At 58.6% G+C, this 113,650-nt stretch carries 99 protein-coding genes; 42 read left to right on the forward strand and 57 right to left on the reverse strand.

Annotated features, from left to right (window positions below):
- The first annotated feature begins 63 nt into the window (after positions 1-63).
- On the forward strand, positions 64-1,074 hold the full coding sequence (locus BLT54_RS17845; RefSeq protein ID WP_074639867.1) for an IS30 family transposase: 1,011 nt from the start codon (positions 64-66) through the stop codon (positions 1,072-1,074).
- A 23-nt stretch (positions 1,075-1,097) separates the two neighbouring features.
- Here the strand turns inward: BLT54_RS17845 and BLT54_RS17850 are convergent, their stop codons facing one another.
- A complete protein-coding gene (locus BLT54_RS17850; protein WP_074646542.1) occupies positions 1,098-1,919 on the reverse strand; it encodes a sugar phosphate isomerase/epimerase family protein in 822 nt (273 codons plus the stop codon).
- A 2-nt stretch (positions 1,920-1,921) separates the two neighbouring features.
- The gene (locus tag BLT54_RS17855) at positions 1,922-3,616 is read right to left on the reverse strand and encodes an FAD-dependent oxidoreductase (protein ID WP_074646629.1); all 1,695 of its coding nucleotides are present in this window, start codon (positions 3,614-3,616) and stop codon (positions 1,922-1,924) included.
- 126 nt (positions 3,617-3,742) lie between these two features.
- On the opposite strand from BLT54_RS17855, the gene BLT54_RS17860 reads away from it, so the two are divergent.
- The 6 genes from BLT54_RS17860 to BLT54_RS17885 all read left to right on the forward strand — a co-directional run bounded on the left by BLT54_RS17860 (position 3,743) and on the right by BLT54_RS17885 (position 10,756).
- The gene (locus tag BLT54_RS17860; protein ID WP_074646543.1) at positions 3,743-4,657 is read left to right on the forward strand and encodes a LysR family transcriptional regulator; all 915 of its coding nucleotides are present in this window, start codon (positions 3,743-3,745) and stop codon (positions 4,655-4,657) included.
- Between the two features lie 168 nt (positions 4,658-4,825).
- Entirely contained in the window at positions 4,826-5,830 is a 1,005-nt protein-coding gene (locus BLT54_RS17865; protein ID WP_074646544.1) for a Bug family tripartite tricarboxylate transporter substrate binding protein, read from the forward strand.
- 105 nt (positions 5,831-5,935) lie between these two features.
- Positions 5,936-6,508 (forward strand): tripartite tricarboxylate transporter TctB family protein, encoded by a 573-nt coding sequence (locus BLT54_RS17870; protein WP_074646545.1) that lies wholly within the window; start codon positions 5,936-5,938, stop codon positions 6,506-6,508.
- Entirely contained in the window at positions 6,508-8,010 is a 1,503-nt protein-coding gene (locus tag BLT54_RS17875; RefSeq protein ID WP_074646546.1) for a tripartite tricarboxylate transporter permease, read from the forward strand. Before BLT54_RS17870 ends, BLT54_RS17875 begins: the two co-directional genes overlap by 1 nt.
- The gene (locus BLT54_RS17880) at positions 8,007-8,840 is read left to right on the forward strand and encodes a shikimate dehydrogenase family protein (RefSeq protein ID WP_074646547.1); all 834 of its coding nucleotides are present in this window, start codon (positions 8,007-8,009) and stop codon (positions 8,838-8,840) included. The genes BLT54_RS17875 and BLT54_RS17880 overlap by 4 nt, the downstream gene beginning before the upstream one ends.
- Positions 8,841-8,869: 29 nt before the next feature.
- Positions 8,870-10,756: a bifunctional sugar phosphate isomerase/epimerase/4-hydroxyphenylpyruvate dioxygenase family protein gene (locus BLT54_RS17885; protein ID WP_074646548.1), complete on the forward strand. Its 1,887-nt coding sequence runs from the start codon at positions 8,870-8,872 to the stop codon at positions 10,754-10,756.
- A 4-nt stretch (positions 10,757-10,760) separates the two neighbouring features.
- Here BLT54_RS17885 and BLT54_RS17890 read toward each other — a convergent pair whose 3' ends face one another.
- Complete coding sequence (locus BLT54_RS17890) at positions 10,761-11,534, reverse strand: SDR family NAD(P)-dependent oxidoreductase (RefSeq protein ID WP_074646549.1); 774 nt, start codon at positions 11,532-11,534, stop codon at positions 10,761-10,763.
- 180 nt (positions 11,535-11,714) lie between these two features.
- Here BLT54_RS17890 and BLT54_RS17895 point away from each other — a divergent pair, with 180 nt between their 5' ends.
- A complete protein-coding gene (locus BLT54_RS17895) occupies positions 11,715-12,470 on the forward strand; it encodes an SDR family NAD(P)-dependent oxidoreductase (RefSeq protein ID WP_074646550.1) in 756 nt (251 codons plus the stop codon).
- A gap of 11 nt (positions 12,471-12,481) precedes the next feature.
- On the opposite strand, the gene BLT54_RS17900 is transcribed toward BLT54_RS17895, so the two are convergent.
- Together BLT54_RS17900 and BLT54_RS17905 are read right to left on the reverse strand one after the other, a co-directional pair.
- Complete coding sequence (locus BLT54_RS17900; protein ID WP_143026877.1) at positions 12,482-13,048, reverse strand: NIPSNAP family protein; 567 nt, start codon at positions 13,046-13,048, stop codon at positions 12,482-12,484.
- A gap of 81 nt (positions 13,049-13,129) precedes the next feature.
- On the reverse strand, positions 13,130-14,035 hold the full coding sequence (locus tag BLT54_RS17905) for a helix-turn-helix domain-containing protein (protein ID WP_074646552.1): 906 nt from the start codon (positions 14,033-14,035) through the stop codon (positions 13,130-13,132).
- Between the two features lie 158 nt (positions 14,036-14,193).
- Between BLT54_RS17905 and BLT54_RS17910 the strand changes: the two genes are divergently transcribed.
- On the forward strand, positions 14,194-15,885 hold the full coding sequence (locus tag BLT54_RS17910; RefSeq protein ID WP_074646553.1) for an FAD-dependent oxidoreductase: 1,692 nt from the start codon (positions 14,194-14,196) through the stop codon (positions 15,883-15,885).
- Entirely contained in the window at positions 15,886-16,662 is a 777-nt protein-coding gene (locus BLT54_RS17915; protein ID WP_074646554.1) for an SDR family NAD(P)-dependent oxidoreductase, read from the forward strand.
- 23 nt (positions 16,663-16,685) lie between these two features.
- Here the strand turns inward: BLT54_RS17915 and BLT54_RS17920 are convergent, their stop codons facing one another.
- The 9 genes from BLT54_RS17920 to BLT54_RS17960 form a co-directional block, all read right to left on the reverse strand.
- Positions 16,686-17,417, reverse strand: a complete 732-nt coding sequence (locus tag BLT54_RS17920) for an ABC transporter ATP-binding protein (RefSeq protein WP_198430614.1) — start codon at positions 17,415-17,417, stop codon at positions 16,686-16,688.
- A 1-nt stretch (position 17,418) separates the two neighbouring features.
- On the reverse strand, positions 17,419-18,168 hold the full coding sequence (locus BLT54_RS17925; RefSeq protein ID WP_074646555.1) for an ABC transporter ATP-binding protein: 750 nt from the start codon (positions 18,166-18,168) through the stop codon (positions 17,419-17,421).
- Positions 18,168-19,139 carry a branched-chain amino acid ABC transporter permease gene (locus BLT54_RS17930; protein ID WP_074646556.1) on the reverse strand — a complete coding sequence of 324 codons (972 nt, stop codon included), beginning with the start codon at positions 19,137-19,139 and terminating at the stop codon, positions 18,168-18,170. The genes BLT54_RS17925 and BLT54_RS17930 overlap by 1 nt, the downstream gene beginning before the upstream one ends.
- Positions 19,136-20,014: a branched-chain amino acid ABC transporter permease gene (locus tag BLT54_RS17935; protein WP_074646630.1), complete on the reverse strand. Its 879-nt coding sequence runs from the start codon at positions 20,012-20,014 to the stop codon at positions 19,136-19,138. The genes BLT54_RS17930 and BLT54_RS17935 overlap by 4 nt, the downstream gene beginning before the upstream one ends.
- 86 nt (positions 20,015-20,100) lie before the next feature.
- Complete coding sequence (locus BLT54_RS17940; RefSeq protein WP_074646557.1) at positions 20,101-21,231, reverse strand: ABC transporter substrate-binding protein; 1,131 nt, start codon at positions 21,229-21,231, stop codon at positions 20,101-20,103.
- Positions 21,232-21,360: 129 nt separating this feature from the next.
- Positions 21,361-22,488 (reverse strand): ABC transporter substrate-binding protein, encoded by a 1,128-nt coding sequence (locus BLT54_RS17945; RefSeq protein ID WP_074646558.1) that lies wholly within the window; start codon positions 22,486-22,488, stop codon positions 21,361-21,363.
- A 70-nt stretch (positions 22,489-22,558) separates the two neighbouring features.
- Entirely contained in the window at positions 22,559-23,356 is a 798-nt protein-coding gene (locus tag BLT54_RS17950) for a shikimate dehydrogenase family protein (protein ID WP_074646559.1), read from the reverse strand.
- A gap of 137 nt (positions 23,357-23,493) precedes the next feature.
- Positions 23,494-24,426: an NAD-dependent epimerase/dehydratase family protein gene (locus BLT54_RS17955; RefSeq protein WP_074646560.1), complete on the reverse strand. Its 933-nt coding sequence runs from the start codon at positions 24,424-24,426 to the stop codon at positions 23,494-23,496.
- Positions 24,423-26,171, reverse strand: coding sequence for an FAD-dependent oxidoreductase (locus tag BLT54_RS17960; protein WP_074646561.1), 1,749 nt, complete (start codon positions 26,169-26,171; stop codon positions 24,423-24,425). The genes BLT54_RS17955 and BLT54_RS17960 overlap by 4 nt, the downstream gene beginning before the upstream one ends.
- A 189-nt stretch (positions 26,172-26,360) precedes the next feature.
- Here BLT54_RS17960 and BLT54_RS17965 point away from each other — a divergent pair, with 189 nt between their 5' ends.
- The 5 genes from BLT54_RS17965 to BLT54_RS17985 all read left to right on the forward strand — a co-directional run bounded on the left by BLT54_RS17965 (position 26,361) and on the right by BLT54_RS17985 (position 31,521).
- On the forward strand, positions 26,361-27,443 hold the full coding sequence (locus BLT54_RS17965) for a Gfo/Idh/MocA family protein (protein WP_074646562.1): 1,083 nt from the start codon (positions 26,361-26,363) through the stop codon (positions 27,441-27,443).
- Between the two features lie 3 nt (positions 27,444-27,446).
- Entirely contained in the window at positions 27,447-28,274 is an 828-nt protein-coding gene (locus BLT54_RS17970) for an IclR family transcriptional regulator (RefSeq protein WP_074646563.1), read from the forward strand.
- A gap of 67 nt (positions 28,275-28,341) precedes the next feature.
- On the forward strand, positions 28,342-30,090 hold the full coding sequence (locus BLT54_RS17975; protein ID WP_074646564.1) for an FAD-dependent oxidoreductase: 1,749 nt from the start codon (positions 28,342-28,344) through the stop codon (positions 30,088-30,090).
- Between the two features lies 1 nt (position 30,091).
- Positions 30,092-30,703 (forward strand): NIPSNAP family protein, encoded by a 612-nt coding sequence (locus BLT54_RS17980; protein ID WP_074646565.1) that lies wholly within the window; start codon positions 30,092-30,094, stop codon positions 30,701-30,703.
- Positions 30,704-30,708: 5 nt separating this feature from the next.
- Positions 30,709-31,521 carry a sugar phosphate isomerase/epimerase family protein gene (locus BLT54_RS17985; RefSeq protein ID WP_074646566.1) on the forward strand — a complete coding sequence of 271 codons (813 nt, stop codon included), beginning with the start codon at positions 30,709-30,711 and terminating at the stop codon, positions 31,519-31,521.
- A gap of 156 nt (positions 31,522-31,677) precedes the next feature.
- On the opposite strand, the gene BLT54_RS17990 is transcribed toward BLT54_RS17985, so the two are convergent.
- Both BLT54_RS17990 and BLT54_RS23060 read right to left on the reverse strand, forming a co-directional pair.
- A complete protein-coding gene (locus tag BLT54_RS17990) occupies positions 31,678-32,139 on the reverse strand; it encodes a hypothetical protein (RefSeq protein WP_218129406.1) in 462 nt (153 codons plus the stop codon).
- A complete protein-coding gene (locus BLT54_RS23060) occupies positions 32,136-33,080 on the reverse strand; it encodes an FAD-dependent oxidoreductase (protein ID WP_342707863.1) in 945 nt (314 codons plus the stop codon). Before BLT54_RS23060 ends, BLT54_RS17990 begins: the two co-directional genes overlap by 4 nt.
- 298 nt (positions 33,081-33,378) lie before the next feature.
- Here BLT54_RS23060 and BLT54_RS18000 point away from each other — a divergent pair, with 298 nt between their 5' ends.
- Genes BLT54_RS18000 through BLT54_RS18020 form a run of 5 tightly spaced genes read left to right on the forward strand, consistent with a single transcriptional unit; the run spans position 33,379 to position 39,015 of the window.
- Positions 33,379-34,992 carry an AMP-binding protein gene (locus tag BLT54_RS18000; protein ID WP_074646567.1) on the forward strand — a complete coding sequence of 538 codons (1,614 nt, stop codon included), beginning with the start codon at positions 33,379-33,381 and terminating at the stop codon, positions 34,990-34,992.
- A complete protein-coding gene (locus tag BLT54_RS18005) occupies positions 34,992-36,167 on the forward strand; it encodes a thiolase family protein (protein ID WP_074646568.1) in 1,176 nt (391 codons plus the stop codon). Before BLT54_RS18000 ends, BLT54_RS18005 begins: the two co-directional genes overlap by 1 nt.
- Positions 36,164-37,402 carry an SDR family NAD(P)-dependent oxidoreductase gene (locus BLT54_RS18010; RefSeq protein WP_074646569.1) on the forward strand — a complete coding sequence of 413 codons (1,239 nt, stop codon included), beginning with the start codon at positions 36,164-36,166 and terminating at the stop codon, positions 37,400-37,402. The genes BLT54_RS18005 and BLT54_RS18010 overlap by 4 nt, the downstream gene beginning before the upstream one ends.
- Complete coding sequence (locus tag BLT54_RS18015) at positions 37,399-38,190, forward strand: cyclase family protein (RefSeq protein ID WP_074646570.1); 792 nt, start codon at positions 37,399-37,401, stop codon at positions 38,188-38,190. The genes BLT54_RS18010 and BLT54_RS18015 overlap by 4 nt, the downstream gene beginning before the upstream one ends.
- Positions 38,191-38,241: 51 nt before the next feature.
- Entirely contained in the window at positions 38,242-39,015 is a 774-nt protein-coding gene (locus BLT54_RS18020) for an aspartate/glutamate racemase family protein (RefSeq protein WP_074646571.1), read from the forward strand.
- A 28-nt stretch (positions 39,016-39,043) separates the two neighbouring features.
- Here BLT54_RS18020 and BLT54_RS18025 read toward each other — a convergent pair whose 3' ends face one another.
- The gene (locus tag BLT54_RS18025; protein ID WP_074646572.1) at positions 39,044-39,601 is read right to left on the reverse strand and encodes a YybH family protein; all 558 of its coding nucleotides are present in this window, start codon (positions 39,599-39,601) and stop codon (positions 39,044-39,046) included.
- A 447-nt stretch (positions 39,602-40,048) separates the two neighbouring features.
- Here BLT54_RS18025 and dctP point away from each other — a divergent pair, with 447 nt between their 5' ends.
- From dctP to BLT54_RS18040, 3 genes are all read left to right on the forward strand, one after another.
- Positions 40,049-41,047: a TRAP transporter substrate-binding protein DctP gene (gene dctP, locus BLT54_RS18030; protein ID WP_083351884.1), complete on the forward strand. Its 999-nt coding sequence runs from the start codon at positions 40,049-40,051 to the stop codon at positions 41,045-41,047.
- A gap of 78 nt (positions 41,048-41,125) precedes the next feature.
- A complete protein-coding gene (locus tag BLT54_RS18035; RefSeq protein ID WP_074646573.1) occupies positions 41,126-41,647 on the forward strand; it encodes a TRAP transporter small permease in 522 nt (173 codons plus the stop codon).
- A 2-nt stretch (positions 41,648-41,649) separates the two neighbouring features.
- Positions 41,650-43,125 (forward strand): TRAP transporter large permease, encoded by a 1,476-nt coding sequence (locus BLT54_RS18040; protein ID WP_074646574.1) that lies wholly within the window; start codon positions 41,650-41,652, stop codon positions 43,123-43,125.
- A gap of 56 nt (positions 43,126-43,181) precedes the next feature.
- Here BLT54_RS18040 and BLT54_RS18045 read toward each other — a convergent pair whose 3' ends face one another.
- From BLT54_RS18045 to BLT54_RS18060, 4 genes are read right to left on the reverse strand one after another with little or no spacing between them, the layout of a single operon-like run.
- Positions 43,182-43,946 carry a maleate cis-trans isomerase family protein gene (locus BLT54_RS18045; RefSeq protein ID WP_074646575.1) on the reverse strand — a complete coding sequence of 255 codons (765 nt, stop codon included), beginning with the start codon at positions 43,944-43,946 and terminating at the stop codon, positions 43,182-43,184.
- Position 43,947: 1 nt separating this feature from the next.
- Positions 43,948-44,865 (reverse strand): fumarylacetoacetate hydrolase family protein, encoded by a 918-nt coding sequence (locus tag BLT54_RS18050; protein ID WP_074646576.1) that lies wholly within the window; start codon positions 44,863-44,865, stop codon positions 43,948-43,950.
- A 19-nt stretch (positions 44,866-44,884) separates the two neighbouring features.
- Positions 44,885-46,003 (reverse strand): cupin domain-containing protein, encoded by a 1,119-nt coding sequence (locus tag BLT54_RS18055; RefSeq protein ID WP_074646577.1) that lies wholly within the window; start codon positions 46,001-46,003, stop codon positions 44,885-44,887.
- Complete coding sequence (locus tag BLT54_RS18060) at positions 46,000-47,058, reverse strand: carbon-nitrogen hydrolase family protein (protein WP_074646578.1); 1,059 nt, start codon at positions 47,056-47,058, stop codon at positions 46,000-46,002. The genes BLT54_RS18055 and BLT54_RS18060 overlap by 4 nt, the downstream gene beginning before the upstream one ends.
- Positions 47,059-47,367: 309 nt before the next feature.
- Here BLT54_RS18060 and BLT54_RS18065 point away from each other — a divergent pair, with 309 nt between their 5' ends.
- Genes BLT54_RS18065 through BLT54_RS18085 form a run of 5 tightly spaced genes read left to right on the forward strand, consistent with a single transcriptional unit; the run spans position 47,368 to position 52,599 of the window.
- A complete protein-coding gene (locus BLT54_RS18065; RefSeq protein ID WP_074646579.1) occupies positions 47,368-49,542 on the forward strand; it encodes a thiamine pyrophosphate-dependent enzyme in 2,175 nt (724 codons plus the stop codon).
- Positions 49,539-51,116 carry an indolepyruvate oxidoreductase subunit beta family protein gene (locus BLT54_RS18070; protein ID WP_074646580.1) on the forward strand — a complete coding sequence of 526 codons (1,578 nt, stop codon included), beginning with the start codon at positions 49,539-49,541 and terminating at the stop codon, positions 51,114-51,116. The genes BLT54_RS18065 and BLT54_RS18070 overlap by 4 nt, the downstream gene beginning before the upstream one ends.
- Complete coding sequence (locus BLT54_RS18075; protein ID WP_245708049.1) at positions 51,113-51,610, forward strand: acyl-CoA thioesterase; 498 nt, start codon at positions 51,113-51,115, stop codon at positions 51,608-51,610. The genes BLT54_RS18070 and BLT54_RS18075 overlap by 4 nt, the downstream gene beginning before the upstream one ends.
- A gap of 31 nt (positions 51,611-51,641) precedes the next feature.
- On the forward strand, positions 51,642-52,130 hold the full coding sequence (locus BLT54_RS18080) for a MarR family winged helix-turn-helix transcriptional regulator (RefSeq protein ID WP_074646581.1): 489 nt from the start codon (positions 51,642-51,644) through the stop codon (positions 52,128-52,130).
- Positions 52,123-52,599, forward strand: a complete 477-nt coding sequence (locus BLT54_RS18085) for a MarR family winged helix-turn-helix transcriptional regulator (protein ID WP_074646582.1) — start codon at positions 52,123-52,125, stop codon at positions 52,597-52,599. Before BLT54_RS18080 ends, BLT54_RS18085 begins: the two co-directional genes overlap by 8 nt.
- Positions 52,600-52,607: 8 nt before the next feature.
- On the opposite strand, the gene BLT54_RS18090 is transcribed toward BLT54_RS18085, so the two are convergent.
- The 4 genes from BLT54_RS18090 to BLT54_RS18105 all read right to left on the reverse strand — a co-directional run bounded on the left by BLT54_RS18090 (position 52,608) and on the right by BLT54_RS18105 (position 57,866).
- Positions 52,608-54,419 (reverse strand): dipeptide ABC transporter ATP-binding protein, encoded by a 1,812-nt coding sequence (locus tag BLT54_RS18090; protein ID WP_074646583.1) that lies wholly within the window; start codon positions 54,417-54,419, stop codon positions 52,608-52,610.
- Between the two features lie 3 nt (positions 54,420-54,422).
- On the reverse strand, positions 54,423-55,280 hold the full coding sequence (locus BLT54_RS18095) for an ABC transporter permease (protein WP_074646584.1): 858 nt from the start codon (positions 55,278-55,280) through the stop codon (positions 54,423-54,425).
- Complete coding sequence (locus tag BLT54_RS18100; RefSeq protein WP_074646585.1) at positions 55,277-56,293, reverse strand: ABC transporter permease; 1,017 nt, start codon at positions 56,291-56,293, stop codon at positions 55,277-55,279. The genes BLT54_RS18095 and BLT54_RS18100 overlap by 4 nt, the downstream gene beginning before the upstream one ends.
- A 73-nt stretch (positions 56,294-56,366) precedes the next feature.
- Positions 56,367-57,866 carry an ABC transporter substrate-binding protein gene (locus BLT54_RS18105; RefSeq protein WP_176832914.1) on the reverse strand — a complete coding sequence of 500 codons (1,500 nt, stop codon included), beginning with the start codon at positions 57,864-57,866 and terminating at the stop codon, positions 56,367-56,369.
- Between the two features lie 432 nt (positions 57,867-58,298).
- Between BLT54_RS18105 and BLT54_RS18110 the strand changes: the two genes are divergently transcribed.
- Positions 58,299-59,342: an AraC family transcriptional regulator gene (locus tag BLT54_RS18110; RefSeq protein WP_176832915.1), complete on the forward strand. Its 1,044-nt coding sequence runs from the start codon at positions 58,299-58,301 to the stop codon at positions 59,340-59,342.
- A 7-nt stretch (positions 59,343-59,349) separates the two neighbouring features.
- Here BLT54_RS18110 and BLT54_RS18115 read toward each other — a convergent pair whose 3' ends face one another.
- The 7 genes from BLT54_RS18115 to BLT54_RS18145 form a co-directional block, all read right to left on the reverse strand.
- Complete coding sequence (locus BLT54_RS18115; RefSeq protein ID WP_245708050.1) at positions 59,350-60,852, reverse strand: aldehyde dehydrogenase family protein; 1,503 nt, start codon at positions 60,850-60,852, stop codon at positions 59,350-59,352.
- A 73-nt stretch (positions 60,853-60,925) separates the two neighbouring features.
- Entirely contained in the window at positions 60,926-62,218 is a 1,293-nt protein-coding gene (locus BLT54_RS18120; protein WP_074646589.1) for an NAD(P)/FAD-dependent oxidoreductase, read from the reverse strand.
- 29 nt (positions 62,219-62,247) lie between these two features.
- Positions 62,248-62,676 carry a Rid family hydrolase gene (locus tag BLT54_RS18125; RefSeq protein WP_074646590.1) on the reverse strand — a complete coding sequence of 143 codons (429 nt, stop codon included), beginning with the start codon at positions 62,674-62,676 and terminating at the stop codon, positions 62,248-62,250.
- Between the two features lie 52 nt (positions 62,677-62,728).
- Entirely contained in the window at positions 62,729-63,904 is a 1,176-nt protein-coding gene (locus BLT54_RS18130; protein WP_074646591.1) for an ornithine cyclodeaminase family protein, read from the reverse strand.
- A 520-nt stretch (positions 63,905-64,424) separates the two neighbouring features.
- Complete coding sequence (locus BLT54_RS18135) at positions 64,425-64,865, reverse strand: c-type cytochrome (RefSeq protein WP_074646592.1); 441 nt, start codon at positions 64,863-64,865, stop codon at positions 64,425-64,427.
- Positions 64,866-64,915: 50 nt separating this feature from the next.
- On the reverse strand, positions 64,916-65,266 hold the full coding sequence (locus BLT54_RS18140; RefSeq protein WP_074646593.1) for a hypothetical protein: 351 nt from the start codon (positions 65,264-65,266) through the stop codon (positions 64,916-64,918).
- Positions 65,267-65,366: 100 nt separating this feature from the next.
- Complete coding sequence (locus BLT54_RS18145) at positions 65,367-65,756, reverse strand: MerR family DNA-binding protein (protein WP_074646594.1); 390 nt, start codon at positions 65,754-65,756, stop codon at positions 65,367-65,369.
- 245 nt (positions 65,757-66,001) lie between these two features.
- Between BLT54_RS18145 and BLT54_RS18150 the strand changes: the two genes are divergently transcribed.
- Entirely contained in the window at positions 66,002-68,455 is a 2,454-nt protein-coding gene (locus tag BLT54_RS18150; RefSeq protein ID WP_074646595.1) for a heavy metal translocating P-type ATPase, read from the forward strand.
- A 334-nt stretch (positions 68,456-68,789) separates the two neighbouring features.
- On the opposite strand, the gene BLT54_RS18155 is transcribed toward BLT54_RS18150, so the two are convergent.
- The 15 genes from BLT54_RS18155 to BLT54_RS18225 form a co-directional block, all read right to left on the reverse strand.
- Positions 68,790-70,817 (reverse strand): sigma-54-dependent Fis family transcriptional regulator, encoded by a 2,028-nt coding sequence (locus BLT54_RS18155; RefSeq protein ID WP_083351888.1) that lies wholly within the window; start codon positions 70,815-70,817, stop codon positions 68,790-68,792.
- Positions 70,818-70,875: 58 nt separating this feature from the next.
- Positions 70,876-71,364: a hypothetical protein gene (locus tag BLT54_RS18160; RefSeq protein WP_074646596.1), complete on the reverse strand. Its 489-nt coding sequence runs from the start codon at positions 71,362-71,364 to the stop codon at positions 70,876-70,878.
- Between the two features lie 351 nt (positions 71,365-71,715).
- Positions 71,716-73,917 (reverse strand): catalase/peroxidase HPI, encoded by a 2,202-nt coding sequence (gene katG / locus BLT54_RS18165; protein ID WP_074646597.1) that lies wholly within the window; start codon positions 73,915-73,917, stop codon positions 71,716-71,718.
- 108 nt (positions 73,918-74,025) lie between these two features.
- On the reverse strand, positions 74,026-75,597 hold the full coding sequence (locus tag BLT54_RS18170; protein ID WP_074646598.1) for a GMC family oxidoreductase: 1,572 nt from the start codon (positions 75,595-75,597) through the stop codon (positions 74,026-74,028).
- A gap of 12 nt (positions 75,598-75,609) precedes the next feature.
- The gene (locus tag BLT54_RS18175; RefSeq protein WP_074646599.1) at positions 75,610-76,134 is read right to left on the reverse strand and encodes a Twin-arginine translocation pathway signal; all 525 of its coding nucleotides are present in this window, start codon (positions 76,132-76,134) and stop codon (positions 75,610-75,612) included.
- A 21-nt stretch (positions 76,135-76,155) separates the two neighbouring features.
- On the reverse strand, positions 76,156-76,551 hold the full coding sequence (locus BLT54_RS18180; RefSeq protein WP_074646600.1) for a VOC family protein: 396 nt from the start codon (positions 76,549-76,551) through the stop codon (positions 76,156-76,158).
- A gap of 128 nt (positions 76,552-76,679) precedes the next feature.
- Complete coding sequence (locus BLT54_RS18185; protein ID WP_074646601.1) at positions 76,680-77,723, reverse strand: NAD(P)-dependent alcohol dehydrogenase; 1,044 nt, start codon at positions 77,721-77,723, stop codon at positions 76,680-76,682.
- A 71-nt stretch (positions 77,724-77,794) separates the two neighbouring features.
- The gene (groEL, locus tag BLT54_RS18190; RefSeq protein WP_074646602.1) at positions 77,795-79,426 is read right to left on the reverse strand and encodes a chaperonin GroEL; all 1,632 of its coding nucleotides are present in this window, start codon (positions 79,424-79,426) and stop codon (positions 77,795-77,797) included.
- Between the two features lie 65 nt (positions 79,427-79,491).
- Positions 79,492-80,295, reverse strand: a complete 804-nt coding sequence (locus BLT54_RS18195; protein WP_074646603.1) for an iron-sulfur cluster assembly protein — start codon at positions 80,293-80,295, stop codon at positions 79,492-79,494.
- 4 nt (positions 80,296-80,299) lie between these two features.
- The gene (locus BLT54_RS18200) at positions 80,300-81,322 is read right to left on the reverse strand and encodes an amidohydrolase family protein (RefSeq protein ID WP_074646604.1); all 1,023 of its coding nucleotides are present in this window, start codon (positions 81,320-81,322) and stop codon (positions 80,300-80,302) included.
- Between the two features lie 133 nt (positions 81,323-81,455).
- Positions 81,456-81,824: an MmoB/DmpM family protein gene (locus BLT54_RS18205; protein WP_074646605.1), complete on the reverse strand. Its 369-nt coding sequence runs from the start codon at positions 81,822-81,824 to the stop codon at positions 81,456-81,458.
- 21 nt (positions 81,825-81,845) lie between these two features.
- Positions 81,846-82,907, reverse strand: coding sequence for an aromatic/alkene monooxygenase hydroxylase subunit beta (locus BLT54_RS18210; protein ID WP_074646606.1), 1,062 nt, complete (start codon positions 82,905-82,907; stop codon positions 81,846-81,848).
- 48 nt (positions 82,908-82,955) lie between these two features.
- Positions 82,956-84,014, reverse strand: a complete 1,059-nt coding sequence (locus BLT54_RS18215) for an NADH:ubiquinone reductase (Na(+)-transporting) subunit F (RefSeq protein ID WP_083351889.1) — start codon at positions 84,012-84,014, stop codon at positions 82,956-82,958.
- A gap of 78 nt (positions 84,015-84,092) precedes the next feature.
- On the reverse strand, positions 84,093-85,757 hold the full coding sequence (locus BLT54_RS18220; protein WP_009572589.1) for an aromatic/alkene/methane monooxygenase hydroxylase/oxygenase subunit alpha: 1,665 nt from the start codon (positions 85,755-85,757) through the stop codon (positions 84,093-84,095).
- 625 nt (positions 85,758-86,382) lie between these two features.
- Positions 86,383-87,627 (reverse strand): RNA polymerase factor sigma-54, encoded by a 1,245-nt coding sequence (locus BLT54_RS18225; RefSeq protein ID WP_245708051.1) that lies wholly within the window; start codon positions 87,625-87,627, stop codon positions 86,383-86,385.
- 118 nt (positions 87,628-87,745) lie between these two features.
- Here BLT54_RS18225 and BLT54_RS18230 point away from each other — a divergent pair, with 118 nt between their 5' ends.
- Positions 87,746-88,720, forward strand: a complete 975-nt coding sequence (locus BLT54_RS18230; RefSeq protein WP_074646609.1) for a hypothetical protein — start codon at positions 87,746-87,748, stop codon at positions 88,718-88,720.
- Here BLT54_RS18230 and BLT54_RS18235 read toward each other — a convergent pair.
- Genes BLT54_RS18235 through BLT54_RS18245 form a run of 3 tightly spaced genes read right to left on the reverse strand, consistent with a single transcriptional unit; the run spans position 88,717 to position 90,345 of the window.
- Positions 88,717-88,896: a hypothetical protein gene (locus BLT54_RS18235; protein ID WP_009572592.1), complete on the reverse strand. Its 180-nt coding sequence runs from the start codon at positions 88,894-88,896 to the stop codon at positions 88,717-88,719. The two genes, BLT54_RS18230 and BLT54_RS18235, sit on opposite strands and share 4 nt — an antisense overlap.
- Before the next feature lie 21 nt (positions 88,897-88,917).
- Complete coding sequence (locus tag BLT54_RS18240) at positions 88,918-90,054, reverse strand: WD40 repeat domain-containing protein (RefSeq protein WP_074646610.1); 1,137 nt, start codon at positions 90,052-90,054, stop codon at positions 88,918-88,920.
- A complete protein-coding gene (locus tag BLT54_RS18245; RefSeq protein WP_074646611.1) occupies positions 90,055-90,345 on the reverse strand; it encodes a hypothetical protein in 291 nt (96 codons plus the stop codon).
- Between the two features lie 47 nt (positions 90,346-90,392).
- On the opposite strand from BLT54_RS18245, the gene BLT54_RS18250 reads away from it, so the two are divergent.
- Positions 90,393-90,674, forward strand: a complete 282-nt coding sequence (locus BLT54_RS18250) for a hypothetical protein (RefSeq protein WP_074646612.1) — start codon at positions 90,393-90,395, stop codon at positions 90,672-90,674.
- Positions 90,675-91,019: 345 nt separating this feature from the next.
- The gene (locus BLT54_RS18255; RefSeq protein ID WP_074646613.1) at positions 91,020-91,868 is read left to right on the forward strand and encodes a GNAT family N-acetyltransferase; all 849 of its coding nucleotides are present in this window, start codon (positions 91,020-91,022) and stop codon (positions 91,866-91,868) included.
- On the opposite strand, the gene BLT54_RS18260 is transcribed toward BLT54_RS18255, so the two are convergent.
- The 3 genes from BLT54_RS18260 to BLT54_RS18270 form a co-directional block, all read right to left on the reverse strand.
- Positions 91,847-93,673, reverse strand: coding sequence for a sigma-54-dependent Fis family transcriptional regulator (locus BLT54_RS18260; protein WP_074646614.1), 1,827 nt, complete (start codon positions 93,671-93,673; stop codon positions 91,847-91,849). The genes BLT54_RS18255 and BLT54_RS18260 overlap by 22 nt on opposite strands.
- A 216-nt stretch (positions 93,674-93,889) precedes the next feature.
- On the reverse strand, positions 93,890-95,056 hold the full coding sequence (locus tag BLT54_RS18265) for a CaiB/BaiF CoA transferase family protein (RefSeq protein ID WP_074646615.1): 1,167 nt from the start codon (positions 95,054-95,056) through the stop codon (positions 93,890-93,892).
- Positions 95,057-95,059: 3 nt separating this feature from the next.
- Positions 95,060-96,259 (reverse strand): acyl-CoA dehydrogenase, encoded by a 1,200-nt coding sequence (locus BLT54_RS18270; protein ID WP_074646616.1) that lies wholly within the window; start codon positions 96,257-96,259, stop codon positions 95,060-95,062.
- A 142-nt stretch (positions 96,260-96,401) separates the two neighbouring features.
- Between BLT54_RS18270 and BLT54_RS18275 the strand changes: the two genes are divergently transcribed.
- Positions 96,402-97,301 carry a LysR family transcriptional regulator gene (locus tag BLT54_RS18275; RefSeq protein WP_074646617.1) on the forward strand — a complete coding sequence of 300 codons (900 nt, stop codon included), beginning with the start codon at positions 96,402-96,404 and terminating at the stop codon, positions 97,299-97,301.
- A gap of 166 nt (positions 97,302-97,467) precedes the next feature.
- Here BLT54_RS18275 and BLT54_RS23045 read toward each other — a convergent pair whose 3' ends face one another.
- The 3 genes from BLT54_RS23045 to BLT54_RS18290 form a co-directional block, all read right to left on the reverse strand.
- A complete protein-coding gene (locus BLT54_RS23045) occupies positions 97,468-101,298 on the reverse strand; it encodes an HYR domain-containing protein (protein ID WP_176832916.1) in 3,831 nt (1,276 codons plus the stop codon).
- 136 nt (positions 101,299-101,434) lie between these two features.
- Positions 101,435-103,240: a sensor histidine kinase gene (locus BLT54_RS18285; RefSeq protein ID WP_074646619.1), complete on the reverse strand. Its 1,806-nt coding sequence runs from the start codon at positions 103,238-103,240 to the stop codon at positions 101,435-101,437.
- On the reverse strand, positions 103,240-103,881 hold the full coding sequence (locus BLT54_RS18290; RefSeq protein ID WP_074646620.1) for a LuxR C-terminal-related transcriptional regulator: 642 nt from the start codon (positions 103,879-103,881) through the stop codon (positions 103,240-103,242). The genes BLT54_RS18285 and BLT54_RS18290 overlap by 1 nt, the downstream gene beginning before the upstream one ends.
- Before the next feature lie 620 nt (positions 103,882-104,501).
- On the opposite strand from BLT54_RS18290, the gene repA reads away from it, so the two are divergent.
- From repA to BLT54_RS18305, 3 genes are all read left to right on the forward strand, one after another.
- Entirely contained in the window at positions 104,502-105,692 is a 1,191-nt protein-coding gene (gene repA, locus BLT54_RS18295; protein ID WP_245708052.1) for a plasmid partitioning protein RepA, read from the forward strand.
- On the forward strand, positions 105,682-106,641 hold the full coding sequence (gene repB, locus BLT54_RS18300; protein ID WP_074646621.1) for a plasmid partitioning protein RepB: 960 nt from the start codon (positions 105,682-105,684) through the stop codon (positions 106,639-106,641). The genes repA and repB overlap by 11 nt, the downstream gene beginning before the upstream one ends.
- A 319-nt stretch (positions 106,642-106,960) precedes the next feature.
- Positions 106,961-108,064: a helix-turn-helix domain-containing protein gene (locus tag BLT54_RS18305; RefSeq protein ID WP_281241907.1), complete on the forward strand. Its 1,104-nt coding sequence runs from the start codon at positions 106,961-106,963 to the stop codon at positions 108,062-108,064.
- A gap of 158 nt (positions 108,065-108,222) precedes the next feature.
- Here the strand turns inward: BLT54_RS18305 and BLT54_RS18310 are convergent, their stop codons facing one another.
- Complete coding sequence (locus BLT54_RS18310; RefSeq protein WP_074646623.1) at positions 108,223-109,281, reverse strand: tyrosine-type recombinase/integrase; 1,059 nt, start codon at positions 109,279-109,281, stop codon at positions 108,223-108,225.
- A gap of 94 nt (positions 109,282-109,375) precedes the next feature.
- On the opposite strand from BLT54_RS18310, the gene BLT54_RS18315 reads away from it, so the two are divergent.
- The 5 genes from BLT54_RS18315 to BLT54_RS18335 all read left to right on the forward strand — a co-directional run bounded on the left by BLT54_RS18315 (position 109,376) and on the right by BLT54_RS18335 (position 113,591).
- Complete coding sequence (locus BLT54_RS18315) at positions 109,376-109,525, forward strand: type II toxin-antitoxin system CcdA family antitoxin (RefSeq protein ID WP_245708056.1); 150 nt, start codon at positions 109,376-109,378, stop codon at positions 109,523-109,525.
- Between the two features lie 12 nt (positions 109,526-109,537).
- Positions 109,538-109,831, forward strand: coding sequence for a CcdB family protein (locus BLT54_RS18320; protein ID WP_074646625.1), 294 nt, complete (start codon positions 109,538-109,540; stop codon positions 109,829-109,831).
- Positions 109,832-110,057: 226 nt separating this feature from the next.
- On the forward strand, positions 110,058-111,704 hold the full coding sequence (locus BLT54_RS18325) for a Mu transposase C-terminal domain-containing protein (RefSeq protein WP_074646626.1): 1,647 nt from the start codon (positions 110,058-110,060) through the stop codon (positions 111,702-111,704).
- Positions 111,697-112,575 (forward strand): TniB family NTP-binding protein, encoded by an 879-nt coding sequence (locus tag BLT54_RS18330; protein WP_074646627.1) that lies wholly within the window; start codon positions 111,697-111,699, stop codon positions 112,573-112,575. Before BLT54_RS18325 ends, BLT54_RS18330 begins: the two co-directional genes overlap by 8 nt.
- A 71-nt stretch (positions 112,576-112,646) precedes the next feature.
- Positions 112,647-113,591 carry a TniQ family protein gene (locus BLT54_RS18335; RefSeq protein WP_245708054.1) on the forward strand — a complete coding sequence of 315 codons (945 nt, stop codon included), beginning with the start codon at positions 112,647-112,649 and terminating at the stop codon, positions 113,589-113,591.
- The last annotated feature ends 59 nt before the right edge of the window (positions 113,592-113,650 follow it).

Genomic DNA, 113,650 nt, shown 5'->3' on the forward strand with positions numbered 1-113,650 from the left:
GGTGGATTCACAAACGAAGTGCAAATTCTTTACTAAAACAGAGAGTTGCACGGAGGATGAAGAATGGAACCCCACTACTGTCACCTGAAGCTGGACGAACGTCGCAAGCTTGCAAAGTGGCTTGAAGCCAAAATGCCGATTTCAGAGATCGCGGATCGACTGGGTCGCGACCCGTCCACGATCTACCGAGACATTAAGCGTAATCGGTACACGGACGACGAACTGCCTGAGCTAAATGGGTATCACGCGCTCGTCGCTCAGGACAAATATGAGCAGCGCCGCGCGATCCATCGCAAGATGATCATTCACCCTGATTTGAAAGCCGCCATCGAAGACCGCCTGAAGGCTGGCTGGTCGCCCGAACAGATAGCCGGCCGGATGCGGATCGAACGGCACCCGATCCGCGTGAGCCACGAGACGATCTATCGCTTTGCCTATTCCAAAGACGGTCGCAAGGAACAGTTCTACCGCCATCTCCCTGAGCATCGCCGCCGCCGCCGGCCGCGTGGTTACCGCAGGCACAACAGAACCCACATATTCGACGTTCAAAGCCTGTCACACAGGCCTGAGCGCGTCTCAGAACGCTTAGAATTCGGTCATTGGGAGTGCGACTTGGTGATGTTCCGCAAGGAGCATGGGAAGGTAAACGTGACGTCACTGGTTGAGCGCGTCAGCCGCTATGCCGTCGTGATGCGTAATGAAGATCGCCAATCCAAACCGATCATGGAGTCCCTGATCAACGGGTTGGCTCCCCTGCCCGCCGACGCGCGCCAGTCGATCACCTTCGACCGCGGCACCGAGTTCTCGGCCTGGAAACTTCTCAAGGCCGGGATCGGTGCGGATGCCTGGTTCTGTGACCCGCAAGCGCCCTATCAGAAAGGCACTGTTGAGAATACGAACAACAGGCTGCGCCGATACCTGCCAAGATCAACCGCACCGACGGCGCTGACAAATCGATATTTGAGGTCGATTTGCCACCGCCTCAACGCAACGCCGCGCAAGTGCCTTGGCTACCGGACGCCCGCTGAGGTCTTTGAAAGCAACCTGATGGAAATACAGAACCGGTTGGAGTAAAACGAGATATCAAGAACTGCACTTCACTGTGAGTTCACATCATGAATGTTATACTGCGTCAGCCAATGCCGTGTGATGTCGCACAGATGAGCCAGCACGGCTTCCGACCCCTCTGCAGACCTCATGGGCACCTCAAGCGACAAAGGCAGATCGTCAGGCAAAGCCGCCACGAAACCACGTAGATCAATCTGGCCCTCACCCGGCGCAAGCCGCGCTTCACGCGCGGTGAACAGCAACTCATCGGTTGTATAATGCGCGGCCATAGGCGCGTCACACAGATGCGCAAAGGGAAGACGATCGGGCGCGACCGTCGCAAGCTGGGCGAGCGAGGAGCCGGAGCGGTCAAAATGCAAACTATCAACCAAGAGATGCACCTCAGGTCCGGCGGCCTCGACAACCTGTAGCGCCGTGTCGAGATCGGGCACATTGGTCCAAGGGAAAAACTCGTGAATGATCGCCACGCCGCGCGATTTACCCGCCTCCGCCAGCGCAGACAGCGTGTCGGACAGTCGCGACAGATCAGGGTCATAAGGGGCGGTGATCAGGTGATGCGCCCCAAGCTCCGCACCCATGTCGAACAGCCATTCATAGTCCGCAACCCGCGTATCGGGCGTCACCTTGAGAAACTCGATGTCACCAACGGCGATCCCGGTGGCGGCCATCGCCGTTTTGGTGGCGCGTAGCATCGCGGGGTCGTCATAAAGCGGGTAGCCGGGGGAGGTGTCGGTCACGCGCAAAAGCCGCAGTCCGACGCCATCAAACCCGGCTTTGGCGGCGGCTTCGATGAAACGCGGCGGGTCAAGGTCGATGGCGGTGAGATGGGCGGCACTCAAGCGGCGGGGCATGATCACATCTCCTGTGTGGCGGCATGACGTCCGGCCACAAACCCAAAGGTCATGGCAGGACCAAGGTTGATCCCACCCGCTGGATAAAACCCACCAAACACATTCGCATTGTCCGTGCCCGCGGCGTAAAGCCCCGTGATGACCTGACCCTGCGCGTCCAACACCCGCGCCGAACCATCGGTGCTCAGGCCCGCAAAGGTGCCAAAGCTGCCCGGCACAACCTCAACCGCATAAAACGGCCCCCGCTCGATCGGCGCGACGTTCGGATTTGGGGTGTATTCGGGATCGCCTTGCAACCGCATATAGGCGGTGCTGCCGCGTCCAAAGGCCGGATCTTCACCCCGCTGCGCACCCTCATTCCACTCTGCCACCGTTGTCTGCAACCCGGACGGATCAATACCACAGGCTTTGGCCAGCGCCGCAATCGTCTTGCCCGTTTTGAGATACCCGGATGTGATCCAATAGCCAAAGGGCACCGGCGCGGGGCGCACAATGCCAAGCCCGAAACGCCGCAAGAAACGATGATCACAGACCAGCCAGGAGCGCGCCGGGGCATCGGCGTCGACCGCATCCATCATGGATGTCACATAATCATGATAGCCAAGCCCCTCATTGCAGAACCGTTTGCCATCCGAAAGCACCCCGATCACACCGGGTTTGCCGCGGTCAATGATATGCGGGAACGGGCCTTTGGACCCATCCGGCCACACAACATGCGAGACCGGACAATAGGCGCTGGCACTGGCCAGATCGAGATCCATCACGGCACCAACAGTTTCGCCAAGCCGAAGCCCGTCGCCCGTTGCCGAGGGCACGGCGAGGGTCAGGTTTTCGTCATTGCGTTCAAAGGTTTCCGCGCGACGCGCGAGGTCATGACCATAGCCGCCACAAGCCAGAACGACACCACATTTGCTGATCAGTGTTGGCCCATCCTTCAGACGCACCCCCGTGATGCGGCCATCCTCAAAGATCAAATCAGAGACGGATTGCGACACTCTCAGATCAACCCCCGCATCCTTGGCCGATTTCATCAAGCGTCCAATCAAAGCCGCCCCATTGCGCAGCTCCATGCCCCGTTTGTGAAACGCAAGATCGCGGAAATGCCGCAACACGCGGCGGGTCACATAGGCAAAGGATTTGACGGAGCGCGTCATGGTCATAAAGGCCTTGAGATCAGCGCCGGATTGAATCGTCATGCCCTTGAACGAAGTCTCTTTAAGAGGCTTGCGCAGGATGTTCACGCTCGCGCCCAACGCCCGCGCATCAAAGGGTTTGGCAATCACCGATCGCCCTCCCATGCCCGCACCCGGCTGATGGCCATAAGTGTCTGGGATGACCAAACCGCCATCAAATTGCAGGGCGGTGTTGTTTTCGAAAAAGGCGACCATTTTCGGCGCGGCATCAAGAAAGGCTTCAACCTTTTCCTCTTTGTAATAGTTGCCCGTGACCGCCTTAATATACTGGCGCGGCGCGTCTATGTCCTCGACAATGCCCGCGCGCTGCGCCACCGGATTGCGGGGCGCAAAAATCCATCCGCCAGACCAGGCCGAGGTCCCGCCCATCACCGGCTCTTTCTCAAGCACGACAACAGAGCGCCCCAGATGCGCGGCGGTCACGGCGGCACTCAGCCCGCCCGCACCAGACCCGATCACGATCAGATCAAAGGTCTCTTGAGAAGGGGTCGCGTGAGCAGTCATGATATTTTCCTCCAAATTGGAAAGACTTTTCATACTTGCATGAATTAACGTCAAGTATCATGTATATTTCCACATTAACATTGTGTTATTCATGGCCGAGCGTCAGTGCCCGATGAGGACCCATCCATGCGTGATATCACCCTGAGACAAATCGAAGTCATTCGCGCCGTCATGCTGCGCGGCACGATCATGGGCGCGGCGGAGTATCTTGGCGTGTCTGCGCCGGGTGTCAGCCGGTTGATCAAACACACCGAGGAGACGCTGAACCTGCGGCTGTTTGAACGCCGCTCCGGGCTCTTTGTCCCCTCCGTCGAGGCGCAAACCGTGTTCGACCAAATCCGCGCCGTTTATAAGGGGGTTGAAAACCTCCAACTGTCTCTTGAGAGCCTGCAAAAAGGCGAAAACGTCCAACTTGCCTTTGCCTCTGCCCCCTCTGTCGCGCAATTCATCGCCGCCCGTGCCCTGCGCAATGTCCGCTCCCGTTTCCCCGATCTGTATATCGACCTGAACATTCTCAAGATCGAAGAGACCGTCGACTACCTTTTGTTGGAACGGGGCGAATTTGTGATCATGAGTTCCAAAGTCGACAACCCCGGCATCGAAACCGAAGAGATCGCCGCGACCACCTTGGTCTGTGTGTTGCCAGAGGGGCATCCTTTGGCGGAGAAAGACGAAATATCGGTTCACGATCTGGTCAATGAACCTCTAGTCGGGGTCGATCCCGATGATCCCTATGGCGCTTTGCTGGTCAAACCGTTTCTGGATCACGGCATAGACATGCAGCACAGTATGCGCGGGCGCTTCGCCCAGACCGTTGTCAGCCTCGTGCGTCATGGTCTTGGCGTTGCGTTGATCGACCGCTTTTCCGTTGCCGAAGTATACATGCCCGGAATCGTGCGTCGTCCCCTGAAAGAGGCCAGTTGCATCCGCAGCTACGTGGTCAAAAAGCAGGGGCGCGTCTTATCCAGCTTTGCCGAATACGCGATAACGCAGTTTCGCAAAGAACTGGTGCTTGCATCGACTGAGCCGTTAAGCTCCTAAAATAGCACCGCTTTTACACGCAAGACCGTGTGGTGGCAGATGATAAAATAACACTAGGTTAATAATATCAAAGTTTCGGTATTTGACGTTATTCACAATTTGCATATCTGTTATGCACAGGCGAGCCAAGGACCAAAGGCTCTGCACAACATTGATGGGAGGACATCTATGAAACGTTTCTTGATCGGCGCAGTCTCTGCACTGAGCCTTATGTCGGCTGCGGCCGTAGCACAAGAGTACCCAACCAAGGAAATCCAAGGGATCATCCAATGGGGGGCCGGTGGTTCGACAGACACCGTGATGCGCGCCGTGACGCCCCATGCCGAAGAGATCCTGGATGGCACGATTGTGTTGCAAAACATGACCGGCGGCGTTGGCGCCATCGCGTTGAACCATGTCGCAAACGAGGATGCTGACGGCTACAAAATCTTGATGGGTGCGGAGAACCCGCTGTTGTACAAAGTCATGGGCTTTGGCGACAAAGACTACTCTGACTTCACCCCGATCAACATTCTGGCCCGCGGCACGCCCATTCTTGTGGCCGGTGCGGACGCTCCGTTTGACGATTACGCTGGCATGATCGCATATATCAAAGAGCATCCGGGTGAAGTGCGCCTTGGTTCCACAGGTCCGGGCGGCGTGCCCTCGGTTGTCACCGCGATGATCGAAACGGTCGAAGGCGATCTTGACGTGATTTCCGTGCCTTACGATGGCGACGGCCCGGCATTGACCGCCCTGCAAGGGGGCGCAATCGACGTCATGCCCGCCGTTTTGGGGGCTGCGATTGAAAGCGTGCGTGCGGGTAAAATCAAAGCCCTCGCCGTGGTGGACGTCGAAGAAAACGAATATCTTCCGGGCGTTGCCCCGGTGACAGCAACCAACGAAGGGTTTGCGACCTATCTGCCCTGGGGTCCGTTCTTTGGCGTTTTCGTCAAAAAAGGCACACCGGATGATGTCGTCAAAAAACTCGAAGGCGCTTTTGCCGTGGCCGCGACCAATCCGGGCTTTACCGACCTGATGGAAACCCGTGGCTTCACCTTGATGAGCATTTCGGGCGACGAAGCCGAGGCCTTCCTGACCAAATGGCAGCAAGGCACCACCTGGTTGCTCCAAGACGCTGGCATGACCAAATCTTCGCCTGAAGAGTTCGGCATAGCCCGTCCCGGCGAATAAGCACCAGACGTCCAAAACGCGTTCGGCTTTGGCCGAACACTGGCACCGCCCTTTCCGGTAAGGGGCGGTGTTTCAATTCACAGCAGACAAACTCTTGGAGGAGAGATGCAAGATCACGTTCATCACCATGACTCGACGCGGGACGGCTCGTCGGACGCCACCCCTGGTGGCATCGTCGACAAACGTCGTCCTGGCGAGCTTGTCTTTACCGCATGTCTCGTGATCTTCAGCGGTGTTCTGCTGTGGAACGCCTATGGGATTTCCGGGTTTGAGGCACTGTCCGGCGCGGGATCTGTCCCCATGGCCACAGCGGCCGTGATGCTGATCAGCGTGACGATTGTCTTTTGGCGTACTGTGAAACTGTCGAAAACAGAAGACGAAACCGTGATGGAAGACATCACGCCACCGCTCGTTATTATCCTTGCCCTGTTTCTCGTCGCCTATGGCATCCTTTTGAAACCCCTTGGATTTTTACCAACATCCGCGCTTTTCCTGATCGCGTCGATCAAACTTCTCTCCAAACGCAATTGGGGATTCACCCTGCTCGTCTCGCTGGGCAGTCTGCTCGCGATCTATCTGGTGTTCCGCATCGTGTTCACTGTCTTGATGCCCGCAGGCATCGTTCCCGAGGCTGAGGCCCTTCAGCTGTTGCGCAATCTTTTTAAAGGAGGTGCATGATGGACGCGTTCATGGCATTTCTGACGATTTTCACCCATCCTGAGTTGTTGTTGCTGGTCGGCGTGGGCACATTTGCGGGCGTTTACGTCGGCGCGATCCCCGGCCTGTCTGTGACCATGGCGGTGTCGATCCTCATCTCTTTCACCTTCTCCTGGGACGTGCTGCCCGCGATCTCGCTGATGATCGGCATCTATATGGGCGGCGTGTACGGCGGCTCGCGCACGGCGATCCTCTTGAACATCCCCGGCGCGCCCTCTGCCATCGCCACCGCGATGGACGGTTATCCCATGGCACAGCGCGGCGAAGCCGGTGAAGCCATCGGCACCACCACCGTCATGTCGTTTTTCGGCGGTCTGGTCGGGATCGTTGTGCTGGCCGTTCTGGCCCCGGTTGTCTCGGATTTTGCGCTTAAATTCCAACCGCGTGACTATATGCTCTTGGCCGTTCTCGGCATTCTGCTTGTCGGTTCTTTGTCCTCTGGGTCGTTGGTCAAAGGCATTTTTGCGGGCGCTCTTGGGATTGCCATTGGCGCAGTCGGCATGGACCCGTTGACCTTTACCGAACGCTTCACCTTTGACATCCCCTTGATGCGCGGCGGTATCAATTTTATCGCCGTGATGATCGGCATGTTTGGCGTCTCAGAGGCGCTGATGCAGTTGCATCATGTCGATACCCCCGCGATCCGCCAGAAAATCAACCGCATCGTTCCCTCCTTTGGCACGATCCGCAAACACTTGCCGCTGTCGCTTCAGACCTCGACCATCGGGGTTCTGATCGGCGCCCTCCCCGGCACCGGCGGCGATATCGCGGCGTTGATGGCCTATGATCACGCCAAACGCGTCACCAAAAACCCGTCGCGTCCCTTTGGTGAAGGCGCGATTGAGGGCCTTGTGGCACCGGAAACCGCCAACAATGCCGCCGTGGGCGGGGCCTTTATCCCGATGATGACGCTGGGCATTCCGGGCGACGCGGTGACCGCGATCATGATCGGCGCGCTGTTCATTCACGGGCTGAATCCCGGCCCGATGTTGATGGTCGAGCAACCCGATATGTTCTGGTTCATCGTCGGCGCTTTGGTCATGGCCAACTTCTTTATGCTGCTGTTTGGCCTCACCGGCATCAAACTGTTCACCAAGATCGTCGAAATGCCGCGCGCTGTGTTGATCCCGCTGATCCTGCTCTTGTCCATCGTCGGGGCCTATGCGGTGAACAATTCGATCACCGATGTCTATTGGATGCTCGGCTTTGGCGTCTTTGGCTATTTCATGCGCCATTATGGCTATCCGCTTGGTCCCGTGATCCTTGGTGTGATCCTGTCACGCCTTTTGGATGACAACTGGCGGCGCGCCATCATTTCTGAACGCGAAGATTTGGGCCGGTTTTTCCATGGCATCGTGACCAGCCCGCTGTCGCTCGTGCTGTTTGTCGCCGTGATCCTGATCTTTGTGTCGCAAACCCCGCTCTGGACCAAATTCCGCAAGAAAGAGACCGCTTCAAAATGAGTGCTCCCGACCTTCTCCTCGGCCTGATCGGCGACAATATCGCCGCCTCCCGCTCCCCGCGTCTGCATGAGCTGTGCGGCGCGCAAAACGGCAAACATGTCCGCTATGACCGCCTTGTCCCGCATGACATCGGTGCAAGCTGGGACACGATTTTTGCGGGGCTGGCGGCCAAGGGCTATCGCGGCACCAATGTGACCTATCCGTACAAGGAAAAGGTCGTGGCAAAGGTCGAGATTGATGATCCTCTGGTGCGGGCGATCGGCGCGGTCAACACCGTGATCTTCGAGAACGGCCACGCCAAGGGCTTTAACACTGACTATTCCGGCTTTGTCGCCGCCTACACCCGCGAGCGCGCCGCGATGCCCACGGGTGTCACCTTGATGATCGGCACTGGCGGTGTGGGCCGGGCTGTGGCCTTTGGCCTCATTGCCCTTGGTGCGGCTGAAATTCGTCTGGTCGATATGGACCGCGCCAAAGCCGAGGCCCTTGCCGCCGATCTGCGCAACGCCGCCCCCGACACGACGGTCACGGTATTTGACAGCGCCGTCGAGGCCGCCAAGGGGGCCGTCGGTTTGATCAATTGCACACCCGTTGGTATGGTTGGCAAAGAGGGAACCCCCCTGCCCGTCACAGCGATGAAGGGGGCCGAATGGGCCTTTGATGCGGTTTACACACCCGTCGAGACCGAATTTTTGACCGGTGCCGCGGCCCATGGCCTCGACATCATCTCGGGCTGGGAATTGTTCTTTTTCCAAGGCGTTCACGCTTGGGGCCTGTTCACCGACCTGCCGCTTGACCAAGACCGCCTGCGCCAAGATCTTTTGTCCTAAGCTCTCTTAAGCTGTCCAAGGAGCCTGCCATGAAAACCTCGATTGCGACCGTTTCTGTTTCCGGCGATCTGCGCGAAAAACTCGACGCCATTGCGGCGGCCGGGTTTGATGGGATCGAGATTTTCGAACAAGACTTCATCGCCTTTGACGGTAGCCCACGTGATGTGGGCAACATGATCCGCGATCACGGGTTGGAAATTTCGCTGTTCCAACCCTTCCGCGATTTCGAAGGCCTGCCCGAACCCCTGCGCGCCAAGGCCTTTGACCGGGCCGAGCGCAAATTCGATCTCATGCAGGAACTTGGCACCGATTTGGTGTTGGTCTGTTCGTCGTGCCATCCACAGGCTTTGGGCGGGATTGACCGCGCCGCCGCCGATTTTCGCGAGCTGGGCGAACGGGCCGCCAAACGCGGTTTGCGTGTGGGTTATGAGGCGCTGTGCTGGGGCAAACATGTGAACGATCACCGCGACGCTTGGGAAATCGTGCGCCGGGCCGATCATCCGAACATCGGCATCATCCTTGACAGTTTTCACACGCTGGCGCGCAAAACCGCACCCGACAGCATCCGCTCGATCCCCGGCGACAAAATCTTTTTCGTTCAGATGGCCGATGCGCCGATGATCGACATGGACCTGCTCTATTGGTCGCGCCACTTTCGCAATATGCCCGGCGAGGGCGATCTTGACGTGACGGGATTCACCCGCGCCGTCATGGCGGCGGGCTATACGGGGCCGATTTCGTTGGAGATTTTCAACGACCATTTCCGTGGCTCCAACACCAAACAAGTGGCCAATGATGGCTATCGCTCCCTCATCGCCTTGATGGATGATGTGCATCGTGCCGAACCCGGTCTCAAACTCGACCTGCCCACCCTGCCCCAGCGCGTCAAGCCCGAAGGCGTGTCCTTCGTCGAATTTGCCACCCGCGGCAAAGAGGCCGAAACCCTGAGCGAGCTGCTCAAAACCCTCGGGTTTGCCCGCGCCGCCACCCATCGCAACAAAGCCGTCACACTGTGGCAACAGGGCGACATCCGCCTTGTCATCAATGAGGCAACCGACGGCCACGCCGCCCATGCCTACAACGCGCGGGGCACGACCGTTTGCGATCTTGGCATCCTGGTCAACTCCGCGCAGGACGTGATCACCCGCGCCACAGCCACGGGGGCACAGAGTTTTTCCCAAGACCTCGACATTGGCGAATTGGACATTCCGGCGATCCGGGGCCTTGGCGGCTCTGTGATGCATTTCATCGACAAAGAGACGGGTCTGGATCGGGTCTGGGAGGTGGAATTCAAGGTCGAAGATGCACCCGATTTGATCGGGGTCGGTCTGATGCATATCGACCATATCGCCCAGACGATGAGCTATGAGGATATGCTGAGTTGGACCCTGTTCTACACCGCCATTTTCGACGTCAATAAAAGCCCGATGGTCGATGTGATCGACCCTGACGGGTTGGTGCGCTCGCAAGTGATCGAAACCCGCGATGGGGCGTTTCGCATCACCCTCAACGGCGCGGACACGCATCGCACCTTGGCGGGACAGTTTCTGGCCGACACCTTTGGCGCTTCGGTGCAACACATCGCGCTGGCTACGGCTGATATTTTTGACACCGCCGCAAAATTGGCAGAGCGCGGCTTTGCGCCCCTGCCGATTTCCCCCAACTATTACGACGATCTCGCAGCACGGTTCGATTTCCCGCCGGGTCTTCTTGAGAAAATGAAAGCCGCGCATGTGCTCTATGATCGCGATGAGAAGGGTGAGTTTTTTCAACTCTATTCCGGCAGCTTCGCCGGTGGGCTGTTCTTTGAAATCCTTCAGCGTGGAAGCTACACGGGGTTTGGCGCGCCGAACGCACCGTTCCGTATTGCCGCCCAAAAACGCCGCCTCCGCCCCAAAGGCATGCCGTTGCGCTGAGCGATCAGCTTGGCAGATTGTTCAGCCCTGTGGCCGACACACCGCCATCGGCCAAAAGGGTTTGCCCGGTGACATAGGCCGCACCCTCCCCGGCCAAGAAGGCGATGATGGCGGCAATGTCCTCGGGCCGTCCGACGCGGCCCAAAGGCACTCTTTGCGCGCGGGCGTGCTCCAACCCTTCCTTGGCATAGATCGCCGCCGTCAGTGGCGTGCGGATCATCCCCGGCGCGACGGCATTGACCCGAATACCATCCGCGGCCCATTCCATCGCCAGATTTTCCACCAATGAAATCACCGCCGCTTTGGCGGGGGCATAGGCCGCCTGCCCCAGATGCGCCTGCATCCCCGACATCGACGCGACCACCACGATTGTGCCCTTGGACGCCTTGAGCGCGGGATAAAACGCCTGTGCCAAAACGAAAGTCGAGCGCACATTGAGATTGAACATACGGTCCCATTCCTCAAGCGATTGCTCGGCCAAGGGCGCGGGCTTGCCCGCCCCGGCGTTTGAGACAAACACATCCAGCCCGCCCAGAAACCCAAGCGCCTTTGCCGCGATATCGCGCGCGACAGTGGCGTCGCCCAAATCTCCCGTCAAAAACAAGACCTCGGCCCCGTAGCGTTCAAGATCGGCAATCAGTGCGGCGGGGGCCGGATTGCGCCCCGATGCGGTGGTCACAATTTTTGCAGGGCGGCCCGCAGCCTGTGCCTCTCGTGCCATCTGGCGCAATGTCGCACCACCAATGCCTTCGCTTCCACCCGTCAACATAATCCGCATGATCGTCCTCCCTTTCGCGCGTTGGAGGACAGAATTTCAAACCACATGAGGGGCAACAATGGACATTTCCCTAAGAGCCTTAAACCTTTCGTAAATATCCAAGATTTTTCACGCCTCGTGCATCGCGCCACCCGTCAAATTCTCTCAACCTGTCGCGATCATATAGGGGAGGCATGGCTGATGAATTTCACAGGCAAGACGGTTGTCATCACCGGCGGCGCGGCAGGCATTGGATGGGCCTGCGCCGAGATTTTTGCCGCGCGTGGTGCCCATGTCGCACTGCTTGATCTGAACGGTGATCTGGCCCGACACCGCGCGGCCGAACTGGGGGCGGATCATCTTGGCCTTGCGGTCGATGTGACCGACGAGCAAGCGGTGATCTCTGCCTTGGGTGAGATTGGCCCGGTCGACATTTTGATCAACAACGCAGGTCTCGGCGACGTCAACACGCCGACAGTCGATCAATCCCTCGCCCATGTCCGGCGTTTGCTCGACATCCATCTTGTGGGCAGCTTTTTGATGAGCCGCGAAGTGGCACGCGGCATGATCGACAGCGGGCGCGGCGGGGCCATTGTCAACCTCGCCTCCATCGCCGCCCTCACCGGCCTGCCCCGGCGCAATGCCTATGGCGCGGCCAAGGCGGGACTTGTGGCGATGACAAAATCCATGGCCGCCGAATGGGGTCGTCAAGGCATTCGGGTGAATGCGGTGGCCCCCGGCTATGTCGCCACCGACCTCGTGCGCGGATTGATCCGGGATGGGCTTTTGGCGGAAGACAAAATCCTCAAGCGCACCCCTTTGGGACGGATGATCGACCCGTCTGAAATTGGCGAAGCGATTGCCTTTCTCGCCTCTCATGCGGCCTCCGCCATCACCGGCACCGTGCTTTCGGTCGATGCCGGTTGGATGGCCTATGGGGCCGCAGATGATCTTTAGCGCAATGATCTTTAACGCAGCAGGGAAACCGCAATCGGGCGCAGGATTTCGTGGCGCGTCGCGCCTTGTGATGTGGCCATCGGATCGCCGCCCCACAGCGTGACAGTTTCGCCCGGTGTTTCACCGGAAATCACCCGCCAACGGGCGACCAAGGGCTGATCGCTTTGCACCTCATTGCCAAAGGTCAGACTTTGAAGACCGGGCGCAAACAGCGGCCCAACCGTGTCATTCGGGTGCTGGGTTTTGCGTCCCGCCTCCGCCGCATCCAAGGCTGCGCTGCCTTGCAGTCGGGTCATCATCATATTGCGCTGCGCGACGATGAGCGGAAAACCATATGGCACGAACCCCTCGGTCCAGTCACGGTTCGCCACAAACCCGACCCGCGCTGCGGCGCGCTCTTCAAGGCTTTCGTAAATCCACAAATGGTAGAGCCGGTTGAGCGCACCAGTGTCGGTCAACCAATATCCCGCCATCGGCAAATGAGAGGTCAGCGCCTTCATCCCCGTGCGCATCAACAGCGCCAGATACTCTGGCCCGGTTCCGGGTTTGAGGTCATAGACCCGCAATTCGTAAATCATATCATCCTCCACGTAGCGCTTGGACAATTCCACGGCTGGCACCGGGAAAACATGCAAAGTGCGCGGTTTGACTTGGACGATTCACGCCTTTTGCCGCTCTGTTTGATAGGTCTCGCGATAGGCACCGGGCGGTTGACCCACACGTTGCGAAAAGAAGCGCGAAAAATAGGCCGGGTCTTCGAACCCAAGATCATATCCCACCTCGGCCACGGTCATCGTCATATAGATCAAACACCGCTTGGCCTCGATCACCACCCGTTCATGCAAAAGCTGTGAGGCGGTCTTGCCCACCCGCGCCTTGCAGGCCAGATTGAGCCTTTGGATGGAAACGCCCAGTTTGGAGGCATAAAATTCAAGCCCTTTTTCGGATTTGAAATGGATCTCCAAGATTTCGCGGTATCGGCACAGGAGGTCATAATCGCGGTCCACGCGCTGGGTTTCCTCGGCCCCAACTTCAAGCCGCAACCGCATCAGCGCCACGAGAATACGCTCAAACTGCGCCTTGATCGCCAAGCGCCGCCCCGGTGCATTCCACGTATATTCACGCCGCATCCACTCAAAACTCTCGCGCAAGGTGCCGCAATTTGGGTCACCCTCAATCAGGGCATAGGCCGCAGGATGCTCCAAAGCGTCGGCAAAGCGCGCGTCGCCTTGGGTCGTTGCCTTGGCGTAGGTGCAGGCGGCAGTGATCACAAAGCCATCCGTGCCCGGCAAAAACCGGATTTCATGCACCATCGCCACCGGGATGACCACCATCGCAGGCACGGGGATTGCATAGGTCCGGGCTTCAATCTGGATCTCCCCACCGCCGCGTTCCACGAACAAAAGCTGGACGTGATCCGGATGCGCATGGGCGCGAATTGTCCAATCATTGGCCCCGGACCGATCCCGGATCGGTTCAACGTGAATGAAGTCAAGCTCCACCTCCGCAAGGGTGTCACCATAGAGATAGTAGCGCGGAATCGGTTGCTCTGCTGAGATCAGCATGGGGTGTATCCTCCTCTTTGCTCCCAGTTCCTCCTCCGGGAGCACCTGTGAATAGTGCAATGAATATCGGCGTCCGTCCATTCGCGTGACACAGGGCATTTGCCATATCTCAACCATGGGAGGCGGCTGATCCGCGCCGCACAATAGGAGGAGATATCATGCAAACGCGTCTCAGGGATGGCACGGAATGCGATGTACTTGTCATCGGGTCGGGGGCGGGTGGGATGGCCACCGCCATCACCGCCGCCAAACAGGGGCTTGATGTCATCATCATCGAAAAAGCCCCGGTCTTTGGTGGGACAACCGCCTTTTCCGGTGGCGTTGTTTGGATACCCGGCAATCCCAATTGCCCGCCGGACGACATCGCGCGGGCGCGCGAATATATGAAACACGAGACCGGAAATTTTTATGATGAGAGCGCGGTGAACGCCTATCTCGACACCGGGGCCGAAATGCTTGCGTTTTTCGAACGCGAAACCGAGGTCAAATTCAGCCCCTCGCTTTATCCCGACTATCACCCGGATGCGCCGGGAGGGGCCGACGTGGGTCGTTCGCTGACGGCAACGCCCTATGACACCAGCGCGTTGGGGGACAACCTCAAACGCCTGCGCCCGCCGCTGTCGACGATCACCTTCATGGGGATGATGTTCAATTCCTCGAATGCCGACATCAAACATTTCTTTAACGCGACCAAAAGCGTGCGCTCTTTCGCCTATGTCGCCAAACGCCTTGCCGCCCATGCCGCCGAAGTGGTCCGCTATGGTCGCGGCACGCATGTGACCTCGGGCAATGCCTTGGCCGCGCGGCTGGCGAAAAGCTGTTTTGATCTGAACATTCCGATCTACACCGACAGCCCCGCGCGGGACCTTTTGACCGAACGCGGGGCGGTTGTTGGTGCCAAGATCAAAGGTCAGATGGGCGATGTGAGTGTGCGGGCACGCAAAGGCGTGGTCTTGGCCGCAGGGGGCTTTGCCCATGACATGGCAAAAATCCGCGAGGCCTATCCGCATCTCAAACGCGGCGGCGAACATCTCTCGCCCGTGCCCAAAGACAACACCGGTGACGGCATTGATCTTGGCCGCACGGTCGGCGGCCAGTTCGAGGTGCGGTTCCCGGAAACCTCCGCCTGGATGCCCGTCTCGAAAGTGCCCACAAAAACCGGGTTCAAACCCTTTCCGCATCTGATTGATCGCTACAAACCGGGCATCATCGGCGTGTTGAAATCCGGCAAACGCTTTACCAATGAAAGTGCCAGCTATCACGATGTCGGTGCCGCGATGATCAAGGCCTGCGAGGGCGAGACAGAGACCGCCTGTTGGCTGATTGCGGACCGTCCGACGATCCGCAAATACGGTCTTGGCTTTGCCAAACCCGCCCCGGTGCCACTCGCGCCCTATCTGAAAAATGGCTATCTTGTTTCCGGCAAGACGCTTGCCGATTTGGCGCGAAACGCAGGGATAGACGCCAAAGGGTTGGCGGAGACGATTGCCGCCTACAACAAGGACGCCGTGCGCGGCGCGGACCCCGAATTTGGCCGTGGGGCCACCAGTTTCAACCGCTATCTTGCAGACCCCGACGTGGGTCCGAACCCCTGCGTTGCGCCCATCACCGAGGGGCCATTTTATGCGCTCAAACTCGTTATGGGCGATCTGGGCACGTTTGACGGGCTGGCCACGACGGTCGAGGGCCAAGTGCTCGACACAGAAGGCACGCCGATTGGCGGGCTTTACGCAGTGGGCAATGACCGCGCCTCGATCATGGGCGGCAACTACCCCGGTGCGGGGATCACGCTCGGCCCGGCGCTGACCTTTGGCTACATCACAGGCCGTCATCTGGCGGGAGTGGCATAAATGAGCTGGATTGATTTTACAGGCAAAATCGTCGTCGTCACCGGCGGCTCGGGCGGGATCGGCCGGGCCATGCTGGACGCGTTCAAAGCCTTGGGGGCCACGGTGGTGGCCCTCGATTACCGCGCAGAGGACGCCGAAGCGGCGGCCCATGCGGTCGGCGGATATGGCTTTGGCTGTGACGTGTCCGACCTGCGCTCTGTTGAGGCGGCGGCGGGTCACATCGCCAAACTTGGCGGTGCGGATGTGTTGGTGAACAATGCTGGCATCCTGCGACCCGGTCCGCTTGAGGACCTGGCGATTGAGGATTGGCAAGCCATGCTCAAGGTCAACTTGGATGGCTGTTTCGTCACCGCTCAGAGCTTTGGCAAACAGATGATCGCCAAAGGGGCCGGGGCTTTGGTCCATGTCGCCTCGATTTCTGCCAGTCAGCCGCAGCCCTTTTCGGGCGCTTATTCGCCCGGCAAGGCCGGTGTGGCGATGTTGTCGCGGGCGCTGGCCTATGAATGGGGACCAAAGGGCGTGCGCTCGAACGTGGTCTCGCCCGGTCTGGTGCTGACCCCGATGTCCGAGCCGTTCTATGCCAATCTTGCGGTCAAAGCCGCACGCGAGCGCCGTGTGCCCACCGGGCGCATCGGCACCGCACAAGACATGGCCAATACGGCCGTCTTCCTCGCCTCGGCGCGGGCGTCCTATATCAATGGTCAGGAGATTGTGGTGGACGGGGGGCTGAGTCAAACCTTGATGGGGAGCGTCCCCCGTCCGGGATATACGGAATAATCTCAAAAAGGTGGGGGTGGCGATTACGCCACCTCCTCCATGTGACCACCAAGGAAAAGCTGGCCCACTCTGGGATCGCCCAGCAAAACATCGGCCCGCTCGTGCATCCGCATTTGTCCCAGTTCCAACACGATCCCATCATCCGACATCGCAAGTGCGGCTTTGGCGTTCTGTTCGACCATCAGGATCGTCACACCCTCGTCGCGCAGGGTTTTCAGGGTTTCAAACACCTCCTGCACCAGATTGGGCGACAGGCCGATCGACGGTTCATCAATCAACACAAGTTTCGGATCAAGAAGCAGCGAGCGCGCGATTTCGAGCTGTTTTTGCTGCCCGCCCGACAATTCAATCGCCTTGCGGTCCTTGAATTTGCGCAGCATCGGGAACTGATCCATGACCAGTTCCATCCGCCGTTTCACGCTGGGTTGATCGGATGAGGTGATCCCGCCCATTTCCAGATTGTGCCACACAGAAAGCTGCGGGATGACATTGCGGCCCTGCGGCACATAGGTGACGCCATGACCGATCATCTGTTTCGGCGTCGAACGCGTCACGTCTTCGCCATCAAACATGATGGAGCCCGATTGAATATCCAGCATCCCAAAAATGGCTTTGAACACCGTCGATTTTCCCGCCCCGTTCGGACCGATCACCGTGGTGATCGTGCCGCGCGGGATGGAAAATGTGGTGCCATTGAGAATGGTGATTTTGCCATAGCCCCCGTAGAGGTTTTTCAGTTCCAACATTGCCGACATGTCAGCCTCCCAGATATGCGTCGATGACGTTTTGGTTTGCACGGATGTCCTCGGGCGCGCCTTCGGCAATGATTTCGCCTTCGGCCAACACGATGATCCGCGTGCACAGCGACATCACGAATTCCATGTTGTGCTCGATGACCACAAAGGTCGTGCCATGTTCGCGGTTGTAGGTGATCAAGCGCTCTTTGAGATATTGCAGCATGGTCAGGTTGACCCCGCCCGCCGGCTCATCAAGCAACACCAACCCCGGCCCCGCCATAAACGCCATGGCCGCATCCAACAGCTTTTGTTGGCCATAGGACAAAGACCCCGCCATCTCGTCGCGCAGATGCCCGAGACGGAAGAATTCGATCATATCCTCGGCAGCGCTGGTCAGTCCCGCATCCGATTTGCCGAACAGGCGGGTGAACATCGTGCCTTGGTGCTCTTGACCCGCCATGATGATGTTCTCGATCACCGACATTTGCGGAAACACCGAAAGCTGTTGGAAGGTGCGGCCAACGCCAAGCCGGTTGAGATCATGCGCCTGTGCGCCTGCGACAGACTTACCATTGATCTGCACCGTGCCCGAACTCGGCGCCAGTTGTCCGAGAATACAGTTGAACAGCGTCGATTTGCCGGAGCCATTCGGACCAATAAGGCCCAGAATTTCGCCCTTTTGCACCTCGAATGAGACACCATTGACGGCTTTGATCGGTCCGAAATGCTTGGTCATGTCTTTGACCGATAGAACGGTTTCAGTTTGCATCACAACTGTGCTCCCTGTTTGAGATCGCCGCGCTCTTTGCGAGGTTTCATCGCGATCAGGAGTTTACGCCCAAGCCCTAAAAGCCCCTGCGGTGAGAAGATCATGACCACAAGCACCAGAAGCGCGTAGATGATGAGGTAATAGCCATCGGTAAAGCGCAGCATTTCCGGCAACAGCACGACAAGAGCCGCGCCAAGGATAGGACCGAAGAAATAGCCAGAGCCGCCGACAATCACCATGAGCAGGATTTTAAGCGACAGGATCAACGTGAACGAGCCGGGTTCGATGAACTGCACCAAGGGCGCTTGCAGCGCCCCGGCCAGACCGGCCATGGACGAACCGATGGCAAAGGCCAAAAGCGTCATGCGGGTTGTGTTGAGACCCAAGGAATTGGCCCGGATCGGGTTTTCGCGCAGGGCTTTGAACGCGCGACCCCAAGGCGAACGCAACATCCATGCCATCGCTCCCGCTGTCACCAGGAAACACACAACCGTAAAGTAATAGAACGGCAGTTGCTTCATGGTGTCGAACGGCCCGAACACCGGGCGCGGGATGCCGACAAGGCCAAGTGAGCCGCCTGTGAGCCATTCCTCGTTGCGCAAGACCAGAAAGACGAGCGCATTGAAGGCGAGTGTGACGAAGGCCAGAAAATGGTGTTGGACCCGAAGCGCCGGGTAGCCCAAAGCCAAGCCGATCAAGAAGGTCGCGGAGATCGAGCAAAACACCGCGACGAGCCAATGTACGCCCGCCATGGTCAAAAGTGCCGTGACATAGGCCCCGATCCCCATGAATGCGGCCTGCGCCAAACTGATTTGACCCGCGTAGCCGAGCGTCAGGTTCAGCCCCATGGCGGAGATCGAAAAGATCAGCCAGGAACACAGAATGTAGATGATATAGTTGCTCTGCCCTATCGGCGCGAGCAGGAGAGCCACACTAAAAGTGATCAGGAAAAGAATGCGAAAAGCGGTCATACGGTCCTCCCTTCGGACGTGCCCATGATGCCTTGTGGGCGCACCATGATGATGACGATGAGCAGGATAAGCGGGATCGCCGTGCGATATTCGGCAGAGATGTAAACGGCGGCCAGATTGTCCAGAACGCCGATCAAAAGCCCGCCGACCAGCGCGCCACGGATTTGGTTAAACCCGCCGACGATGGCCGCGATAAAGGCAATCATACCAAGCGTTTCGCCGTTGGAGAATTTGGCCAGATAGACCGGTGAAATCAGGATCGATGCGATGGCGGCCAAGGCACCGTTGATCAAAAACGTGTACATCACCATCCGTTTCACATCGACGCCAAGGATTTCGGCCACACGCGGATCTTGCGCGGTGGCTTGCATGGCGCGGCCCGTGCGGGTGCGTTGCAAAAACAATTGCAGGGCGATGATCGCGGCAAAAGCCACGGCAAGGTTACAGAGATCCTGAACCGACACCGACGCACCAAAAAAGTCCATCACATGCTGCGGAAACAGCGACGGAAAGGGCTGACCTTGGGCGGAATAAAATTCCTTGACGCTTTCTTTCATCAAAAGCCCCAGTGCAATGGTGGCGATCACCAAAGGCATCGTGCCATGCGGCAGCATCGGTTCAACCACCAGCTTTTTGAACATCGCGCCAAGGATCACGATCGACAGCACAAAGGCGGTCAGGATTGCCGCCCAAAGCGGCAGTCCAAACAAGGTCATCCCCGCCAACACGAAAAAGGCAGGCAACATGACAAATTCGCCCTGCGCGAAGTTGATGGTTTGCGAGGCCTGCCACAACAGGGTGAACCCCACGGCGGCCAAGGCATAGATCGCACCGGACGACAGGCCCGATATGAGGATTTGCAGGAGTTCGGCCATCGCCATTCCTTCCCGTTTTAGTGTTAAAAGATCCTCTGCTCCGATGGAACAGAGGTCGCGGAGCGGTGCCGCATGTGTTGCGAAACTCAGTTGGCGGGGAGAACTTCGGAGACCGTTTCGCGGCCATCCTTGACTTCCACCATATAGCTTTGGCGCGACACCTCACCGACGTCGTCCCAGCACATGTCGATCAAAACGCCGGGGTAGGTGTTGGCATCAAGACACAGCCCGTGCACAACATCGGCAAGTTTTTGACTGTTCACTTCGCCGACCATTTCCGTGCCGTATTTGATCGTATACGCGCCGATATAGCCCTTCATCCCGTTGTAATCGGGGCTATAACCGAAGCGCTTAGAAAACTTTGCCGCGAATTCTTGCACCAAAGGATCATCGGCGGCGATGGTGAGGGCGGCGTGGCTTTTGGCGCCATTGGCCGCCGGACCCGCCAGATCAATGACCTTCTCAGAGGTCAAAACACTGTCGCCAATGCGCGGAATGTCGAGACCCTGTTTGACAGCTTCCATCAGGAACCGTGCTGCTTCTTCTTGGGTGAGGTAGATGAAAACCGCCTCAGCGCCGGAGTTTTTGATCTTCAAAACATCGGCGGAAAAATCCGCTTGGCCCTGTTCAGAGGGCACATCCGCCACAACGTCCAAACCGGCCGCTTTGACGTTTTCAACGAAACTGTCATGGCCGCCTTTGCCAAATTCCGTATTGGCCCAAGCAACGGCCACTTTGCTCACCCCAAGCTGATCCTTGAGATAGGTCGCGATTTTGGGCATGCCCTTTTGCGCGCCCCAATTGGTGCGGAAAATATAGGGGTTGCCCTTTTGTGTGATCGACGGCGCCTCTGAGGCGGTGAATTGCGGGATGCCGTTTTGCTGAGCGACCAACATGTTCACCACAGTCGAAGACGAATACACCGTCCCCAACAGCGCAAAAGCACCCTCATCAATGGCCTTTTGCACCAAGGCGCGGCTCACCTGTGGGTCGGTTTGTGTGTCGTATTTTGACATATCGACCTGCATCCCGAGGATTCCACCCTGTGCATTGATCTCATCAATCGCAAGATCCACGCCATCGGACCACACCGACCCTGCGGCAGCCCCAGGTCCCGACAGTTCCGCAATATTGGCGATTTTCACCGTCTCAGCATGTGCGGACATCGCCATCATCATGACGCTCAGGCTCACACCCGCAAAAACTCTACGTTTCATATCCATTCCTCCCATGTGTTCCCCCGATGATTTGGATCATCAGAGCTGTGCAATCGGCTGGCGTCATAGCGCGCCTTTGCCGGATCACCCCGCGCCCCATCATATGAGGCGCAGGGCGGGCAGCCTGTCTCAGTTCGGCGGCAAAATGGTTGTGATGTCCTGTGCGCCATTTTTGACTTCAACCATGAAACTTTCGCGCGACACTTCGCCGGTTTCATCCCAGCAAATGTCCATCAAAACGCCGGGATAGGTGGCAGCATCCAGACAGGTGCCATGCAGCGCATCCGTCAGTTTTTGGCTGTTCGCCTCGCCAACGATCTCCGTGCCGTATTTGATCGCATAGGCACCGATATAGCCTTTGATCGCGTTGTGATCGGGGCGATAGCCAAACCGCTCGGTGAACTTCGCGCTCATTGCCTGCAACAGCGGCACGGGGGCGTCCGCCGAAAGTGCGACATGACCCAAGGCACCCTCGGCGGCTCCCCCGGACAGGTCGATGACCTTTTGCGACGCCAAAACCGTGTCGCCCACCATCGGAATGTTGAGACCTTGCTTCTTGGCCTCAATCAAAAACCGCGCGCTTTCCTCTTCGGTCAGATAAATAAACACGGCTTCGGCGCCAGTGTTTTTGATCTTGAGAATATCGGCGGAAAAATCCGCCTGGCCCTGCTCGGAGGGCACATCAGACACGACCTCAAGCCCCATCTCTTTGGCCACATCGACAAAGGCATCATGGCCGCCCTTGCCATATTCCGTATTGGCCCAAGCGATGGCCACTTTGCTCACCCCCAGACCGTCTTTGAGATAGGTGCCGATTTTGGGCATGCCCTTTTGCGCGCCAAAGGTGGTGCGAAAAATATAGGGGTTGCCTTTTTGGGTGATCGAAGGGGCCTCGGAGCCGGTGAATTGCGGGATGCCGTTTTGCTGGGCGACCAACATGTTCACCACGGTCGAGGACGAATACACCGTGCCCAACAGCGCAAATGCGCCCTCATCAATGGCTTTTTGCACCAAGGCGCGGCTTTGCAGCGGGTCGGTTTGACTGTCGTATTCCGACATATCGACCTGCATCCCAAGGATGCCGCCAGTCTCATTGATCTCATCAATCGCCAAATGCACCCCATCGGCCCAGACCGACCCAGCGGCGGCCCCGGCACCCGAAAGTTCGGCGATGTTGGCAATTTTAAGTGTGTCCGCCTGCGCGGCCCATCCCAGACCTGCGGCAAGCGCGGTCCCTGTCAGAAGTGTTTTCAGCATAGTATCCTCCCTGATTGATGCTGGTCGTTGAAACGGGGCTATGTGTTTTGTTTTCCCGCTTTCATTGCTGTCATGGTGTTCCTGTCATGGCGTTCACCAAAAGATCCGCTTGCGCGTTGAACATGCCAAGCCCGGGCATGGTGGCGCAGCCTTTGGCCTGCGCAATCGCAAGCTGCGGCGTGATCTCTGGCTTGGTGATGCAGTCGGCCACGAATTGGTGACTTTGATAGTTGTCGGCCTCAATCGGCAGCGGATCGCCTTCGCGCATCCCCACGGGCGTGGCATTGCCGATGAAATCATACCCTGTTGGGTCTGCCGATCCGGCCCCCACCTGTCCGGGAAACCGCGCATCAAGCCGTGCAATCGCGGCGTCGCGGCGCGCCTCATCCGCATCGTGAATCGCCAGATAAGCGGCACCGCGCGCGAGGATTTCATATGCAATCGCAGCGCCCGCGCCGCCGACACCAACCAAAAGCGCGCGTTTGCCCGCAACCTCATAGCCACAGGCCGCAACGCCGTTCAGATAGCCCTGACCATCGGTGTTATCGCCCTCCCAAGTGCCGTCCTCACGCTTGTGCATCACGTTGACGGAACCTGCGAATTGCGCGCGTTCGGAGGGGTGGTCGCATAGCGCGAGCGTCGCTTGTTTATGGGGCACGGTCGCGATCAAGCCGCGCACATTATGTGTCGTTTTCATCGCCGCCACAAAGGCCGGATACGCCGCCGCCGTCACATGCGTCGGAATGACAAGCCCATTGATCCCGCGCGCCACAAGGATTTCCGTCAACAGGCCCGGCGATTTCACCTGAGCAATCGGATCCCCGGCGATCGGAAACAACACGGTCTCCCCCGTAAGTGTCACGTCCATCCCGTCCTCCTCCCTGACGCGCCTCACGCAACGTCACCTCGCCCTCAAAATTGCAATCCTTCGCCGATTTAAGAATGGACGGCGCTCCATATAAATTGGACAATTCGCTAGACCCCAAAGTCGGGGCCGTCGCCCGTTCACAGACACGCAGCCTGTATGTCAGAAGTCGTGCGCCAATGGGTCAAAGTAGTGGCAATCCCCTCCTCCAAAGAGGTCACACGCAGCGCATCAAACCAATCAGAATGGCCCCCTCCTTGGAGCAATGCGGGTGTTTTAAGCCTTGGCCCCTCGCCCGAAACCGTGGCATCCGGCACCGCCCGCTTGAGCGCTGAGATAAAGTCATCAACCGTGGCCGAGACCCCATGCAGGTCATAGACCTGTGCCCCCTCCCAAGCGTCAAAAAGCCCGGCCACAAAGGCCCGTGCAACGTCTGAGACATGGACAAATCCCACGGGGCCGGAAAAATGAATTGTGGCAGATTGTCCAAGAGCCGCCGCCCGCAATGCAATCGACGGCCCGGCTGCAATGCCCCTGCTCTCACCGGGGCCATAGACGATATAGGGGCGAAATCCGACGCTTGGCAGGCCGTGATCCAGCCACGCACAGCGCGCCATGCCCTCAATCGCCAGTTTGTGCACGCCATAAAGGGTCTCAGGATTTGGCAAGATGCCCTCCCCCGATCCGTAGACCGCCGAACTCGACGCGTAGGTCAATCGCTCCACGCCGTTCTTGATCGCCAAATCCATCACCGTTTGACTGCCGATGAGATTCACCTGAGCGGCGCGCAGTGGATCGGCCTTGCAATCGACGGTCATCAGCCCAGCCAGATGGACAACCGCACCACAACCTTCCATCCCCCGTGCCACGTCTTCGCGCCGGGTCACATCGCCCGCAACGATCTCACAGCTCTGCGACAGGCCGCCCCGCACGAAATCAAGCGTCTCGGCGTTGGGATGTCGATCAAACACCCGTGGGCGCAACCCTTGGGCCGCGAGGTCTCGCGCGACGAAAGCCCCAAGAAATCCGGTCCCGCCAGTCACCAAAACTGGCTTGTCTTGCCAGCGGCTCATGATGCCATCCGATCAGTGTGGGCGGTCTTGCGCTGCGCCGCATGGGTCGCCGCGATCGAGCCAAAAACAATACCCGGACCAATGGTGATGCCGGGGCCGGGATAGACCCCGCCCATGATCGAATTCATATCCGCCCCAGCGGCATAGAGCCCGTCGATTACGGCGCCATTTTCCGTCAGCAAACGGGCGTTTTCATCGGTGACAAGACCCTGAGCCGCGCCAATATCGCCCGGATACAGTTTGACCGCATAATACGGCCCCTTGCCAATCGGGCGCAGGGTTGGGTTCGGCCCGCCATGGGTGGCGTCGCCATTGGCGCGCTCATAGACGGTTTCACCGCGGTGAAAATCCTGATCCACGCCCTGCTTTGCCATCTCATTAAACCGCGCCACGGTGGCGCTCAGGTTTGTGCCATCTATGCCAAGCTGCGCGGCAAGATCGCTCAGATCACGCCCCTCGGTCAGATAGTCCTCGGCGATGAACGGCCCAAAATCCTTGGTCCCCGGATGGATCATGCCCATGCCGTATTTGCGCGCCGCTGCCGCGTCGGCAATGAGGAACGTCGGAATATGCGACCCGTCCTTATCGGCGGCATACATGGCAGAGACGAATTCGTGATAGCTACGGCTTTCGTTGACGAACCGCTTGCCGTCGCGCCCAACCGAAATGATCCCCGGTTTGGAGCGGTCCAACACGAAATGCGGAAACGCGGCTTCTGTGCCGTCTGCCCGTTTGCGGATCGACACCGGCGCCCAGTAACATGGCTGTGCCGCACTATCAGAATAATGCGCACCAAGCCCGAGAACGATGTCATGCAACTCCCCGGTGTGACCGGGGGCGGCGGGCGACACGCGCGGCGTCGGCGCGGGCATCATGGTCTGACGTTTGACTGGGTGACGGGCAAAACCGCCGGAGGCCAGCACCACCCCTTTGGTCGCTGTGATGTCGAAAGACTGCCCGCCTTGCTCCAAAGTAAGCCGATACGCCCCCTCTCCGAGCGGCGTCAATCCCGTGGTTTTGGTCTGGGTGACAATCTCAACCCCGCGCTTTCGCGCCTCATAGAGAAACCGCCCGATCAAGGCATTGCCCATCAACAGACGCGTGTCGCGACCATGCGCCCATTTGCGCAAACAATAGCGTGCGACGATGCGAATCGAATAGGCCAGCGAGCGCAGGCTTTTCTTCATCTTGAGCAAATGCGCGATGTCATCCCGGTCGATCTGCATCCCGCCCAAAATAGTGAATTCCGGGATCGGTGGACGCACGAGCTTTAGGTCATCGCCCAGCAGCGCGCCATCAAAGGGCACAGGCTCAAGCGCGCGACCAAAGGCGGTCGAGCCTTCGAGTTCAAACAAGTAATCGGGATGGAAAGGACGGCCCCGGAACCGGACGTTTGTCTCATCCTCAAGGCGATGGATCGCGCCGGGGCCGCGTTTGACAAAGGCCTCGCGCAGGGCACGCGGCGCGCGGTTCCCAACAGCACGATCCAGGAACGCCAGAACCGTCTCTTCGCTGTCTTTCGCCCCCAATTCATCACGAAACCGGGTGTTCGGCACCCATGTGGTTGCCGCCGACAAAGCCGAGGTGCCACCAAGAAATTCTGTGCGTTCCACCAGCAAAACGCGCGCGCCTTCAAGAGCCGCAAACACGGCAGCAGACAGGCCCGCCGCCCCTGCCCCAAGAACGACCACATCGTAGCTGGCGCCATTTTCGAGCTGTGCGCCAGAGCGCGATTCTTTTGACATAGATCCCTCCCTGAGCGCTCAAGTCTCTCATTTAACAAGACTTTTATAACAAACGCCCTCGTTCTTTCATCAGCATGTCTTAAATTAGAAACTCTTTCAACTTTTAAATCTTGTTTTATTTTTAGCTTTGGCTGATATAGTTCTGGAAAGCACAGGCGCTCCGAAACGCCCGCCTGAGGGAGGACACGCATGACACAGACACGATTGGCCATTGTGGGGGGCGGCATCATTGGGCGCACCCATGCCGATGCGATCCGCGCCTGTCCCGGCACCGATCTCGTCGCCATTGTCGATCCGTTTGAATCGGGTAAATCCCTTGCCCAAGATTTGGAGTGCCCCCATCTGGAAACGCTCGCGGCCCTGATTGAGTTGCGTCCAGACGGGGTGATCATAGCCACGCCAAACGCGCTTCATGTGCCTCAGGCGATGACATTGATCCGCGCGGGGATTCCTGTGCTGGTCGAAAAACCCTTGGGCGACACGGCCCATAGCTGTGCGGCTTTGGTGGCCCTGTCAGATCGCACAGGGGTGCAGGGGCTTGTCGGTCACCACCGTCGCCACAACCCCATCGTTCAAGCCGCCAAAACGGCCATCACCGAGGGTCGATTCGGCACATTGGTCAGCGGCACAATCTCCGCCACGCTCTACAAGGATGCCCGCTATTTCGATGTTGCCTGGCGGCGGGAACCGGGCGCGGGCGGGCCGATCCTGATCAACTTGATCCATGAAATCGACCTTGTGCGGCATTTGTTTGGCGAAATCACAGAGGTCACGGCCCTCACCTCAAATACCCAACGCGGCTTTGACGTCGAAGACACCGCCGCCGTGATCCTGCGCCTTGAAACCGGCGGGTTGATCACAATTTCTCTGACCGATGCGGGTGTGGGACCATGGTGTTGGGACACGACCGCAGGCGAAAATCCGGCGCGGTTTCCGGCGATGCCCGCCGTCTCGCATGTGTTTGCCGGGACACAGGCCGGGATGAGCCTGCCGGATCTGTCGCTTTGGACCCATGAGGGTCCGCGCGATTGGACCATGCCTCAGATCAATCGGCCGCTCGATCTGGTCACAACCGACAGCTATGTCGAACAAATTCGTCATTTTTCCGCCGTGATCAAAGGCGATGAAACCCCGCGCATCACCTTGTCCGATGGCGCCCGCAACATAGCGGTGATCGAGGCGATCCATGGGTCCATCACACAAAGACGCCCTGTTCCGCTTGGCACACACAGGATAAACACGTCGTCAAAGCCAAAAGCGATGATGGAGTAAGCGATGTCCGGTGTGATGGAGAGAACCCTTTCGATCCTTGAATTTCTTGGGAAACATCCCGAAGGCGTTCAAGTGAGCGCGATCGCGAGCGAGCTGGATATGCCCGCCTCGGCAGCGCATCGGTTGCTCAAAGAACTGTCGCAATACGGCTATGTGCGACAACTCAGGACCCAAGGCGATTACGCTCTCACCATCAAACTCGCAGGCATCGGGTTGGCGTTTTTGGCCCGCACCGGCGTGCCCGATATTGCACAGCCCATCCTTGATCGCTTGGCGGCGGATTCGCGCGAACTTGTGCGCCTGTCCGTGATTGATGGCGAGGATCTTGTCTGGGTCGGCGTGGCACAGGGCGCGGTGGCGGGCCTGCGCTATGACCCCGGTCGCGAACAGGGGATCAAGGTGCATTTGGCCGGCTCGGCGGGTGGACATGCCTGGCTGTCAACACTGACGGATGAACAAGCACTTGAGAAAATTGGTGCCCAAGGGCTGCGGGCGGATTTTGCCATGGGGCCGGGCGCGCCTACGTCGATTCCAGAGGTGCTGGCCTCGCTGGCTGACACCCGCAAACGTGGCTATGCCACCATGTCCGACAGCTATCATGCCGGGATGGCGGCGATGGCTGTTCCCATTTTTCGCAGCGAAGACCATGCTGTGATCGGCTGTCTGTCCATCGCCGGTCCGGGTGTGCGTGTGACGCCCGAATTGATGGACCAATTCCACCCGCTTCTGCGTGAAGCCGCCGATGAAATTGGCGGTGCGTCAGAGGCCTCCTTCTTTTTCAACCGCAATCGGGCCCTGCCCGCAGAGACCGAAACCCGTCAGGCTGGCTGACCGCAAGGTCCTGTCATCTGACCCGAATGCGCGGACGTCTTTCGCGCTGTGAAACGAAAGCAGGACAATGGACAGCGAAACGGCGGGCGTCACCGCCTGCGACGTTCTGATCGTTGGATCAGGCGCAGCGGGATTGTGTGCCGCGATCACGGCAGCAAAAGCAGGGCTTGATGTCATTGTGGCCGAGAAAACCGGGGTTTTCGGCGGCACCTCTGCATGGTCCGGCGGCTGGCTTTGGATTCCACAGAACCCACAGGCGATCCGCGCCGGGATCACTGAGCCCGACACCAAACCCCGCCGCTATCTGCGCGCGATTTTGGGCCATCGCGCCAATGATCCGCGCCTAGAGACGTTCTTGCAAAACGGTCCCGACATGCTGCGCTTTCTCGAAGAGATCGGCGTCATGACCTGGGTTGATGGCAATCATGTGCCTGATTTTTACGCTCATAATGGTGCCGCCGAAGGCGGGCGCTCTGTGACCACCGCGGCCTATGATGGGCGTCAACTTGGACCTTTGATGGCGCGGCTGCGTCCGCCACTCGATGTCGTGTCGCTTTGGGGCATGGGCATCGGCAGCGGTGCGGATATGGCGCATTTTTTCAATGCGACCCGGTCCCCAAGCGCGCTGTGGCATGTCACCAAACGGCTGGCCAAACATCTCTATGATCTGGCGCGTTACCGGCGTTCGATGCAGCTTGTGGGCGGCAATGCCCTTGTGGCGCAGCTTTTGAAAGGGGCAGCGGACAGCGGGGTTCAGCTTTGGCATGACAGTCCGGTGACCAGCCTACGCCATGATAAGGGTCGGATCGTGGGTGCATCCGTGATCAGACAAGGGACGCCAATCCGCATCACCGCCCGCAAAGGCGTGGTGCTTGCGGCGGGCGGCTATCCGCATGATGCCCTGCGGCAAACACACAGCTTTGCCCATACAGACACTATTGCGCATGCCTCTGCTGCGCCCAAATCAAACACCGGCGACGGCTTGCGTTTGGCTGAAACGGTTGGTGCAGCGCTTGACATGAACATTGCTGAACCCGCCGCATGGGCGCCCGTGTCCCGCGTCCCGGATGGTGAGGGCGGGTTCAAAAATTTCCCCCATCTCATTGATCGCGCCAAACCCGGATTTATCGCGGTGGATATCAGAGGGCAGAGGTTTGTTAATGAGGCCGACAGCTATCATGAGTTCATGAAAGCCCTGTTTGCGGTGACGCCAAAGGGGCACGCGCCGGAGGCTTGGCTGATCTGCGATCACCGGGCGCAGAGGCAATTTGGCATCGGCTGGGCCAAACCCTTTCCCTTCCCGCTCACCCGCTATCTGCGCACGGGCTACCTCAAACGCGGGCGGCGGATCACAGATTTGGCGGCGCAGTGCGGCCTGCCCACCGAGGCGCTTGCACAGACCATCGCGCGGTTCAATGACAGCGCGCAGGCTGGCCACGACCCGGCGTTTCACCGCGGCGCATCGCTTTACAACCGCGCCCAAGGTTGGGCCAAACACAAAGGTCCAAACCCGGCCTTGGGGCCATTGGAGCGCAGGCCGTTTTATGCGGTCAAACTCGTGCCCGGCAGCCTTGGTACATTTGCCGGGATCAAAACCGCCGCCGACGGGCAGGTGCTTGGGCAAGACGGAGCGCCGATGCCCGGGCTCTATGCCATCGGCAATGACGCCGCCTCGATCATGGGCGGGCATTACCCGTCTGGCGGCATCACCCTCGGGCCGGGCATGACGTTTGGCTACATCGTCGGTCGCCGAGTTTCAGGTCAACCAATCAAAGGCCTAACCCCTCCCATTTCACACCACACAAAGGATGCATGACATGACCTATTACGAAATCACAACGCTCAAGACCGTGATCTTTGGCGCAGGAAAGGCCTCGGACGGGCTGCAAAACTGGCTCGCGGCGGGCAAAGGCACGCTGCTCGGGGCGTTTGCCACCGACATTGGCACCCTCAACGAAGTCTATGTTTTGCGCGGCTTCGAGACGCTGGACGAGATGATGGACGAACGCGAACGCGCGGTGATGTCCGACAATCCGATGGGCTGTATGGAGCATTTGGTCGACCTGCGGTTTGACAGCTACAAACCCTTTGATTTCATGGCCCCGATCACCCCCGGCACCTATGGGCCGATCTACGAATTTCGCACCTATAAGGCCAAGCTGAACGGCGTGTCTGTCACCCAAGACAAATGGCGCGACGCCATCCCGGCGCGTTCGGAATATTCGCCGCTGACCATGGCGATGTGGGGCCTTGATGGTGCGCCGCGTATCACGCAAATCTGGCCCTATAGCTCACTTGACGCCCGCACCAAGGCGCGCAGCCAATCGGTCGCGGACGGCAAATGGCCGGCCAAAGGCGGCCCGGACTGGCTCACCCCACAGATGACCAGCGCCATCGCCCTTCCCTTGCCATTTTCCCCGCTGAAGTGAGTGCCATGCCCCATAAATTCTCTCTTGCCTTTTTGACCACACATGAGGTTCCGCCACATGAGGCGGTGCGCATTGCGGCGGCCACCGGGTATGACCTTGTGGGGCTACGGTTTTTACCCGCCGCCCCAACCGAGGCCCCCTATCCGATCCTGTCTGATCCGACAGTTGAAACTTTGGTGAAAGCGGCGCTTGAGGAGACCGGAATCGGCATTGCCGATATTGAAATCGCCCGGCTCAAACCGGACACCAATGTCGAAGACTTTCGTGATTTTCTGGCGCTCGGCCAACGGCTTGGCGCGCGCAACGTGCTTGTTGCGGGCGATGATGCAAACCATGATCGTCTGACCGAAACCTTTGCCGCCTTTTGCGATCTCGCAGCCGAATATGGCCTGACCGGGGATTTGGAGTTCATGCCCTGGACCGGGGTCAAAACCCTACCCGAGGCACAGCGCATCGTGGAAACGGCGGGGTGCGCCAATGGCGGCGTTCTGATCGACGCGCTGCATTGGGACCGGGCGGGCGGGACGGTCGCGCAGATTCAAAACCTGCCCCCCGCGCTCATTCACTACGCCCAGCTTTGTGATGGTCCAAAGCCATATGACCCTTCCGATGCCGGGATGATCGAGATCGCCCGAGGCGCACGGCTTTTGCCCGGAGACGGCGGGATTGATCTGATCGCCATGGTGTGCGCCTTGCCGCGTGATCTGGTTCTGAGCGTCGAGGTGGCCCAGATCGACAAGGCCAAAACCGTGGATGCCCAGAGCCGTGCCGCCGAAGCGCTCGCACGGTCCAAGGCACTGGTGACCAAGGCCACCTGAACGATAAAGGTCGGATCAACGCTTCGATGCAGGGCTGCGAAGCCCTCGCATCGGGGCCCGCGTTTTTGTGAGACATCGCGATGGGGTAGGATCACTACAGCTCATCAGCGAGATGACGGCCCACCATCGCCATCCGGTCGCCCATCACCGTTGAAATCAGCCATGGCATCCGCGCGGCGGAATCATCAGAGACACGCCATTTGGCGAAAACACCGGCTTTTTATCGACCATTTTGTAATACATGACCCCCTGCCACGGCCATGGCCCCCGCAGCCCCACAAGGAATTCTTCATCACCATCTCCATCAAAATCCCCGCAGAGGATTTGATGGCCCGGACCTTCGCCATTTTCATTGGGGTCGCCGTAAACATCCAGAACCTGCCGGGACCAACGGGCGGTGGCCGGATCGCTTTCGGGATCACGGGTATAGATGGCGACCGTATTGCCATGAAACGGCTCGATGGCGGCGACACAGCTCATCGGAACGCCATCAATGCGCCCCGCATCAAGGTCGCCACTGCCCTTAAACCCGGTTTCCTCGAACTGCGAGGTCTCGCCTGTGCCGATCCGCACATGCTGCCAAGCGGCTGTGTTCGTATCATAGTAAATCCACGTCACCCCTTCGTCCGAGGCGACCAAGACAGAGTCACGATCCGAGCCGGGAATAAGGCCGCGCTTTTTCTCCGCACCGGAACTGCCGAAACGATCAGATGGGCCTTGATCATCAGGCGGCAAAACTGGCGATAGGGCAGCGGCTCGATCGGGTAAATATTGTCTTCGCCCGCCACAATCGGCAGGATCGCCTCACGCACCACCGGGTTGAGATGCAGCGGCATCACGATGCGCAGCCCCGCTTCGAGGTGGATCAGCGGCACGTCGCCCGCCGCGCGTTTCCACCGCGTCACAAGATCAAGGGCGAGCGCCGGGGCCATCAAAAACCCGTGGCGGTACATGCCATTGACGTGGATCACATCGCCGACATGCCGGATGGCGGGCAGATTGTTTGGAAAGGACGGGCGCAGCCCCGCCGCCGTTGTGATGACCTCGCCCTCCGCGAAACCGGGGTGAACGGTATAGGCCGCCGACAGCAATTCCATCACTGCCCGCGCCGTGATGCCGCCCGCATCATCGCTTTCGATCATCGTGGCCCCGACCATGTAACGCCCCGCGCCGCGTGGCACGATATAGACCGGAAAGCGCGGATGCAGCAGGCGGATGGACCGCGTGAGTGCCACATCCGGGGCATGCAGTTCCAACATCTCACCACGGACTGCACGCAGATCGCGCAAAGCCGCGCGGGCCGAGATTCCTGTGCAATCCACCACGGGATGGCAAGCGTCATGCGTGACCCGGAATATCAAGCCACGCTTCGCACGACCTGAAACAGCGGAATCGTGAGGTCCGATGCACAGGACATCACCCCCCTTTCCGACCCCGTGCGCGACCGCTTGGAGCCGCGCTGCTGTGGTCGCGATCTGCGGCCCATGTGGAGATTCCACACCCCCAAAACATCGCCCTTGCGCAGGGCTTTGAGACGGACCTCCATATCCGAAGCCCACATCGCCGCCCTTGCGGTCTGATCCCGACCAATGATCTTGCGGTGCGGCAACTATGGCTTGACAGAAATAGTTTTATATATAAACTTATGTTGTAACATATAGTATAATCAAAGGGGTTGGCATGCCGTTGACAGGGTATGAGGATGTCGCTTTTGCGCGCGACACCAAAAACAACAAACGGATCGAAGCGCACCCTTTGGCATCACCGCCTGTATGCTGGTCCGCAGACCCCCATGGCGGCGCGACACCCACAGAAGACCGGGCGTTCAGCAACTTTCAGCTTTGGGTCTGACGCAGCATGGACACGGAAACAGTATACACCCGCTTCATGGATATTGCTGCAAGACGCGGCGAAGCCCCGTTTTTGCACGTGCTAAAAGAAACCGCAGAGATCTATGACATCCCCGCTGGCGACATCAGCTATGCGCAAATGGCCGAACGGACAGAGGAATGGCGCAGAAAATTCGCGGCAGCAGGCTATGGCGCTGGCCACCGGATCGGCCTGTTGTTGCAGAACAGACCGGTCTTTTTGGAAATATGGCTGGCCCTGAACGCGCTTGGTGCGTCGGTTGTCCCCATCAACCCGGATTTGCGTCTGGCAGAGTTGGAATACCTTGCCGAACATTCTGAAATGGTGCTGGCCATCGTGCTGGCCGAACGGCTGGACGAAATGAAAACCGCCGTGGAAAATGCCGGGCTGTCCGCCCGGATCACCACACCGGATGGCGAACTGCCCACCGCCGTGACGACAGCGGCCTCTGATGCTGCGCTGACCACGCTGACCGAATGCGCCTTGCTTTACACGTCGGGCACGACCGGCAAACCCAAGGGCTGCATCCTATCCAACCAGTATTATCTTTACTCCGGGGATTGGTATGCTCAGGCTGGCGGACACATCAGTCTGCAACGCGATTGCGAACGCATGCTGACGCCCCTGCCCGTCTTTCACATGAACGCCATGGCGGTGTCGACAATGGCCATGATCACCGTGGGCGGCTGTCTTATCATGCTTGATCGCTTCCATCCGCGCACCTGGTGGGACTCGGTGCGCAAAAGTGGCGCGACCGTGGTACATTATCTGGGGGTTATGCCGCCCATGCTGATGCGCGCCGAACCTTCGGTTGATGACCGCAATCATAACCTGCGTTTCGGGTTTGGCGCGGGCGTCGACCCGAAGCTGCACGCAGCTTTCGAAGACCGCTATGGATTTCCTCTGATCGAAGCCTGGGCCTGTACCGAAACCGGTTCGGGTGGCGTCATCTGCGCCAACGAGGACCCCCGCAAGGTGGGCACGGCCTGCTTTGGCCGCAGCGGCAAGGACGTGGACGTGCGCGTGGTTGACGATGCTGGCAACGACGTCCCCACAGGTGCGCCCGGCGAAATGCTGGTGCGCCGGGCCGGGGACGATCCCCGCTACGGGTTCTTTTCCGGTTACCTGAAGAACCAAAAGGCCACGGATGAGCTGTGGCAGGGCGGATGGCTGCACACCGGCGATGTGGTCCAACAGGATGAAGACGGGTCACTGCATTTCGTTGATCGCAAGAAGAACGTGATCCGCCGATCAGGTGAAAACATCTCGGCCGTCGAGGTGGAATCGATCCTCAACCGGCATCCGCAAATCAGCATTTCTGCCGCCATCGCTGCACCCGATGACATACGCGGCGATGAAGTCGCGGTGTTCGTGATCCTTGAAGATGCCACAGGCGACGCGGCCAAGGCGCAAGAGATCGTAACCTGGGCGCTGGACCAGATGGCCTATTACAAGGCCCCCGGATGGATCTGCTTTGTCGATGAACTGCCCCTGACCGCAACGCAGAAAATTCTGCGGGGACAACTGAAAGACCTGATGGTCGCGACCTTTGCCGCAGAGGGGTTCATCGACACCAGGCCTCTGAAGAAACGAAAAGTCTGATGGCACAACAGCAACCCTATGACGGCGTTGTGGTCTGTGCGCCCGTCACCGTGCCCTATACGCGCTATTCCGACAAGACAGCGCATTGGTGGGCGGGCAGTGCCCTGAAAGAGCTGTCGCGCCAAACGGGGCTGGGGCCTGCCGATTTCGACGGGTTCTGCTTTTCAAGTTTTTCGGCGGCCCCGGACACGGTCGTCGGCATGGTCCAGCATCTTGGCCTCAGCCCGCGCTGGATGGATCATATCCCCACCGGCGGCGCAAGCGGTGTCATGGCGCTGCGACGTGCCGCGCGCGGCGTTCAGGCTGGTGACGTCGACCTTGTTGCCTGTGTGGCCGCCGACACCAACCAGATCGACAGCTTTCGGCAGACCCTCGCGGGGTTCTCGCGGTGCTCGCAGGATGCCTCGTATCCTTACGGGTTCGGCGGGCCGAACGCGACCTTTGCACTGATCACTGATGCATTCATGCGGGATTATGGCGTGACCCGCGATGACTTTGCCAAACTCTGCGTGGCACAGCGGTCGAACGCATTGTCAAATCCACATGCGCTGATGAAAAAACCTTTGACCCACGATGCCTATATGGCGGCCCGTCCCATCGCGGACCCTGTGCATCTTTTCGATTGTGTCATGCCCTGCGCCGGAGCCGAGGCCTTTGTCGTGACAACCCCCGAAAAAGCGCAAGAGCTGGGCCTGTCCACGGCACGTCTGTCGGCGACAATCGAACGTCACAACGCCTTTGCCGAAGATCCGGTTCAGACCCGCGGGGGCTGGGCGCGCGACATTGATGCCCTGTGGTCGGCTGCTGGCTGCACGCCACAGGATGTGGATATGGTTCAGCTTTATGACGATTATCCGGTGATCGTGGCCATGCAACTGGCGGATCTGGGTTTGTGCGACAAGGCAGAGCTGTCACAGTTCATCGCCGCACATGATTTCACAATCACCGGCTCGATGCCGCTGAACACCAATGGCGGGCAACTTTCCGCAGGGCAGGCCGGCGCGGCGGGCGGGTTCCAGAATGTGACCGAAGGCTTGCGACAGGTTCTGCATTGTCCGCTGGGTGATCAGGTGCCTGACGCCAAGCGTGCGCTGATCTCGGGCTTCGGACTGGTGAATTATGATCGCGGGGTCTGCACCGGAGCCGCCATTCTTGAGCAGGACGTGCTGCGATGACCAATCCGTTGACGCCTCCGAAACGCAAGGACCCGCTGCTGAGAACCCACGTTGGCCATGTGTCGCCAAACCTGCGCAGCCGCGCAGCAACGGCGATGGCGGCACGGGCCGGTCAGGGCCGCTTTGTGCTGCAGGTCTGCCACGACTGTCGCCGCGCGACTTACCCGCCGCGCGACCGCTGCCCGGTCTGCTGGGGCGAACTGGATTGGCAGGATCAGCCAAGGGGGGCAGTGATTGAGGCCGAGACGACAGTGCGCAGCAGCGTCGATCTGTTCTTTCGCGACCATCTGCCCTGGCGCATCGGCTCTGCCCGTCTGGATGCCGGACCGATGGCAATTGTGCACCTGCACGGCGACGTGAAACAAGGCGACCGCGTACGCATGGAGCTGAAGCTCGACCGGGGGGGCAATCCGGCGCTCTTTGCGCTGCCAGAAAAGGAGACATCGCATATGGCTGACGATCCACAATTGCGCCTGTTCACGGCAGACCCAAAGGTCCGCCGCATCCTGGTGACTGACGGCAGGGAGGCGACCGGACAGGCCGTTGCCAGCGCATTGCTGGACGCGGGGGCGACAACCGTGTTTCTGGGGAACGCCGATCCGTTGATGCGCTATCCGGGACAGGACCGGATCGAAGCCATCGACGGGATCGAACCCGTTGCCCTGAACCTGACGGACACCGGCAGCATCGAAAAGCTTGCCGCCCAATTGGGCGGGCGTGTCGACATTGTTGTCAACACGGCCAGATTCACCCGGTCCGGCGGCGTCGGCTTTGGCGGCAAACTGAGCGACCTGCAATCCAGTCTGGACCTTGAGGTCACTGGGCTGATGCGCCTGGCCCAGGCCTTTGCTCCTGCCCTGTCGGCCCGGTCCGATGACGGGGTCAACGCGGCTGCGGCTTTCGTCGATGTCGCGTCGATCCACGGCCTGACGGGCAACGCGGGTTTTGCCGGGTCTTCGGCGGCCGCGGCGGCGCGTCTTGCGCTTGTCGCCAGCCTGCGGGGGGAAATGGCACAGACGGGCATTCGTGTCATGTCGGTCCTGACCGGCCCGGTCGACGACAGATGGCACCAGTCAGTGCCCCCGCCGAAAGTCACGCCAACACAAATTGCGCGCGCGGTTGTCACCGCCCTTCAGAGCGGGCAGGAAACCATCTGTGCGGACGATGTGGCACAAGACGTTATGGCCCGCTGGCAGGCCGATCCCGCCCTGACAATTCGTGAGGAAAACAAATGAGCCAATCGTTGCTTTCGGATCTGGCCGTGGCACTGGCCTCCGGTGCGGTACGTGTCATCGACCTGACCAATACGCTAAGCCCGGATTTCCCGGTGATCGTACTGCCCGCTGAATTCGGCCAATGCGCGCCGTTTCGGATGGAAAAACTGTCGCGTTATGACGACAACGGACCGGCCTGGTACTGGAACAACATCTCGATGAATGAGCACTCGGGCACCCATTTCGACGCCCCCGCGCACTGGGTGACGGGCAAGGACTTGCCGTCAAACACGGTTGATGCCATTCCGGCGCAGGATTTCATGGCCCCCGTTGTGGTGATTGATATATCCGCCGAGGCCGCCGCAGACGCCGATTTCGTGCTGACCCGCACCTTCCTCGAAACGTGGGAAAGGGAAAATGGCCGCATCCCGCCAAGGCACTGGATTGCGCTGCGCACCGACTGGTACAAACGCGTGGGCACGCCGGAATACCTGAACCTGCTGGAAGACGGCGCCCATTCGCCCGGACCGGACGCGGGCGCCGTGGAGTTCATGGTGCATGAGCGCAACTGTATCGGTCTGGCGGTGGAAACCGTTGGCACCGATGCCGGTCAGGCAAGCACCTTTACGCCCCCCTTGCCCGCGCATTCGATCCTGCACGGCAATGGCAGGTTCGGCCTGCAATGTCTCACCAATCTGGACAAGCTGCCGACCTTCGGCGCGCTCATCGTCGCCTGCCCGCTCAAGATCGAAGGTGGCTCGGGCAGCCCGCTTCGCGTGGTCGCATTGGTGGGAGAGACGAACGCCTGACGGCACAGGATCGGCCAAGACCCCAGTCTGTTACATCAACGGAGAAACAGAATGAAGATTTGGTATCAAAGCTATGTCGATTACGAAAATGGCGCGACCTATTGGGAGGCACTCAGGCCACATCTGCAAGCCTGCGTTTCGCCGGGGACGGAAATCGAGATTCACGGCATCACACCCTATGACAGCTACGCCCACCCTCTGGTTGAATTCCGCTGCGCCCGCGAGATGATCTGTCATGCGGTCCAGGCTGAGCGCGAGGGCTACGACGCTTTTGTTGTGGGGCATTTTCAGGATGCAGGGCTGTATGAAGCACGCAGCGCCGTTGATATCCCCGTCATCGGATTGGGTGAGGCGACGATGCTTTGGTGTTGCCAACTGGGCCAGCGCCTTGGGATCGTGACCATCAACACCCGGTTCATCCCCTGGTTCCATCAACAGATTGGCAAATATGGGCTGCGCGATCGTGTGTCGGGCGTTCATGCCATGAGCTTTGAACCCGGCCAGATCCTTGGGGCCTATGGGACCGAAGACAAGGCGCGCGAGGTCAAGGACCTGTTCGACAAGCAGGCGCTGCCGCTGGTTGCCAGCGGGACAGATGTGGTGATCCCTGGTGGCGGCATTCCGATGCTGCTGTTCTCCCGGTTCCAGAACCATCAGGTCAACGGCGCGCCGGTCATCAATGGTATCCCGATCGCGGTGAAGATGGCGGAAATGGCCGTGAGCCTGCGACACCTGAACGGACAGGGGGCAAGCCGCACCGGCGACTTTGTGAAAGCCCCGCCACAGGTGATCGAAGAGTTCCTGAGCCACCCGAAAGGGCTGTAGGCATCGCCCTCAGATCATATCGCCCGCCCTAAAACGCCGATCGCGACGCATCGTCGATAATGAACCGCCAACCCGCATCACCCTGATGGCGCAGCACTTCGATACCGCCCCCGGTCAGATTCTGCAGCTTCCCGTCGGGATCGGTAAGCTCAAGCGTCCAATGATTGGTCGAAAGCGCGATATCGTTGTGAACGACATGAATGCGGTCGCCGATTTCGATTTTCGGCTTCAGCGCCAACAGCCCTTGATAATCAGCACGGGTCGCCGCATTTCCAAGCAGTTCAACCCCGTCAGGATTGATATAGGTGACATCCTCGGCATAAAGGGCCACAAGCCCGTCCAGATCACCCGCATTGAAGCGATCCTGCCAGGCATCATAGACCTTGTCCAGATCGGTGACTGGCGCCGTATCGCTGGATGTTTGTGCAAACATGCCGCTGGCGGACAGTCCGACACCCGACGCAACCAGCCCGGTGCCAACCAACCGCAAGAACTGCGCGCGGCTTAGATCGACTGACTGTTTCGCACCGGCACCAGACCTGTCGGAAGGCAACGTGCATAAGGCGTTGTAGATTGAACTGAACATTGGTTTGGCCTTTCCCAAATCACTGATCTGAAACACGCTAATGGCGGCGAAACGGGCCGTCTATTTCCGTTCAGGTTAATTCTTGTGCCGTTTCGGCCAAAACCAACGATGCCGACCCGGGCATCCGGTCTACACCCTGCCCCTGTCGGCCCAACCAACCACCAAAATCCGCGCGCCGTTTTCGCCAAAACTGCATTGGTCGGGCGATGGTCTGTGCCCGACAGATCGCTGCAATCACAGGAAAAACCGTGGAAAATGGTCTGTCCGTGGCAGCCACGCTGCGGTGACAGGCGGCACGTATTAATATGCTGGTAAATAATTTTACTTGTAAAATACATTGAAGCAATCTTTACTGATGGCCAAGGATTCGCCCAAAGAACGCGAAATTGCGGCTGGAGCGACACGCGCAACAAGCAGCCCACATTCAACACTCAAGGGGAGTTAATCATGCAATCCAAGATCACGCTTATCAAACGGCTGGCCGCATGCGTCGCGGCGGCCACGTTGCTGGCCGCACCAATGGACGCCGAAGAAGTCACCCTGCGCGGCGTCACCTGCTTTCCCATCGGCGCCCCTCCGGGCGTTCCGTTCGAGGAAATGGTCAAAGAGATCAATGAAAAGGGCAAAGGGGTTGTCCAGATCAACCTGCTGGGCGGCGCACCTGCCATCGGCAGCCCGTTTCAGGTTGCCGAGCGTATGGCGCAAGGGGCCTATGACATAGCGGGTTGCCCCGAAGCCTTCTTTGGCAACCTCGTTCCAGAAGCACCCGTGCTGCGCCTTCAGGAAAAAACCTTTGCCGAACTGCGCGAAAACGGCGGTATTGACTATTTTCAGGAGCTGATGAACGCAAAAGGCGCCTATTTCGTTGGCCGCCACCATGACGATGGTCCGTTCAACCTGTTTCTTGGCGAAGGCAAAGCCATCGACAAGGCCGATCTGACCGGTCTGAACCTACGCGTTTCGCCGGTCTATACGGCATTCTTCAAGGCCCTTGGCGCAACGGTCCAGCGGTCTTCGATGCCCGAAGTCTATACGTTGATGGAAAGCGGCGCGGTCGACGGCTACGGCTGGTCGGTGCGCGGTGTTTCTCCGTCATGGTATCCGGTCACGAAATACCGGGTCGAACCGGGCGTCTATCGCGCGTCGATCCACACCATCGCGAACCTGAACCGCTGGAACGCGCTGAGTGACGACGCCCGCGCGATCATCAACGACGTGGTAATCGGTGCCGAAACGCGGATGGAAGGTTCGGGCGAATATGCCCAGAAGCTTGACGAGGAAACACGCAAGTCGCTTGAGGAAAATGGCATCGAGACCATTACCCTTGAAGGTGCGGAAGCCGAAAAGTGGATCATGATCGCACGCGACTCTGCCTGGGACGAGTTCATTGAGCAGAACCCCGAGACCGGACCAAAGCTGAAAGAGCTTTTCACAAACGGTCAATAACAAAAACAGGTGCAAAGGGCCGGCACATCATCACGCGGTGATCTGCCGACCCGACCTCAATACCAACCGGAGACGTTGATGACGCCCCTTATTGACAAATTCGAAGTCCTTTTCGAGAAATTCAACATTTGGATCGCCATATGTGTGGCCGGATCAATCGGACTTTTTGCAACACTCGTTCCCTTCGACTTCTTCTCGCGCAAGCTGGGCGGGCGGGGTCTGGAGTGGTTGAACGAAGGCGCGGAATACGGCCTGTATGCTGGCGTTTTCCTGTCATCCGCATGGGTTCTGTACAAGGGCGCGCATGTCCGTGTCGATATCATTCTGACCGCGCTCCCGGCCCGCATTGGCGCCAAGGTAGAACGCGCGATTGACCTGTCCGGTGCCCTGCTATGCCTTCTCATGGCGTATTTTGGCGCAAAAGGGACCTTTAGCAGCTACATCTTCTGGTCCTTGCCGGACAAGGACCTGCAAGTGCCCAATTGGATCGTGCTTGGGGTTTTCACAGTCTCGTTTGTCATGTTGGCAATCGAATTCCTGTTTCGCTATCGCCGCGCAGGCCGCCCCGACCACGAAATTTCGACGGACATAGGATTTTGATGATGGAATGGTATTCAGCCATGATCCTGCTTTTGGGGATCGTCTGCTTCTTCCTGTTCTTGGGATTACCGGTCGCCTTTGCCTTTATGGCGGCAAACCTGTTCGGAACGGTCCTGTTCATCGGAGGGCTCGCATCCATCGGGGACTGGACCATCGCATCCCTGTCACTTCAAAGCATGCCAATGGAGTTCCACGAGGCAATTTCATATTCGTTATCGACCATAGCGCTCTTTCTTCTCATGGGGGAAATCCTGCTTGAAACCGGAGTCGCGTTCAAAGCCATCGGGGCAATCGAGCGCATGATCTCACGCGTACCGGGCCGCCTGTCCATTGTGGCAATTGTGGGCGGTACGGTGTTTTCGTCCCTGTCCGGCTCGACCGTGGCGAACACCGCGATCCTTGGTAAGGTGCTTTTGCCCGATATGCTGCGGCGCGGTTACAAACCTGCTATCGCGATGGGGCCGATCATGGCCGTGGGGGGCATTGCCATGCTGATCCCGCCATCCTCGCTGGCGGTGTTGCTGGCAAGCATTGCACAAAAATCCGTGGCCCTGCTGTTGGTGGCGGGCATTATTCCCGGATTCCTGATGGCGCTGTGTTTCTTTGCCTACATCATCATCCGGTGCACCCTGAACCCCGACCTGGCCCCTGCCTATGATCCTGACATCAGCTATCTTGACCGCCCGCTGACCTTTGCGATCAACACCCGCCGCGGTACGGTCTGGTCACGGACCTATACCGGAAAATGGCTGCGGATGGCGAACAGGCTGCTGCCAACGGTTGTCTATATCCTCCCGCTGTTCAGCATCTTTGTCGTTGTCGTGGGCAGCATTTTCACAAACTTCGCCTCACCAACCGAAGCCGCGGCCATGGGGTGTCTGGCGGCGCTGGGGGCCTGTCTGTTCTTCCGGCTCTTCAAGAACAAGTTCACGATCACCGGCATCGAAGGCGCCGATTTCGGCTACGCCGAGATTGGCAAGGCCCTGATGGAAACCGCCAAGGTCAACACGATGATCATCTTCATCATCGCGGGATCGCTGGTGTTCACTCAGGCAATGGCCGTCTCCGGTGCCACTCAGGGCCTGTTGCAAGCCCTGACCGCGCTTGATCTGTCGCCACTGTCAGTGGTGCTGTTCATGATCCTGATCCTGTTGTTCCTTGGCGCATTCATGGATCAGGTCAGTATGCTTCTGCTGACGCTGCCGTTCTTTTTGCTGGGGCCAAGCTCATTGCAGGCAATCTATGGCATTGATCCGATCTGGCTGATGGTGCTGATCCTCATCACGATGGAAATCGGGCTTTTGACGCCGCCGTTCGGTCTATTGCTGTTCGTGATGCGCGGTGTCGCCCCGGACGGGATCACCATCGGCCAGATCATCCGCTCTGCCCTGCCGTTCATCCTGATCGAGTTGGCGGTGCTTGCGCTGCTGATCTTCGTGCCGGGCGTCGCCACCTGGCTGCCCAACCTGATCAAATAGTCAAACCGACTGGCATCGAACGCGGCCATGGCATCCCAGGGCCGCGTTCGCTCAGTTCAAAGGTAACGTCCCGACAACAACGCACCGCAATCTGGAACGTGGGGTTTCAGACCCAGTTTCGTCAGCATCTGGTGAGTTGTCGCCACCGCGGCCGAAACAACGGGAATGCCACATTCGTCCTCGACCTTCTGGATCGCGGCAAGTGACGGCATCTGGACACAGGCGGACAACACAAGCGCGTCGATGTTCTTGAGGTTCGCACGTTTGTAGATCTCGGTCAGGTTCATCGGGTCCTGCGCGGCCACCTCAAGGTTGTCGGGGATTTCCAGCGCGATGCTGTCGGTCACCTCGATCCCTTCCGACGTGATATAGTCGGCCACCATGTCGGTCAGAGGGCGCATATAGGGCGTCACGATGGAGACCCTTTTGGCCCCCATCAGGTGCAAACCGTCGACCAGCGCACCGGCAGAGCTGACCACCGGCGCGGGGTGACCGTTGTCCACGGTCACCTGGTGCAGGCGCTTCTGGCTTTCCCGGTGATAGCCCCGGCCCATGGACATGATGGCGACCAGACAGGCATAGCCCATCACATCGACCGATGCATCGCTCAGCTCCATCGCGCAGCGGTCGCTGTCCGCGTCCATTGCCTTAAGCTCTTCCGCAGTCACCTTTTTCATCCGCATACGGCTGGAATGAAAGGAAAAGCGGTCCCGGTAGATGGATTCGCGCGCCCGCAACATCGCCGGAATCTCGCGTTCCATCGTCAGGTTCGACGACGGAACGATCTGACCAATCTTCAGGGTCTTATGCATGTTTTCCATGTCAGTCTCCGATCTTGACGACGGGGTTGCGCAAGACGCCAATGCCATCGACACCGCATTCGATCACATCACCGGGCCACATCCATTCCTGCGGATCACGCCCCGCACCAACCCCCGCCGGGGTGCCCGTGGCGATGATGTCGCCGGGTTCAAGCGTGATCCCCGAAGAGATGTCAGCAATCAGCGTCGGGATGTCGAACAACAGGTGCTTGGTATTGGACCGCTGTTTTTCCTCGCCGTTCTTTTTCAGCCAAAGCACCAGATCATGCGGGTCCGCAATATCGTCGGCGGTCACAATGGCCGGGCCAAAGGGGCAATAGCTGTCCTGCCCCTTCGAGAATATCCACTGTCCCGCGCGACGGTTGTCGCGGGCCGATACATCGTTGATCACCGAATAGCCAAACACATGGCTCATCGCTGTGTCCTTGGAAATCCGCGTGGCACGCTTGCCGATGATCACTGCCAGTTCGACCTCCCAGTCGAGCATCTGCGTCATGGACGCGTTGTGCTGGATCGGCTCGCCAGTTGCGATCACGCTTGTCGGCGGTTTGGAAAAAACCACCGGTTCCTTGGGCAGCTCCTTTGACGTGTCCAGCGACTTGGCGCTTTCGGCGACATGTTCAACATAGTTCAAACCAATGCCGAAGATGTTCTTACGCGGTCGCGGGATTGGCGCCAGCAGGCGTATGTTTTCCTCGGGCACCGCGATCCCGGCAGGCCGCGCGCTTTTGGTTTCGGACAAGGCGCGGCTGATGGCGGCCAAGGCATCGGGGCCCAGGTCGATCAGCGTAAGCATATCCGATGGCAACGCGGCACCAACGGCCTCGCCCAGGTATTCGACGTCAATCACAAGGCCGTCCTGAACGACCCCAAGGCGACCTTCGGCTGCGACACCGTCTTTGTAAGTTACGAGTTTCATCTTTGGGAATCCTGATACATTATGCGCTGACGACCTGATGGCCGTCGTTGTCTTGCAAAGCCTGCTCGGCGTAAAAGCCCAGCTTTCTCATGGTCGGCAGGTCATGGAACGAGAACAGGCAGGCATCATCGCCGCTTTGCGTGTTGCAATGTTCGTGCCACATCCACGGCGGCACGCAGAAGATGTCCTTTTCCTTCCAGTCGAAGCGCTGCCCGTTGATCACCGAATAGCCTTCACCCTTGGCCACCTGATAAATGATGTTGCCGGTGTGGCGATGCGCCTTGGTGTGTTCGGACGGGCGCAAGAGCTGCATGTTCGCGCCCATGGTCAGCATCGGATCGGCACCGGTCTTGGGGTTGATATAACGCATGATCACCCCGTCATAAGGCGACCCATCTGTGACCTTGGCGTAGGTTTGCAGCGCCTCATAGGTCTGGTCCCAGCGGAATTTGAGCAAAGGCGAATAGGATTTGTCCCACTTGTCCAGTTCGGGCATCAGTGCAGGTGCCCCATAGGTTGCAGGGCTGTCATCCAGCGGCAAATTGCTGGCCTGATAATCGTCGGGATGCACTTCGTAAAAATTCGCCTCAAGCGCGTTGGTCAGCGGAATGTCCAGCCCATCCTGCCACAGACAGGTGCTGCCATCCTCTTCGATCCCGTGCTCGTGCCATGTGCCGTTGGGGGTCAGCACGAAATCCTTGGCGCCAAGGCTCATCTTGTGGCCCTCGACAATCGTATAGGCACCCGTGCCTTCCATAATGAACCGCAAGGCAGAGGCCGCATGGCGGTGCGCCCCGGCGCGTTCGCCCGCCTTCATGGTCTGGATCCCCGAGAACAACCATCCGCAGGCGGCACTTACATCCTGACGTTTCGGGTTGCGCAGGTAGACCACCCGTCGGCCCGCATCCTCGGGGCGGACCAGGTCAATGGCGCGCAAAACCTGCGGGCGCAGGTCTTTCCACCGCCACAGGACGGGATCGGATTTCGGCGTCGGCTCCCAGGGCTCGATCGTATTTGCAACGGTCCACAGTGCGCCTGTATCCTGCTTCGCAAGATCCTTGTAGTAAGCCTCCAGCTCTGGCGTGTCGCGCACCCGCGCGCGCCCCAGAATATCATCGTCCTTGGCAATATCAGTCATGATTTCCTCCAGTCTTGATTGGATTGCGGTTGTTCACTGTCGCTCGGCATCGGCTCAGCAGTGAGATCCGGCTCGGCTGCCGGACCGGTTTTCAGGGTGACCGCCGTCTGCGGCACCTGATTGACCCTCAGGTCAAAGACATCGAACCGGTTGTAGTGGCCCGTGATGTCATGCATCTGCTTGGGTTGGATGCATTTACCCAGGTCGATTTCGGCGTAGACGATGCCTTCATCGTCAATCAGGCCCTCCCCGATCGCACGCCCATCAGGCCCGATAATCCCCGAATAGGCGCTTGATTTGCGTTCAAGCATTGCGCGCGCATCGGGGCGGATTTTCTCCATCTCGGTGATGATTTCATCCGACACCGTCGACGTGGCAATGACGGTAAACACCTTGCCTTCAAAACTGTGCGACATGCCGCGCAGCTTGATCGCCTCGGCCATGTCATAATTGGGCGGCGCGACCGGCAGCGAGATATAGCTGGCGGCATGCACCAGTTCGCCCTGCGCCAGTAAGGTGAACCGCGCCAGCGTGTTGGTGTTCTCGCCACAGGCCAAACCACCCAGCGGGCCGATTTCGGTGTCATAGACCTTCAGGCTGGAACCATCCCCGCCCGTCCATGTCAGTTTCTCGGCCCAGGTCGGCACCAGCTTGCGGTGCTTGCCAAGAATCGCGCCGTTCGGACCGATGAACAGCAACGTGTTGTAAAGCGCGCCCAGCGACACCGGGCTACGTTCGTTCAGCCCGATCACGACATGGCATTTGTTGGCCCTTGCCGCCGCCTGAACGACTGCGACCTCGGGCCCATCGGCAAAGACCGATGCCCGCACAAGCTTTTCGAACCAGGCACCGCCCGTCACCGGATCGGTGATCCAGTTCCAATACGGGTATCCGGGAATAAAGACCTCGGGGAACACCACCAGGGATGCGCCGTTGCCAGCCGCCTCGGCAATCAGTCGCGCCGCTTTGTCCACCGTGCGTTTGGCGTCCAGAAACACGGGGCTCGCCTGTACCGCCGCAGCCGTAAACCTGGGAAAATCATCCAGAGGAAGCATGATTACTCTATCCTTTTCATATTGTGCGGCTTCATGCGCGAAGGCCGGAAAACCGCGGTTTTACCGCCGCAGGGGAACGACCACCCGCCCTGCTCGCACGCCACTTCTCCGACAAATTTGCCGAAAGCATATAGTGTGCTCTGACGGATTCTGTCTGCGACAGACATTGGGTCTTCTTTATTTAACATCATGTTTTTTCATCATATTCTGATGTTTTTCCGCGTATTTTTCCGAAGTCAAAAACTGGCCGTTGACTTATTTTATATATAAATCTATTTATTAACATACTTTTTTTTCAGGGAGACACCAATGGCAGAACGATCCTTTGCGAAAGAAGTCCAAGACCTGAAGCTCGGAGAGGGCGATCAGTTCCGGGGTGAGGGCATCTTGGCCATTACCAAGGCCCTGTTGCAGTCAGGCGTCGCCTATGTCGGGGGGTATCAGGGTTCGCCGATTTCACACCTGATGGACGTGCTGGCAGACGCCAACGATATCCTCGATGACCTCGGCGTGATCTTCCAAAGCTCGGCCAGCGAAGCCACGGCGGGCGCGATGCTGTCGGCCTCGGTCATGTATCCGCTGCGTGGTGCGGTGGCATGGAAATCAACCGTCGGAACCAACGTGGCTTCTGACGCGTTGTCGAACCTTGCGTCGGGCGGCGTCACTGGCGGCGCGATGGTGATCGTCGGCGAAGACTACGGCGAAGGATCGTCGATCATGCAAGAACGCACCCATGCCTTTGCGATGAAGTCGCAGATGTGGCTGCTGGACCCGCGCCCGGATCAGGAATGTCTGGTCAATCTGATCGAAAAGGGTTTTGAGCTGTCCGAGGCGTCCAACACGCCCGTCATGTTGCAGGTGCGCGTGCGGTCATGTCACATGACCGGCGAATTCACCTGCAAGGACAACAAGCGCCCCGCATTCACCCTGCAAGACGCGATGAACAACCCCAAACGCGATCTGGGGCGCATCGTGTTGCCCCCGGCCGCTTACGACCACGAAGTCGAGAAGATCAAGGTGCGGATGCCCACCGCCATCGACTTTATCCGCGATCAGAACCTGAACGAAGTCTTTGGCCCCACCGGGACAGACAAGACCGGCAAGACCGGGCTGATCGTTCTGGGTGGCATGTACAACAGCACCATTCGCGCGCTGCAATTCCTGGGGCTATGCGATGCCTACGGCAATTCGCGGGTGCCGATCTACGTGATGAATGTGGCCTATCCGACGATCAAGTCCGAGGTCGATACATTCTGCGAGGGGCTGGATGCGGTGCTGGTGGTGGAAGAAGGCCAGCCGGAATATATCGAACAGTCTGTCACGACCGTTCTGGCGCGCGAAAAGCGCCCCACCATGGTGCACGGCAAGGACTATCTGCCAATGGGTGGCGATTATACCGCTGCCGTGCTCACCGACGGGATTGGCCGCTTTCTTGAGGATCACGAACCAAAGCAGCTTGGCAATCGCGCCCCCGTCCCCGATCCGGTGCCGACCCTGACCAGCCCGGTGATCGACAGGCTCAGGGACGTCGTGCCCGCCCGTCCGCCCGGCCTGTGTACCGGATGCCCCGAACGCCCCATCTTCGCGGCAATGAAGATGGTGTTCGAGGAAACCGGCACCCATCACGTGTCGGCTGACATCGGCTGTCACCTATTTTCGATCCTGCCGCCTTTCAACATCGGGGCGACGACCATGGGCTTCGGTCTTGGGCCTGCCTCGGCTGCGGCTTTCAACGTCAAGGGCGCGAAACGCTCTATCTCGATCATGGGCGACGGCGGGTTCTGGCACAACGGGCTGACCAGCGGCATTGGCAATGCGGTGTTCAACAAGCATGACGGCGTTTTTGTCATTGTCGACAACTTCTATTCATCGGCCACGGGCGGTCAGGATATTCTGTCGTCCCGCGCCCAGAACAAGCGCCGCAAAACCAACAATTCCATCGTGGACGCGGTCAGGGGCATCGGCGTGACATGGGTGCGCCAGGTTGACCACACCTATGACGTCACCCGGATGCGGGAGGTCCTGAACGAGGCGCTGACCACCGATGCCGAAGGCCCCAAGATCATCGTGGCCTCCTCCGAATGCATGCTGAACAAGCAACGGCGTGAAAAGCCGAAGGTGGCCAAGGCGATCAAAGGCGGCAAGCGTGTGGTGAAGGAGAAATTCGGCGTCGACGAGGATGTCTGCACCGGCGATCACGCCTGCATGCGGCTGTCGGGTTGCCCCTCACTGTCGATCAAGGAACTGGATGATCCGCTGCGCGATGATCCGGTGGCCTCAATCGACGACACCTGCGTCGCCTGTGGCAATTGCGGCGAAGTTGCCGACGCAGCCGTGCTGTGCCCCTCCTTCTTCCGCGCCGAGGTCATCCATAACCCGACGGGCTGGGACCGGTTCAGAGCCAATCTGTCAGGGTCCGTCATCCGATATCTGCAAAGCCTGCGCGAAAATCGTGCGGTCCGTTTCGAGGATCAAACGACATGAAAGACGACACAGTCAAACTGGATCTGAAACCCGGCGGACCGGCCACCGAGCGCCCGATCTCCATTGCGATTGTCGCCATGGGTGGTCAGGGTGGCGGCGTGCTGACCGGATGGATCGTGGATTTGGCCGAAACCCACGGATGGGTGGCACAGTCAACCTCGGTTCCCGGCGTCGCCCAACGCACCGGCGCCACCATCTATTACCTGGAAATGATGCGCCCCGGAGAGGGTGGTCAGAAACCCGTGCTTGCGCAGATGCCCACCCCCGGCGATGTCGACGTGGTGATCGCCTCGGAATTCATGGAAGCCGGCCGGTCGATCCTGCGCGGGATCGTGACACCGGACCGCACCACGCTGATCGCCTCAAGCCACCGGTCGCTGTCGATCAGCGAAAAAACCGCCCCCGGCGACAGCATCGCCGACAGCAGTGCCGTCACCGACGCCATCGGCGTTGTTGCCCGCCACGAGATCGTTTTCGACATGAACGCGATGGCAGTGCAAAACGGATCAGTGATCTCTTCTGCAATGTTCGGCGGCCTTGCGGCATCAGGTGCCCTGCCGTTCGCGCGCGACGCCTATTACGATGTGATCCGCAAAGGCGGCAAAGGCATCGAGGCCAGCATTCGCACCTTTGACGCCGCGTTCGAGCGCGCGGTGAAAGGGGACGAAACACCGCCTGTCGCATCATCGGATACACCTCTACCCGTCGCCATTCTGCCCGAGCGTCTGCGCGATCGGCGCGCCGACGCCATGCTGACGCGCCTGCGCACCGAACTTCCCGCGCAGGCCCATGGCTTTGCCTATCTGGGTCTGCAAAAGGTCGTCGACTTTCAGGACCCGGCCTATGGCGACGAATATCTTGACCTTCTGTGCGATCTGGCCCGGCGGGATCACGCCGCAAACGGCGATGCACATGGCTTTGAATTCACTGCCATGGCGGCCAAATACCTTGCGAATGCCATGACCTATGATGACGTGATCCGCGTCGCGCGCCTCAAGACACAAAGCACCCGCCGTCAGCGGGTGGCGGATGAAGTGGGCCTGAAGGACGGGCAAATCCTCAACACAACCGAATTCATGCATCCGCGTATCGAAGAGGTCGCCTCGGTCCTGCCGGTGGGTTTGGCAAACTGGTTGAAATCACGCGAAAGTCTATATGCATGGCTGAACCGCCGCATCGACAAGGGACGCCGTGTCCATACCTACAGCCTGGTGTGGTTCCTTGCGCTGTACTTTGTCGGCGGCTTGAAAGGCATGCGCCGCAAATCGCTGCGCCACCAGACCGAGGTCGCCCACCGTGACGCATGGCTGGCCGACGCGTCACAGGCTCTTGTGAAAAACTACGCCCTTGGCGTCGCCATGCTGACCTTTCGCCGCCTGATCAAAGGCTATTCCGACACCCATATCCGCGGCCAGTCAAAGTTCGAAAAGGTCATGCAGGCTACAAAATCCATCGCCGAGCGTGACGACGCGCCAGAATGGGCGCAGCGGCTTTTGACCTCTGCCATCAAGGACGCGTCAAGCGACGATATTGACGGCACAATCAAGACAATTGAAAGCTTCACGCGCGCATGAACCAGATAGACATGAACCAGATCAACACCACGACGTCACGGCCCAAACCGATCCGGCTGGCCGACCTGCCATCCCGCGACTGGAGCTACCGCCACATCTTCAGACACGGTCAGTGCGACCCGGCGGGCATTGTCTATACACCTGAATTCTTTAACGTTTTTAACCATACCGTCGAAGCCTGGTTTTGCGAACATCTGGGGATATCCTATTACGACCTCATCGGCCCCCGACGTATCGGGCTGGGCTATGCCAACGCCCACGCCGAATTCTTTGCCCCCGTCAGAATGGGTGATCAGATCGACATTTTCATCCGCATCACCCGGATCGGCGGCAAATCCTATACCCTTGAGCTGAACGCCATGAGCGGCGAGGTTGAAAGCCTGCGTGGGTATTTCACGACGGTCACGACCGATCTGAACACACACACTACGATTTCGATCCCCGTCGAGGTCAGAGACGCATTGAACCGGTACGGCATCTCCGATAAAAGTTAGCATGTAAACATTTGGAGCCGCAGATAGAACGATGGCAGAAGATACCCCGGCTCAGACTCACACTGACCGCCGCAAGAACGAAACGCGGCTGTGGCTTGGCATCTTGGATGTTCACAGCTTTATTTACCCCGAACTGAACAAACGGCTCAAGGAACTGACCGCCATAAGCGTGTCCAAGTTTGATGTTCTGGCACAGCTGAATCGCTATCCAGAGGGCCTGAGCATGGGCGACCTTTCGGCGAGGCTGAAGGTCAGCAATGGCAATGTCTCGGGACTGGTGAACCGTCTGCGCAAGGACGGGCTGGTGGACAAGACGATGTCTACGGATGACCGCCGATCCTTTGTCGCCGTCTTGACCCCGGCAGGACAACAACGGTTCGCCGAAGCGGCCCGTGTTCACACGGAAGTGCTGGGAAAATGCCTGTCGCATCTGGATACGCAAACCCTAGAAGACACCACCGCCATGCTGAAATCAATCGTCAACATGCCCGACAACAAGGTTCCCTCTCAGGATGAGTGAACACCAGAAAACAGAGGATTTCCCGTTTAATTCACCAGAGCAGCTTGCGCGCTACCTTCCCTATCTCATCACGCGGCTCAGCAATCGGTGGCGTACCGGACAAGACGCAGAACTGAAAACCCTTGGCATTCAGGGCGCGTCCATGCGGATCATGTCCTGTCTTGCCGCCTACAACCAGCTTACGGTTAACGAGGTGTCGGTGCTTTCGGTGACCGAACAGTCCACTGTCAGCCGGTTGGTGGAACAGCTTGTCTCACAGGGTCTGGCTCGACGAAAGATAGACGAGATCGACCAGCGCGTCCGCCGCGTTTCCCTGACGGCCAAAGGGCGCAAAAAACTGGCCGAGACGGCGCCGATCGTGAACGCAGGCTATCAAAACATGATCGAAGGCATCGACCCCGACGATCTGGCGGTGTGTATAGATGCCCTTCAGGCGATGTTGAAAAAAGTGCGTGTTCACGACCTTTGACCGCACTGTCAGATGGACGACACCGTCGGCCCCTGCGCTGCGGCGACAAGGTCTCGGGTGTAGGGATGCTGCGGATTGCCAAAGACCTCTTCGACCGGACCCTGTTCGACAATCTCGCCTTTGCACATCACCAGCGTCCGATCACAGACATGGCGCACAACCGCAAGGTCATGCGAGACAAGCAACAGCGAAAACGCCGCCTCCTTGCGCAACGCGCTCAGCAGTTCGAGAATCTGCGCCTGAACCGAAACATCCAGCCCCGAGACGATCTCGTCAGCAATCAAAAGCTGCGGATTGGAACACAGCGCCCGCGCGATATTCACCCGCTGTTTCTGCCCGCCGGAAAGTTGATCGGGAAAGCGGTCGGCCACCTCTGGCGGCAACATGACCTTGGCCAGCAGGGTCTTGACCAACTCCGCACGGGTTGCCGCCGAATACGCCCCGCCCCGCCCCTCAAGGGCCTGGGTCACCAGCCTGCCGATCTTGCGACGCGGGTTCAGCGCCGATTGCGGATCTTGAAACACCAGTTGGACCTTGTCGAAAAAGTCCGCGCGCGGCGCGGTGGCGCGGTCCAGCCCCACCAGCTCAAGCACACCCGTGCTCACGTCCTCAAGGCCGACAATCAACTTGGTCAGGCTGCTTTTGCCCGATCCGCTTTCCCCTACGATGCCGACGAATTCGCCTTCACGCACGTCAAAATCCAACCCGCGCAGCGCATGAACCTCGCGCACGCGCCCAAGCCAGTCGTGCTGGCGATAGGCTTTGCCCAGCCCCGTCGCCCGCAGCACAAGCTTTTCGCCCAGCCTTCCCGCCGCCGTCCCGGTTGGGGCCTCGACAGCGGTGATCAACCCGGTGCGCTCGGGCCAGTGACAGGCACTTTTGTGCTCTGTCCCGACACCATCCAGCGCCGGTCTGGTGCTGTGACACTGATCCTCTGCCAGCGGACAGCGCAGCGCAAATTCACAGCCCGGCATTTGCATGCGATCCACCGGCCCCGGCATCGTTCCGGGCAGGATCATCAACTGTGCCTTCGGCCCCGACAGGTTCGGCGTCGCAAGATTGAGACATCTGGAATACGGGTGCATCGGCGCATGAATGATGCGCTCCGCCGCACCCGTTTCAACAATCCGCCCCGCATATAGCACCGATACATCGTCGCAGACATCGGCGGCGAGTTGCAGATCATGGGTGATGAAAAGCACTGCGGTGTTGTGGGCCGCGCGGGTGCGGGCGATCAACTCGACCACCTTTTTCTGGATCGTGACATCCAGTGCCGTCGTCGGCTCATCGGCAATCACCAGCCGCGGATTTGACGCAAAGGCCATCGCGATCAGGACCCTTTGCAACATGCCGCCCGACAACTGGTGCGGATAGCTTTGCAGCAAGTCCCAAGGTCGATCCAGCCCGACCTCGGTGAACAATTCGACCGCACGCTCCTGACGTGTCTTGGCGGTCCGCAACCCGATTCTGGCAAGGTGGTGACAGACCTGATGGCCAATGGTCAGACTGGGGTTCAGCGCGCTCATCGGTTCCTGCGGAATAAAACCGATATCGCGCCCAAGCAGGTCGCGGCGTGTTCTGGCGTTCATATCCGTCAGCGTCAGCCCGTCGAATTCAATCGCACCGCGTGAAATCTCCAGCCCCTGCGGCAGGGTGTCGGCGATGGCGCTGCCGATCATCGACTTGCCCGCCCCGGATTCTCCGATCACGCCGTGAATCCGCCCCGCACGGATTGTCAGATCAATCCCGTTCAGAATATTGTGCCCCGTCATCAGCGAAATTTCGAGGCTCTTGATACGAAGGATGTCATGCTCGGTCATGCCTCAGGCGCTCCGCTGTGCTGTGTGGCGCGGATCAAGCGTGCGCCGCAGCCCGTCGCCGAAAAGGTTAAAGCTCAGAACCGTCAGGAAAATCGCAAAGATCGGCAGCGCAAGCCCCCAGGGCGCGTAATACATGTCAATCCGAGCATCCGCGATCATCTGGCCCCAGGCCGGCACATCCGATGGCACCCCCATCGCCACGAAGGACAGGATTGCCTCGACCACAACCGAGATTCCCATTTGCAGGCTCAACAGCGTAATCAGCATCGGCAGGGTCGCCGGAAAAATCTCTCTTATGATGACGCGGAAATGGGAAAACCCGATCAGTCGCGCAAAGGCCACGTAATCCTGCCCCCGTGCCACCTGCACCTCGCTGCGCAGGACACGGCAGAACCGCGTCCAGTCGACCAGAACAATTGCCAGGATCACCTTGTCGATACCGATGCCAAGCCCGGTGATCAGCAACATCGACAACACGACCGGCGGGAACGACAACCAGATCTCGACCGTGCGGCTGATGATCCAGTCGACCCAGCCGCCGAAATAACCCGCCAGATGGGCAAAGAACGCCCCCAGCAACATTGCGCCAAACGACGCCGCCGCAGCCACGGTAACCGCCGTGCGCGCGCCATAGATCAGCCGCGACAGCGTATCACGTCCCAGACTATCCGTGCCCAACGGATGCGCCATGGAACCTCCATCCGCCCAGACCGGCGGCGCAAGAATGAACAGCAACTCCTGATCATTGGGATGATAGGGCGCAATCCATGGCGCGAAAATGCCACAGACCAAAACCAGCAGTGCAACACTGCCACCAATCAAAAGCCCAGGATCAGGCAGGCGATACATTTTTCCCATCATCCGTTCCTCAGCCGTGGGTTCAGCAGATAGGCCAACGCATCCGCAATCGAATTGAAGATCAGTGTGGTGGCACAATAGATCAGCGAAATCGCCATGATCACTGATAGGTCCGCCGTCTGCATCGCCTTGACCATCAGGTTGCCCAGCCCCGGGAAGGAAAAGATCATCTCGACCAGCAGTGTGCCGCCGAACAGCCCGCCGAACTGCGTGCCCACAAGGATGACAACCGGCACAATCGCGTTCTTCAGCGCCTGACCAAACAAGATTTCCCGATCACTCAACCCGCGCAGCCGCGCCTGTTGGATATAGCTTTGCTGATAGGTATTGATCAGGCTGGCGTGCAGCACCCGCACAATTGTCGGGGAAAAGGCCAGACCCAGCGCCATCACTGGCAGGGCAATATGTTCAAACGCGCTGACGATGACCCGGAAATCCCCGGTCAGCACCGCGTCGATCAGCAAAAATCCCGTGTACGACGGCACCTGCATGCCGGGGTCAAGCCGCCCGTTGACCGGAAAGATCGGTATCAAGACCCCCAGCAGCAGGATGAAAAGCAGCGCCAACAGGAAATCCGGCAGCGCCATCACCGCCGATGTCACCACCAGCCCGACCGACTCCAGCGCTGTGCCCCGTACAGCAAAGATCAACAGTCCGCCGGTCATCCCGACGCAAACCGCAAAGATCAGCGCACAGATCACCAGTTCGATCGTCGCGGGCAGGCGATCCAGAACCACCGCGGCAGTCGACGTGCGATATTGCGCGGATTCACCCAGATCCCCCGTTATCGCCGCCTGTGCCCACATCGAATACTGCGTCCAGATCGGCCGGTTCAGCCCCATCGCTTCACGCTTGGCCTCGACCTGCTCGATTGTCGCGGAGGGCGGCAGCGACATCTGCGCCGGATCGACGGGCAGAATGCGCAACGCACCAAAAACCAGCACCGTCACCACCGCGAAAACCGGCACAATCGCCAGAAGCCTGCGGACAATGACGCGCAGAATAGCAATAAACAAAGCCGCACCTCCTTGCACATAAAAGACACGCCATGGCCGATCACGGCCATGGCGTGCGGATGATCGACTTGGCCTAGCTGATCGTGATGGCCTCTGGCCGGATCAGACCGTTGGCCCAGGGCTTGATCTCAATCCCGTTGCGATAGCCAATCGTCTGGATGGCCTGCAAAAGCGGGATCATGGCACCTTCTTCGATCAGGTACTGGTTGAACTCTTCATAGCCCTTGATGCGCGTATCATAGTCCGGCTCTTTCAGCAGCGGCTTGATCATCGCCGTCACCTCATCCGTGCGATAGGTGGCAAACGGCAGGTCGGCGTCAAACATGTTCCCGGCAAAAAGCTCGGGATCGCCGGTGCCGTTTTCCCAGACAAACAGCGAGGCGGGGGGCAACTTGCCCGAGGCATTCAGCTCGTACCACTGCGACTCGGTGATCACAGTCAGATTGGCCTTGATCCCGACCTTTTCCCACATCGTCACAACGGCGCGGGCAATGTCATAATCACCGGGGAACTGACCGTTTGTGGTGGCAAAATCAAGCGTGACAGGATTGTCCGGGCCAAAGCCCGACGCCGCCAACAGCTCCTGTGCCTTTGCCACGTCATAATCGAAATGGAAATCGGGCAGAAAACTCGGCATGCCCGGAATGGTGGGTTGGTTGATGGTCACCGCATCCCCGCCGAAAAACGCCTTGGACAGCAGGTCTTTGTCGACGGCATGATGCGCCGCCAACCGGACGTTGCGATCCGCAAAAACACCATCGGCGCGGATCGTGACATAGATGATCCGTGCAATCGGATTGGTGACCGCATTCAGGGTGCCGCCCTGTTCCAACCGCTTGACATCACGGATCGAAAGCTCGGTTGCAATGTCCACGGTGCCGGATTCCAACGCGGCCAGCCGGGCCGTCGGATCGGGAATGATTTCAATGGTGATCTGCTTGGCCGACGGCAGGTCGCCCCAGTAATCATCGCGCCGGGTCAGCACGATACGGCTGTCACGCTGGTATTCCGTGAGCACGTAGGGGCCAGTTCCCATTGGGCTGGTCTTCATCTTCTCGGGGCCGACCTTTTCGGCATAGGCTTTGGAAACAACATAGCTTGCGCTGAAGCTCAGCCATTGCGCCACAATCGGAGAGGGCTTTGAAAACTGCATGACCGCTTCGGTCGGTGAGAGGATCTCAATGTCCGAAACCGTGCCGAATCCCACCGCAATATCAAGCTCCTCGCCCTGATTGACCCGCTCGAAAAAGGTATAACGGAAATCTTCGGTGGTCAGCTTCGATCCATCCGAAAAGGTCACGTCGTCGCGCAGCGTCACGTGCATGCTCATCGCGTCATCTGCCAGAGTCCACTCGGTCAGCAGACCGGGGGTAAGCTTCAAATCGCTAGTCATGTCGATGGGCTGGTCAAAGACCATCTTCAGAATTGTCTGCGGATCCGGGGACAACCGCTGATTGGGGTCCCAGCTTGCCGTGTCTGTTGTCCACGCAATGGACAGGTTATCGACCTCACCCGCAAAGGCAAAATTCGGGCTGACCAGCAAAGTGCCGCCAGCCGCCGCTGCGAGCTTCATGAAAAGACGTCTATCCACACTGTTCATCTGATATTTCCCTATTGATGCATTCATTTTCTTTTTGCTGCCAGTGGCAGATCGTCTTGGGTTTCACCCTGACCCGGACCGGTCGGGAAGATTGCCGGACGCGGGCCCGGCGCAACTGGTCAAGAACGGTCAGCGGCAATCCGGTCGCCCCCGGTTCTGGCGTCTTGCCTCAAGATTAGGGGCCCCCTAATGTGCGGTCTATACCAGTTGAGGCCATTAATTTTGCGAATCAGGCCATTTCAACACGGTTTAACGCATTCGGTAAAAACACCAAAAACATGCTATAGCATTATTTCACATACAAAGCAGATTCGAAACAGGACGAATTCGATGCATGCCCAAGACCCAGACCACAACACACACCCCCCGAAGCGCCGCAAGCATCCGGCACCGCAAGAGGCCACCTTGCGACAGTTCTTTCTGGATCCGATCATCAACGAAATGCGCGGCCCGTCGCTCAAGTGTCGGCATGCCCTGGCCCGGTTCAACCTGAAGCCCGGCAAATCCCTGAACCCCTACGCGCCCTTTCCGCTGAAATCCTACGTCGCCTTTTTCGAAGAGGCCGCAAAGGCACTGGATCGTCCTTTCCTGGGCCTCGAACTTGGCCAGAACTTCCGCCTGTGGGAAGTCGGGCCGGTCTATCCGCTGCTGGCCACCGCCCCGACCCTGCGCGAAGCGCTCGCCGTTTTCCTGCGCTTTCAGGCAAGCTGGCAAAGCCACACAACCAATGACGTCCGTCAGGAGTTCGGAGAAACCAGCTACGGCTATTCCATTGATGACATGACCATTTGGCCGCGCCTTCAGGATTCCGAGAATTCCATAGCGGGGTTATGCGCGCTGATCCGCCAGCTTTTTTCCGAACGCTGGAGCCCGGTCGAACTTTGCTTTGAACATGACATCACCGGGCGTGAGGCCACGTTGGAACGATATTTTCGCTGTCCGGTCAAAGGCAACGCCGCCACCAACAGCATTCTGTTGCGCGACACCGATCTTGATCGCCCCATGCAAGCCTGGATCAATTCGAACGCGTCAGCACGGGCGATTGTCGAAATGCATCTTTTCGATCTTCTGCGCTCGCCCGAGGGCAGCTTTCGCCCAATCCACGAACGCCTGTCACAGCTGATTGATCAGCGTTTGGGGCGCGAAAGCGTCGATTTGGAAACATTGGCAGAGATACTCGGCGTTGCGCCGCGCACCTTGCGCCGACAGCTTGGCACCTTTGGGACCAGTTTCAGCGAAATTCTCAACCGCGAGCGCCGCAAAAAAGCCGAGATGCTGCTCAGCACGGGAACAATCAAACTCAGCCAGCTTGCGGCGCATCTGGGCTATGTCAATCAATCCGCCTTTTCGCGCGCCTTCCGGGACTGGACTGGAGAATCCCCCATCGTCGCCCTGCGCCGCGCGCGGCGTATCGCCGGAATGACCGAAGACGACGGTCCCGCGTCCTGATCCGATTTCAGTCGAAAGCCGATGTTTCCAGCCGCATACACACCGCGCGGGGCTCGGTATAGGCGTGGATCACTTCGGTCCCGAACTCGCGGCCAAGACCCGACAGTTTGGTGCCTCCGAAAGGCATGGCCAAGTCCAGCACGTTATGGGTATTGATCCAAACCGTTCCGCAATCGAGCTGTGCAGCCAGAAGATGCGCCTTGTTGATGTCGCGGGTCCAGATGCTTGCGCCCAGCCCATAGGCCGTGTCGTTCGCCAGCGCCTTGATGTCGCGCGGATCCTGAACGGGCATCGCCAGAACCACCGGCCCAAAGACCTCTTCATGCGCAATCTGCATGTCTGGCCGCCCGCCGCTCAACACGGTCGGGCGATAGAAATACCCCCTGCCCGCATCGCGTGCCCCACCGCACAATGGCTCCGCCCCCTCTTCGATTCCTTTGGCCACCAGCGCCGAAACCCGATCCAGTTGGCGGGCGGAAACCAGCGGCCCAAGCTGAACCAAAGGGTCAAATCCGCTGCCCAGTTTCAAGTCCTGCGCGAGTCGTGCCACGCCCTGCGTCACCTCGTCAAAGATCGACGCCTCGACCAACAGCCGCGAACCGGCGGTGCAGACCTGTCCCGAGTTCGGGAAAATCGCATTGGCGGCACCGGGTATCGCCTGATCCAGATCCGCATCGGCCAGCACAATGGTCGGGGATTTCCCACCCAATTCAAGCGTCACCCGCTTCATCGTCCGCGCCGAGGCGGCAAGGATCTTTTGCCCCGTCAGCGTCGATCCGGTAAAGGCGATCTTGCGCACCAGCGGGTGATCAACCAACGCCTGCCCCGCCTCGTGACCATAGCCGGTGACAATATTGACCGTCCCCTCGGGAAACCCGGCTTCAAGGATCAGTTCGCCCAGCCGCAGGGTTGTCAATGACGCCTCTTCCGAGGGTTTCAACACCACGGTGCAACCAAAAGCAATCGCAGGTGCCAGCTTTTGCACCGCCTGCCCCAGCGGAAAATTCCACGGCGTGATGCCACCCACAACCCCCACAGGCCTGCGCTCGGTATAGGCGCGATAGGTGCCGCCATCGTCAAAGAACGGGGAAAGCTGAATGTATTCCCCCGCCATTTTGGAACTCCACCCGCCGTAATAGCGCAAGGCATCCATAGCAAATTTCATGTCCACATTGCGCGAAACGCCATAGGGCTTGCCGTTGTCCAGCGTCTCCAGCCGCGCCAGATCGTCGGCATCCCGCTCGATCAGCAACGCCAGCCGTTCCAACAAACGACCCCGGTCCAGCGGGCGCATCTTTTGCCATGACGGGCTTTCATAGGCGCGGTGCGCCGCTTGCACGGCCCGGTCCACATCGGCCGCCGTCGCCGCAACGACTTCGGCGATCTTTTCTTCCGTCGCCGGATCATGGACCGCGATCAAGCGCCCCTCGATCCCGTCACACCATTGCCCGTCGATCAGCATCCTGGCCGCGGGGATGCGTACAGCCGACCCGCCCGCTCTCTCGATCATTACATTCATTGTCCGTTACTCCCGCTTTGGACCGGCCCAGGGCGCGATCCCTGATTACTGATGCCGAGCGACCTTACAGTCGGTCAAACCGATAGGGTGTGGGGTCGACGACCGGCGTACCGCCAGTGATCAGATCGGCCGCCAATTGCCCCGCCGCCGGAGCGGTGCCAAAGCCATGGCCCGAAAAACCCGAGGCCAGCGTCAGCCCCGGCAGCTTTTCCACCGGTGAGATCACCGGCATCGAATCCGGCGTCACGTCGATCATCCCCGCCCAGCTTTGCTTGACCACCGCCGCGTTGAACACCGGCCAGGCCTTGCAAAGGTTGCGCATTGCATCGGCGTTCAGCCCGTGATGAACCGCAGGGTCCATTGTGCGCAGTTGCTCCATCGGCGAACGTGCGTCCCCCGACCAGCGCCGCGCCAGCGCAAGGTCACGCAGGAAATCCCCGCCCAGCGACACGCGCACATTCTTCCATTCCGCTTTCAAAACCGGCAGATAACGATGCCCGATCATCAGGTGATCCAACATCAAGGGTGCAAAAAGCGCACCCCGCTGGGTGATGGTGTAGCCGCCATCGTGCCGCTTGCGGAACGAGAAATCCGCAGCCCCGACGGCAATGTCCGTCGGCCCCTCCATCGCACCGGTGCGAAACACCGAAGCGACAAGCGGCAGGATCGGCAAGGCCACGCCATGGTTGGCCAGAAAGCGCCGTGACCAAATGCCCCCGGCCAGCAACACCTGATCGCACCGAATTTCGCCCCGCTCGGTCATCACACCGCTAATGGGCCCCGCCTGGGTGACAAGCCTGCGCACCGCGCAGTTTTCAACGATCACCGCCCCCTTGACGATGGCCGCTGCCGCAATCGCACTGCTGGCCAGCGTTGGTTCTGCCCGACCATCCGAAGGCGTATGAATGCCGCCGTACCAGTTTTCCACACCGCCCGGCACCAGCGTGTTGATCTGAGCGGGGCTCAGCAGCCGCGAATCCAGCGACCGCCCCCCCGCTGATCCAAGCCAGCTTTGATGCTTTTCCATCTCGGCTTCTGTGCGCGCGACATACATGATGCCCGCCTGCCGATATCCCACATCCGCGCCAACCCGTTCCGACATCGCGGCCCACAGCCTGTCCGACTCCACCGACAGCGGCAGATCGGAAATGTCCCGCCCGGTCTTGCGGACCCAGCCAAGGTTGCGCGAAGACTGCTCTGCGGCAAGACGCCCCTTTTCCAGGACGACAACCGGAATCCCCCGCTCTGCAAGGCTCAACGCTGCGGTCAAGCCAACAATACCCCCGCCGATCACGACAACGCAGGTCGCCTCGGGGGTATCAAGTGATGTCTGAACAGGCGCGATAACCGGGGCCACAATCCTAATCCTTGAATACTTGCATCTGGTTACTGCGCGTCGGTCAGCAGGATGTCCCGGACCTCTACCTTCGACGCCCCGCGATAGGCGGTGACATCAATCTCGACCTTATATTCGGTCGATCCCAGCGGCGGGCAGGTCATGGTCAGCGTCGGGTTGATCCCGCGCATCCTTTCCCCGTAGGCAGTCATAATCGTGTCGATATCCTTGGTGAACTGTACATAGACCCGCGCCGAAACAACATCTTCGAGACAGGACCCCACCGCACTCAGCGCACGTTCGATATTGGCAAGAACCTGCTGGGTCTGCTCGGTCAGGTCCTCGGGGATCAGCTTGGTCCGGGGATTGCGCCCGGCGGTGTTGGACACGAAAATCAGGTTGTCCACCGCGACAAGACGCGAATAGCTGCCGTGTTCTTCAAAACGCGAGCCGGTTTTCAGTTTTACAATCTCGGTCATGGTCTTCACTTCTTTCAGGAAAATTAACAGCGGTCTCTGGAGGCGGCAGGAGTCAGCGCAGTGCCGGGCTGTCCCAAAGGTTCAGCGGCACGCCAATGCCCTTCTCGACAGCATTGCGATAAACCACCGTGCCCCAGGCCACGTCCTCAACCGGCATCCCGCCGACCGACATCATGATGATCTCGTCCTCGTCCCGCCGTGCGGGTGCCTCTCCCGCAACGATCTTGCCAAAGTCTTCCAACTGGTCGGGCGCAATCCGGCCCTCGTCCACAAGGTCCAGCCAGCGGATACCGACCGCAGGGATGTGCCGGTGCACCGGCTTGGAGTTCTCCTCGAACCACGCGTGATACAGGCCCGGATTGTCCAGAACCTTGCGGATCTCCGGTGCCTCCATCCCAGCGTCGATGTTGCACAATGCCGGCATCGCCAGAAATGTGCCGGGGCTCACCCAGTCCCGTTTGACCGTCGGATAGGTCGAAGGATCACCCGTCGCCCCCGACCCGCAGAAGGTGACAATGTCGCAATCGCGCACCACCTGTTCAACACTGTCGACAACGGTGACCGTGGTGATCTGCGGAAACGTCTCGGCAATCCACGTCAAAAACGCATCAAGGTTCTTCTGTCCGCGCCCCTTGATCTTGACCGTGTCAATCAATGGGCAGACCGCCATGAATGCCGAAAGCGAGGTCTTGGCCATTACCCCAGGCCCCAGGATCCCCACCGTTCTGGAATTCCTGCGCGCCAGATGGCGCGCGCCGACGCCGGGGATCGCGCCCGTGCGATAGGCCGACAGCAGGTTGGCCGACATAAAGGCCAGCGGCGCGCCAGTGTCGGCATTACTCAGAATGAACATCAGGATCGACCGTGGCAGCCCCTTGTCGCGGTTCTCGATGTTCGATCCGTACCATTTCATCCCGGCGGTCCCGAAGCGACCGCCCAGATAGGCGGGCATCGCCATGAACCGCCGATCCGGCGTTGGCCGCGGCATGTTAGGAAAGGGCGAGGTTTCAGGAAAAACCACCACTGATCCATGCGAATTGTTGTTCACGCCCGCCATGCGATAATCGCCGCTGTACAGCAGGCCGAACATTTCTTCCATCGTGTCGACACAGGCCGCCATATCGGTCACGCCTGCGCGGATCATGTCCGGCTCAGACAGGTAAAGAAAATCAATCCGTGTCGACGTTTTGTCCCCGTCAGGGCTGTGATCACGATTTTTCTGAAGCATCGAAACTACTCTTCTTACTCTTTGATCTGCTGAAGCTGTCATGAAGACACCGAACAAGACATGACAATAACGGCCAAATATTGTGCAAATCGGGCCAGAAAAGCCCCGTTTCCAGGCCCTGCCGCCGGATCAGCAGAATGGCGGCGAACGCGTCGGCATGTTGATTTCATAATGCTCTGACAGAAACGGCATGCCTTCGGCGGCCAAAATCCGCAAGAACATCGCCCGCAGATCCTGTGAGGTGAGGGCATGAGTCCGCGAAGGCTGCAACGCCTGTTTCAGACCGAGGGCACGACCCGGCACAAAAGGCGCGGTCGATCACCGATCTGGCGCTGCCCGCACCGATCCGCGCGGGGAATACACCCGCGCGACCACATCATCGTGCGGGCAACTTTCGTGAAAAACGGGCCGTCAAACCCTCAGAACCTGCTGCGAAACTGGCCCGGCATCAGCACCCGGCATCAGCACGATGGCCCCGTGCCCGCATGGACCTGACGACGTGACAAAAAGGCCGCTCATCTCAGTTGATCCCATTCGCGCGCTGCAATTCGCGGACATAGGCGATGATCGCTTTGACATCGCCCTGTGTCACACCCTGTTGCATGGGCATATTCCCAAAACGCCAGTGATGGGCCTGAACACCGCGTTCAGCCGCCATGAGAAAGGCCATATCGCCATGATGTGAAGGCTCGTAGATCTTGTGAACCAGAGGCGGGCCAAAGCCTTCTTTGCCGGCGGCATTCTCGCCATGACAGGCGGCGCAGACGCTGTCAAACGCGCGCTTTCCGATCTGCGCATGGGCTGACAGCGCCTCAGGCAGAGCGATCGCAACAATCGGATCGCCTTGTGCGGGGCGTGAGGAGGAGGCGAGCGGTGCGCTTGCGGGTTCAGGTTTAAAGATAAGGTAGGCCCCGAGAGCCAGTGCCGCAGCACCGACCAGAGGCAGGACAAATTTGTTCATGGGTGTTTCCGTATCAAAGCGTGACGACTGAGCGCGCCACAAGAAAGGGTTCAGGCAAAGCTGAACCCGATACGGGGAGGCGGGAGGTCAAGGCCCGGAGTGCGTGTCAGGATGTGCGCCACTGTGGGCGCAGGATAGCCGATAGGGCGCAAACTGCGACTGACCGGATGGTCAAGGCGATGATTGGGCGTGAAAAGGACGCAGATCGCCCCATGCGGACAGGGGATGTCAAAGGGCGCGGCATCCGACATTCGGTCCGGGCAATCGGGACATGGGCCAAGGGGATGCATGGACATGACAGTGTCCTGCGCCATCGCAGTCATCTCATGCGACATCCCCGCGCGTGGCGCGGAGAAAACGGTCAACAAACCGATGAGCAGGATGATCACAATACGGTGCAAGCAGCTCTCCATGACTTTGGATGGTCACTATGATTGGATGGTCACTATGAAAGGTCGCAGAGATTTGGTCAACGCGGTGTTGTGCCGCTGGCCTCCTGGCTCAGGCCTCGTGGCTCAGACCGTCAAGGATCGCGCAGTCTGGCGCTTCATCGCCATGACATTGCTCAATCAACACGGTGAGACGCGCCTCCAACGCCTGAAGGTTTGCTATTTTTTCCCGAACCGAAACAAGATTTTGCTCGGCCAAGGCACGCACATCGCGGCTGTGGCGCGACGGGTCTGCCTCAAGCGCGAGCAATGTCCGGCACTCGTCCAAAGAAAACCCCATCAACCGCGCCTGTGCCAGAAATCGCAGATCTGCGATCTGGGCGGCATCAAAATCGCGATAGCCATTCTCGGCCCTGTCTGGCGCGACAAGACCGATCTCTTCGTAATAACGGATCGTTTTGACTGGCAGTCCGGTCTGGGTCGAGGCATGTCCGATATTCATCGCAATCTCCTTACCGCTTTCATAAAGCCTACAGCAACTGGAGGGTAAAGTCACATCGACGTGAGAGACGCATTTCGGACATCAATGCGGGCGGCTGACCCTCTGGAATTTGAAATCTCACATCATCGCACCAGTTTTAACCCATGCCGCCGAGCAAAGTTTCGAAATACCCCCTTGACCCTCCAGTTGCTGGAGGCCCTACCTGAGGAGGCGAGGTCAGAATCCGAGAGCATCAGGAGTGAACCATGACAGCGCACGACAACCAGCACCACCACGACCATAGACCTGCCGTGATCCGCGATCCGGTATGCGGCATGACCGTCGACCCGAATGCAGACAAGCCGCAGCTCGACCACGAGGGACATAGCTACCATTTCTGTTCCGAAGGGTGCCGCGAGAAATTCAAAGCCACACCCGAGGCCTATATCAAAGCGACCGATCCCGTCTGCGGCATGTCGGTGGAGCGTGCCACCGCCGCGCATATGTCCAAACTCGATGGGGAGCGGTTCTATTTCTGCTCCGCTGGCTGTCAGGAGAAATTCGAAAAAAGCCCGGCGCATTATCTCGGGGCGCGGCCGGTGAAAAAAGCCATGCCGGAGGGGACACAATACACCTGCCCCATGCACCCCGAAATCATCGAAGACCATCCCGGAGATTGCCCGAAATGCGGCATGGCGCTGGAACCAATGACGCCCTCGGCGGACAGCGGACCGAACCCGGAACTTGTTGATTTCAAGCGCCGGTTCTGGATCATGGCACCGCTGGCGGCGGCCGTATTTGTGCTTGAAATGGGGTCCCATGTTGGACTGCCCTTCGCGGAATGGATTGGACATAAACCGTTCCTCTGGCTTCAGTTCGCGTTGACCACGCCTGTGCTCTGGTGCGCGCGGCCTTTCTTCCTGCGCGGTTGGAAATCCGTGGTGAATGTCTCGCCGAACATGTGGACCCTGATCGCACTCGGCACGCTTGCGGCCTATCTGTTCTCCCTCGTCGGATTGCTTGCGCCGTCGGTGTTTCCACCGGAAATGTTGGGCAATCATGGCCTGCCGCCCGTCTATTTCGAGGCCGCCGCCGTGATCCTCCTTTTGGTTCTCGTCGGTCAGCTCATGGAACTGACTGCGCGAGAAAGAACAGGGGACGCGATCCGCGCGCTTATGGACCTCGCGCCGAAGACCGCACGGGTTGTCACCGACGATGGAGAGAAAGACGTCCCACTCGATGAGGTGCAAACCGGCGATCATCTGCGCGTGCGCCCAGGCGAAAGCGTGCCGGTGGATGGCGAGATTCTCGAAGGCCACTCTTCGGTCGATGAAAGCATGATCACCGGCGAACCGCTGCCGGTCGAAAAAACGCAAGGCGATGCGGTGACCGGCGGCACGCTGAACACATCCGGCTCCTTCGTGATGGCGGCGCAGGCCGTCGGCGCGGACACCACCCTGTCGCGCATCGTCGCGATGGTGGCGCAGGCGCAGCGTTCGCGCGCGCCCATTCAGGGACTGGCGGATCGCGTGTCGCTCTACTTCGTGCCTGCCGTGGTCGCCGTCGCCCTCATCGCCTTCCTGACTTGGCTGGCACTCGGGCCAACCCCGGCTTTGGGCTATGCCACAGTGGCCGCCGTTTCCGTGCTTATCATCGCCTGTCCCTGTGCGCTTGGTCTTGCAACGCCGATGTCAATCATGGTCGGCACAGGCCGCGGTGCGCAGGCGGGCGTTTTGATCCGCGATGCGGAGGCGCTCGAACGGTTTGCCAAGGTCGACACGTTGATTATGGACAAGACCGGCACGCTGACCGAGGGAAAGCCCTCGCTCACCGATGTGATCGCGAGTGGGATCTCCGAGGACGATCTGAAATCCTACGCCGCAGCCCTTGAACGCGGCTCCGAACACCCGCTGGCCGAAGCCATTTTGAGCGGCACAAAAGACGCACCAAAACGCGAGGCGACGGGGTTTGAGGCCATCACGGGCAAAGGTGTGGTTGCCATGGTCAACGATGCCCGGATCGCTCTGGGCAACTCTGCGCTGATGCTGGAGATTGGCGCTGAACCGGGTGCCTTGACCGAGGTGCTTCAAAATCTGCAATCCGAGGGCAAAACCGCCATGTATCTTGCCAAAGACGGCGTGGTTGTCGGCATTCTCGCGGTGGCGGACCGGATCAAGGACACGACGCCAGACGCGATCCAAGCCTTGCACCGCGAAGGCCTGCGCATTGTCATGGCCACCGGCGACAGCATACGCACGGCTGAAGCGGTGGCAAAACAGCTTGGCATTGACGAGGTCCACGCCGAAGTTTCACCAGAGGGCAAAGCGGCGCTGGTCGAAGAGCTGCGCACATCCGGGGCACGGGTGGCGATGGCAGGCGATGGCGTCAATGACGCCCCCGCGCTGGCCTCCGCCGATGTGGGGATCGCCATGGGCACGGGGGCCGATGTTGCCGTGGAAAGTGCGGGGCTGACGCTGGTCAAAGGCGATCTGACGGGCATCCTGCGCGCCCGGCGTCTGGCCGAGGCGGTCATGCGCAACATCCGCCAGAACCTGTTCTTTGCCTTTGCCTATAACATCGCAGGCGTCCCAATCGCCGCCGGGGTGCTCTACCCAGTGTTCGGCGTGCTCCTCTCACCGGTGATCGCGGCGCTGGCGATGAGTTTCAGTTCGGTGTCGGTGATCGGGAATGCGCTGCGATTGAGGCGGGTAAAGCTCTGAAGCCTGTGACATCACCCTCAGAGTGTGGGAGGTGGGATCAGGTTTGTGCAGGAAAACGAATGATGGGCTTTACCGGATTTACTATCGGCCAAGGCTTGTTCCTGTTGGCCCATATCGTAAAATTGGCACATCTTATCGAAGGTAAATCGGCCTCTATGTCAAGATCAACAAGTTTCGAGACAAACGCTTGGCGTCGTGGATTTCGCCTTCGATGATGCCTTTGACGCTGGGCCGAGCCAAAAGGAAGGTCGGATTGATCGGCACTTCAGGCACGGGATCAAACAGCTGGCGTGTAAGCGGCGGTCTCTTTGCATTTTGCAGTGTGGTGGAACACCTAGGACACCGAGGATGACGCCTTGCGAATATGGTATTGCTTCATCTTGCGATAAAGCGTCGGGCGAGAAATCCCCAAAACCGCCGCAACCCGCGTCAGGTTGCCGTTTTCCGAAATCATCGTCTGGCGGATGGCCGATGCTTCAATGCTTTCGAGATCGCCGGAATGACCTTTGAGGATGTTTGGCAGTGGATCTTCTTCGCAACTGGCGAAATCGTCCTGCAATTCGGGCGGCAAGTCCCTCAGGCGCACAAGATCATCTGTCTTGATCAGATAAACACGTTGCACCACGTTGCGCAATTCACGCACATTGCCCGGCCATTGATAGGCCATAAACCGTTTGATCACCTCATCAGAGAATGTCATCGCCGGGCGCCCGGTTTCCCGCGCATAGCTTTGTGAAAAATGAGCGACCAGTTCAAGCACGTCATTCGCACGGTCCCGCAGGGGCGGCACTTCGATGGTCACCACGCCAACGCGATAAAACAGGTCACGCCGGAAATTGCCTTTTTCGATCTCTTGCCGCAGGTCGCGGTTCGTCATCGCCACCAGCCGCACGTCAACCGGACGGCGTTGGCTGCCGCCGACCCGATAGATCGCACGTTGTTCAAGCGCCCGCAGCAAATAGGGTTGCAATTCAATCGGCATGTCCCCGATTTCGTCGAGGCACAGCACGCCGCCATCGGCCAATTCAAACTTGCCCGCGCGCCCGCCGCGCACCGCCCCGGTGAAGGCCCCGTCCTCATACCCAAAGAGTTCGGCCCCGATCAGTTCGCCGGAAATCGCCGCACAGTTCACCGGCACATAGGGGGCCTTTTCACGCGGCAATCGACTATGAATCAGCCGCGCGAACAGCTCCTTGCCGACGCCGGTTTCCCCATGGATCAGCACGGAAACATTGGCTTGCGCCACGCGCTCGGCCAATTCGATTGCATCGACCATTTTGGGCGAGCTACCAATAATCTGGATCTCACCCTCGTTCACATTGCTGCGCGGTTTGATCGTACATGTTGCGGGCACTCGGGTCGCATTGTTCTTATTTTTCAAAAACAACGCCGCACCGCGATAGACGCCTTCCAGCTTCAGCCGCTCGACACCGTCCGTCTCAAGACTCAGCGGCAGCAGGTTCGTGATCTCTCTGTCTGAGAGCTCCAACAGCTTTGGCAACAGTTTGTGACCGACTTCCAACTCCTTGGACCGCAACAAGGTTTTTTCATCCACCCCGCGCCGAAACAGAACATGGCCGTTCTTATCCAACAGGATCACACCGCGATCCACCCGACTGTATTCGGACATCATGAAGGCTTCGAGCAGCATGGCGCGCTCGTCCTTCTGCTGCTCGGCGAGGGCAATTTCAATTTCGCGCGCCGAGGCCAAAACCAGAGCAATATTGTGTTGGCGGAAAATCTGGGGCGGGCCAGACAAATCAACGACCCCGATAATCTCTTGGGTAAACGGATCGCGGATCGGGGCCCCCGCACAGGTCCAGGCCTGCACACCTTCCACGAAATGCTCGGCGGCATGCACATAGGCGGGCTTTCCCGTCGTCAGCGCGGTGCCGATCCCGTTGGTCCCGATGGTTTGTTCATTCCAGTCTCCACCGATCTCAAGATGGATGCCCTGACCCTCGTCCAGGATCAACTCGTCCCCAATGGCGTCGATGATGACGCCCTGATCATCCGCGAGGATCAGGATCGTCTTGGCTTCTTTCAGATAGGGTTCGAGACGCTTAAAGGCGGCCGATGCCGCCTTGCGCAACGCGGCATTGCGTTCCTGCCGCAGGAACACCCCGTTCTCGTCAATGATCTTGCGCGACGCCTGCCCACCGGCATTGACCCCGAGCTCCCGGCTGCGCTGCCACGAGGCAAGGATTTCCTCGCGCACGGTGTCAGGTCGCGCCTCAGCATTTTGACCGGAGGACACAAAGCGCTCCCACGCCTCACGGGTATGCTGTTCCGAATAATCGGAACCGCATATCAGCCCCGCAGCCTTGTCATTTTGCATGTTGAAATAGCTTGAACGGGTCATGATGAGGGGACACGCCTTCCTTTCTCATAGCTGATGATTCAAAAAGCGCCGTTTTTCCTCACGTGCTTTTCAGGTCCAACACACTCTCAAGCTCATTCGCCAAATCCTTCTCGGTGAAGTCGCGGGTGATCTCAACGCCTTCCAAATGCTTCAACCGGGTGTAAAGATCGTCATCCAACGGGGAGAGGAATCCATTTTCCTTGGTCGCAAGAACCAGCTTTTTAGACATGAAATTGCCGCGAATTTCGCCCAACATCTGAATCTGCAACCCACTGGACTTGTCCGCCAATACAACGCGGTTGTTCAGGCTGACTTTCACATAGGGTTCGGGGGTGTCGTTGCGCACAGGCCCTTTGAGATCATAGATCATCAACCCGTCGAGCTTGGGCTGTTCCCGCCGTTTCGCCTCTTGCTGGCGCATACGGGTATAGCCACCGCCGCTGAGCTGGTCGGCGAGCTTGCGGATCACGGGCATATTTTCAGAGATCAGGCGCTTCGCCTTCACATCTTCCGCACGTGGACCTTCCCTCTTCGAGAAAATATCCAATTTCAGTTCCTCCCTGATTAAAAGATTAGCAGCAGTTGTCTCGTCTCTCCAAGAGAAAAGACCGGCCTCGTCCAGCGGAACACATCATCGGTTTCATGGTAAAAACGGCTGAAACCCGTCGAATTTTGGAAAAACACGTCACGGATCAGATGGATGCAGCCTTCTGTGAGACGCCTCGTTTCCCGATTTTCGGAGCATGAGTGTGCAGAAACTGAACAACGTTTTCTCCGCAGATACGGACGAGAACACGGGTTTGGCAGTGCCAAAGGCGGATTTCTGACCCGCGAGAGACCAACACCGAGGGCTGCCAAAGGCCGAAATCCGGCCTTTGGCATTCTTATTCATAAACGATCAGCGCAAATCGAAACGGTCCGCATCCATCACTTTGACCCATGCCGCAACGAAGTCTTTCACAAAGCCTTGCGCGTTTTTGTGGCTGGCGTAGACCTCAGACAAAGCCCGCAATTGCGAGTTCGATCCGAACACCAGATCAACCCGCGTCGCGCTCCATTTCTTCGCCCCCGACGCCCGGTCACGCCCTTCGAACAGCGTTTCGGAGTCATCGACCGGCACCCATTCGGTGTCCATGTCCAAAATGTTGACGAAGAAATCGTTGCTGAGCGTGCCGGGGCGTTTGGTCAAAACGCCGTGCTCCGATCCGCCCTGATTGGCCGCCAGTGCCCGCATCCCGCCAACCAAGACGGTCATTTCCGGCGCGCTGAGTGTCAAAAGCTGTGCCTTATCCACCAAAAGCGCCTCGGCAGGATAGGTATAGGCGGCTTTCTCATAGTTGCGGAATCCATCTGCGACAGGTTCCATTGGCGCAAAGGAGTCTGCATCCGTTTGCTCAGCAGAGGCATCCATGCGACCCGGCGTGAAGGGCACCGCAATGGCCGTCCCGCCGTCTTTGGCCGCCTTTTCAATGGCCGCATTGCCGCCCAAAACGATCAAATCCGCCAAGGAAACTTTTTTCCCGTCGCTTTGCTGACCGTTAAAGGCGGTTTGGATCGCGCTCAACATGTCCAGCACCTTGGCCAGACGGGCGGGATCATTCGCCTCCCAATCCTTTTGCGGAGCCAGTCGGACACGCGCCCCGTTGGCACCGCCGCGTTTGTCAGAACCCCGGAATGTCGAGGCCGAGGCCCAAGCGACAAAAACCAGATCCGACACCGAAACACCCGAGGACAGGATTTCTGCCTTGAGGGCGGCGGCATCCGCATCCGTGATCAGGGGATGATCTGCCGCAGGGATCGGGTCTTGCCAGATCAAATCCTCGGCGGGAACCTCGTCCCCAAGGTAGAGCGCTTTCGGCCCCATGTCGCGGTGGGTCAGTTTGAACCATGCCCGTGCAAAAGCTTCGGCGAAGGCTTCGGGATTTTCATGGAACCGCTTCGATATCGGCCCATAAATCGGGTCCATCCGCATCGCCATATCGGCGGTTGTCATCATGACCGGAACTTTCGCACTCGATCCGTCGACCTGCGGCGCGTGATCACCCTCAGACAGGTCCTTGGCGTGCCAGATATGCGCACCGGCGGGGCTTTTGGTCAGTTCCCACTCATAACCGAACAGCAGGTCGAAATAGCCATTGTCCCACTGGATCGGGTTCGCGGTCCAAGGGCCTTCGATGCCCGACGTGGTGGCATCCACCCCTTTGCCCGACGCATGCGCGTTCTTCCAGCCCAAGCCCATCTCTTGCAGCGGTGCCGCCTCAGGTTCCGCCCCCACGAGCGCGGGATCACCGGCCCCATGTGCCTTGCCGAACGTGTGCCCGCCCGCAACCAAAGCAACCGTTTCCTCGTCGTTCATCGCCATCCGCGCAAAGGTTTCGCGAATGTCACGGCCCGACGCGATCGGATCAGGTGTGCCGTTCGGACCTTCGGGGTTGACGTAAATCAGACCCATCTGCACGGCGGCCAACGGATTTTCCAAATCGCGCTCGCCAGAATATCGTTTGTCGCCCAACCATTCGGTTTCCGAGCCCCAATAGATGTCTTCTTCGGGTTCCCACACGTCTTGGCGACCGCCACCAAAGCCAAAGGTCTTGCCGTTCATGCTTTCGATTGCCACATTGCCGGCCAGGATCATCAGGTCAGCCCAGGACAGCGCGTTGCCATATTTTTCCTTGATCGGCCACAACAGACGGCGGGCCTTATCAAGGTTGCCATTGTCCGGCCAGCTGTTCAGCGGCGCGAAGCGTTGAGTGCCCGTTGAGGCACCGCCACGCCCGTCGGCGGTCCGATAGGTGCCCGCAGAATGCCACGCCATGCGGATAAAAAACGGACCGTAGTGACCGTAATCCGCAGGCCACCAGTCTTTGCTGTCGGTCATCAGGGCGGTCAGATCGGCCTTGACCGCTTTCAGGTCGAGTTCTTGGAACGCTTCGGCATAGTTGAAATCCGGCCCCATCGGGTTCGAAGCCGGGGTATGTTGGTGCAAAATCCGCAGATTGAGCTGATTGGGCCACCAGTCGCGGTTGCCCTGCCCCGAAGCATTGGTTGCGCCGTGCATAACCGGACATTTGCCCGTGGGATGCTGATTGTTTCCGTCCATGGTTTCCTCCCTTTAAAGTGGAACATATAGTTTGGGCCCATACGTTTTAAAGCACGGGACGGGCATCCCGGTTTCCCGGGCTGCCCTGATGTAAAGCAAGAGACGGTGTCAGAGCGTCTTTTTGCCCATTTCGGATGCGATGTAATCTGCCTGCCGGATCGCCAATGCCACAATGGTAAGCGTCGGGTTTTCCGCCGCGCCGGTGGTGAACTGACTGCCATCCGAAACAAACAGGTTGGCAATGTCATGCGACTGACCATGCTTATTGACCACACCATCACGCGCCTTTTCAGACATCCGGTTCGTGCCCATATTATGGGTCGAAGGGTAGGGCGGCGTCGGGAAGACGCGGGTTGCGCCCACGGCTTCGTAAACGGCAATACCCTGTTTGTACGCGTGACTGCGCATTGCAATGTCGTTCGGGTGATCATCAAAATGCACATTCGCCACCGGCAACCCATGTTGATCCTTTATATCATGGTTCAACGTGATCCGGTTGGTTTCTTGTGGCATATCTTCGCCGACAAGCCACATGCCAGCCATGTTCTCGTAATGATCCAGCGCCGTGGTGAATTCACGACCCCAGCCGCCCGGATCAAGGAAGGCCGCCATGAACGGCAGGCCCAGAGACAGCGTCTCCATCTCATAACCGCCGACAAACCCGCGCGACGGATCATGGCGCGCTTCGTCTTGGATAATCCCGGCCATGGTGGTGCCACGCCACATACGGACCGGTTTATCAAACACGCCGTAAACCGATCCGGTCATGTGACGCATATAATTGCGCCCGACCTGACCCGAACTGTTCGCCAAACCATCGGGGAACATGGAGGAGGCCGAATTCAACAACAGTCGCGGACTTTCGATTGAATTCCCGGCAACACAGACGATCCGTGCCTTTTGCGCGTGCTGTTGCCCTTTGGCATCGACATAGACAACGCCGCTCACCCTGCCCTTTTTGTCATGCTCAATCCGCATGACATGGCACCGCTCGCGCACTTCCAGATGTCCGGTCGCTTCGCCTTTGGGAATGTCCGTATAGGCCGAGGACCATTTCGCGCCCCATTTACAGCCCTGAAAACAAAACCCGGTTTGCTGGCACGCCATGCGGCCATCATACTCGGCCGAGTTGATCGCCATCCGGCCCGTGTGGACCTCTTTATAGCCCAGGGCCTTTGCCCCGGCTTCGAACACTTTGTAGTTGTTGTTTCCCGGCAAACCCGCCCGGCCACCCGTGCGTGTGACGCCCAGCTTGGTTTCTGCTTTGGTGTAATAATCGTCCATCTCTCGCGGGTCGATCGGCCAATCCAGAAGGTTCGCGCCCTGGACATCGCCATAGATCGTTTTGGCCTTCCATTCGTGATCCTGAAACCGCAAAGACGCGCCTGCCCAATGGGTCGTGGTGCCGCCAACCGCCTTTACAATCCACGCAGGCAAGCCCGAAAAATCCTTGGCCACGCGCCAGTCGCCCGAGGTCGACCGAGGGTCGGTCCACGCAAGTTGGCCAAAGCTGTCCCATTCGTCATTGATATAATCCTCTGGCAGATACCGCCCGCCCGCTTCCAGCGAGACAACCGAAATCCCTTTTTGTGCCAATTCATTGGCCAACACGCCGCCACCGGCCCCGGTGCCAATAATAACAACAACGCTGTCGTCATTCAGATCAAAAGGTGCAGTCATTGTTCAAACCCCTCAAAGCCAATTGATGTCATCGAAACCGCGGTCAATGTATCCGCCTTGCGAAAAGCTCTCGCCCTCGTAGCCAAAGATCGGCCAGACGGCTTTTTGGTTGTACAGGCCGGTGACCAACCCACCGCGGATCTGTTGAAAGAACGGGCTGTTTTCCATCGCACGCAACAGATCAACCCGGTCGCGTTCCCAACCCACGTCGATGTAGCGCGCGTAGCCGATGCCCTTTGCCGCCGCATCCAAAGCGGCGATATTCGCTTCGATGGTTTCGGCGGCCTCAGCCGTGTCATAACCTTTCATGGCGATGGCGTAATATGCGTCAGAGACCTGATCATGCGGATAGATATCGCGCGCCATTTGGATCAGCGTTGCCATGGTTTCGGATGTCAGATGGTCGACCTCCAAAGCCCAGTTTGCGGCCTCCACCCGGCCCGCAACAAAACCGGAGCCAATGGCGAAGTTGGCGCCGAAGACTGCGCTTTGCGACAACAATTGCCGGCGCGTCATACCTTGTTTGTGAAGAGACATGTTTTCTTCCCTTTTCAATTTTTACTGATATCTGCCAGCGCGTTGCAGAACTTCGATCTGGTAACCATCCGGGTCCTGAACAAAGAAAAACCGCGCCAGTGTTTTGCCATTGCTTTTGAAATCAACCACCTTGCGCGGGGCAAACCCCGCCGCCTCGAAACGGGCGTGTTCGGCTTCAAGATCATTGACGCTGAACGCAAGATGCCCGTAGCCGTTGCCCAGATCGTAAGGCGCGGTTGTGCCCTTATTGACCGTCAGCTCCAGTTCAAATGTGGCCTCTGTGTTGGACAGATAGACGAGCGTGAAATCGTCAAAATCAATCCGCTCCGCGACCTCCAGCCCAAAGGCCGCGCGGTAAAAGGCGACAGACTGGGCCTCATTGAGCACCCGGATCATGGAGTGAATTGCTTTTGCCATTTTCAGTCCTCTACGCTTGGAAATTGTAAATGCCCTGCGACCGGGAGCGAGGATCCGGTCGCAGGGACGCAGTCATCGGCAAGGTCAATGGGACGATCCCTTGCGCGTTGACTCACCGGTCCGGGACCTCAGGGGACAATCACCCCGCGACCGGTAAACTTGCGATCATTGAAATCGACGATGGCCTGATTGATGTTGTCGAGACTGTATTCGGTCTGGTGCATCTTCACCTTGCCGTCGGCATTCATTTCCATGAGTTCGACCAGCTCAACAAAGTCTCCCACAAGGCTGCCACCGATCTTGATCTCGTTCGCGACCAAGTCCAGCGTCGGCACTTCGACGATGCCGCCATAGCCGACCATGATCAATTCGCCACCCTGACGCAGCAGTTTCCAACAGATGTTTTGGGTGCCATGTTCGCCGACAAAGTCGATCACGACATGCGCGCCACCGCCCGTCGCCTCCTTCACCTGTTCGATCAGGTCCGGTCCGCCGTCGAGAACGATGTCTGCCCCCAACTCTTTGGCAAGCACTTGCGCGGCGGGTTCGCGGTCAACCGCAATCACCCGCGCGCCGCTTGTGTGTTTCAGCACTTGCAACGCGATATGACCAAGCCCACCGATCCCCAAAAGCACAACATAGCCCCCCGGATTCAGGAGTTTGGCCGCCTTTTTGGCCGCGCGGTAAGCCGTGATACCCGCATCCGCCATGGGCGCGACTTCGAGCGGGGTGATGCCGGTGTTCAGCTTGATGACCGAGCTTTCGCTGGTCTTGAAATATTCGGCAAAGCCGCCGTCCAACCCGAGACCGGGGAACAGCCCGTGATCGCAGTACATGTCATGCCCATACCGGCAGCTCAGACAGATGCCGCAGCTGCGATGTGGGTGACAGATCACCGCATCGCCGGGTTTGACCGAGGTGACGGCACTGCCCACGTCTTCGACCCAGCCCGCATTCTCATGGCCCATGATATAAGGCAAAAGATTGCCCCCGGTATCCATGATGTCTTTCCAAACACCTTCGATGATATGCAGGTCGGTGCGGCACAAGCCGGCTGCACCGACCTTGATGATCACCTCATCCGGCGCGGTGATTGTGGGAGGACGTACGTCTTCAATCTTCAGCTGCACCTTCATTGTGGGATCATATTCGTAGAGTCTTGCTGCTTTCATGGTCAGGTTCCTTCCGACTGTTCAGACCGACCCCGTCACGAGGTCGGCCACCATTTCATTCAAAAACGAGGTCAGGGACGGCCCAAAAGTTCAGCACCACCACCGCGCGCAGGGCCTTCGGTCGGATCGGCTTCGCCTTCTGCAAGATCCCCAACAAGCGTTTCGGTTGTCAGGATCAGCTGGGCGACAGACGCCGCATTCACCAGGGCTGAAGCCGGGACACGCGCGGGGTCAATGATCCCCATCGCATACATGTCGCCAAATTCGCCGGTCGCCGCGTTAAAACCATGGCCCGTGGCGCCACCGACAACGGCCTTCGCCACAGCGTCGACATCTGCGCCAGCATTGCTGGCAATGCGCCGCACCGGTTGCGTCAGGATCGAGCGCACCAGTTCCACGCCTTTGGCGACATCGCCCTCGGCTTTGACCCCATCCAGACAGGGCGCGATCTGTGCCAAGGCGGTGCCGCCGCCCGCCACAACACCGTCCTCGGCCGCCGCCCGCACCGCGCACAGCGCATCCTCGATCAACTGGATCGTCCGCTTTTGTTCGACCGGGGTGAACCCGCCTGCATAGATGATCGCGCTCCCCCCCGTCAGTTTGGACAGCCGCTCGCGCAGCTTGTCTTTTTCGACATTCGGCGGTGCGACGTCATACTGCCGTTTCACCTGATTGCGGCGTGCTGTGATCGCCTCGGCGTTGCCCTCACCGCGCAGGATCGAGGTGCCAGAGGCATGTGAGCGCACCACTTCCGCCCCGCCAAGCTGTGCGCGCGTGACCTTCTCGATCTTCTTGCCAAGATCGCGGGCCAAAACCTCACCTCCGGTCAGAATGGCAAGATCATCCATCATCGCGGTGCGCCAATGGCCATACTCTGGCGGGTGGACGATCAAGTATTTCCCTGCACCACCACCCTCCAGCAACCGGATCACCACCTCAGGCGCGATCTCTTCGGCGATGATCATAAGCGGGCGGTTTTCGCCATCGGCGATGGAAATGGCCGTGTCCAAAATTTCAGGCTGAAGAATTTTCTGATCGGTCATCAAGATCAGCGGATGGCGCAAGATCGCTTCCATGTTTTCACGATCCGTGACCATGTGATGCGAGATATATCCGCGCTCGATGGACATGCCCTCGACCACATCCATCGTCGTCTCGATGGTCACGCCAAAATCGGCGGAAATGACACCGCTTTTACCCACCCGGCGAAACGCTTCGGCAACCAATGCACCAAGGGTCGGGTCCGTCGCAGACACCTGCGCCACGGCTTCAAGATATTCCGGGTGCGCCTCGCAATCGCGTGAGGAGGCATCAATCGCCTTGATGATCTCTTGCACGGCCAGATCAATCCCTTTGCACAGATCGACCGGCTTGACACCGCTGTTGGCCAGCTCCACGCCTTTCTGGATCAACGCATTCGCAAGAACAATCGCTGTCGTGGTGCCATCACCGGCCACATCGTTGGTCTGCATCGACACTTCGCGGACCACCTGAGCGCCCATGTTTTCAAAACGATCGCTCAGTTCGATTTCGGATGCGATGCTCACACCATCGCGGGTGACAAGCGGTGTTCCCACCGGGCGGTCGATCATTGCATTGAGACCCTTCGGGCCGAGCGTGGGCTCAACCGCGGCGGCAAGCCGCGCCACACCGCGGGCCAGACAGTCCCTGGCGGTCGTTCCATGCACCATGAGTTTCGCCATATCTTCCTCCTTCTGCCCAAGAGGTTTCTTGGGCTTCCTCCTAAAACGTTTATTTTATCAAAGACTTATCGCCCCGCGTTGGCTCCGTCGCGGGGCGGCACACGCCCGGCAATAAAATCAACCAGCGTTGGCCCCTCGGGGCCGATCTCGACTTCTTTGTAGCGGGTTTTGGCAAGCCCCCGGCATAAGGCGCCGTTGAACTCCATATTGATGCGGGTGCTGCGGAGGTGGATAAGATGTTCGGTCAGCGCGGCGGCATTGATGGGTTGCCCGTCCCAAGTCGGAAAAGCCAGATCATCCGGGTTGACCGCCAAACCTTGAGACAGGAGCAAGTCCAGATACCGAGGCATCTGCCGCAGCTCTTCTTCTCCGGTAAATTCGATCCGCTGAAGCGCCGCTAGCGGCATAGACACGATATCCTCCGCCCGATGCCCAAGCGCCTGAAGACCCAGCAAAACAACCTCTTGCCGCCGGTCAAAGGCTTTGGACATGAATTTCGCAACCACGTCGTCCAGTCGCTCTCCCTTGCAATACTGGGCAAAGATGTCGTGGTAATTCCGCCCGCTGTTCACGCCCTCATTAACCTCATCGCCAAAACAATGGTCGTTCAGATGAACGGTCATCTCTTTGACCCAGGGCAGTGAAGTGATCTCCTTACGGATGCCGAAGGCCATCAGAAAGGCAAAATTCGGCGAACACCAATATGTGGGGAGTCGAAATTCGACTCGCACCGTTCTTGCATCCGAAACTTCGACGGTCTCGACGAAACCCATGTCTGTAATGGGTTCGTCGAGTTCTGGGTCTGTCACCGCTTCGAGACGGTCCCAGACGTCGAGTTCCAGCTCTGTTTTGAGAGTGGACACCAGCATTGGATCACTCCGCCGCAATCTGAACCGGAGACCCGGACAGTTCGATTTTTTTCTTATTCACATCAATGTCGTAAAGACGTGCAGCGTTGAGGCCGAGGATCTTTTCTTTGATCTCATCGGTCAGTTGCACACCCCGTTCCTGGGCGATGTCCTCGGGGATCTGATAGTCCCAGAATTTCTCAACCAGCCATTTCGGCGTCCAGATCGCATAATCTGAGCCAAACAACAGCTTGTCCTCACCCAGCCAGAACAAAAGCTCCGCCATGATCTCGCCAAAATAACGCGGGCGCGAATGAATAAACGGCAGCGCCACGGCCAAACCGCCATAGACATTGGTTTCCTGCGTCGCGATCCAGCAGAACTCATCCAGACGCGGCAGACCGCAATGTTCGATGATCCAGTTCAGGTTCTGAAAATCCGTCGCCGCATAATCGACATCGCGCACATCAAAGGCATCCATCGACAGGGGCGTGATTGTCGGGCCCTTGTGAACATGGACGTTCTTGATGCCCAGCTTTTCGCAGAGTTCAAAGCATTTGTAGGCGGCCGGATCGTTCAGCGCCCAGCCCTTGCTGTCGCCGTTCCATTCGGCCGTGTACATTTTCACGCCCTTAATGTCGAAGGTCTCTTTCATGTAGTGGATATATTCCAGAGCCTTTTCGCCATCGCGCGGATCGAACGAGCCGTTGACGATAAAGCGCTCAGGATGGCGGGCGGCCATTGAGGAGCTGCGCTCGATCGAGGAAAAGCCCTTTTTGTAGAAATCGTTGAGATAGGTCGATTGGATGATCGCCATGTCGTCCGGGCCATCGACGAAGAGATCGCGATAGACGTCATCTTCGCTGTATTTTTCGAACTTCGATTTTTCCCAAAGCTCCTCAGATGGGCTCAGGTTGGTATGATAGGCGTAGAAGCAATCAATGAATTGCTTGCCGTGGATATTCGCCTGATTTTCAGGGCTGCCGTCCCAAAAATGGGTGTGCCCGTCGAGTACGAAAATCTCTTTCCCCTCAGGTGTCTTGAACATGGTTTCCTCCCAAATTGTCGTGGTTCGTTTGGTGTTTGGTCGAGATTGCGGCGGGTCTCATCGCAACCAGAGTGCTCTGTGGATTTTTGGGTTCAGAGGGCGCGCAGACCCGCGCCCTCCCGTCCTCGCGCCATCAAATATATTCGAACACGTCGTCCATATTGCCGAAGAGGATCACCATGTTGTCATCCACGCGGACCATGCGGCCATAGTGGGTGGAGGTGTTCACCTCAAAGATCTCAGCGGTCATTTCGCGACCGAAGAATTCGCTGATCTCATCCATTTTGAAGATCAGCTTGCCTTCGCCATCGACCCGGATCGTCGCCGGGTTGTAGGTGACCGTCACGTTCGGGTCCTGCCCCATGAATTCGGCGATGGCGCGCGCCTCGACCGAGTCATTCATGGTGATCCCACACTGGTGTGAAATCGTTTGATCGAAGGTGATGTCCTTCATAGATTTGAAAATGTTCTGCTTGGAAGCATCACGTGCATTGATAGACATTTCTCATTCCTTTTCAGAAAGTTAGCTGAGACCCAACTCGGTGACGATCTGGCTGATCCGCTCATGCGAAACAGCTTTGACATCTTCGAACGATACCGGCTTGGAATGCGGCTGCGACCAGATCGGCTGCAACGCGATGGCGGCTTTGTCGGCCAGGTCGCGGTGCTTCGCGAGCCAGCCTTTGAACAGCTTGCGGTTGTGATCGCCGTATTGTTCGTCGTTCGCCAACAGGTAAATCAGGTCCACGGTGTTCGCGAGGTTGCGCTCGTAATCCGCTTCGGCGGCCGAGATCACCGGCGGCGTGATGAAGTCGTTGTTGGCGGCTGCGGCCTGCATGAAAAAGCCCGACCGGATCAATTCGCCGACCAAAGGTTCGAAGACGATGTTGATCGCGAAATATTGTTCGAGATAATCCTCACAGCCCATGATCGTCTCGATCGCTTCGCGGGTTGGCTGCCAGATCGGATCTTCGAGCCAGCATTTTTTGCCCAGCTCATCATCCCAAGCCTCAAGATCCATGCCGATTTCGGCCAGATACAAGGTGATGTCCTGTGCAAGGCGCATCTTGTATGAGGAATTGGTCAAAGTGGCGTTGTTGATCATCTGGGAATAGCCATAGCGCTGCGCCTGCATCAACGACGTGCCAAGGCCAAATTCGGCATGTTTCCAAGCGCCCAAATGTTTTTGCAGGATCATCTGCCAGTTTTTGTCGAAAGAGCGCGGCGCACCGGCGCGGCGCGCATTGGTGATCACGCTTTGCACCATGCTCTCGATCTTGGACTGGCGCTGATAGTGGGTGCGTTCCCATTCTTGGTCGGGTGCGCGGAATGCGTGCCAGTTGCTCGACCGCGCGGCCGTGCTGTCTTTCGTGTAGGCGCCGCCACCTTTTCCGCCCTCGAATTCAATGATCCAGTCTTGGATCAGGTAGCGCTCGGGATCGGGTTGCACGTCAACGGTGACGTCTTCGTAATGGGTTGCCCGTTTGCCGCGCGGTTCGAAATAGTTGTAGCGGCGGCTGGTTGAGCCGACGAATGTTGCGGCACCGGCGGCACCGGACCCTACTGAACTTGATGTTGCTACCATTGTAGCCTCCCTTTGGTTGGTTTCACGTCACTAGCGTTCGAGCCGGGTTCAATGGCCCGAAGAACCGGAAGTGGGTGTGAACTTGTCGTAGAAAATGCGGTCTGTTTCGAAGTTGCGCATGAACAGAACGGGCGTCAGCGCGTCGATCATCGGCGGCGGTCCACAGGCATACACGTCCCCCTCCCCGTCGCAGTCGATCTCCTTTAACCGCGCGTCGACGCATTCATGGACAAAGCCACGCGCGCCAGCCCATCCGCTGTCATCGGCCTCATGGCTGAGCACCGGAATGAACTCGACATTCGGGTGGGCGTCGGTCAACGCCTTGATCTCGTCCAGTTTGAAAAGGTCGCTCTGAGACCGCGCGCCGTAGAAGAAATAGATCGGGCGCTCTTCTGCGCTCACCACCTGATCGTTCAAAATCGACCAAACAGGCGACATGCCCGACCCGGCACCGACAAGGATCATTGGTCCGTCTCGTCCTTCCCGTCGAAAGCACATCCCGTAGGGCCCTTCGATTTCGACTTCGGCTCCGGCTTTGATGCCGCCATCGTCGAGTTCGTTGGAGAACCGTCCGTCAGGGTATTTTTTGATGATGAAGCCGAGGTTTTGGGCTTCGCTCGGCGGATTTGCCATGGAGAACGAGCGTGTAATCTTCTCCCCTTTTTCCGTTTTGACTGTGATGTCGACATATTGACCCGCCCAAAATTTGAGAGGCGCATCCAGTTCAATTTGAACAGCGCGAATGTCATGGGTCAGTTTTTGGAAATCGACGATCTTGCCGGAATACTGTTTCACCGGGATCGACTTGGACAGGACCTCTTCGTCATAGTTCAACAGTTCGATGTCAATGTCGCTATAGGCATGCGCGCGGCACATCAGGATATGCCCGCTGTCTTTCTCCATGTCATTCAATGCGAAGGTGGAGTATTTCAACATCTCCGTTTCGCCATTCAGCTTGACGCATTTGCACGCCGAGCATTGCCCTTCCTTGCACCCGTGAGGTAGCGCGATCCCCTGCCGGAACGCGGCGTCGAGAATGGTTTCGTCTTCCTCGACTTCAAACTCCACTCCGACCGGTTCCAACCGGACAGTATAAATATCCGTCATTGTGTCCTCCCTATCCACAGCGTGCAGACATTGCACACCGGGTGGAGGGGGCCGTCAGTCGGCCCCCGCCGTGTTGGTTTAGTTGCACGGGTTGATGGTGAAGCCTTCGCGGTACTTGGCGATATGCGCATCGCGATCCGTATCCGACATCGCGCGCAGCATGTTCAGCGGCGAGCGCAGCGTGTGACCGCGCACGTGCTCAAGCTTCCACATATCCTTGTTGTCGAACCGCAGGTGCGGCTGAGCGACAAGGGTTTCGCCATCTTCACGGACGAAGTTCAGATCCTTGATGGCATCCGCCAGATCCCAACCGTCATAGACGCTTTCCCATTCGCGCTTGCCCGAGAATTTGCCCATCGCAGGCGTCGGACGGCCCTCGTATTCATCCGAGAACGCGGAGACTGCGGTCCAGCGATCCAGCTCATGCGCAAAGGTGTGCCACTGGCCGTCGATCTGATCGACAACGATGTCTTCACGGACGACACATGGCACCAAGCTCGACCAGCACCGATGCGGATAGACGTAGCCGGTGTCTTCGTTGAAGGTGACGACCGTTTCGCCCGGCTTCGACAGCTTGGAGTACCATTTCCAGAAATCACCGAACTCGGCGTACCAACCCGGATACTTGTGCTCGAACCATTCGAAATCTTTTTCGGTCTGAGCTTCGATCCGCCAGAAGTTCACCGGCCAGCCAACGGCGAAGAACTGAGCGATCTTGTGAACGTAGTTCTTCTTGGTGATCCGGTTCCAGGCTTCCTGAACGTCATCGTGGTGTACTTTCACACCATATTTCTCAAGCGGAAGCATGTAGGTGCGGTAGTAGTCTTCAAAGATCCAGCGGTGCCACATTTCCGCATAGGACTCTTTGTCCTTGTCGCGGTTGGTGGTGCCGTATTCGATCAGCGTACCGATGGCGGCGTCAACGATGGCGTGGTTTTGCCAGAACGCGTAACGCAGATCGCGTTCCAAAAGCAGGTGGTTCTCCGGCTCTTTCAGCGCGGCCATCAACATCGAGTGACCGTTGCCAATGTGACGGCTTTCATCGGACTGAACCGACAAGAACACGGTGGGCAGCGCGTAGTCGCCATTGCGGGCGGCTTCCGACGGCATGGCCACGAAAAGCGTGTTGGTAAAGGCCGTTTCGGCAACCACGGTCAAATACATACAGGCCGAAGTCATCACGTCACCGGTGATGAAGCCTTCGCCAAATTGGCGACCGATCGTTGTGGCATAGCATTTGCCAAACGCTTCTTCGGTGATGTCAAACCCGGCCGGGTCGATGTAGTTTTCCATGTACCACTTTTTCAGGTTCATCTGAATCGTGGAGTGACGGAATTCGTCCACCATCTGCATGGTAAACCCGGTCCGCAGGTCTTCGCCCGGTGCCAGACGTGCAATCATCGCCATGGAGCGTGCAGCCGAAATTTCCGGGAAAGGGATGATGGCCAAGAACAGCTTCATCCATTCGACCCAACGGGGTTGCACGTTACGGAACATGTCACCGCGCAAAGCGGCGTCAAGTGCACCATAAACCCGGTTGTCCTTTTCTTCCTGCATCGGGAAGTAGGAGCGCAGAACCTGTTTCATCGGGTCGCGCGGCGCCTTGGTGATTTTGTAATCCGTCGGGAAGGTGCTGGCTTCCTGCACATAAGAAGGGTTCCAACCAAGATCGGAAATCTTCTTGGTGGCCTCCCCCACCGAAATCCCACGCTGAGACGTGATTTTATTAAGCGTTAAAGTCATGCCATGAGCCTCCTTAAAGCTCTGCGACCGGAATCCCGGTCACCTGTTGGCGGCTTTTGCCGTTGCGTTTGAGCGCCGGTGTTCAATCTCCAGCGGCGCCGGTTTTCGGCAAAGGTTGAAAAGATCGACATCCTTGCGATGGCCGGCATGTGCCTTGGCCGATCACCCGAATGCCCTCACTCCCTATCCTTCGTTCTTTGAGGCTGCCCCGCGTGGCGCAGTTGCTCGCGTCTTGTGCAGTTCTTGTTGCAAACGGCGTTCCACAATTCGGAAAACTCTGGGCCTGAGCGGGTGAAATTAATTAAGTTACTGTTTATATTATATATTTTTTGTTAATTTATTTTGCACATCTGAAATCAGGCTCTGACCGGCCCCGCGTGAAATGGACATATTGTCGCATATTGTGTCACTCTGACGTTGCGCAGAGTTACGAAGCGTTACACGTTACACTTGACGCATTTTACACTTTGCCCGGACAGGCTCGGGTGGACGAAAAACGCAGTGCTCAAAACGCGGCGCTCAAAATGCAATGTGCCGCGCATTCGCCCGGCACATTCTGTGGATATTTCTCGAAAATTTTGCCCTGACGCGGACGGTTTCGACACCTCGAAATCGCGTCGAAACATCAGGCGTAAAGACGTCGCTTCGCGGCGGGTGCAAGACCGATTTCCTGTCGATATTTCGACACGATACGTCGGGACACGCTGATGCCTTCCACTTGCAACAGCGCCGTCAGCCGACGATCAGACAAGGGACATGCTGAATCCTCGGTGGCAAGAAGGGCCCTGATGCGCGCCTGAACTTTGGCTTTGGAATGTGCCATGCTGACCGAAGCCGCGCGCGCGCAAAGCACCCGCGCCGCAATCACGCCATGGGGGCCTTCGATCAACAGCCCGTTCAACACGCGGCACACGGTGCTTGCATGGTATCCGGTGATCTGGGCGATTTCCGACATGGTCATCGGTTCCAAAGCTTCGGCCCCGGTGTGGAAATACGCGCCTTGTCGATCCACCAAAACCCGCACCACCTGCTTCACCGCGGACTGACGCAACTCCAGCGCTTGTTTCAGCGCCCGCGCCCGCGCAAGCGCCTCACGCAACGCGGGGGTCTGCCCACCTTTTGGCATCGGCAAAACCGACACGTCGGACGGCTGACCAGAGAGAAATTCAATCTCCCACCCCGTCGCGGATAACGTCACCCTGACATCCGGTTCGCGCAAAAGCGTCGCATCCGTCATGAAAACAGCCCCTGGTTTCGGGTTCAGCCGACGGATCACCGACAGGCAGGACATCACCTCCTCCATCTCAAGCCCGGCCGCTTTGGCCAGACAGGCGGGACCGCCTTTTTCAAACGCCCCCAGATGGGCCAAAACACGCCCCAAGGTTTCGGTCATGGCGTCCTGATCTTCCAACTGAAGCCGCAAACACTCTTCCAGAGTCCGGGCGAAAAGCCCCGCCGGTTCGACACGTTTCTGGATGATCTTCAACGCCGTTTCGACCACCTCCGCCCGAAGGCCCAGCGTCGCGGCAATCTCCGTCACCGACCGCCCAAGCCAGCCGGATGGATCAAGCTCCTCAATCAAGGCGGTGACCAGTTTTTCCAACTGCCCGCCTTGTAAAATCAACCCGGCCAGCTCGCGAAAGACGTGATCATAGAGGCTTGAGGCACCTTCAACGGCTGTCATTTCAAGAACATCCGTCGCACTGACACCGCCCGCGCTGCGGGGGCGCAGTACGATCATCGGATTGTCCCGCGCGGTTTGCGCAATGTGGTCGTCCAACTCGCCCGGCGTCATGTTCAACACCTCGATCACCTGACCGATTTTGAACACCTGTGTCTGTCTGGCTCGCATATGTATGGCTAGCGACATCTCTTTCTCCCTTCGTCCCTCTCGGGACAACTCCTGCGTCCCGGTTGGGACAAAACTCTGGCCATACGCGCGATGGCCGGTTTATCGTGGCTTAACTGAAACCCGGACACACAGCCCGATGCACAAGACCGATCCGACTGGCGGAACACTCCCTTTCGAATGCGCGCCACCCGAACTGTCCTATCCCGGCCTCTCGCCACAGCTTTTGGCCCGAGTGAAACAGCTTTGGGCCGCAAAGGGGCTGGACTTTGATCGCCATTGGCGCGACGGGGTGCGCAGCCTGCCGGGGTTTCGGGCGCTGCCCCGCGTTGAGAACGCACCCAACAGCGCCGAGGTGGATCTGGTCTTTCTGTTTGACCAATGCATCCTCTGGGTCCGGGCGTTGCACGCGGGGACAAGTTGTGGGAGCTCCCATCACATCGAAGGCCTGACTCCGGCGCAGTGGCACGGGCTTGCGGCCCTGTCTGCACGGCTGACCGAACAACTCAGCGCCCTGCGGCTTCTGGCGTTGACGGACCTGCCGATGCCCGCCATGCAAATCGCCCGGTCGATTTCCGAAGACGTGGATATGGCTCTGGTCCTGCTGATCCGCCCCAAACTTGCGCAACGGTTTGCGGATTGCCAAAGCGTTGAAGAGGCCAATGAATTTTGGCGGCGTCACATTGCAGGCGGACGGGTTTTTCGGACCATTTCCGAAAAGCTCTATACCGTCGGCATTGATCACTCCGCCGACACCGACTATGCGAAATGGCGCAAAACGGTGCTGACCACGCTGGGGGCGGCGGTGCACAGCAACGCGCTCAACACCCATGTCCCGACCCGGCAACACGACAACGTGCTGGTGAATGACGACAGCTTGCATTTTGCCACGTTTCGAATTCATGAACTCTGTGCCTTCGCTCAACTGGTGGAACCGGATTTGACGAAAATATTGGATGTGGCGGGCGCAACAGCCGCCAACACATCCTCCTCGACCAACCCGCTTGCGCAGTTGGCCGGACCGTTGAACAGTATACTCGTGAGTCAGATTCAAAGGCTGACCGCCCCCGGAACGACGCCCACCGGAGTGCGGCAGGCGTCAAAGCTCCATTAGTGCTTGAGGTCTTCGGCTTGGCCAAGGCGGTTTTCGGCCACCCAGCGCGCGGCCAGCACAAGCGCCCCCGCCGCAAAATCTTTGCCGTGCTCCTCAACCATCTCTTCGGCCACTTTCGCCAGTGCCTGAAAAAAACGGTCTTTGCTTTGTTCTTCTGTGGTCAATGCTTGTGTCATTGATCCTCCTCCCTTGGTTTTCTATTTGAACATGTTGTCTGGGAATGTGACGATGGACACCGTGCCATCTTCGCTTCCCAATGCCAGATGCGTTCCGTCCCCGGACCACGCGACCGAGGTGACGGCAACGCCGGTTCCTTCGCGCAGCATCATCTCCTCGGACTGCCCCACCCGGCAAATCGTGACCAACCCGTTGCTGTAAACGACGGCGCAGAGGTCGCGCTTGCCGTGAACCGACAGCCGATCCACAATCGTCAATCCCGGTTTACCTGTCGTGATCGGATCCCCTTCGTGATCCCCGAACGGCAGTTCAGGCAACGCCCAGCCCACCACCCGAAAGGCCCCGGACGCGACCAGGACCCGCGACGTTGCGCTGAAATCCACCGACTGCACAGCCTGTGGAAAATCAACAATCCGATCTGCGGTTCCGGCAGCGGCATCCACCACAAAAACGGATTTGTCGCGACACCCCGCAACCAACCAGCGTGCGCAGGGCGACCAGCGCATTGCCAAAACCTGTCCCTGACAGGGCAATGTCGTCACAGGCTTAAGACCTTCGGCTTTGACAAGGCTGATATGCCCCGGCCCCCAGCAGGCCAACATGCCACCATCATCTGACACCGCGATGTCACACACGTCATGCGTCAGCTCTGTGCTGCACAGCGGCTCGCCACCCTCAGCACTCAAAACCGAAATCTGATCGCCGCGCCCGACCACGATCTGTGCCGCGCCCGGCATCGCAGTCAGTGCCGTGATGTCAACGCCCTCACTGGGCAGCAACCGCAGAAGCTGGCCGCGGGGCGTCGCGCGCCAAAGCTCTTCTCCCTCGCTATGGACAAAGGCAAATCCCTGTGGCCCAAGCGGGCACATTTTACTGTCTGGCCGTGCCGTGGCATCCCGGCTGGTCAGGGGCATCGGCAGAGGTTTTTCCCGCGCCCGAATGGTCGTCCGCCCGGTGTCCAGCTCTTGCCGTATCCGTTTTTCCGGGCCTTCGGCATCCTTCACGCCGACAAATGTCATCCGACCGTCGGCCTGAACCACCGCAAGCGCCGTTCCATCCGTGTTGAACAGAACCTGCCAGATGTTTTGGTCCAAATCCCATGTCCGGGCCAACAAATCAAAAAGCGAGAGCGCCTGAGGCGGCATATGCTGTGTCATTCAGTTTTCCTTTTTCATAACGGTGTCGATTTCCGCATCCAGTGCAGAAAGACGCCCTTCCAATGCATTGATCCTGTCGGCGCTGCGCTCCAACGCGGCCTCATTTTGGCGGCGCGCGACCTCACGGTCCTTGTCGACCACGCCATCCTCTTCGTCCTTCATGTCCAGCACCATCATCCCGCTGGCCTTTTGGTTCAGCCGCATGTGCTCGACATTGGCCGCCGCGATGTCCTGTGTGACCTTCAGACGGTCCATGAGAATATCTTGAATGCTGCGTGATTGACCTGTCATTGCGGCCCCCTTTAAATGAGCGTTGTTTGACGCATTGAAGGGCCGACATGATGATTGATCCCGCCGACATCCGATTTTTCCAAACGCTCGCGTTGGTGTGTCGCCAAACCGATGGCGTGGACATGCGCTGTCAAAACGCCATCCAACAGGCGCTTGACACCCGTGATCCGCAGGACATGCGCGCGGCACGTCGAGCCGTTGATGCTCTGGACGATGCGCGCAAAAATCAGATCTTGCAGCAGGTGCATCGGCTGATGGCCACCGATATGTCTGCGATCTGGGACGTGATGTCCTACGCCTCGGGGCAAACCAGGCAACGACCGAACTGAGCCCGCATCGCACACGCCATACGCCCATGTCTGAAATTTCTCGCGCACGGCTATCCCCTCCCCTGAACATCCGGTCTTTCGTATGGGCAAGGCTATCGAAGCGACAGGATGACGCAATGAAATCCGCTTTAAACAGGGGGTTTTTTGCCCAAATGCGCGGTGCCACGGAAAAGTTGTAAAATAGCTTTACGTTTTCATTTTGCGGTTGGAACATATTGTTCCAAAAGAGATTTTTCTGCACTGCAGTATATTTTCCCAATCGCGCTCATGTTCGAATCACCCCCTTGATTTCGTCTGATGATTCGCGCTGTTCTGGGTCTGTCTCAGGCCAAATGAGAGAGCCACATGACCCGCTTTTCCACCGATCAGGCACCGCAAAATTTTATCCTCCGGCAGGTCCGGCAAGAGGATCGGCCGATCCTTATTCAGCAGTTGAACGATCCCCGGATCGCCCCTTGGCTTGCCGCCGTGCCACAGCCCTTTGGCCCGTCCGAGGCCGATGCGCTACTGGCCCACGGCCAGCATCCAGACGAACATCTTTTGATTGTCGAACAAGGCGGCGCAGTGGCGGGGTGCCTTTGCATCGGGGCTTCGCTTTGGTATTGGCTCGATCCGGCGTTTTGGGGCCGCGGGCTGATGCATCACGCGCTACAGGTCGCCATTGCCACCCATTTCGCCACGCTCGCACCGCCGCTGACGGCCACATGCCATACCGACAATGCGGCCTCGCAGGCAGTGCTGACACGGCTGGGTTTTTCGCCCACCCCAACCCTGCGCAAAATGTTTTTCCAAAGCACACAGTCGGCGCAGCTTTGCCGTGATTTTGTGATGACGCCCGAACAATGGCATCTGTTGCACCCGCCGTTGATTGCGCTCAATGCCGTCAGCCTGCGTCCGGCGGAGCAAAAGGACGCCACGACCTTGGTGCGGATGTTGCCCCATGCCGGATCGCCGATCTGGCCGACCCCCGAAACGATCCGCGCGTTTATCGAAACGCATCGCTTTCGTGGCCCACCACGGGGTCTTTTTGTCATCGTGGACATGCATCGACGCAGTTTGGGCATGGCACTTCTGACAGAAAACACGCCCGCTTTGTGCTTTCTCTCAGATGAAGACGCAGCCCGTCACCATGATCACGTCACCGCCGCATTGGCGCAAGGCATCGGCTCTGTTCAGTCTTTCAGATGTGAATAAACCGTGTTGCGTGAGATGCCCAAACGGCGGGCGGTCAGTGCCACATTGCACTGACAGATTTGAAAGACACGCCGCACCTCAAGGCATCGCTTTTCTCGCATCGGAACCCCCAGACAACGGGCACAGGCCCTCGTCTCGCTCTGTTGCGCCGGAAAGAAATGGTCCACCTGAGTCTCGCGTACGATCCCGGCGGGACAGCTTGCCACCAAGACCTGCAAATGATGCCGCAGATCGTTCAAATTGCCAGCACGCTCCATTGACGCCAGCTTTCTCAGAGCCTTGGCTGACAGCTGATGCTGCGGCGATAAATCCGCCAGCATGATGCGCGCCAATTTGTCGAAATCCGTACGCGCCTTGAGCCCCGGCAGGTCAACCGTCAGCATGTTGACACCCGCGATCACTCTGCTGCGCCTGCGTGTTTCATCCTGCTGTGGCTGATCCGTCGCCACCACGTACCAATGCCCTGCCGCCACATCCCTGCGCACACTGTCGAGGACCATGTTCAGCTCGTCTGCGGCCAGACCCTTCAGCGCAGAAACATTTTCCAGCACCAATGTGCCACCCTGCGCCAGTGAAACCCCCGACGGTGCGGTGGTCTGCATCAAGTCCCCGATCACCCCGTGCATATCCGTGTCTTGGATCAACCTGCGGCAGTCTACGGCGATCAACGGTTTTGCCGGATGCACATGTCGATGTATGACCTCGGCCATAACCGTTTTGCCGCTGCCCGTCGCGCCATGGATGCACACCGGCTGGCCCACATCCGCCGCCCGGCGCGCCACACGCAAACATTCGCGCACCAGCTCGTCGTCAAAGACAAGCTCCTGATCCTGAGGCTCAAGCCGGTAAAGACGGGGGGCACGCAGTGTCACCTCCTGCGCGGGCGCACCACCTGAGCGCGGTCGCGACATTGGGCGCAGCCGGGCGAAATAACTCGCATTCAGCCCATCCGAAAGCTCGACCGTGTCGCCCCGGATCAGTTTGCGCAGGATCGACCGAAAGGTCCCGTTAAAGATGTCACTGAACCGGCTTGTGGCCACACAGTTCAGACCCGACAGCAATCTGGCCGAACTTCTGTTGGCGCCGGTGACATAGCCCTCTTCGTTCACCGACACCATGCCCACACTCTGCGTCGCCAAATATTCGGCTCTGGGATGGAACTGTATGATGTAGTCCCGCCGATGGCTTTCGATGAACAATCGGTTCTCAATATTCGTCGCCGCCAAACTGACCAGAGCTTTGGTGTGATACTGTCGGGCGGACACTTCGGAAGACGCATCAAGCAACCCAACGATCTTGCCGTCCGACGCAAAAATCGGGGCGCAGACACAGGACACCCCGCCGTGCCGCGTAAAAAAATGCTCGGGCCCGGTCACCATACTGGTCTGTCCGGTGCACAGCGCCAACCCAAGCGCATTCGTGCCGCGCAAATCTTCGCGCCAGATCGAGCCGGGGCGCACGCTGCGCGAACATTCGGCGGCATGGAATTCAGCATCCATGATGGCGTCCAAAACGGTCCCGTTCGCATCCGCGAAAGCCGTCATATAATTCGTACCGGCAATCTGAGAACTCAGAAGTTCGAGTTCGGGTCGGACGATTGCCATCAAGCGCTCGTTCTGCTGACGTGCGATTTGAAGCTCCTGATGCGAAATCACCGCCTCCACCGGCGCGCCACCGGGGTCCAGTCCCACGCGCAGACACCGCTGCCAACTGCTTGCAATCTCCTCGGGCATTGCGCCAAGCGCAAATCGTTCACCAGCGTCCAACGCCGCGCGCGCCTGTAGAAATGCTGTTTTCATGCTCATGAAGCGCACGATCCTCCCTTGATCCCAACAGTTTTACCCTGAAACGCAGGAAATCAACGGGAATGTTCAGTTTTTGAACATCGAATGTGAAGGATGCTCAAAAAGCCTGACCGTGATCAGGGGCCAGCGCCGTTACGCAGCTTGTCCAATGAGAGGGTGCCTCACGTCCCTGTCTGACCCACACAAATTGCAAAATGGCCTTGGGCTTATTTGGGCTTATTCGGTGTCGCCCGCCGCATCAGAAAAGGCCGCTTTGTCCGTCCCCAGCAGTGGGGCCGCCTTGTCCAATGACATCGGGCTGCGTGAGAACCGGATCGGTGTGCGTAGGCCTTCGATCCCCTCTGGCGCGATGCGCATGGCGCGGGCGTCGATCTGTGGCTCGGACAGGGCTTGGGCCACCGAGTTGATCGGACCGACCGGCACACCCGCCTGTTCAAGTGCGGCGATCAGATCATCCCTTGACCATGCGGTCGTGGCATGGACCAGCGTCGCGCAAAGCCTCTCGCGATGCGCGACCCGCGCGGGATTGGTGGCGTAGTCCGGGTTGGTTTCCAGCCCCTCAAGCCCAAGCACACGGGTCAACGCCGCGAATTGCCTGTCGTTGCCACAGGCGATGATCAGATGGCCGTCGGCGGAGGGGAACATCTGATAAGGCACGATATTGGGATGGGCATTGCCCAACCGTGTGGGGGCAACGCCGCCAAGGAGGAAATTGGTGGCCTGATTGGCAAGCACACCCACGCCGCAATCCAACAGCGACAGGTCCACATGCTGGCCCAAACCCGAGCGCGCCCGCTCCGCCAAGGCGGCCTGAATACCGATCACACCATAAAGGCCGGTGAACACGTCGATCCATGCGACGCCGACTTTTTGTGGCTCGCCACCGGGTTCGCCGGTCAAATCCATGATGCCGCACATGCCTTGGATGAGGAAATCATAGCCGGGCTGTTTGGCGCGCGGGCCGTCTTGGCCAAAGCCCGTCACAGAGGCATAGACCAGGCGCGGATTGCGCTTGGACAGGCTGTCAAAATCAAGCCCAAATTTCACCAGCCCGCCGACCTTGAAGTTCTCAATCACCACATCGGCATCGGCAATCAGCACCTTGAGCCGGGCCAAATCCTCGGGGTTGGAAAAATCGCAGGTGACGGATCGCTTACCGCGATTGGCGGCATGAAAGTAGGCCGCGACCTTTTCCGTGCCACCATCAGGGAGCGGACGTTCGATAAAAGGCGGTCCCCAGCGGCGCGTATCGTCGCCGTCCGGAGACTCGATTTTAATGACCTCGGCCCCCAGATCCGCCAGTGTCTGGCCGATCCAGGGACCGGCCAGAATACGGGCAAGCTCTACAACCTTGAGACCCTTGAGAGGTGCGTCGCTGATCATGGATCAGCCGAACGCTTGCAGGCCAGTGATAGCGCGCCCGAGGATCAGGGCGTGTACGTCATGTGTGCCCTCATAGGTGTTCACCGTTTCCAGATTCTGGGCATGGCGCATCACATGATATTCGATCTGGATGCCATTGCCGCCGTGCATGTCACGGGCGTTGCGCGCAATATCCAACGCCTTGCCACAGTTGTTGCGCTTGATCAGCGAGATCATCTCGGGCGCGAAACGACCCTCATCGAACAGCCGGCCCACGCGCAGCGCCGCTTGCAGTCCGAGCGTAATCTCGGTCTCCATATCCGCGAGTTTCTTTTGGTAGAGCTGCGTTGCGGCCAGCGGGCGATTGAACTGATGGCGGTCCAGCCCATATTGGCGCGCCCGATGAAAACAGTCTTCGGCCGCCCCCATCACACCCCAGGAAATGCCATAGCGCGCGCGGTTGAGACACCCGAACGGACCACCCATCCCCTGAATGTTCGGCAAAATCGCCTCTTCGCCCACCTCCACATTGTCCATAACAATCTCGCCGGTGATTGAGGCGCGCAGGGACAGTTTGCCGCCAATTTTCGGCGCCGACAGGCCCTTCATACCTTTCTCAAGGATAAAGCCACGCACCTTGCCGCCATGCGCCTCCGATTTGGCCCAAACCACAAAGACATCGGCGATCGGGCTGTTGGAAATCCACATTTTCGACCCGATCAGGCGATAGCCGCCGTCGGTCTTGATGGCGCGGGTTTTCATGCCTGCGGGATCGGACCCTGCGTCGGGTTCGGTCAGACCGAAACAGCCGATGAATTCACCGCTTGCCAGTTTCGGCAGGTATTTTTTGCGTTGTTCTTCGGAGCCATAAGCGTAGATCGGGAACATCACGAGCGAGGATTGCACCGACATCATCGAGCGATAGCCACTGTCGACACGCTCCACTTCGCGGGCCACCAAACCGTAAGAGACATAAGACGCGCCAACGCCGCCGTATTCTTCGGGAAGGGTCACGCCTAAAAGCCCGTTTTGGCCCATTTCGCGGAAAATCTCCGGGTCGGTTTTCTCTTCGAGATAGGCCGCTGCGACGCGGGGCAACAAACGGTCAGTGGCAAAGGCGCGGGCCGATTCACTGATCATGCGTTCTTCGTCGCTCAGTTGCTCCTCAAAGAGGAACGGGTCCGCCCAGTTGTAGGGGATGCCTTTGTGTGAAGATGTCGACATGGAGTCTCCTTTGGGGGGGGCGGTCAATTTCGAGTGACCTGTGTGGTTTGGCAATTTTCATGCAATTTTTATGATTGTATCAGGCGGAAATGGCGAAATAAAACGAGATTAAGGCATGCATTCATGCAATAATGGAATGCAAATGAGACAAAGACGCTTCCTTCCCTCGATCAAACTACTCTTCGCCTTGGATGCTGTGGTGCGGCATGGCTCGGTCACAGCCGCCGCCACTGAGTTGAGCCTGACGCAAAGCACGGTGAGCCGATTGATCCTCAATCTTGAGGCGCAATTGGGCAAGGAGTTGTTCACGCGCGAACATCGCCGTTTGATCCCCAATGCCGCCGCGATCAGTTATCAACGCGACATAGCGCGCGCGCTGGATATGGTGCAACGGGCCAGCATGACGGTGGTGACCAACCCCGACGGCGGCACCCTGTCCCTTGCGGTTTTGCCGACCTTTGCGACCCGGTGGCTTGGGCCACGTCTGAGCGGGTTTCTCAACACCTATCCCGGCATTGCGATCAATATGTCAACGCGCATCGGCCGATTTGATTTCGCGGGCGAGGTGTTCGATGCCGCGATCTATTACGGGACATCGGATTGGGCGGGTGTCAATCATTTGAAGCTCTTCGATGAAACCGTGACGGCCTGTGTCTCGCCCGGATTTGCGGCGTCGCATCGGCTTGAGACGCTTGATGATCTGGCCGATGTGCCGATGCTGCACCTTGAATCTCGTGACACATTTTGGAGCGACTGGTTCCACGGGCAGGGCGCTGAACCCTCCGGCGCGGGCGGCATGTTGATGGACCAATTTTCGATGGTGATTCAGGCGGCGATTTCCGGACTTGGCGTTGCGCTTTTGCCCGACTATCTGGCGCAAATCGAAATCTCTGAGGGGCGGTTGTTGCCGATCTTCAAACAGGCGGTGCCGGTGCGGGGGGCCTATTGGCTGGTTTGGCCCAAGGACAAGGACGACCACGCACCTTTGGTCTCGTTTCGGAATTGGCTGTCTTTGGCGGCCAAACCAGAGAGCCCCTCTTGACGGAACCGTCACATCCTGGCCGTCCATGAAAAAACACTGTCCGAACTGAGTGACCTGTCGGCGCTCAAAGCCTCATTCCTGCGCTGGCAAAAAGGACCGCCAACGCAACGGCTGGCGGTCTATCGGCGTATTGCAAACAGGTCGTGACGGCAGAACGGTCACGCGTTTAGAATGCGATGGAATAGGCCAAGCCCACGCCAAAGCTCTCATAATCCGATGCCCCGATCCCATCATAAAACCCGGTCAGTGCAAGGTTTGATCCGCCGTCAAAGGCATAGATCAGACCCAAATCCACGCGGCCGCGCCATCCCTCAGAGCTTAGCTCAAGGGTGCTTGCAGCGCCGGTGCCCTCGCCATGGGCCCAGATGGCCGCGACCCCGCCATTGATCCGCAAATCCGCGTTTGCCAGCGGCACGTCATGCTCAAAGTCCAGCCCAAGCGCCGCCTGAGCGAGGCCGACCCTTTGCTCGGGGATGATATTGCCCAGCCCATCTTGATAGGTCAGTTGCGTGTCTGACGTATAAGACAGGTCAACATTCGGGCGCAGGGTGGTTGGCCCGTAAGCCATTTCTCCGGCCAATTTCGCCTGAAGCAGCCACCGCTTTGTGTCAAACTGATCGGTGTAAGTGCCATAGGGTGAAATGTCATTTGAGGTTCGCCCATAGAGCGCCCGCCCCTCAAAATAGAGCGGATGATTGGGACTGCGCGCGATGACATAGGGCCCGACCAACCACCCCTGCCCCGTGACGCTCGCAAACCCATCTGTTTGATCCGCATAATCAAATTGCACCATCGCCCCGACCATCAGGTCAGGCGACAGGGTCGCATGGCCACCCAATGCGCCAAAGACATAGCGCGTCTCGGCCCCCGCCTCATCCGACCATGACCCCGTCAAAGCCATCCAAACCGGCTGTCCCGCTTGGCTTGCAATGTCAAAATTGCCCGACCCCCGGCTCACCTGCGCATTGAACCTGCCGCGGTTCTGCCCCGTCAGGAAGGGGATCAAATCCGGTTGGTTGGCCAGCAATTGCGTGGCCCGTGACTGAAGAAACGCGGCGATCTGTTCTTGGGTGTCGGCCACCGTTGTGTCAGAAATGCTCAAACTGTTGGAGGCGGTGCTGAGATTGCCCGCCGTGTCTTGTGCGGCCCCCTCCAGCACTGACACAGACGCATCCCCCGTTCCGGTCAGCGTCACCAGGGCCGTGTAGACCGCCGGGCCGCCCGTGACCCCGGCCACTGTGGCGTTTGCGAGGCTGATGTCCGAGGCCGCAAAACCGGTCACATCCTCAGAGAAGGTGAAGGTCAGAAGAGTTGTATCCCCGAACCTCGCCGTCTCGGCCGCGCCACTGATCACAAGGCTCGGCGCGATCAAATCGGTCTCAACCTCAACCGTGGCCGCAGGGGACACATTGCCCGCTGCATCAGAGAGAGTGACCCGAACCGTGCCACTGGGCTGCCCAAGGTTTGAGGTCACATCAAAGGCCCCGCTGCTCAAAAGCACGGTTTGGGACGCGCCATCCGGGAAGGTGATGGTGGCCGTGGCTCCCACTTCGCCAGACCCCGAGATGGAGATCGACGCCCCAAAATTGACCACTGTGGTCTCGATGATCGGCATCTCCGGCGCGGTCACATCGATCACGACCACGCGAAAACTGACCTGCGCCGCAACATTGCCGACACTGTCCGTGGCATCCATCGTCACTATGGTCTCACCGATGGGGAAATCATAAAAGCCGGTCAAAACCGTCGCACCAATCGCATAGGTGATCGCCAGGACTTCGCCCGAATTATCCGTCACAGACCCCAAGGTGGTGACATCCAAGGCGGCGGTGTTCAACCCCGCAGCCGTGTCCAGATTCTGGGTCTCGGGGGCGGTGATCACAGGCGCCTCCGCGTCACTCACTGTTACGGTAAAACTGACCTGCGCCGCCGCATTGCCCGCGCTGTCGGTCGCGTCGATGGTGATCGTGGTCACACCCGATGGGAAATCATGGGGGCTACTGATCACCGTGCTGCCGATTTTGAACACCGGCACGAGGCCTGTGTCACTGTTGTCCGAAACGCTGGCCGCAAAACTCACCGAAGCGGTCGAACGCCCAGCATCCGCCGCCTGCGCGATGTCCGAAGGTGCTGTGATCACCGGGGCTTCGACGTCGCTGATCGTCACGGTGAAACTCACCTGCGTCGCGGCATTGCCTGACGTGTCTGCCGCATCCATTGTCACCGTGGTGACGCCGGTGGGGAAGTCATAAGACCCGCTCAAAACGGTCGAACCCACCTTATAAGTGATCGCAGGAACTTCGCCGGAATTGTCGGTCACAGACCCCAAGGTGGTGACATCCAAGGCCGCGGTGTTCAGGCCCGCATCGCTGTTTGCCACTTGATCCACCGGCGCGCTCAGAACCGGCGCTTCGGTGTCGAGCACCGTGATAAAGGCCGATTTCGTTTCCGTTCCGCTGCAGCCATCGAGATCGTTCGCAGTCAGAGAGACCGTGTAGGAGCCGGGTGCGGTGAAGGTATGCGTCACGGAGGCGAAACTTGTAGAGGTCGCACCATCACCAAACGCCCACGCCATGCCGGTGAGGGGGGACGTCGCGACGGTTTCGTTTGTAAAGGTCACAGCCAAAGGTGCATCGCCAGAGGTGACATCCGCCGAAAAGTCCGCCTTAGGTCCAATCGCTTGTACGGTGTTTGCAAGTGTACGCGTGTCGGTTGCGCCAAGGGCGGTTGTGACGGTCAAACGAACGGTGGCCGTGATATTTGAGAAACTATGGGTTGGGCTTTGCTCTGTCGAGGTGGTGCCATCGCCAAAATCCCACAGCCACCCAATGATCTCGCCCGTGGTTCCGGCGGTTGAGGTGTCGGTGAAACGCGTGGTCACGGGGCTACAGCCAAAAACACCCGACGCGGTGAAATTCGCGATGGGTACCGCTGAATCACTCACCGTCACCGTAAAACTCGCCTGCGTGGCCGTATTGCCGACGCTGTCGGTGGCGTCCATCGTCACCGTGGTGTTTCCGATGGGGAAGGCATAGCTGCCCGTCAGTACAGTTGCCCCAATCTTGTAGGTGATCGCTGGCACCTCGCCCGAATTATCCGTCACAGACCCCAAACCCGTCACATCCAGCGCAGCGGTGGACAGGCCCGCATCGGAGTCGACCGTTTGGTTTGAGGGCGCAGTGATGACCGGCGACGTGACATCAATGTTTAGCGCATTTGCGCTGGATTGATATGTGGTCGTGATCCCATCAAAGACAGAGGCACAGATATAGTCGCCATTGTTGGCTTCTGATGTGATCGAAAACGACACGCCGGACGAGAAGGCAATTGAGGGTGCATCGCTGGCGTTACAGGAGGCATCGGCGCTGAAGCCATATTTTGTGATGGCAAGCTGCCCACTGTCCGGGTCGGTGGCGGTGATGGTGATCTGGTCGCTGGTTGTGACACTGGCTGAGACATCACCGGTGAAGGACAGGCCTGGGGCGGTGTTGGTGCCTTCGCTGATGTAATAGGTGTAAAACCCGGCGCTCATCCCGCCCGCATCCGACACAAGCCGAAACGAAAAGCCCATAAAGTTTTCATCAGCATAGGGGAGCTGTGCGCCGTCTTGCACGAAATCCGCGATATTGGCCTCTGTCGTTCCAAGGCAGTTTGCAATCAAGGTCGTGGTGATTGAGGGGCCCGAATCGATCCCCGGAGTGATGCCGTATGCGGGGTTGCCTGCCGTGACGTAGTTGCCCCCCGCATAGCCGTAGGACCCAAGGCCACTAAGGACCACACCGGCCGTTATCCCCCCGTCTTCGGTTGTGCTTGCCATGACATTGCAAGCACCGATCGTGGATGTTGAGCGATACCTGGTGTCGCCGCCGCCGACAAAGGCAAAGGCGGCTTGAGACCCCATGACTAGACCTAAAAGCGCAATCACAGCGCAGCGGATCAGCGTCACGCGCCAGCCTGCGCCGAGACGGTGGCAAATGCCATTTGTTTTGACTGTCATGATCGCCACCCCCAAAAGTAAAGCCCTCTTGTCGACATACGCCATCCTGCCTGTCGATCTATATGTGGATTCACACATGTGGCGCAGAAAGCACAGGTGATGTTTCACCCTGCGGTTTTAGCCTAAGCTCTTATTTTTAAACGCGCCAAATGGAGACCGTCGTACCGGGCTCTCCCGTTTGAATGGAAAAATTTGCGTCAATTTTTGATGCACGCCGCCGCATCCCCGTCAGACCATAACGGGGCCTGTCGGCATTTTGGGCGGCACCGACGTCAAACCCACGACCATCATCCGAAACCGCGACCCGGCGGTGGTCGGCATAGACCGTAATCGTGCTGGCCTGCGCATGTTTGATCACATTGGTGATCGCCTCTTGCACGATCCGCGCGATGTGCACATTGTCAGACGGGTTTTCGGTCGGCCAGAGTGGCTCGTCCTGGATTTGCCACTCAAAGGTGACACCGTGCTGTGCCAACAACCCCTCAAGCCGTGTGCGCATCATGCCCAGCAGCGTGGCCAGACTGTCCTGGCTTTCGATGCTGTCCATCATCAAGGCCAGATCGCGCAGGGCGTCCTCCAAGGCGGTGCGCAGGGTCGGGTCGTCGATGGATTGGCTTTCCATATAGGCCAGCGTGTTGACCAATTGGCCCCCTACCCCGTCATGCAGCTCCAACAAAATGCGGCTGCGTTCCTGACTGATTGTTTGGGTCTTTCTCACCGTGGCCAATTCGTTGAAACTTGTTTCAAGCTGCGCCGATTTTTCGGCAATCGTACTGTGCAATGTCGCGGCCAACTCTGCATGCGCCGACAGGCTTCGGATCAATTGCGACAGGATCAGCCAGAGACAGACCAGCGCGGTCAAAAGCGGCATCAGATGCAGCAAATTCATGCTGCGGGCCTGCGTGTGGGTCAGCACCAAAAACAACCCGTCAAAGGCAAGCGCAAGCGCAAGGGACAGCGCCGGGAAAAAGATCAGAAAGTCGATCCTTGGCACGAAACGACGATGCTGCCACATGACCGCAACCGTAACGAGACCAGCGATTGCGGCGCATAAATTGACCGCCATGGTGGCCGGATAAACGTATTGCATGGGCAACAGAAACGCGACCAAAACACCGACACAGATCAACCACGGCAGCACCCGCTCGCTGCGCAAAGGCGCGATGCCAAGGAAGCTGCGCACAAATCTCAACATGAACAAGACGTAGCTCGCGACAAAGAGGGCATGCAGGCTTTGAGAGATTTGATAATCGCCAACGGTGACATGCGTCCCAAGTAAAGCCAAAAAACCACAGGCCGACACACAGGACAGAGCAATCCAAAGAAACATCCGCTCCTTGGTCCGCGCAAGCCAGACGACAAAATAGCCCAAGGTCAGCAAGATCATCAAACCCAAGGCCAACTGCGTCAGCCCCTGCGTGAGCATAAACCGGGTGTCATAGGGCGTGCTCAGCGTCTCCAGATCGCCAAAATGAAAGGGCTGCAAATCAAGTTGCCCCGGCACCGGACCTGACAGATCGAACATCACCCTATTCTCGCCCAGCTTCAAAAGGCTCGGCGACACTTCGACCAGCAAAGGCGCCATCCAAGGATGCCTTTGCTGTGGCTGCGCGTGGACCAAGGCCCCATTCACCGAAATTCGTAAGTGATGATTATACTTGGGAATGAAAAACGCCTGCATCTGTGTGGGCACCTCATTCAAGGGGACCGTAAACTGCAAAAACTGATGCTCAATCCCCGGCGTGTAGCGCGCGGGCGTCGAAAATGGCAGGTCCAATGGCACCGGGTCGCCACAGTCAGGTTGCGCGCAATGAGCGACACGATCAAAGAACATCGTGTGTTCAATCGGCCGAATGTCTCCGATGTCCACAGCGGAGAGCACCGTGAGCATGGCAAGAATCCAGACCACGACACCGCCATAAACCCGCGCGCCCGCTCCCATCAGATCATGCCATTCTTGGCCGCCTGCGCGACGGCCTCAGTGTTGGAACTGACCTTGAGCTTGCGGTAAATTTGCGTGATGTGATTGCCCACCGTGCCGCCGGAAATACCAAGCTGATCACCAATTTCGCGGCGTTTGTAGCCGCGTGCGATGGCGCGGAGAATTTCCGTTTCACGCCCCGTGAGCATCTCCATATGGCTCGTCGCAATGCCAGCATGATCGCTCAAAAGGTTCAAAACATGGCGCGCAATCGCCGGGCTGATCGGACTGCCGCCATCAATCAAGGTTTGGATGTCATCGCCAACTTGCCCGAGATCCCCGCCCTTCAAGATGTAGCCCCGCGCCCCGGCTTGAATGGCCTCCACCACACGGGCCTCGTCGCCAAAGATCGAGATGACCAGCGCATCGACCTCCCAATCGGCAGCGGCAACCGCTTTGATCGCTTCGATCCCCGACCCGTCCGGCAGGCCAAGATCAACGAGAACAACCCGCGGTTTGAGATCAAAAAGCCGTTGCAGCCCATGATCCAAAGTCCAACAGACATCACCCACGACCAAATTGGCATGCACCGCCACAGCGTTTTTCAACCGCGCCGCGATGTCTGGCCTGTCTTCTATAATTAAAACGCAATGAGGCATCATCTGCCGACCAATCTTTGGATGTGATCGGGCAAAACTATCATGTTGGGCCCTCTTGCCTAGATGTGGATTCACACCCCACCCGCATTATTTTGAGCATCCGCAAAGCGCGCGTCTTATGCCCGACTGATCAGCGTTAGAGGTCAATCCGTCACCTGCGCTTTAAGTAACGGGATCGGGCAGGTGATATACTCATTGGTCTCCTAAACCCGATCCCAAAAAGGAATCGCATCTTTTTTGCACGAGGTCACTGAACCGACCAAAGGGTCACAGCTTGCGTTACTCGCTTTGAAGGATCATTTCTCATCAAAAACGCCTGTCCTATGAGAGCATGCCCCCTGTGGATAAGTCCAAAACGATAAAATCGCTTAAAATCAATATGTTAAATTCACACTCAAAAGTGCTACATTAACATTTCTGCTCTATTTGGTAGTGTTTCGTCCACGCGACGCAAGATAGGTGCAAATGTTTTTCTTGAGTTTCACCAATTCAAACGGCATATCTGTAACGCGAAAAGAATAATTAATACGTCCATCGCGTTTCTCGAAGTGAAAACTCGGCAGTCATAGCCAAGTAACGCAGAATGGGCCAATCGAGACAGGCGGACGATGATGCATCCAGTATTGCATGACAAGCTCAAGGCCGATGCTGAAAAGCTATCTGAGGCGCTTGAACATATGTCGAAGTTATTTCTGGCTCCCAAGGAGGAAAAAACGCTCCGGAGCTTTACCACCGCAGAGGTCGGAGAACTTTTGCGCGTCAGCGATAGCTATCTTCGCAAGGCTCATTTTGACGGGCGTATTCCCGAGGTCGAACAGGGTCCTGGCAATAAACGTCTCTATACGGGCGAAAATATTCTCGAGATCCGTAATATTTTGGCTCAGAACGCCAAAGACCCTTACCAGTTCCTTCCTGGACGTCGTCCGGGCGACAAGCTTCAAATCTGGTCTACGGTCAACTTTAAAGGCGGCTCAAGCAAAACGACGACAACCGTGACGCTCGGTATGCGGCTGGCGCTGCGTGGCTATCGGGTCTGCCTGGTCGATGCCGACCCTCAGGCCTCGCTCACAACCTTTTTTGGCTATCAGCCTGAACTGGATTTTCGTCAGGGCGGCACTCTTTACGATGCGATCCGCTACAATGATGGCGAAACATCTCGACTGCCCATCACGGACGTCCTTCGGAAAACCTATTTTCCGAATCTGGATCTGGTGCCGGGTGGGATTATGCTCTCGGAATTTGAAACCGAGACACCAACCGCTTTGAGTCGCGGCGAACAACCCGTCTTCTTCAACCGGATCAGGGATTCGTTGCGGCAGGTTGAAGATGATTATGACATCGTTCTGATCGACTGCCCGCCCCAGCTTGGCTATCTCACGATGGCGGCGGTTTGTGCCTCGACCTCACTGCTCATGACCATCATTCCTGAGCGTGTCGACCTCGCATCCGCCAGCCAGTTTCTGACCATGGCCTCGGGTGTCTTGGAGGTTCTGTATTCCAATGGCGGCATTGGCTCCTATGACAATTTTGCCTATCTGCTGACCCGCTTCGACACAGCCATCAGTACACAACAGGATTTGGCCGAATGGATCAGAGAGTTGCTTGGCGACAGTGTGATCAAAACACCTTTCGTCAAGTCCTCTGCCGTCAGTGAGGCAGGTCTGTCGCAAAAGACGATCTTTGAGGTTGACCTTGCGGGGACAAAGAACCGCAAGACCTATGATCGCGCCTTGGAATCTGTGATCAGCTTTTCAGACGATATTGAAAAGATGATCCAATCTGCTTGGGGAAGAGGGGGTGTCAATGAAACGTGATCTTCTTGCCAAAAGTCTGGCGCAAATGGGGTCCAAAGCCTCCGCGCCAACAGAGACGCCTCCAAAAGCGACTGAAGCTGCGCCTCGGTCGCTCAAAAGCATGTCCGACGTTCTCTCCCAGGTTTCCGCCCAATCCGCACAGGAGGTGGACGTCCATGAGATTGCAGATTCTGAAATTGCCGATCGGTTTGATGTTGCCGAGGGTCTTGAAGATCTGATCGAGTCGATCCGGACATCTGGGCAACAGCTCCCTGCCCTCCTCCGCTATCGGCGTGGAGTCGGACCACGTTACGAGGTTGTTTATGGCCGGCGCAGAATTGCGGCCTGCCGTGCGCTTGGGATCAAGGTCAAAGCCTACATCAAAGAGATGGACCAGCGCGAGGCGCTTATCTCGCAGGCCTTGGAAAACTCTGCCCGCCTTGAACGGAGCTTTATCGAACAAGCCCTTTTCTCTGTCAAACTCGAAGAACAGGGCTTTACCAGAGCGGAAATTGGCGACGTTCTTGCCGTCGACAAGGGCACCCTCAGCAAACTGATTGGTGTGGCGCGCGATGTTCCGACTGCGATCATCTACAAGATCGGTGCGGCCCATGATGCCGGACGTCGCCCTTGGCTTGAACTCCGCCGACTTGTTAAGATCGAAACCGCTCTCTCTCAAGATGCGGCCCAGTCATTGGTCCCAGATGTCGGGACCCCCGCCGAAAAGTTGAACAGCCTCATTGAGAGCCTTCAAGCCGCAGAACGCGCCGCGAAGATTATGCCCGATCCGTCCGCAAAGGCGCCCTCCCCGTCTCTTCTGACCCGATTAAAGGACGCACCCGTCGCGTACCGGGCAAAGGGCAAGCGGCTTGTGATTGAAATCTCTAATACCAAGGATCAGGGCTTTATCGGCTATGTCGAGGCAAATTTGGAACAGCTCTATGATGAGTGGGTGAAAAAGAACCCTTGAATTTGGCAGAGGTCAAAATAGGGTAAGCCTTTGATTTCATTAAGGTTGGCCGTGGCCAACTTTGAGAAAACTAGAAACGAGCAGCAAGGAGGCAGACAAAACCACAAAAAGAAACCCCCCGAAGGCAGTGACGCACTCCAGAGGGTCCCGATTTACTAGCACTCTATTGGTACCCCTAAAAACGAATCTCTGCAACACCGTTTTCGGTGATCGGTATCCTTTTGTCGTCTGAAATTTAATGAAACACGTGCAAGTCACGACCCTTTCGGTCGAGGCACAGCAAATCTGTGCCATTCAACACGCCACGCCCTTTGAGGGAATGGGCGCAATCGAACGCCAACCTTATTTCAAACCGATCACACGGCGCGCACTCATGACCGCGGTCAACACCGTATCCAAAGACCTCGGTCTGCGTGCGGCCTCCGTTGTTGTGGTGGATGCGCTTCTGAGTTGCCTGCCCTGCAAGGATACAAAAACCGGCGTTGATGCACCTATCACCCCGATGACATTGCTCACCGTCTTTGCAGCAAACGACACGCTGTGCTTTCGCGCCAAAGGGATTACCGACCGGCAACTCAGACGCCATTTGGAGCGTTTAGAATCGGTTGGCCTCATTCAACGCAGGGACAGCGCGAACGGAAAGCGGTTCCCAATCCACCGTGGTGGCAAAGTCATCGGTGCCTTCGGCATCGACCTTTCCCCTCTTCTGGCCCGGTCAGAAGAGTTCCTTACGCTTGCCGAAAAACGGCGTCAGGAGGCCGATGAACTGCGCGGCCTCAAATCGTATATCTATAAACTCCGCTCAGAATGCGCCCTGCTTTGCCTCGACGATGAGGTAAGTGCCTTTGTGGAAGGAACGCGCAACATCATGCGGCGGGCCGGGACCACCCTCACGCAAGCACGCGCCATTGTCGCCAAACTCACGGATATTTTGATGGGCACAGCAAAGGAAAAGGACACCCCCCTGCCCGCTTCCGACACGGTCCCCACCGAAAATATGCAGGCATCACCAGAAACGCAGCCCTCGGTGCAAACCATCGAAACAGGTAAAACGCCCGCCACAGACGGACAAAACGTCCGTCACAATGAGCCTCCAAAATCATATACAAAAAAAACAACGCATGGCTCGATTTCAAATATTTGGCTGAAACTCGACACTATCGCTGCATTTTATCCCCAAGTACCCAAAACAGAACACGACCTTCATCAAGTGATCTTTGACTTTGGAAGACTGCTTAGAATAGGTCCAAACACTTTGGCAAAGGCGATTTCAACGCTAGGCAACATCGGGACATTGATGGCACAAGATCGTATTGCGGCCAAAGCGGATCACATCTCAAACCCAGACGCATATCTTTCAACAATTTTGGAAGGCTCTCTTTGGCCAAGAGTTGGCCATGGCCAACTTTCCCATCCTACATAAGAAGCGACATCGCTATGTTACGACTTCGGCACCGTCAGAGGAACCAAAGGATGTCCCATCAATTGCACGAAGACTGCTACTTGAGCTATGTGTCAGCAGCGTCAATAAATTGCCCTTTGCCTGTCTTGGACTGTTTGGTGAATTGAGGGGGAGCGCCCCTACAACCCCGCAGCTTTGGTGAGGTTGACGCGGAACCTGTCGCGGCGGCGTTGGTAGCGGCGGGTCATTTCAGCCGAGGCATGGCCGAGATGCTTTTGCACATAGCGCTCATCCACGTCCGCCGAACTGGCAAGCCCCGCGCGCAAGCTGTGGCCTGAGAACAGGGCGAGGCGGTCCTTTTCCGGCAGATCAGAGCGGATGCCGGCGTCGAGCACCGTTTGCTTGATCAGGCGCGCGACATGTTTATCGCTGAGGCGTGCCTCAATGGCCCGTTTCCCATCGCGCGAGCTGCGCACAAACACCGGCCCGAAATCGATCTTTGCGAAGTGCAGCCACCGTGTCAGAGCGTGAACGGGACAAGTTTGCTCTGATGATCCACGGCCAATCTCGACCTCGCGCCAGCCGGTCTTGGCATTGAGTGTCAGAAGCACACCATCGTCGAGAATGTCGATCCAGCCGCCAGAATCCGGCGTGTCGTCCTTGTGAATATCGAGGCTGACGATCTCAGACCGGCGCAGGCCACCGGCATAGCCCAAAAGCAGGATGGCCCGATCTCGTAGACCTCGCAAGTCGTAGGGCAGGGTGGCGATCATGGCGACAATGTCCTCGGCCAGGATCGCTTCCTTCTGCACCGGCGGGCGCGCGTGCCTGCGTTTGATGCCCGCCAGCACCGTGGCGATGTGGCGGTTTTTGCGATCAAGGGTGAAGCCGCGTTGCGCGTAGTTCCAGACAAGGCCGGACAAGCGGCGGTCGATTGTCGATACCGATAGAGCAGGGGAGGAGCCCGACCCGGAGGCGAGATCCGCAAGATAAAGCCCGATCATTTCGGGTGAGGCGGGCAGCGGCTCCGCACCCTTCATCCGGCACCAGCGGGCAAAATGCGCCCAATCCTTTGCATAGGCCTTCAGCGTGTTGTCCGAGGCTGCGGCGCGGGCATAGTCGCGGGCGGTATCGACCAGCCGGTCGAGCGCGCCGGAACCCGCCATATGGGTGGGCACATCAATATCCCCAGTCTCGTCTTGTTCGGCCGATGAGTTTGCCTTATACTCCTTATTCATACGCTTACTCCGAGAGGGTTTTATGGGGCGAATCAAAGTCAATCTGACGCTGGATGCGGATGTCGCGGCGACCGCCCGTGCCCTTGGGCTCAATATGTCGCGCCTTGCGGAGGCGGCGATCGTCGAGGCTGCCAAGACCGAGCGGAATCGTTTGTGGCGTGCGGAAAACCAGTCGGCGATCAGCGCCTATGCCGAGGAGGTTGCCAAAGAAGGTTTGCCGCTCGCTGGCTTTAGAAGCTTTTAGGACGGAGATCGCATGGCGCAGTTCGACCTTTACCGCCTCAAGGGCGGGCAGCTTGTCGTGGATCTTCAGACCGATCTGATTGGCATCGATGCGTCGCGGATTGTGGCGCCTTTGCGCGACGCGGGCCGATATGCCGCTTTTCCAGGGCTGACACCGTCTGTTGAGGTGGCCGGGACGGCTTGGATCGTTCGGGTTCAGGAACTGGCTGCGGTTCCAGGATCGGAGCTGCGTGAGCCAGTCGGGTCTCTGGCGGAACATCGCGACGCTTTGAAGCGCGCTCTGGATATCTTGATCGACGGGGTTTAACGCATCCGATCCGGTCGCAAACGGCGCTGACGTCGATTTTTCCGACTCTGAGTCCATCAATTTCCCCAAGAATGTCGGTCTGCCGGAATTCTTGAGACTGCGTTCCATGTGTTTTCAATAGCTTGCCTGTGTCGCATTTCTGAAACCGATTCAAGGTATGTGAGACTGGACGCCGATTTGAATCACCATTGGTGAGACTATCCGGCATCCATGCACTGAGTAAGTTATGTCCGATAATTTTCCAGCTGACAAGGATTGGGAAGAGGCGGAGTTTCGCGCCCGGGTGCTCGCGGAGCTGCCGGCCCAGCTGACTCAGGGCAATGTCGACTGGGCCATACGTCAGCTAAATGTCAGCCGATCCACGCTTTTTCGTCTGGTGAAGCAGTTCCGCGAGGACGGGCGGACCAGTGCACTTCTGCCGGACACCCGGGGCCCCAAACCTGGCATGCAGCCGCTGGACCCGGCGGTGGAAGAAATCGTGTCCCGCCACTTCAAGGGGCTTTATGCCACCCGCCGCAAACCTACCAGAACGCGGTTCTGGCGGGAGGTCGCCGCCGATTGTCGGGCTCAAGGGCTGGCACCGCCCTCGATCCGTCGTCTGGGGCGCTGGCTGGAGCAACATGACCAGGCTAAGCTGATGGCCCGGCGAGAGGGCAAGGACAAGGCCGACCGGCGCTATCTGGCCACGCCTGGGGGGCTGGTCGCCAACGATCCGCTGGATATCGTCCAGATCGACCACACCAAGGCTGACGTGACAGTGGTAGATCCGGTGACACGACGCCCGCTCGGTCGGCCAACGCTGACGGTCGCGATCGACGTGAATACCCGCATGGTTCTGGGCTTCCACTTGTCCCTGGAACCGCCCTCGCTGCTCTCCGTCGCCCTCTGCCTGACCCATGCGGTGATGGAGAAAATGCACTGGCTGACGGCGTGCGGGATCAGCACGGAGTGGCTGGCGCGGGGCATCCCGACCGCGATTTATGTGGACAATGGCGCGGAGTTCCATGCCCGGGCTTTTCAGCTTGCCTGTTCCGAATACCAGATCGACCTGCAGTACCGTCCGCCCGGCACGCCGCGCTATGGCGGGCATATCGAGCGGCTGATCGGCACGATGATGGGCGCGATTCACCTGCTGCCGGGCTCGCATTTCTCGAACATCTTCGAGCGCGGCGATCTCGATGCCGAAGCCGAGGCGGTGATGACCTTGCGCGAGCTGGAAACCTGGCTGGCGCTGGAAATCACCGGCTCCTACCACGCGCGGGTGCATAGCGCGTTGGAAATCACGCCCTCGGCGGCCTGGGCAACACGGGTGGACGAAGTCAGACTCCGTATACCCGCCGATCTGCGCCAGTTCTTGGTCGATTTTCTGCCGTCTGAGCAGCGGGTTTTGCAGCGCGACGGCCTGCATCTCTTCCACATCCGCTACTGGGCGGACGAGTTGCGTTGGCTGATGGGCCGGGAAAGCCGCAAGTTCACGCTCAAATACGATCCGCGCGATCTCTCGCGCATCTTCGTGCTGACAGAGAGTGGGATCATCGAAGCCCGACCTGCTGATCTGACACGGCCTGCGATCACGCTCTGGGAGCACCGCGCGGCGCGGCGGGCCCTGCGCGAGGCTGGACGTCATTCTGTGGACGAGGAGTTGATTTTCAGGACGATCGAGGCGCAGCGCGACCTCGTCGACACCGCGGTACGGCAGACCAAGGCCACGCGGCGTCATCAGGCGCGGCGGGCGCATCTGGCACCCCGGCGCATGATCGACGTGACACCGGATGACGCCGCGCGAGATGCCTTGCCCGCGCTGGAAGGGGAGGGGAGCCCGTTCCTCAGCCATCCCGGCTTCAAGGTCGAGGAATGGTACGACGATGACTGAGTTCCCGCATCTCTACCCGGGAGCCGGCAAGATCGCCGCGCTCAGCGCCGACGAGCGCATTCACCGGATTCGCGCCGACCGCTGGGTCTCCTATCCCAGGGCCGAGGCGGCCTTGGAGAAGCTGGAAACGCTGATGTCGTTTCCCGAGCGCGCCCGCATGCCGAACCTGCTCATTGTCGGTGACAGCGGCATGGGCAAGACGATGATCATCGAGAAGTTCACCCGCGATCACGCGTCGAGCTTCGACGAAGCCAGTGGACGGCTGCATATGCCGGTCGTTGCGGTGCAGATGGTCTCGGGGCCCGACGAGTCGCGCTTCTACCGCCGGATCCTGGCGGCGATTGGAGCCCCCGAGCCGCCGCGGGCGACACTATCTGTACTTGAGAGTCTGGCCTTGCGACTGCTCGCCGAATTGCGCCCGGGGATGCTGGTGATTGACGAGATCCACAGCCTGCAGGCGGGCACGATCCGCGAACAGGCGCGATTCCTGAACATGCTGCGCTTTCTGGGCAACGAGCTGCGCATCCCGCTGGTTTGCGTCGGCACCGCACAGGCCCGCAACGCGCTGCGCACCGATGATCAGCTGGTGCGTCGCTTCGAGGCCTTCGCATTGCCGCCCTGGCGGGAGGGCGAGGATCTGAACGGGCTGATGAGCACGCTCACGCGCACGCTGCCGCTTCGGCGCCAAAGCCAGATCGACGGACACGCGCTCGCGCGGATCATCAAGGTGACTGGCGGCATCACCTCGGGCATCTTTTCGATCCTGTCGCAGCTGGCGATCGCCGCCATCGAAAGCGGCGAGGAACGCATCCTCTCGCGCGATATTCTGGGTGGCGACCGGTTGCAGGCGGTCCTGGGAGAGCCGGTGTGACGGGGTGCGGGCGCCTGCCGGTTGTTTACGCCCCCGAGGTCGACGAACGACTGTCTTCCTGGGCCGCGCGCATGGCCCCGTTCTACGCCATGACGGTTTCGGAATTCGTTGCAGCGCTTGGCCTGAAGGGGCACGACGTGTTCGACCTGGAATGGCGTCTTTCGGAAGGGCAGGGGGCTCTGATCGCGGCTTGGACCGGCCTTTCGCCTGAGACCGTGCAGGCCATGACCTTCCGGGAGTTGGGGTCTGCGGCGCGCATGATGATCGCGCGGAAGAACCGGCATACGTGTCCGCTCTGTCCCGAAGAGCTGCATCGCAAATCCGCCGCGCTGCCGTGGCGATTCAGTTGCCCGGTGCATGCTGTGGAGTTTCGGGACGCGACCGGCGAGACCCTGTCCGACCGGTTCGGTGCGGATTGCTTTAAGAAACTTGAAGGGCATGCCGAGGCCGGTGCCGCGTATCTGGATGCCTGGGCGCGCAGCGCGGGGCAGGGAGACCTGGAAGCGCCCGAAGTGCTTCAGGTTCTGACGGCGCGGCATCGCCGGGCCTCGCCGCCGAATGTCGACGAGCAACCGCGGATGTCGCTCCAGACCCGGCGGGACTACCATGATTTCCTCACCACGCCGATCCTCCGGCAGGCGCTGACGGTCGTCGTTCCCGAATACGATCAGGTGGCGCCAGTCCTTACCAAGCCGGTGCGCCCCGGTCTCCACGCCCTGGCGCAGGGCTCGCTGTTACAGGCCTTCGCGCTGACGGTTGGCATCGACCGGATCATCGAGGATCCGGTCAAATGGGCGATCTCAATCAAGCTCATGAGCGACGCGGAAGGGCAGGGACGGGTCCGGGAAGCGCTCCGATCATGGCCACTCTCGTTGAGGCGACGCATCTCGGCCCGGTTCTGGCGCGCTGAGCGCGACGAGAGCGCACGCCAGTCTGCCGAAAAAGCCGCGAGACAGCGCCAGTCTCACAAATACCGCACCATCCAGTCTCATAAATACCGGTACAGAATCTCATGAACCCCGACTCGCTTTTCAGGGAAGTGCTTGAATCTCATGAATTCCGGCCATCCGACAAA

The organism is Celeribacter baekdonensis (assembly GCF_900102315.1).
Classification (GTDB): Bacteria; Pseudomonadota; Alphaproteobacteria; order Rhodobacterales; family Rhodobacteraceae; genus Celeribacter; species Celeribacter baekdonensis.

Bases quoted from the DNA above. Each gene is read 5' to 3' on its own strand.
- BLT54_RS17845 (WP_074639867.1), top strand. From the start codon at position 64: ATGGAACCCCACTACTGTCACCTGAAGCTGGACGAACGTCGCAAGCTT.
- BLT54_RS17850 (WP_074646542.1), bottom strand. From the start codon at position 1,919: ATGCCCCGCCGCTTGAGTGCCGCCCATCTCACCGCCATCGACCTTGAC.
- BLT54_RS17855 (WP_074646629.1), bottom strand. From the start codon at position 3,616: ATGACTGCTCACGCGACCCCTTCTCAAGAGACCTTTGATCTGATCGTG.
- BLT54_RS17860 (WP_074646543.1), top strand. From the start codon at position 3,743: ATGCGTGATATCACCCTGAGACAAATCGAAGTCATTCGCGCCGTCATG.
- BLT54_RS17865 (WP_074646544.1), top strand. From the start codon at position 4,826: ATGAAACGTTTCTTGATCGGCGCAGTCTCTGCACTGAGCCTTATGTCG.
- BLT54_RS17870 (WP_074646545.1), top strand. From the start codon at position 5,936: ATGCAAGATCACGTTCATCACCATGACTCGACGCGGGACGGCTCGTCG.
- BLT54_RS17875 (WP_074646546.1), top strand. From the start codon at position 6,508: ATGGACGCGTTCATGGCATTTCTGACGATTTTCACCCATCCTGAGTTG.
- BLT54_RS17880 (WP_074646547.1), top strand. From the start codon at position 8,007: ATGAGTGCTCCCGACCTTCTCCTCGGCCTGATCGGCGACAATATCGCC.
- BLT54_RS17885 (WP_074646548.1), top strand. From the start codon at position 8,870: ATGAAAACCTCGATTGCGACCGTTTCTGTTTCCGGCGATCTGCGCGAA.
- BLT54_RS17890 (WP_074646549.1), bottom strand. From the start codon at position 11,534: ATGCGGATTATGTTGACGGGTGGAAGCGAAGGCATTGGTGGTGCGACA.
- BLT54_RS17895 (WP_074646550.1), top strand. From the start codon at position 11,715: ATGAATTTCACAGGCAAGACGGTTGTCATCACCGGCGGCGCGGCAGGC.
- BLT54_RS17900 (WP_143026877.1), bottom strand. From the start codon at position 13,048: ATGATTTACGAATTGCGGGTCTATGACCTCAAACCCGGAACCGGGCCA.
- BLT54_RS17905 (WP_074646552.1), bottom strand. From the start codon at position 14,035: ATGCTGATCTCAGCAGAGCAACCGATTCCGCGCTACTATCTCTATGGT.
- BLT54_RS17910 (WP_074646553.1), top strand. From the start codon at position 14,194: ATGCAAACGCGTCTCAGGGATGGCACGGAATGCGATGTACTTGTCATC.
- BLT54_RS17915 (WP_074646554.1), top strand. From the start codon at position 15,886: ATGAGCTGGATTGATTTTACAGGCAAAATCGTCGTCGTCACCGGCGGC.
- BLT54_RS17920 (WP_198430614.1), bottom strand. From the start codon at position 17,417: ATGTCGGCAATGTTGGAACTGAAAAACCTCTACGGGGGCTATGGCAAA.
- BLT54_RS17925 (WP_074646555.1), bottom strand. From the start codon at position 18,168: ATGCAAACTGAAACCGTTCTATCGGTCAAAGACATGACCAAGCATTTC.
- BLT54_RS17930 (WP_074646556.1), bottom strand. From the start codon at position 19,139: ATGACCGCTTTTCGCATTCTTTTCCTGATCACTTTTAGTGTGGCTCTC.
- BLT54_RS17935 (WP_074646630.1), bottom strand. From the start codon at position 20,014: ATGGCCGAACTCCTGCAAATCCTCATATCGGGCCTGTCGTCCGGTGCG.
- BLT54_RS17940 (WP_074646557.1), bottom strand. From the start codon at position 21,231: ATGAAACGTAGAGTTTTTGCGGGTGTGAGCCTGAGCGTCATGATGATG.
- BLT54_RS17945 (WP_074646558.1), bottom strand. From the start codon at position 22,488: ATGCTGAAAACACTTCTGACAGGGACCGCGCTTGCCGCAGGTCTGGGA.
- BLT54_RS17950 (WP_074646559.1), bottom strand. From the start codon at position 23,356: ATGGACGTGACACTTACGGGGGAGACCGTGTTGTTTCCGATCGCCGGG.
- BLT54_RS17955 (WP_074646560.1), bottom strand. From the start codon at position 24,426: ATGAGCCGCTGGCAAGACAAGCCAGTTTTGGTGACTGGCGGGACCGGA.
- BLT54_RS17960 (WP_074646561.1), bottom strand. From the start codon at position 26,171: ATGTCAAAAGAATCGCGCTCTGGCGCACAGCTCGAAAATGGCGCCAGC.
- BLT54_RS17965 (WP_074646562.1), top strand. From the start codon at position 26,361: ATGACACAGACACGATTGGCCATTGTGGGGGGCGGCATCATTGGGCGC.
- BLT54_RS17970 (WP_074646563.1), top strand. From the start codon at position 27,447: ATGTCCGGTGTGATGGAGAGAACCCTTTCGATCCTTGAATTTCTTGGG.
- BLT54_RS17975 (WP_074646564.1), top strand. From the start codon at position 28,342: ATGGACAGCGAAACGGCGGGCGTCACCGCCTGCGACGTTCTGATCGTT.
- BLT54_RS17980 (WP_074646565.1), top strand. From the start codon at position 30,092: ATGACCTATTACGAAATCACAACGCTCAAGACCGTGATCTTTGGCGCA.
- BLT54_RS17985 (WP_074646566.1), top strand. From the start codon at position 30,709: ATGCCCCATAAATTCTCTCTTGCCTTTTTGACCACACATGAGGTTCCG.
- BLT54_RS18000 (WP_074646567.1), top strand. From the start codon at position 33,379: ATGGACACGGAAACAGTATACACCCGCTTCATGGATATTGCTGCAAGA.
- BLT54_RS18005 (WP_074646568.1), top strand. From the start codon at position 34,992: ATGGCACAACAGCAACCCTATGACGGCGTTGTGGTCTGTGCGCCCGTC.
- BLT54_RS18010 (WP_074646569.1), top strand. From the start codon at position 36,164: ATGACCAATCCGTTGACGCCTCCGAAACGCAAGGACCCGCTGCTGAGA.
- BLT54_RS18015 (WP_074646570.1), top strand. From the start codon at position 37,399: ATGAGCCAATCGTTGCTTTCGGATCTGGCCGTGGCACTGGCCTCCGGT.
- BLT54_RS18020 (WP_074646571.1), top strand. From the start codon at position 38,242: ATGAAGATTTGGTATCAAAGCTATGTCGATTACGAAAATGGCGCGACC.
- BLT54_RS18025 (WP_074646572.1), bottom strand. From the start codon at position 39,601: ATGTTCAGTTCAATCTACAACGCCTTATGCACGTTGCCTTCCGACAGG.
- dctP (WP_083351884.1), top strand. From the start codon at position 40,049: ATGCAATCCAAGATCACGCTTATCAAACGGCTGGCCGCATGCGTCGCG.
- BLT54_RS18035 (WP_074646573.1), top strand. From the start codon at position 41,126: ATGACGCCCCTTATTGACAAATTCGAAGTCCTTTTCGAGAAATTCAAC.
- BLT54_RS18040 (WP_074646574.1), top strand. From the start codon at position 41,650: ATGGAATGGTATTCAGCCATGATCCTGCTTTTGGGGATCGTCTGCTTC.
- BLT54_RS18045 (WP_074646575.1), bottom strand. From the start codon at position 43,946: ATGGAAAACATGCATAAGACCCTGAAGATTGGTCAGATCGTTCCGTCG.
- BLT54_RS18050 (WP_074646576.1), bottom strand. From the start codon at position 44,865: ATGAAACTCGTAACTTACAAAGACGGTGTCGCAGCCGAAGGTCGCCTT.
- BLT54_RS18055 (WP_074646577.1), bottom strand. From the start codon at position 46,003: ATGACTGATATTGCCAAGGACGATGATATTCTGGGGCGCGCGCGGGTG.
- BLT54_RS18060 (WP_074646578.1), bottom strand. From the start codon at position 47,058: ATGCTTCCTCTGGATGATTTTCCCAGGTTTACGGCTGCGGCGGTACAG.
- BLT54_RS18065 (WP_074646579.1), top strand. From the start codon at position 47,368: ATGGCAGAACGATCCTTTGCGAAAGAAGTCCAAGACCTGAAGCTCGGA.
- BLT54_RS18070 (WP_074646580.1), top strand. From the start codon at position 49,539: ATGAAAGACGACACAGTCAAACTGGATCTGAAACCCGGCGGACCGGCC.
- BLT54_RS18075 (WP_245708049.1), top strand. From the start codon at position 51,113: ATGAACCAGATAGACATGAACCAGATCAACACCACGACGTCACGGCCC.
- BLT54_RS18080 (WP_074646581.1), top strand. From the start codon at position 51,642: ATGGCAGAAGATACCCCGGCTCAGACTCACACTGACCGCCGCAAGAAC.
- BLT54_RS18085 (WP_074646582.1), top strand. From the start codon at position 52,123: ATGAGTGAACACCAGAAAACAGAGGATTTCCCGTTTAATTCACCAGAG.
- BLT54_RS18090 (WP_074646583.1), bottom strand. From the start codon at position 54,419: ATGACCGAGCATGACATCCTTCGTATCAAGAGCCTCGAAATTTCGCTG.
- BLT54_RS18095 (WP_074646584.1), bottom strand. From the start codon at position 55,280: ATGATGGGAAAAATGTATCGCCTGCCTGATCCTGGGCTTTTGATTGGT.
- BLT54_RS18105 (WP_176832914.1), bottom strand. From the start codon at position 57,866: ATGAAGCTCGCAGCGGCGGCTGGCGGCACTTTGCTGGTCAGCCCGAAT.
- BLT54_RS18115 (WP_245708050.1), bottom strand. From the start codon at position 60,852: ATGATCGAGAGAGCGGGCGGGTCGGCTGTACGCATCCCCGCGGCCAGG.
- BLT54_RS18125 (WP_074646590.1), bottom strand. From the start codon at position 62,676: ATGACCGAGATTGTAAAACTGAAAACCGGCTCGCGTTTTGAAGAACAC.
- BLT54_RS18130 (WP_074646591.1), bottom strand. From the start codon at position 63,904: ATGCTTCAGAAAAATCGTGATCACAGCCCTGACGGGGACAAAACGTCG.
- BLT54_RS18135 (WP_074646592.1), bottom strand. From the start codon at position 64,865: ATGAACAAATTTGTCCTGCCTCTGGTCGGTGCTGCGGCACTGGCTCTC.
- BLT54_RS18145 (WP_074646594.1), bottom strand. From the start codon at position 65,756: ATGAATATCGGACATGCCTCGACCCAGACCGGACTGCCAGTCAAAACG.
- BLT54_RS18150 (WP_074646595.1), top strand. From the start codon at position 66,002: ATGACAGCGCACGACAACCAGCACCACCACGACCATAGACCTGCCGTG.
- BLT54_RS18155 (WP_083351888.1), bottom strand. From the start codon at position 70,817: ATGACCCGTTCAAGCTATTTCAACATGCAAAATGACAAGGCTGCGGGG.
- katG (WP_074646597.1), bottom strand. From the start codon at position 73,917: ATGGACGGAAACAATCAGCATCCCACGGGCAAATGTCCGGTTATGCAC.
- BLT54_RS18170 (WP_074646598.1), bottom strand. From the start codon at position 75,597: ATGACTGCACCTTTTGATCTGAATGACGACAGCGTTGTTGTTATTATT.
- BLT54_RS18175 (WP_074646599.1), bottom strand. From the start codon at position 76,134: ATGTCTCTTCACAAACAAGGTATGACGCGCCGGCAATTGTTGTCGCAA.
- BLT54_RS18180 (WP_074646600.1), bottom strand. From the start codon at position 76,551: ATGGCAAAAGCAATTCACTCCATGATCCGGGTGCTCAATGAGGCCCAG.
- BLT54_RS18185 (WP_074646601.1), bottom strand. From the start codon at position 77,723: ATGAAAGCAGCAAGACTCTACGAATATGATCCCACAATGAAGGTGCAG.
- groEL (WP_074646602.1), bottom strand. From the start codon at position 79,426: ATGGCGAAACTCATGGTGCATGGAACGACCGCCAGGGACTGTCTGGCC.
- BLT54_RS18195 (WP_074646603.1), bottom strand. From the start codon at position 80,295: ATGCTGGTGTCCACTCTCAAAACAGAGCTGGAACTCGACGTCTGGGAC.
- BLT54_RS18200 (WP_074646604.1), bottom strand. From the start codon at position 81,322: ATGTTCAAGACACCTGAGGGGAAAGAGATTTTCGTACTCGACGGGCAC.
- BLT54_RS18205 (WP_074646605.1), bottom strand. From the start codon at position 81,824: ATGTCTATCAATGCACGTGATGCTTCCAAGCAGAACATTTTCAAATCT.
- BLT54_RS18210 (WP_074646606.1), bottom strand. From the start codon at position 82,907: ATGGTAGCAACATCAAGTTCAGTAGGGTCCGGTGCCGCCGGTGCCGCA.
- BLT54_RS18215 (WP_083351889.1), bottom strand. From the start codon at position 84,014: ATGACGGATATTTATACTGTCCGGTTGGAACCGGTCGGAGTGGAGTTT.
- BLT54_RS18220 (WP_009572589.1), bottom strand. From the start codon at position 85,757: ATGACTTTAACGCTTAATAAAATCACGTCTCAGCGTGGGATTTCGGTG.
- BLT54_RS18225 (WP_245708051.1), bottom strand. From the start codon at position 87,627: ATGTCGCTAGCCATACATATGCGAGCCAGACAGACACAGGTGTTCAAA.
- BLT54_RS18230 (WP_074646609.1), top strand. From the start codon at position 87,746: ATGCACAAGACCGATCCGACTGGCGGAACACTCCCTTTCGAATGCGCG.
- BLT54_RS18235 (WP_009572592.1), bottom strand. From the start codon at position 88,896: ATGACACAAGCATTGACCACAGAAGAACAAAGCAAAGACCGTTTTTTT.
- BLT54_RS18240 (WP_074646610.1), bottom strand. From the start codon at position 90,054: ATGACACAGCATATGCCGCCTCAGGCGCTCTCGCTTTTTGATTTGTTG.
- BLT54_RS18245 (WP_074646611.1), bottom strand. From the start codon at position 90,345: ATGACAGGTCAATCACGCAGCATTCAAGATATTCTCATGGACCGTCTG.
- BLT54_RS18250 (WP_074646612.1), top strand. From the start codon at position 90,393: ATGATGATTGATCCCGCCGACATCCGATTTTTCCAAACGCTCGCGTTG.
- BLT54_RS18255 (WP_074646613.1), top strand. From the start codon at position 91,020: ATGACCCGCTTTTCCACCGATCAGGCACCGCAAAATTTTATCCTCCGG.
- BLT54_RS18260 (WP_074646614.1), bottom strand. From the start codon at position 93,673: ATGAGCATGAAAACAGCATTTCTACAGGCGCGCGCGGCGTTGGACGCT.
- BLT54_RS18265 (WP_074646615.1), bottom strand. From the start codon at position 95,056: ATGATCAGCGACGCACCTCTCAAGGGTCTCAAGGTTGTAGAGCTTGCC.
- BLT54_RS18270 (WP_074646616.1), bottom strand. From the start codon at position 96,259: ATGTCGACATCTTCACACAAAGGCATCCCCTACAACTGGGCGGACCCG.
- BLT54_RS18275 (WP_074646617.1), top strand. From the start codon at position 96,402: ATGAGACAAAGACGCTTCCTTCCCTCGATCAAACTACTCTTCGCCTTG.
- BLT54_RS23045 (WP_176832916.1), bottom strand. From the start codon at position 101,298: ATGACAGTCAAAACAAATGGCATTTGCCACCGTCTCGGCGCAGGCTGG.
- BLT54_RS18285 (WP_074646619.1), bottom strand. From the start codon at position 103,240: ATGGGAGCGGGCGCGCGGGTTTATGGCGGTGTCGTGGTCTGGATTCTT.
- BLT54_RS18290 (WP_074646620.1), bottom strand. From the start codon at position 103,881: ATGATGCCTCATTGCGTTTTAATTATAGAAGACAGGCCAGACATCGCG.
- repB (WP_074646621.1), top strand. From the start codon at position 105,682: ATGAAACGTGATCTTCTTGCCAAAAGTCTGGCGCAAATGGGGTCCAAA.
- BLT54_RS18305 (WP_281241907.1), top strand. From the start codon at position 106,961: ATGGGCGCAATCGAACGCCAACCTTATTTCAAACCGATCACACGGCGC.
- BLT54_RS18310 (WP_074646623.1), bottom strand. From the start codon at position 109,281: ATGAATAAGGAGTATAAGGCAAACTCATCGGCCGAACAAGACGAGACT.
- BLT54_RS18315 (WP_245708056.1), top strand. From the start codon at position 109,376: ATGTCGCGCCTTGCGGAGGCGGCGATCGTCGAGGCTGCCAAGACCGAG.
- BLT54_RS18320 (WP_074646625.1), top strand. From the start codon at position 109,538: ATGGCGCAGTTCGACCTTTACCGCCTCAAGGGCGGGCAGCTTGTCGTG.
- BLT54_RS18325 (WP_074646626.1), top strand. From the start codon at position 110,058: ATGTCCGATAATTTTCCAGCTGACAAGGATTGGGAAGAGGCGGAGTTT.
- BLT54_RS18330 (WP_074646627.1), top strand. From the start codon at position 111,697: ATGACTGAGTTCCCGCATCTCTACCCGGGAGCCGGCAAGATCGCCGCG.
- BLT54_RS18335 (WP_245708054.1), top strand. From the start codon at position 112,647: ATGGCCCCGTTCTACGCCATGACGGTTTCGGAATTCGTTGCAGCGCTT.